The sequence below is a fragment of the Variovorax monticola genome (genome assembly GCF_051216855.1).
In the GTDB taxonomy this organism is placed as follows: domain Bacteria; phylum Pseudomonadota; class Gammaproteobacteria; order Burkholderiales; family Burkholderiaceae_C; genus Variovorax.
This window is the reverse complement of record NZ_JBPJZP010000002.1, coordinates 998,157-1,108,826: the sequence shown is the minus strand read 5'-3', so window position 1 is coordinate 1,108,826 and position 110,670 is coordinate 998,157. Positions and strand designations below refer to the sequence as shown.

Genomic DNA, 110,670 nt, shown 5'->3' with positions numbered 1-110,670 from the left:
CTGGCCGAGGGCACGGTCGACATCGTGATCGGCACGCACAAGCTGCTGTCGCCGTCGATCAAGTTCAAGAACCTGGGCCTGCTCATCATCGACGAGGAGCACCGCTTCGGCGTGCGCCACAAGGAGGCGATGAAGGCGATGCGCGCCGAGGTCGACGTGCTCACACTCACCGCCACGCCCATTCCGCGCACGCTGGGCATGGCACTCGAGGGCCTGCGCGACCTGAGCGTGATCGCCACCGCGCCGCAGCGGCGCCTGGCCATCAAGACCTTCGTGCGCAACGAAGGCACGGGCGTGATCCGCGAGGCGGTGCTGCGCGAGTTGAAGCGCGGCGGGCAGGTGTACTTCCTGCACAACGAGGTCGAGACCATCGAGAACCGCCGCCAGAAGCTCGAAGAGATATTGCCCGAGGCCCGCATCGCCGTGGCCCACGGCCAGATGCCCGAGCGCGAGCTGGAGCGCGTGATGCGCGACTTCGTGGCGCAGCGCTACAACCTGCTGCTGTGCTCGACCATCATCGAGACCGGCATCGACGTGCCCACCGCCAACACCATCGTGATGAGCCGCGCCGACAAGTTCGGCCTGGCGCAGTTGCACCAGCTGCGCGGGCGCGTCGGGCGCTCCCACCACCAGGCCTATGCCTACCTGATGGTTCCCGACACCGAAGGCCTGACCAAGCATGCGGCGCAGCGGCTGGACGCCATCCAGCAGATGGAAGAACTGGGCTCCGGCTTCTACCTGGCCATGCACGACCTGGAAATTCGCGGCACCGGCGAGGTGCTGGGCGAAAACCAGAGCGGCAACATGATGGAGATCGGCTTCCAGCTCTACAACGAAATGTTGAGCGAGGCGGTGCGCGCGCTCAAGGCCGGGCAGGAGCCCGACCTGCTGTCGCCGCTGTCGGTCACCACCGAAATCAACCTGCACGCCCCCGCCCTGCTGCCCGACGACTACTGCGGCGACGTGCACCTGCGGCTGTCGTTCTACAAGAAGCTGGCCACCGCGAAGACGCCCGACCAGATCGACACGCTGCTCGAAGAAATCGTCGACCGCTTCGGCAAGCTGCCGCCGCAGGCACAGACGCTGATCGACACGCACCGGCTGCGCGTGCTGGCACGGCCTTACGGCGTGATCAAGGTCGATGCCGCGCCGGGCATCATCAACATCACGTTCAAGAAAGACCCGCCGGTCGACTCGATGGCCATCATCCAGCTGATCCAGAAGAACAAGCACATCAAGCTGGCCGGCAACGAGAAGCTGCGCATCGAGCGCGAACTCAAGGAGCCGAAGGAGCGCGCGCAGATGGTGCGCGATGTGCTGCGCAGCCTCGGACAACCCATCGTCAAGGAAAGCCCTGCAGCCGTTGTATAAGTGCGCTGCACTTATATAATTGCGCGTGTAATTTTCCTCAAGGAGGATGTTCATGTCTCAAGTCACCATCTATCTCGAAGACGACACGCTGGATGCGGCCAAAAGCGCCGCAGCCCGCGCCGGCTTGTCGTTGAGCCGCTGGTTTGCACAATTCGCCGAGGCTGAAAAGCGCCAGCTCGGCACAGATCGCTCTGCCTTCTGGGCCGAAATCGACCGGCTGCGAGCCAAGGGCGGCGACGATGGGCTGGACTTTTTACTGGGCCCCGACCGCCATAGCGATCTGGGCGTTGATGCGCCACGCGAATCGCTCTGATGTTTTTGCTGGACACCAATCCGCTGATCTACGCGTTCAAGGGGCAAGGACGCTATCGGGAACGCATCGATGCCACTGATCCGGCGCTGCTGTATTTCAGCAGCGTCAGCCTGTTCGAAATCGAATTCGGCTTGGCACGCTCCAGCAACCCGGGGCCGATGCGCCTCTTCATCGAAGATGCGCGCCGACGTCATGTCTGCCTGCCGCTGGATCACGCGAGCGCAATCCGCGCCGGGCAACTGCGCCAGGCGCTTTCTGAAACAGGGACGCCAATAGGCCCCTACGATCTGCTGGTCGCCGGCACGGCGTTGGCGCACAACCTGATCGTCGTTACTCGCAACACCCGGGAATTCACGCGAGTGCCCGGCCTGCGCGTCGAAAACTGGTACGACTGATGACCACTCTTTTCCCCTCCGCGGAGATCGCCTCCGGCCTCGTCGTTCAGCACTTCGCGCCGCCGCTGAAGCTCGCCGATTTCAAGCTGATCGCGTTCGACATGGACTCGACGCTGATCAACATCGAGTGCATCGACGAAATTGCCGACGCTGTCGGCAAAAAGGCCGAGGTGGCCGCCATCACCGAAGCCACGATGCGCGGCGAGATCAAGGACTTCAAGGAAAGCCTGCGCCGCCGCGTGGCGTTGCTGCAGGGTGTGCCCGTTCAGGCCTTGCAGCAGGTGTACGACGAGCGGCTGAGGCTCAACCCTGGCGCCACCGAGCTGGTCGCGGCCTGCAAGAAGGCGGGCCTGAAGGTGCTGCTGGTGTCGGGCGGCTTCACCTTCTTCGCGAACCGCGTGAAGGACCGCCTGGGCATCGACTTCGCGCGTTCCAACCTGCTCGACGAGGCCGACGGCAAGCTCACAGGCCAAGTGGTCACGCAAAGCTGGGGCGACATCTGCGACGGCGCCGAAAAACGCCGCACGTTGCTGGAAGTGGCGTCGCTCATGGGCATCTCGCCGCAAGAAACCATCGCCGTCGGCGACGGTGCGAACGACCTGCCGATGATGGGCGAAGCCGGTCTGTCCGTGGCGTACCACGCAAAGCCGAAGGTGCGCGAACAGGCCATGGTGGCCATCAATGAAGGCGGACTCGACCGCCTGCTGGAGATCCTGAAATGACCAACGCCGCAGCAGACGCACCCCTCTACCGCGCCGACGCACTCAAGGACTACGCCAGCGCCCTGCTGCAAAAAGCCGGCCTTGCCGCATCGATGTCCGACAGCGTCGCCCGCACCCTCGTCGAAGGAGACCTGCTGGGCCACGACACGCACGGCCTCGCGCTGCTTGCAGGCTATGTGAAAGAGATCGAGTCGGGCGGCATGACACGCGACGGCACACCCGAGGTGCTGTCCGACCGCCCCGCCGCCGTGCTGTGGGACGGCAAGCGCCTGCCCGGCCCGTGGCTCATGGACCAGGCCATGGACTTGCTGGTGCCGCGTGCGCGCGAACTGGGCACCGCATCGCTCGTCATCCGCCGCAGCCACCACATCGCCTGCCTCGCGGTCTACATGCTGCGCGCGCTGCAGGAAGACATGCTCATGCTGCTGGCCTGCTCCGACCCCAACGCGGCCAGCGTCGCCCCCTTCGGCGGCACGCAGGCCGTGTTCACACCCAACCCGCTGGCCATGGGCTTTCCGCTGTCGCAGGGCGGCGTGATGGTCGACATTTCGGCCTCCATCACCACCAACGGCATGAGCAACCGCAAGCGCGCGGCCGGCGAGACCTTCGCCGAGGAATGGCTGATCGACGCCGCCGGCAAGCCGTCGAACAACCCGCAGGTGCTGTTCGACCAGCCGCCCGGCACGCTGCTGCCCGTGGGCGGCCTGAGCCACGGCCACAAGGGCTACGGCATGGCGCTGCTGGTCGAGACGCTCACGGCCGGCCTCGCGGGCCACGGCCGCGCCGATCCGCCCGAAGGCTGGGGTGCGACCGTGCACATCACGCTGCACGACCTGAACGCCTTCGGCGGCAAAGATGCCTTTCTGCGCCAGATGGACCACGTGGCCGCGCAATGCCGGGGCAACACGCCCATCGACCCGGACAAGCCTGTGCGGCTGCCGGGCGAAGGCGGGTTGAAGCGTCGGGAAGCGCAGGCTGCGAGCGGGGTGCGGCTGCACCCGTCGATTGCGCGCTCGCTGCAGGATGCGGAGCGGCGCCACGGGCTTGCGCTGGCCCGTGCCTTGCTGAACTGAACTGGGAGCTGAAGGCTCAGTCTTCGTCGGACGGGTCTTCTTGCGGCTTGTCGCCGGCGGGGCGCGGTGCGCGCTTGCCCGGCTTGGCCACGACCTCGACATAGAACTGCGTGCCGGCCTCCTTGACCACACCGTCGATCAGGCCGGTGATGGCGGAAAGATGAACGACTTCGGCGGATTCTTCTGCCGCGCCGAACTTGCAATCGAAGTCCCAGAAGTCCGAGCCTTCGGGCAGAACGCGCCGGCGTTCGCGCTTGATGTACTTGCGGATCTCGTGCTTGATGGCTTCGAGGTGACGGTCGGGGTGCTTGCCCTCGACCTGAAGCTGAAAGGTTTTTCTCATGGGTGATGGTAACCAATGGCCCCCGGCTGTCCTGTGTACAGTCGGCGGCTCTATTGAAAGCAGGTGAAAAATATGGCGCGCGCGAACGACTGGGCAAGCAAGGTGATGGCATTGGTCAACGGAGGCAACGCATCCGCGGCCATCGCGCAGATCAAGGTCGCGCCCTCGGTCAAGGACCTGAAGGCGCTGCAGACCATCATGACGCTGTCAAAGATGAAAGGCCGCTACCCGAACGTGGATGCGGCCGTGGCGGACAACCTGAACCTGCTGGCAGCGCCCCGGCTGCACCGGTCCCCTTGACTGACAGCGTCTTTTAAAGCGCCTCGCCGAGGCGCTTGACGCCTTCCTCGATCCTGGCCACGTCGGCCGTGGCAAAGCTCAGGCGCAGGGTGGCCACATCGGGGTTCTCGGCGAAGAACGGCGCGCCGGGCACGAAGGCCACCAGCTTCTCGATCGCCCGCTTGGCCAGCACGTTGGCATCGGCCAGCTTGCCGTTGGCGCCCGTCAGGCGCGCCCAGAAGAACAAACCGCCGTGGGGCTGCGTGAAGCTCACCGCATCGCCCAGCTCGCGCTTCAGCGCGGCGCCCATGGCCTGCGCGCGCTGGCCGTACACCTCGCGCACATGCGCCAGCGTGCCGGGCATGCGCCCGCTCTTGAGGTACTGCGCGGCGGTGGCCTGCGCGAAAGTGCTGGTGTGCGCGTCGCTGAACTGCTTGCACATGGTGGCCTTGGACAGCAGCTCGGCCGGCGCGATCATCCAGCCGATGCGCAGGCCGGGGCTCAGCACCTTGCTCAGGCTGCCGCAGTGGGCGATGAGCTCGCGGCTGCCGGGCACGTCCTTGGCCAGCGCCAGGATCGACGGCGGCGGTGCTTCACCGAAGTACAGGTCGCCGTAGGGGTCGTCTTCCACCACCAGCGTCTGGTACTTCACGGCCAGCGCGAGCACCTTCTTGCGGCGCTCCAGGCTCAGCATGGCGCCGCTGGGGTTGCCGAAGGTGGGGATCAGGTAGACGAACTTGGGCTTGTGCTCGGCGATGAGCTTTTCCAGTTCGTCGGTCTTCACGCCGTTTTCGTCGATGGGCGCACTGATGAGCTGCGCGCCGTACAGGCGAAAGCACTGGATGGTGGCCAGGAAGGTCGGGCCTTCGACGATGACCTTGTCGCCGGGCGAGATCATGGTCTTGCCCAGCAGGTCGAGCGCCTGCTGGCTGCCGGTGGTGACGATCAGGCCGCTGGGGTCCACGTCCACGCCCTTGGTCTTCATGAAGGCACTGAGCTGCGTGCGCAGCGGCTCGTAGCCTTCGGTGGCGCCGTATTGCAGCGCGCCGCCGGGTTCCTCGGTGAGCGCCTTCTGGCTCGCCTCTTTCAGCCCCTCGACGTCGAACATGGCGCTGTCCGGAAAACCGCCCGCGAAACTGATGATGCCGGGCGTGCCCAGCAGCTTGAAGAGTTCGCGGATGGCGGAGGTTTCGACGTTGTCGAGGCGGGAGGCGAATTGCATGGTCAGTCTCACTTTCTGGGCGACATTGTCGCGAAAGCAGCGGTCAACAAAGCTGCGTAAGGCCATGTGCTTTCAACGATATATTGCGTTACAGCCGACCCCCGCCCCATGAAAAAAGACAACATCCCCCTCTTCTTCGCCACCCTGCAGGCGGCCAACCCCGAGCCCCGGACCGAACTCGAATACACCACGCCCTTCGAACTGCTGGCCGCCGTGCTGCTCTCCGCGCAGGCCACCGACGTGGGCGTGAACAAGGCCACCGCCAGGCTGTTTCCGGTGGCGAACACGCCGCAGGCCATCCACGACCTGGGCGTGGAAGGGCTCGAGGACTACATCAAGACCATCGGCCTGTACCGCAGCAAGGCCAAACACCTGATCGAGACCTGCCGCATGCTGGTGGAGCTGCACGGCGGCGAGGTACCGCGCACGCGCGCCGAGCTGGAGGCCCTGCCCGGCGTGGGCCGCAAGACCGCCAACGTGGTGCTGAACGTGGCCTTCGGCGAAGCGACCATCGCGGTCGACACGCACATCTTCCGCATGGGCAACCGCACCGGCCTGGCGCCGGGCAAGACGCCGCTGGAGGTGGAGCTCAAGCTGGAGAAGCGCGTGCCACCCGAATACCGCCTGCACGCCCACCACTGGCTGATATTGCACGGGCGCTACGTGTGCGTGGCGCGCAAGCCGCGCTGCTGGGAGTGCGCGGTGCACACCTTCTGCGCCTACAAGCCCAAGACGCCCGCGCCCAAGACGACATGACCGCATGACCATCCAGCAAAGAATGACGACACAGACAAAGCGAATCTCGACGCTGCTCGCGGCTGCCACGCTGGCCGCCCTGCTCCCGGCAGCGGCCTGGGCACAGCCAACAGCCGGCCTCCAGCCCGACGCCATGGCGCTCTACGGCGGGCGCTGGTCCACCGCCTGCGCCGATGCCGCCGCGCCCACGCTGCAGGTGCGCCAGGACATGCTGATCGCCGAAAGCGGCAAGCGCCGCGTGGTCGGCCGTGCGCCGCAAACGGCCTACAGCTTCTTCGGCAACCGCACGCCGCCGGCCGGCTTCGACGTGGCGCTGATCGGCGAGGCCCCCAAGGCGGGCGCCATGACCTTCCTCGTCTACCGCGACGCGCGCGGCCAGTCGATCACGCTGGACGCCGACAAGCCCGTCGCCGGCCAGCTCGGGCCCGAGATGATGAAGCTGCGCTACTGGCGCTGCGACGGCGCCGTCCGCGCGGCGCCTCCGCCCGCCGAGGCACCGGTCGCCAAGGCGCCACCGCCGCCCACCGGCAGCCCCGCCGCGCTGGCCCAGGGCCCCGCCATGCAGAAGGCCTGGCGCGCAGCGCTCGGCGCGCGCGAGAACGACCGCTGGCTGGTGCGCCGCGAAGGCCCCGCGCCCGAGCCGCAATGGGTCACGGTCGAGGGCACGCGCTACCTGCTGCACGCCTTCTGCAAACCGCACGACTGCTACGACAACAACGCCATCGCCCTGTACGACCAGGGCTCGGGCCGCATCTACGGGCTGGTGCAGCGCGACGGGCGCAACCGCCTGGTCGGCACGCCGCCGGTGGCGCTGGCACCGCAACTGGAAAAGCTCTGGCGCGCGCAGTGGCGCCAGAAAAACTGAGCCGAACCGGATGAAGGCTCAGCGCAGCTTGAACATGCTGACCGCATCGACCAGCCCCGCCGCCTGATCGTTCATCGACTGCGCGGCGGCCGAGGCCTCCTCCACCAGCGCCGCGTTCTGCTGCGTGGTGCGGTCCATCTGCTTGATGGCGTCGTTGACCTGCTCGATGCCCGTGCTCTGTTCCTGGCTGGCCGAGGTGATCTCGGCCATGATGTCCGTCACCCGCCGCACGCTGCCCATGATTTCTTCCATGGTCTTGCCGGCCTCGTTGACCAGCGCGCTGCCCGCGTGCACCTCGTTCACCGAGTCGCCGATCAGCGTCTTGATTTCCTTGGCCGCCGCCGCCGAGCGCTGGGCCAGGTTGCGCACCTCCGAGGCCACCACGGCAAAACCCCGCCCCTGCTCGCCGGCACGGGCAGCCTCCACCGCCGCGTTCAACGCCAGGATGTTGGTCTGGAACGAAATGCCGTCGATCACGCCGATGATCTCCACCACCTTGCGGGACGACGCATTGATGGACGCCATCTTCTCCACCACCTGGTCGACCACCGCGCCGCCGCGCGACGCCACCTGGGAGGCCGAGTCGGCCAGCTGGTTGGCCAGGCGCGCGTTGTCCGCGTTCTGCTTCACGGTGGACGTGAGCTCCTGCATGGACGCGGCCGTCTGCTCCAGCGAGCTGGCCTGCTCCTCGGTGCGCGACGACAGGTCGCGGTTGCCCGTGGCGATCTGACCCGATGCGGTGGCGATGGAATCGGTGCCCGCGCGCACCTGCCCGACCACCTTGGCCAGCTCGTCGTTCATCGAGCGCAGCGCGTTCATCAGCAGGCCGGACTCCGACCTGTCGACCACCTCGATGCGCGCCGTCAGGTCGCCGGCGGCCACCTGCTGCGCGACCGTCACCGCCTGCCCGAGCGGCACGGTGATGGAGCGCGTCATGCGAAACGCCAGCAGCAGCCCGCCCACCAGCGACGCACCGCTGATCGACAAGATGACCCACTTGGCCCGCTGGTAAGCGGCCTGGGCGGAGGCCGCGCTGTCGTCGGCGCTTTTCTTCAGCAGTTGCTGGAAGGTGGAGACATGCGCCAGCACCTGGTTGAGCAACGGCATGCAGTCCTGCGTCAGCACCTTCACGGCCGCCTCGGTCTGGTTCGAGGTCGCCAGCGTCAGCACCTTGGTGGCAATGGGCAGGTACTGCGCCTCCAGCGCGCGCAGCTTCTCCAGCATCTGGCGCTCCTCGGCAGTGGTCGAGCCCGCGTCGGCCATGACCGTCGCCAGGTTCTGCAGGCCGTTGTCGATCTCGCGCTGGGAACGCGACACCAGGTCGACATCGCCCTTCTGCAAGGCCGGGTCCGTCACCAGGGCCAGGTTGCGCGCCGCAATGGCACGTTTGCCGATGGCCGACTGCACGTTGTTCAGCTGGTCCAGCTTGCGCGCCCCCACCTCGGTCGCGAACGCGATGCGCTCCGACAGGTTCGCCATCTCGTGCAGGCCGATGCCCGCGATGACGAGTTGCAACAAAAGCAACAGCGCAAAACCCAGTCCGAGGCGGGCGCCGATTTTGAGATTCGAGAGATCGAACATGTGCAGGCTCCAAGGTGGTTCATCACGTCATCGGCCCCCTTTTCACGTCGCACCCCACCCTTGATGGGCGGGGTGGGCAAACCCTCAAACATGGGATACATATGGCCCGCGGGATGAATGAGAATCCGGGGCAGATGCAACCAGCACGCTCCCCCGGAACACCCGCACTGCGCACCCGAAGCCGCCGCCTGCTGGCCCGTCGGGGCCTGCTCGCCCGGCTGTCCGCACAGGACCATCGCCGATGCATCGTGCTGCAGGCGCCCGCGGGCTTCGGCAAGAGTTCGTTGTTGCTCACCTGGCAGCGCGAACTTGTCGTCGCGGGCACCGACATCGCCTGGGTGAAGCTGGCCAGCCTCGCGGAGGGCGACCTGCATTTCATGACGGCGCTCATGGCCGCCCTGGCCGCCGTCGACCCCGCCATTCCCCGGCATGCCGTGGCACACGCCCGCCCCGACGCCGACGCGATCGAGCGGCTGGTCATCGCGCTGGTGCGCGGCATTGCCGCCCATGGCCGCAAGCTCGTGCTGATCGTGGACGACGTGCACAGCGCGCACAGCGAGAACGTGCTGAACGCCTTGCAACTGCTCGTCGCGTACGCACCATCGAACCTGCTCTGTGTCTTTGCCAGCCGAGACAGCCTGCCGACAACGCTGGCGCTGGCCCCGGGGTCGAACAGCGTGCTGGAACTGCGCAGCGACGACCTGCGCTTCAGCCTGCCGGAATCGCTCGACTACCTGCGGATGCGCCTGCCCGACATCGACGAGCGCACCGCCTCGGCCCTCCATCGCCTGGCCCAGGGCTGGCCGGCCCTGCTGCGGCTGGCAAGCGCCGTGTTGCGCCGCCGCCGCGGCACGCAGCCGCTGTTGCCTCCGCCCGAGGGCATGGCCGAGCTGGCGCCGTTCGCCGCGTATTTCGCCGCGCACGTCTTCCCGCGGCTCTCCGCGACGCAGCTGCGCCTGCTGACCCTCTGCGCCGCCCCCACCCGCTTCAGCGCATCGCTGTGCGCCGAGCTGGCCGGCGCCGGGTACGGTGCGTCGCTGTGCGCGGAGTTGCTTGCCCCGCTGGCGCGCGACGGCCTCTTGTCGGTCGTGCCGCAAAGCCCGGCCGGCGAGCGCTGGTGGCAGCTGCACCCGCTGCTGCGCCGCGTGCTGCTGGCGCGCCTCGGGTCGTGGCCCGAGGCCGAGCGCCTGAGGCTGCATGCGAAGGCCTGGCCGCCGCTCGCGGTGCGGGGCATGCATTACCAGGCCGTGCGGCACGCGCTGGCCGCCAACGACACGCAAACGGCCACCCGGCTGGCCGAGCGCGGCGCGGCGGCGCTGTTCGTGCAGGGCCAGGTGGTCGAAGCCATCGCACTGGTGCGCCAGCTCCCCACCGAAACGATGGGCGACAACGCCAACCTGCGTCTTTGGAAGGCCTGGGTCGCGCTGGCCGACTACCGGCTGAACGACTGCGCGCGCAGCATCGCCCAACTGCGCGTGGAACTCGGCGGCCTTGCGCCCGCCATGCGCTACAGCCTCACCCTGCTCGACTGCCTGCTCGCGATTCGGCACGACGACAGCGACGCGCTCTCGCGCCTGCTGCCCGAGCTGCTGGCACCGCCGGCGGCCGCCGACGAATTCTCACGGGCCGGCCGGCGCAACGTGCTGACCTGGCTGCACCTTCGCAACGGCGAATTCGAGCGGGCGCGGCAGATCCAGCACGACGAGCCGCTGGCCACGGTCAATGGCGAGCCCGTCGTGGAAACCCTGTTCGGCTCGCTGGTGGGCCAGTGCCTGATCGGCCTGTCCTACGCCGTCGAAGGCCAGATGCACCGCGCGGAACGCATCTACCGCAACGTGCTGCGCGAAATGCAGGAACGCGGCACGCGCTGTCCAGAGGCGGGGCGGCTGACGGCCCAGTTGCTGGCCGAGGTGCTGTACGAACAGCAAGGCCCCGCGGTGGCCGCGCGTTTCATCGAGGAACAGCCGGGCACGCAGGACGGGCTGATTCCCGACACCACGCTGCGGATGATCATCGTGTCGAGCCGCGCGCAGCAGGCCGCCGGCCGGTGGGACGAAGCCCTCGCCCACCTCGGGCAGTCCGCGGGCCTCCTGCAGCGCCTGGGGATGGACCACGCGCTGGCCTGCGTCCTGCTCGAGCAGCTTCAGATCCAGCTGGCGCGCCACGACGCCGATGCGGCACGGGTGTCCCTGCAGGACATCGAGGCGCTGCATGCCCTGCGTCCGGGCGCCGAATCGAGCGCCCTGCGGCAGGTGGCCGACGTGCTGGAGCAGGCGCGCATCCGCATGGCCATGCACGAGGGCCAGCCGCCTGCGCTGCAGCTGGCGCTGTCGAAGATCGAGGAACTCGCCCAACGCTACAGGCAGCGCGGCCAGGTCGGCCTCGTGACCGCCCTGCAGCTGCAGGCGGCAGAGGTCGAGCGCAGGCTCGGGCGCGCCGACGCTTCGGGCACGCGCGTCCGGGCGGCCCTTCGCATGGGTCACCGGCTGGGCCTGATGCAGACCCTGCTGGGCGCCCATGACAACGCATTGCAGCTGATCCAGGCCACGCGCGCGGTGCCCAGCCTCGACCCCGTGCTGGTGTTCTTCGTCGAGCGCATCGAAGCGCTGGCGCGGTCGCAGCGCGACGAACACACCGCGCCGCCGGCCGTGCGCTTTCAGGATGAGCGAGGCGTGGCCCGCCTGCTCACGCTGCGCGAGGCCGAAATTGCCGAGCTGCTGGTGCAGCCGATGCCCAACAAGAAGATCGCGCTCACGCTCGGCCTGTCGCTCGACACGGTGAAGTGGCATCTGAAAAACATCTACCTGAAGCTCGACGCTCACGGGCGCGACGCCGTGGCCGAACGCCTGCGGCTGGAACGCGAACGCAACGGCGGCAAGTAGCCGCGGCGGCGTCTGTGCGTCAGTGCGTCAGTGGCCGGGCGAATCGTCGAAAGTGAGCCAGCCGCCGAAGGCGAGTTCACCCGCGGGCCAGTCGGCGGCGGTCTCGGCGCAGCGAACGCCGCGCTGCAGCAGCATCACCGCGCGCAGCACGCCGGCATGCGTGACCCACAGCGCATCGCCCTCGCCGGACAGCCACTCGTCGTGCGCCGCGGCCACGCGCTGCATGAAGGCGCGCACGCTCTCGCCATGAACGCCGGCCGGGGCGTCGGCGAAATCGGCCGTCCATGCGTCCAGGTCTTCCCGCGGAATGGCCGACCACGGCCGCCCTTCCCAGGCGCCGAAGTTCATCTCGGCCAGGCGGGCGTCGTGCTGCACGGCCAGGTCCGGACGCAGCGCCACGATGGCATCTGCCAACTCGGCGCAGCGCCGCAGTGGCGAACTGCGCAGGCGGAGTCCGGCGGGCAGCAAGGGCGCGATGCGCTGCGCGGCCTCCAGCGTGGCCTGCGCGTGCGCCTGGAGGTTCGTCGCGCCGTAGCAGAGGCCGGATTCGGCCAACACCGGCGCATGGCGCTGGAGCCAGAGCGTTCTTCGGGGAAGGCTCATGCGTGCCACGCCAGCGCCAGGTAGATCGCCAGTTCGCAGACCTGCTGGGTCGCTCCGAGGCCGTCGCCGGTGAAGCCCTGCAGCCGGCGCACGAACAGCCGCGCCATCCAGCCCGCGGCCACCGCCGCCCCAAGCAGCGCCGCGCCCACGTGCGCCACGTCGTGCGCGTACAGCAGCAACGCCACCGCCGGCACCGCCCACACGAAGGCGATGCACAGCGCGCCCCGGCTGATCGCGTCCGCCAGCGGCTTCGCCTTGCTCGCCCCGCTGTCGCCCACGTAGGGCAGCCAGCGAATCAGGAACAGCGGCATCAGCCGCGACAGCACGTGCGCGCCGACGATGGCCGCGGCCGCCGCCTGCCACCCGCGCGCGGCCAGCGCGGCGAGCAGCGCGAACTTCAGGCCCAGCGCCAGCACCAGCGCCACCGCGCCGAAGGCGCCGATGCGCGAGTCCTTCATGATCTCCAGAGCCCGGTCGCGGTTCGCGGAGCCACCCAGGCCGTCCGCCACGTCGGCCAGCCCGTCTTCATGGAAGGCGCCGGTCAGCATCACCGTGGCCACGGTGCTCAGCACGGCGGCCGCCAGTGCGCCCGCCACGCCGGGCAAGCCCATGCCCACCCCCACGAACACCAGCGCCGCCACCGCGCCCACCAGCCAGCCGATGCCGGGCAGGTGCGCCGCGCTGGCGCGCAGCATCTGCGGGCTGAAGCCGACCCACGCCGCAAGCGGCCCGGTGACGGGCACGCGCGTGAAGAACTGCAGCGCCAGGAGAAAGTGGCGAACGCCGTTCATCGGTGTCATTCGGCCTCAAGCGTCCTTGCGCGACACGCCCGCCGCCTCGAAGCTGGCCATCTCGCGCAGGATGCGGCAGGCCGATTCGAGCAGCGGCCAGGCCAGCGCCCCGCCCGAGCCTTCGCCCAGGCGCAGGTCGAGGTGCAGCAACGGATCGAGCGCCAGCTGCGCCAGCAGCAGCGCGTGCCCCGGTTCCGCCGAGCAATGCGCCGCCACGCAGCGCTGCACCACATGGGGCTGCAGCGCCTGCGCCACCAGCACGCCCGCGCTGGCGATGAAGCCGTCGAGCACGATCACGCGGCGCTCCTCGGCCGCCTGCAGCACCGCGCCGACCAGCGTCGCGATCTCGAAACCGCCGAAGGCCGCCAGTGCGTCGAGCGGCGCCGTGGCCGACGCATGCAGGGCGAGCACCTGGCGCAGCACCTCGCGCTTGCGCTGCAGGCCGGCCGCATCCAGCCCGGTGCCGGCACCGATGCAGGCGTCCAGGTCCAGCCCGCCCAGCCGCGCCAGCAGCAGCGCCGCCGACGAGCTGTTGCCGATGCCCATTTCGCCCAGCAGCAGCGCATTGCCGGGCAACGCGCGCACCACCTCGCGCCCGTTGGCGATGGCCTGCGCGCATTGCGCCGCGCTCATGGCGGGGCCGGCCGACGCATCGGCGGTGCCTTCGGTGATTCGGCGCGACACCAGCCCGGGCCGAGCCGGGAAGTCGCGCCGCACGCCGCAGTCGACCACCGTGAGTGCCAGGCCATGCTGGCGCGCGAGCACGCTCACCGCCGCGCCGCCCGCGAGGAAGTTCTCGACCATCTGCCAGGTCACGTCGCTCGGGTAGGCCGAGACACCGCGCGCCGCCAGCCCATGGTCGCCCGCGCACACCAGCATCTGCGGGGCCTGGAGCACCGGTTGCTCGCTGCCGAGGATGGTGCCGATGCGCAGGGCCAGCGTCTCGAGCCGGCCGAGCGCACCCTGCGGCTTGGTCTTGTTGTCGAGCGCGACTTGCAGCCGTGCGGCCAATGCCGCATCGGCGAGATCGGGAATGGAAGGAATGAAGTCGGTCATGCAATCAGTCCGGCCAGCACGCCGGCGTCGAAGTGGGTGTCGATGAAATCGGCCAGGCCGTCGAAGGTGGCGTCCAGCGTGGGCACGGACGCACCGAACAGCGCCTGCAGCGCGCCCGGGTCCTCGAACAGGCCGTGAAGGTAGATGCCCAGCACGTTGCCGCGCGTGTTCTGCCACGCCAGCCCGTCGGGCATCACGGCCTGGCCGGCCTGCGCCATCTGCGGGTGCTCGGCGGTCTGGCCGTGGTGAATTTCGTAGCCGGTCACGGGCACGTCAGACAACGCGCCCCAGGCGCCGTTCAGCTCGCCGAACCGCGCGGCGCGATGGCGCACCGTTTTCTCGCGCGCGAACACCGTCACCAGAGGCAGCAGGCCGAGCCCCGGCGCGTTGCCGTCGATGCCGTGCGGATCGACCAGCGCCTCACCCAGCATCTGCAGCCCGCCGCAGATGCCCAGCACCGCGCCGCCGCGTTCGGCATGCGCGGCCACGGCGCGGTCCAGCCCCTGCGCGCGCAGCCAGGCCAGGTCACCGCTGGTGTGCTTGGAGCCGGGCAGCACGATCCAGTCGGCGCCGGCCACGTCGGCCGGCGTGCGCGCCCAGACCAGCCGCACGCCGGGCACGTTCTTCAGCGCCTGGAACTCGTCGAGGTTGCTGATGCGCGGGTACGCCACCACCGCCACCGTGCGGGTGACGGTGCCGCTGGCCCGGCTTCGGTCGTCGAACACGCCGTCTTCCTCGGGCAGGCCGTGCTGCCACCACATGGGCAGCGTGGCCACCGTGGGCACGCCGGTCAGCTCCTGCAGCTGCTGCGGCGCGGGCGCCAGCAGCGAGGCGTCGCCGCGAAACTTGTTGAGCACGAAGCCGCGCAGCAGCGCACGGTCGGCCTCCGGCAGCAGCGCCCAGGTACCGTACAGGTGGGCAAAGGCGCCGCCGCGGTCGATGTCGGTGGCCAGCAGGCAGCGCGCCTGGGCGTGGCGGGCGATGCGCATGTTGACGATGTCGCTGGCCATCAGGTTGATCTCGGCCGGCGAACCCGCGCCCTCGATGACGACCACGTCGTTCTCGGCACGCAGTTCGTCCAGCGCCTGCGCGATCTGCGGCCACACGCGTTCGCTGCGGCCACGCCAGGGCAATGCCGACAGCGCTTCGCTCACCTGCCCCATCAGCACCACCTGGCTGTGGGTGTCGCGCTCGGGCTTGAGCAGCAACGGATTCATTCGCACGTCGGGCACGGCGTTGGCGGCCAGCGCCTGGAAATACTGCGCGCTGCCGATCTCGCCGCTGCCCACCACGCGGGCGTTGTTGCTCATGTTCTGCGCCTTGAAGGGCGCCACCTTCAGGCCTCGGCGCGCATACCAACGGCACAGTGCCGTGGCCAGCCAGCTCTTGCCGGCCCCGCTGGTGGTGCCCAGGACCATGACGCACTGCGCCGGCCCGTTTTTCGCCTTTGAACTCATCGGCGGATTGTCGTTGAGCCGGATTCAGCGCCTTGGAGCACTACGAATTGCGACATTTTTCACGCCCGACGCATCGCAAATGCAGAAAGTGAATCCAAAAGTCCTCTAAATGCGTAGTTTGAACGTCACACACACAACGCACTCCCCAGAGACCCATGCCAGCCTTGAACGATTTGGCGCTTGCCGTCGAAGAACGCGAACCCGGCCAGTTTTTCTGGACGCTGCTCGAAGCCCACCACGGCGGCGACTTGTCGGAAACGCTCGACTACCGCGTCTATCGCGCCGCCACCAAGCCGCAGACCAGCTATTCCAACGCCCTGGCCATGGGCGTGTCCGAGCTGAAAAAAATAAGCGCCGCCGCAAACCCAGCCAGCAACGACTGAGCCTGCGGCGGCGCAAAGACCGCCTTGCGGCGTTCAGGCTTTCAATCTTTCAGCTACGAACCGCTCAGCGCGCCGCCACCGTCTGCGCGGGCGCGTCCCAACCGCCGCCAATGGCGCGGATCAGGCCCACGGCCGCCTGGTACTGCGCCGACTTCACCTGCAGCGCCTGGCGCCGGTTGCGCAGTTCGCTGCGGCGTGCGTCCAGCAGGTCGAGCTGGCTGATGTATCCGTTGCGGTAGCGCGTGTCCGACAGGCTGGTGGCACGCTGCGCCGAGGTCACGGCCTGCGCCTGCACCACCGACTGCTCCTGCAGGATGCGGATGGCCGACAGCTGGTCTTCGACCTCCTGGAACGCCACCAGCACCTGCGTGCGGTAGCTGGCCAGCGCGCCGTCGAGCTGCGCATTGGCGCCCTGCACGCCCGCCTCGCGGCGCCCGCCGTCGAAGATCGGCAGCGACAGCAGCGCACCCACGCCCCACGAGCGGGCCGACCACTTGAACAGGTCGCCGATTTCGGGCGAGGCATAGCCGGCGGCGCCGGTCAGCGAGATGTCCGGAAACCAGGCCGTCTGCGCCACGCCCACGCGGGCCTGCGCGGCCAGCACGGCGCTCTGCGCGGCCGACACGTCGGGCCGGCGCGTGAGCACCGTGCCCGGCACGCCCGGCGGAATGGCCGGCAGCGCCGTCGCCCATTCGTCGCTGCGCAGCCCGAAGCTGGAGGCCGAATCGCCCACCAGCACGGCCAGCGCATGCTCCACCTGGGCGCGCTGGCGGTCGAGTGCCAGCGCATCCGATTCGGTCGACGACACCTCGGTCTGCACGCGCGCCACGTCGAGCTCGGCGATGTCGCCGGCCTGCTCGCGGCGCTGCGTCAGGCGCAGCGTGTCGCGGTAGGCCTCGACCTGCTCGCGCACCAGGGCGCGCTCGGCGTCGAGCGCACGCAACTGCAGATAGGTCTGCGCCACCTCGGCCTGCACCGCCAGCCGCGTGCTCTGCAGCAGCGCCTCGCGGCCGGCCGCGTCCAGCTTGGCCGCGTTGCTGGCGCCCGAGAGGCGGCCGAACAGGTCGACCTCGTAAGAGAAGGTGGCACCGATGTTGGTGATCGTTGCCGGGCGGGTGCTGGCCGTGGCCTTGTCCAGCCCCGCGCCGCGGTTGGCACCGGCCCCCAGGCCGATCTGCGGCAGGCGGTCGGCGTTGGCGCTGCGCGCCAGCGCGCGGGCCTCGGCCAGCCGCGCGGCGGCGGCCTGGATGTTGTTGTTGTTCACGTCGGCCTTCTCGACCAGCGCATCGAGCGCCGCGTCGTTGAACGCCAGCCACCAGGCACCGCGCGCCTGCGCCTCGGCAGGCAGGGCCCGCGTGAAGCCGGCCGGCGGCGTGGCGCCCTGCTCCTTGAACTGGGCCGTGGTCGTGATCTCGGGCACGCCCGAGGGCACGGTGGCACAGCCGGCCAGCACCAGGGCGGCCATCAGCGGCAGCAGCGCCGTGCGAAATGCGTGAAGAGGCTTCACCAAAGGTTGTACTGAGAATTTCATGATCAGCTTTCTTCTCGATCAGTCATGCGAACCGTGCGAAGGGCGCGGCGAGGCAGGCACCGGGTGCAGGCCACCACCACCCGAACCGCCGTGCGGGCCTTGCGGTGCAGGCGCTGCGGGGTGCTCGGCCGACACGAACTCGTCGCCGTGCGGCACTTCGCCATGCAGCTTGAGCGGCTTGTTGCCCGCCAGGCGGCGCAACAGCACATAGAACACCGGCGTCAGGAACAGGCCGAAGGCCGTCACGCCGATCATTCCGGAGAACACCGCCACGCCCATCGCCTTGCGCATTTCGGAGCCCGCGCCGGTCGACAGCACCAGGGGCAGCACACCCATCACGAAGGCCAGCGAGGTCATCAGAATCGGACGCAGGCGCAGGCGGCTGGCTTCGATGGCGGCTTGCACCGGCGTTCGCCCGGCGAACTCCAGCTCCCGTGCGAACTCCACGATCAGGATCGCGTTCTTCGCACTCAGCCCCACCAGCACGATCAACCCGATCTGCGTGAAGACGTTGTTGTCACCCCCCGATATCCATACCCCCGCCATCGCGGCCATGATGCCCATGGGCACGATCAGGATGATGGCGATAGGCAGCGTCAGGCTCTCGTACTGCGCGGCGAGCACCAGGAACACCAGCAGGATGGCCAGCGGAAACACCAGGAAGGCGGAGTTGCCGGCCAGGATTTCCTGGTACGTCAGCTCGGTCCACTCGAAGCTCACGCCCTTGGGCAGCGTCTCGGCCGCGATCTTGGTGATCACGTCCTGCGCCTGGCCCGACGAATAGCCCGGTGCCGGGCCGCCGTTGATGTCGGCGGCCAGGTAGCCGTTGTAGCGCATGGCGCGTTCCGGACCGAAGGTCGCGTTGACCTTCATCAGCGCGGCCAGCGGCACCATCTCGCCACTCGTCGAGCGCACCTTCAGCAGGCCCACGTCTTCGGCACGGGCGCGGTAAGGCGCATCGGCCTGCACCCGCACGCTGTACGTGCGGCCGAACTTGTTGAAGTCGTTGGCGTACAGGCTGCCCAGGTAGATCTGCATGGTGTCGAAGATGTCCGTCACCGGCACGCCGAGCTGGCGCGCCTTGGTGCGGTCGATGTCGGCATACAGCTGCGGCACGTTGACCTGCCAGCTCGTGAACATGCCGGCCAGCTCGGGCGCGGCCTGGGCCTTGGCCATGAAAGCCTTCACCGCCTGGTCCATCTGGTCGTAGCCCACCGAGGCGCGGTCTTCCAGCTGCAGCTTGAAGCCGCCCGTGGTGCCCAGGCCCGCCACCGGTGGCGGCGGGAACATCACGATGAACGCGTCCTGGATGCTCGAGAAGGCGCCGTTGAGCTGGCCGGCCACCGCGCCGCCGCTCTGGTCGTTGCGCTTGCGCTCGTCGAAGGGCTTGAGCGTGACGAACACGATGCCCGAGTTCGAGCTGTTGGTGAAGCCGTTGATCGACAGGCCCGGGAACGAGATCGCGTCCTCCACGTTCGGGTTCTTCTTGATGAGTTCGCCCATGCGCTTGATCACGTCTTCGGTGCGGTCCAGCGTGGCGCCGTCGGGCAGTTGGGCAAAACCGATGAGGTATTGCTTGTCCTGCGCCGGCACGAAGCCGCCGGGCACCGCCTTGAAGAGACCGAAGGTCACCGCGACCAGCGCCACGTAAATCACCAGCATCAGCGACTTGCGCGAGATGACGCTCTTCACGCCGCCGCTGTAGGCCTCCGAGCCGCGATGGAACAGGCGGTTGAAGCCGCGAAACAGCCAGCCGAATGCTTTGTCCATGCCGCGCGTCAGCGCGTCCTTGGGCTGGTCGTGGCCGCGCAGCAGCAAGGCAGCGAGCGCGGGCGACAGCGTGAGCGAGTTGACGGCCGAGATCACCGTCGAGATGGCGATGGTCACCGCGAACTGCTTGTAGAACTGGCCCGTGAGACCGCTGATGAAAGCCAGCGGCACGAACACGGCCACCAGCACCAGCGCGATCGCGATGATGGGCCCCGACACTTCGCGCATGGCACGGTAGGTCGCCTCACGCGGCGAGAGCCCCGCCTCGATGTTGCGCTCCACGTTCTCCACCACCACGATGGCGTCGTCCACCACGATGCCGATGGCCAGCACCAGCCCGAACAGGCTCAGCGCGTTGATCGAGAAGCCCAGCACATGCAGCACCGCGAAGGTACCGATCACCGACACCGGCACGGCCAGCAGCGGAATGATGGAAGCGCGCCACGTCTGCAGGAACAGGATCACCACCAGCACCACCAGCAGGATGGCTTCGAGCAGCGTGTGGATCACCGATTCGATCGACGCACGCACGAACTGCGTCGGGTCGTAGGCAATGCGGTATTCCAGCCCTTCGGGCATGTTCTTGTTGAGCGCTTCCATCGTCTTGCGCACGTTGGAAGAAATGTCGAGCGCGTTGGAGCCCGGTGCCTGGAACACGCCCATGCCCACGGCCGGGTCGTTGTTCAGCAGCGAACGCAGCGAGTAGTCGGCCGCGCCCATCTCCAGGCGGCCGATGTCGCGCAGCCGGGTCACGGCGCCGTCGGTGCCGCTCTTGACGATGATGTCGCCGAACTCTTCCTCGCTCTGCAGGCGCCCTTGCGCATTGATCGACAGCTGCATGTCCACGCCCGACAGGCCCGGCGATGCACCCACCACGCCGGCCGCGGCCTGCACGTTCTGGCCGCGAATCGCAGCCACCACGTCGCTGGCCGAGAGGCCGCGCTGCGCGACCTTCTGCGGGTCGAGCCACACGCGCATGGAGTAGTCGCCGCCGCCGAAGATCTGCACCTGGCCCACGCCTTCGATGCGCGCGAGCGGGTCCTTCACGTTCAGCACCGCGTAGTTGCGCAGGTAGTTGATGTCGTAGCGGTTGTTCGGCGAAACGAGGTGGACCACCATCGTCAGGTCGGGCGCGCTCTTGACGGTCGTGATGCCGAGCCGGCGCACTTCCTCGGGCAGGCGCGGCTCGGCTTGCGAGACTCGGTTCTGCACCAGCTGCTGGGCCTTGTCGGGGTCGGTGCCCAGGCGGAAGGTAACGGTGAGCGTGAGCACGCCGTCGGTGGTCGCCTGGCTGCCCATGTAGAGCATGCCTTCGACGCCGTTGATCTGCTCTTCGAGCGGCGTGGCCACCGTTTCAGCGATCACCTTCGGGTTGGCACCCGGGTACGTGGCGCGCACCACCACCGAAGGCGGCGCGACTTCCGGGTACTCCGAAATCGGCAGCCCGCGCAGCGCGATCAGGCCGGCTATCAGCATCAATAGCGACAGCACGCCGGCAAAGATCGGCCGGTCGATGAAGAATTTGGAAAGATTCATGTTGGTTCTCCGGTGGGCGCGAAAGCGCCCTCCTGCGAAATCAGGACTTCGCGGCCTCGGCCACGCGTTCCGGTTGTTGTTGCTTGGGGTCGGCCTTGGCGTCCATGGTCACTTGCTGCGGCGCCACCAGCGCACCCGGGCGGATGTGCTGCAGGCCGTTGACCACCACGCGGTCGCCCGCCTTCAGGCCCTTGCTCACGACACGCAGGCCGTTGATGGCGGCGCCCAGCGTCACTTCGCGGTAGACGGCCTTGTTGTCTTCACCCACGACCATCACGAACTTCTTGTTCTGGTCGGTGCCGATGGCGCGTTCGCTCACCAGCAGCGCGGTGTCGTTGCGGGCCTGGCCCATGCGGATGCGGGCGAACTGGCCGGGAATGAGCGCACCGTCCTTGTTGTCGAACGAGGCGCGCACGCGCACCGTGCCGCTCTTCGCATCGACCTGGTTGTCGATCAGCTGCAGCTTGCCGGTGAAGGGCGTGCCGTCGAGGCCGGCGGTGCCCATCTGCACGGGAATCGAATCGATGAGACCGCGTGCGCTGGAGCCACTCGGCAGGTCTTTCAGGGCGCGGGTGATGACCTGCTCGTCGGCATCGAAGCTCGCGTAGATCGGGCTCACCGAGACCAGCGTGGTCAGCACCGGGGCGCCCGGACCGGCCGCCACCAGGTTGCCCACCGTCACCTCGATCTTGCCGATGCGGCCCGACACCGGGGCGCGCACCTGCGTGTAGCCCAGGCTCAGCCGCGCCGTCAGCAGTTGGGCCTGCGCCGCGCGCAGGTTGGCGTTGGCCTCGCTGCCGGCGTTCACGCGCTCGTCGTACTCGCGCTGGGCGATGGCCTTGTCGTCCCACAGGCGCTTGGCGCGTTCCTGCTCGCTGCGGCTGAACGACTGGCGGGCCTGCGCGGAGGCGACCTGCGCCTCGGCGCGCTCGACCTCGGCCGCATAGGGCGCGGGGTCGATGGTGACCAGCAGGTCGCCCTGCTTCACCAGCGTGCCTTCACGGAAATGCACCGACTGCACGGCACCCGCCACGCGGGAGCGCACATCGACACGCTCGACGGCTTCGAGCCGGCCCGAGAACTCGTCCCAGGCGTTGATCTCGCTCGACGCCACGGTGGCGACCGACACCGGCGTGGCGGGGGGTGCCGCCGGGGCGTTGTTCGCCTCGGCCTTGAAGCTGTGCATGCCCAGCACGGCGGCGGCCACGGCCAGCACCGCGGTCAGGCCGGTCACTGCGGGCCACAGTCCCCGGGGGGCGGTGGAAAACAGCTTTTTTTCGTTGTTCGACATGATGGTTCGTCCTTCTCGATGACTTTTGGGATGCAACAGGCCAGCCCGGCGCTTTTCGGCACCAGGAGGCGAAATTCAGGAAAAAAAGAGCCCTCGCACGCTGCCGCGTTGGCAGCGTGTCGATCAGGCAGCCGGGGCGGGCTGGGTGCTAACTGGGGTGGTTGGTCGCCGCACCCGAGGGCACGGTCGGTGGCGCCGTCGGGGGCGTTGTCTTTGGCGTGGTGGCGCTGAAGAACTCACGAAAGTGCCGCTCCACCGTGGCCTCGCAGGCCACGCAAGCCGTGTTCTCGGTGTCGTACAGCGCCTTGGGCCAGTTCGCGGCGCTGGGCAGCACGCTGCTCGTCACGTCGATGCCGGCGCTGCGCAGGCGGGCGGCGAAGGCCATCGCCTCGTCGTGCATCGCGTCGTCCGCGCCCACCAGCACCAGCGCCGGTGCCAGCGCTGCCAGCCGCAGCGAGCCGCTGGGCACCGCATAGGGATGCGTGGCGTTCGAGGGGCAGCTCAGGTACTTTTCCCAGCCGCTGGCCCAGCGGCACTCGGCGGCGTCGCTGGTGGCCTTGCGCAGCGAGGCGGTGCCGGCGCACGGGTCGAGCATGGGCGACAGCAGGATCTGCCCGGCGATCGGCGGATGGGCCCGGTCACGGGCGATCAGCGCCACCGCGGCGGCCAGGTTGCCGCCGGCTTCCTCGCCGGCCAGGTACACCTGCGTGCCCTTGCCACCGAGCTTGGTGCGTTGCTTGTAGAGCCATTCGAGGGCGGCGTAGCCCACCTCGATGGGTTCGGGGAACGGCGACTCCGGCGCCAGCGGGTAAGCCACCGACACCACCACCGCGCCCGCGCCGGCCAGCAGCCGGGCCACGTTGCGCCCGTTGTCCAGGTTGCCGCACACGAAGGTGCCGCCATGGAAATGCAGCACCAGCGGCGCCACGTCCGCCTTGGCGCGCTGGCCGTACACGCGGGCACGGACCGCCTCGCGGCCGGGCAGCTCGATCGAAAGATCGGCTTCCACGCCTTGCACCGCGGCGCGGGCGGCAGCTTCGGCAGAAAGGGACGATGGAGCGGGTGACATGGGCGACCTCGGGGAATTGGGCGATGGATGAAATATACGGCGCGGGCTGCGGCGTTAAACAGGGTTGATGCCCTTACTCTGTTTCCAATCCGCTAACAATCGGATGGTCACTAGGGAATTGCCCTTGCTGTGTAAGAATCCGCCTCCCCCGGTGTGGGCCGGGCACCCAGAACAGGCATTCGATGGATCAAATCCAGGCCATGAGGATCTTTGTCCGCGTCGTGGAAGCGGGCACTTTCACCCGTGCGGCGGACTCGCTCGCGCTGCCCAAGGGCACGGTCACCAAGCAGATTCAGGCGCTGGAACTGCGCCTGCGCGTGAAGTTGCTCAACCGCACCACGCGCCGCGTGACGGTCACGCCCGACGGCGCGGCCTACTACGAGCGCGCCGCGCGCCTGCTCAACGACTTCGACGACATGGAAGCCAGCATGACGAATGCGCAGGCCAACCCCACGGGGCGGCTGCGCGTCGACATCGGCACCTCGGTGGCCCGGCTGATCATCCTGCCGCACCTGGCCAGCTTCTGCGACCGCTACCCCGACATCCAGGTCGACCTGGGCGTGAGCGACCGCACCGTCGACCTGATCAGCGACAACGTCGACTGCGTGATCCGCGCGGGCGAGCTCAACGACCAGTCGCTGGTGGCGCGGCGCATCGGCACGCTGCATTTCATGACCGTGGCGTCCCCCGCGTACATCAAGCGCTACGGCATGCCGCAGCACCCCAACGAAATCGAGAAGCGCCACGTGGTGGTGAGCTACTTTTCGGGCACCACGCGGCGCGTGTACCCGCACGAATTCAAGAAGGGCGACGAGCACATCGAGCTCAACGGGCACTACCGCGTGTCGGTGAACGAGAGCAACGCGCACATCACGGCGGTGGTGGGCGGCTTCGGCATTTCGCAGGTCATCACCTTCATGGCCGAGCCGCTGGTGGAAAGCGGCGAGCTGGTCGAGGTGCTGCCCGACTGGGAGCGCGACCCGCTGCCCATTCACGTGGTGTACCCGCCCAACCGCCACCTGAGCGCCAAGGTGCGGGCCTTCGTGGACTGGGCCGCCGAGCTGTTCGCCAAGAACCCGCGGCTGCAGCGGCGCTGACCGTTCGGGCCGGCCCCGCAAATATTTCATCTGCGCCCCCTAAACTTCGGCCGGTTTTTGCCGCTATTGATAGTGAGCCAGACCTGCTGGACACCGGAGGGCGTTGCACTTTCCGGTTGAACGCGCGTGCCGCGGCTTCGACCAAGACCGCGCCCGCAAGAACCTACTGAACCGCAAGCCCATGGAAAACCAGTCGAACGGCCAGGCCGACGCGCCCGGCCAGACGCACACCGCGCCAGACGAAAGCGCCGACGAGTTCGGCCGCCGCAACCCGATGGAAATCGGCGCCCGGCTGCGCAATCTCGTCAACGGCAGCGACTTTCTCACCGTGCAGCACGCCCGCGGCCAGCTCGTGACGCAGCTTCTGGACGTGGACGTGCGCGCGCGCACCTTCACCTTCGACTGGGGCGCGTCGGCCGAGCAGAACCAGGGCCTGCTGACTGCGCAGCGCTGCCAGTTCAGCGCCCAGCCCGAGGGCGTGCGCATCGAGTTCGCCACCGCCTCGCCGCGCGAGAGCCGCTTCGAAGGGCTGCCCGCGTTCGAGGCCGACTTTCCCGAGGTGCTGTTCTACCTGCAGCGCCGCGAGTACTTCCGCGTCGAGACGCCGCTGGATTCATTCACCTGCACGGGCCGCTGGCCCAAGGGCGATGCGTTTCGCTTCGAAGTGAACGACCTGTCGCTCGGCGGCGTCGGCATGCGCACCATGGACGAGCGCATCACGAACCTGTCGATCGGCACCTTCCTGCGCAACTGCGAGCTGTCCCTGGGCACCCTGGGCAAACTCTCGATCGACCTCGAACTCGTGTCGCGGCGCCACACCACGCTGCCGAACGGAAAGCTGCGCTACCAGCTGGGCTTTCGTTTCATGGCGCTGCCGGGCAGCGTGGAGGGCCGGCTGCAGAAGCTCATCAACCAGCTCGAAATGAAGCGCAACGCGATGGTGCGCTGACGCCGGGAGCGCCCCGCGCGCGCATTCTTGGAAAGGGCGCAACCAAGCGCGGCCACGCCGACGGGCCCGCCGGACGCCCTCAGAATCCAGAGACGGAAAACTCCTGCCCCGCGTAGCTGCCCTGGAAGGAGCGCACCGGGTTCGACACATAGCGCCTCACATCTCGCTTCAGCCTCTCGTACTCCGTGCTTTCCATCTTGTATGCGGAGGTGGCGCCGATCTTCAAGACCGGCACATTGCCAGCGCCGAGGGCTTCGGATTCGGAGTACCCGGACAGCAGCACCGCGGAGATCTTTCGTCCGCTGTTCTGGATGACCCAGCGAACCGGCTCGTAGCTGGACAGCACCAGCACCACCGGTGTCGACGCCGGCTGTACGTTGACCCGAACGACGTTCAAGGCACGGCTGGCGTCCGAACGCCGCGGCGTTGCCGCCTTCGACTCGTAAACGCCGACCACGGCCACCTGTGCGTCGCGGGGCACGTGGCTGAGCAGCGGCGGCGCCTCCGGCAGCGTCGTCGGTGCGGGTGCTCCGCCCCACACAGACTGCGGCGGTGGGGCGAGCTTGGCCAACTGAATCTCCAGCTGCGCCGCCGCGATCGCCTGCTGCAGATCTTGCGCAGGCCCTGTCTCGATGTCACTGCCGCCGATCGTCGTCACCGAGCCATAGCGCATGTAGCCCGTGCGCGGCGTCAATGGCAGCAGCACCCCGTCAGCCGGCTGGTAGTTCGAAACCGGCGCGATCGTGCGCTGCAACACATCGATCACCTTGCCCTGGCCAACGTAAGACCCCAGCGCCACGCTCGTGAGGAAGATCGACGCCTCGTCGAGCTTGGCGTACCCGTGCTGGATGCCCAGCGCCGACGTCTCCCAGAAACCCTGCTCGCCCGACACAAGATCGATCCAAGCCAGATTGCGCGCGTCGAGATAGAACGCCTTCGTGCCGTTGTCCATGAGAAATGGAGAGGGAGAAGACGACGTTGATCGCGCCAGCCGCCAGAAATTGCTCTGCGTTGCCGAAATCGTGCCGTCGGGCTCGCGGGCATGCGCCATGATCGCCATGCCGCTCCCGCCGCCGACGAGGCGGCGGCTTCCGTCACCCGGCAGCGCCAGCGCCCAGGTCGGACGCTTCTCGGCCAGCGGGTAATCGGTGGCCTTGCCGCTCAGCGCATCGACGATTACCGTCTGCTGGCCTTGGCCGCCCTGTGCCAGCACCAGCGCATTCAACGAGGGCAGCCAGGTCACGAGGCCCTGATATTTGTCTGTGTTCCACAGCGCGGCGCCGGTCTCCACGTCGATGAGCTTCAAGCCCGATCCCGCGTCGTACGGCGCCGCAAACACGCGCCCGTTCGGCGAGAGCGAGAGGCCCGGACGCCCAGTGTTGACCACGGTGAAGGTGTGTATCGGCTTCCCGTCGGGCAGGCGAATGGCATGGAGCGTGCCGCTTCCCGACTTCACGACGGCAACGTTGGACTCCGCCGACGTCACAATGCCGACGCTTCCGGCCCCCCTGTCCTTGTCCGCCGGAAGGGTCTGCCTGGCATGCAGTTCGACCTTCGGATACAGCGCCGGCTTGACCAGCAGCAAGGACACGCGGCGAAAGCCGACCCATTCCGTCAGCTGAGCGTCCTGCTCGCGAAAGCAGGTGGAATCCGCTACCTTTTTCCGGATCTCCAGCGCGGTGTCGAAGCGGCCGATGCCTGAAGCGGCCGTGCAGGTCAGCGCCCTGACTTGCAGCAGACGGTCGTACTGCGCCTTCAAGCGGGGCGCGTCCTTGTCGCCCTCGTCCATCGAGCCGATCAGCTTGGTCATTGCGAACTGGGCTTCCTCCGCGACTGGAAACGCCTGGTTGATCCGGTCCACAGCCGGCGTCAGCGCGGCACTCATCCTGTCGCAGCCGCTCAAGGCGCACACGGCGACGCCCACTACCACGAACAAACGAAGCATTCTTCTGGTCTCCCTCCCGATCCGAGCCGGGTCTGAGCGCCTTGCCGGCGCATGTCGATGAAGGCTGCTCGGTACGTTGCCTGAACACTCGCCGTCAGCTCAAGACACGCATCGTAACAATTCGGCTCAGCATCTTCCGGTGGCTCAGACGACCTGGAACACCGGCTCGCAGCGCACCTCGGTCTTGACCGAATTGGCAATGAAGCATTCGTCGTGCGCGCGGTGGTGCATGTGCGCGACCTGCTCGCGCGTGGGCAGGTGGGCACCCGAGAACGTCACCTGCGGGCGCAGCGTGACCACCGTCATCGCCATCTTTCCTTCGGCGTTCTTTTCCATCACGCCGCTGGCCGCGTCGAAGTAGCGGTCGACCACGAACTTGCGCTTCACCGCCATCGTGAGGAACCACAGCATGTGGCAGTTCGACAGCGAGGCGACGAACATCTCTTCCGGGTCCACAGCCGAGGCATCCGACATCGGCAACGGCACCACGTGCGGCGACGACGAGCCCGGCACCTCCGCCCCGCCGTCGAAGCGCAGCGAGTGCCTGCGGCTGTAGGTGTTGGCCAGGAAGTCCTGCTCGCCCCGCTCCCAGAGGATTTCCGCGGTGTAGTGGGCCAGGGTCTTGCTCCTTGCTCAGGATTCAGAGGTAGATGAAGTAGCGGTACTTGGTCAGGCTGCCCTGGCTGGGCAGCGTGATGAAGGTCTCGGCCAGCACGCCGCCGTTGGCCTCGATCACCTTCTGCGACGCCAGGTTGCCCGGGCTGGTGGTGATCTCGACGCGGCTCAGCCCTTCGCCGGCCGCCAGCATCAGCATCGCGCCGAGCGCGCGCGTCGCATAGCCCTTGCGCTGCTTCCAGGGCACGACGTTGTAGCCGATGTGGCCCAGGCAGTAGGCCGGCAAGGCGATGGTGCCGGGCTGCCAGCGCAGGTCGATGCTGCCGCAGAACTCGCCGTCCCACATCCAGCACTTGTAGCCCGGCAGCCGCGGCACCTGCGTGCCGTCGGGCAGGGCAATGGGCGCGCCGCGGGCCTCGCGGTCGACCAGGCTCGCGAGAAACAACGCGGCATCGGCCTCGATGGCGGCGCGCTCTTCGGGGCCCGATTCGGGACGCGACTCGTCGCGCGCCCAGCCCCGGTTCAAGGCCGACACATAGCCGCCCAGGTAGGGCCTGGCGGGCCAGACGAGCTCCATCGGGCGCGGATCGGTGAGGGGACGGGACCGGTACAGCGACACGCGTTCGTTCCCTTTCAGGCTCCCATCAGCTTCACGACCAGCGGCACCAGCAGCGCGGTGGCGATGCCGTTCAGCCCCATGGCCAGCGCGGAGAACGCGCCCGCCGTCTCGTTCACCTGGATGGCGCGCGCCGTGCCGATACCGTGCGCCGCCATGCCGACCGCGAAGCCGCGCACGGCGGGCTCCCTGATGCGCAGCAGGTTCAGCAGCCCGGTGGCCATGATCGCGCCCGAGATGCCGGCCACCGCCGCGGCCACGGCCGCCAGCGAGGGCAGCCCGCCGATCTTCTCGGCCACGCCCATGGCGATGGGCATGGTGGCCGACTTGGGCGCGAGCGACATCATCAGCTCGTGCGAGCCGCCCAGCACCCATGCAATGCCGATGGCCGACACGATGGCCGCGACCGAGCCCACCAGCAGCGCCACGCCGATGGGCAGCCACAGCCGCCGCAGCCGCCCGACCTGGCCGTACAGCGGCACGGCCAGCGCCACGGTGGCCGGACCGATGAGGAAGTGCACGAACTTCGCGCCTTCGAAGTAGGTGTCGTAGGGCGTGCGCGTGAGCAGCAGCACGCCGACGATGACCACCACCGAGATCAGCACCGGGTTGACCACCGGATTGCGCCCGCTGCGCGTGTGCAGCCACAGCGCGCCCAGGTAGGCCAGCAGCGTGAGCGACAGCCACAGCAGCGGCGACTGGGCCAGGAAGACCCAGATGTCGGAGAGCCTGGCGGGCGCGGTCATTCGGCGTCCTTGCCGGTGAGGCGGATCATCCAGCGGAACGTGAGCGCGGTCACGGTCATGGTGAACGCCGCGCCGACAATGCCCGCGGCCAGGAAAGGCAGCCATTCGCGCCCTACCCGCTCGAAATGCAGCATCACGCCGGCCACGGCCGGAATGAACAGCAGCATCAGGTTGCGCAGCAGATGGCCCGAGGTGTCGGTCAGCGCCTGCGGCACGCCACGGCGCACCAGCAGGCCGATGAACAGCAGCACCATGCCGATCAGCGGACCGGGAATGGGCAGGCCGAGCCACTGCACGAGCAGTTCGCCGGCGAGTTGGCAGAGAAAGAGCGTGGTGATGGCGTAGAGCATGGTCCGTGCAGTTCCGCGTTCAATGGTCGGCGCAAGAGGCCGCGCGTGTCCATCCCTCTTTCAGGGCGTTCTGGCTCGCGGGCGGCAGCACGCCCAGGCGCACATGGCCCGGCAGGCCGAAAGATGCGCAGTCGCGCAGCTTGATGCCTTGCGTGCGCAGGGCGTCGGCCAGCGCGGCGTACGGGCGGTCGGTGCGCGCGCAGAAAAAGTTCGCGTCACTGGGCAGGCAAACCCAGCCCAGCGATTCGCAGAGCGCGCGTTGCTGCGCTTTCCATTCGCGCAAGGCATGCAGGCTTTGCGCGAGCCAGCGCTGGGCCTCGTCACCGACCCAGGCGTCGAGCAATGCGACGCCGTGCGTGCCCAGCGGCCACGAGGGCGCCAGTGATTCGATGCGCTGCAGCAGACCTGCATCCGCATCGTCGGGCGCGACGGCATAGGCCGCGCGAACGCCGGTCAGGCCCATGGCCTTGTTGGGCGTCCACATCTGCCAGACGCGGTTGCGCTGCGTGTCGTCGAGCGACGGCATTCCTTGCAGGCGCAGCGGTTCATAAGCCAGGTCGAGCACGCAGACACCCTGGCCGCTGGCGGCATGCTGCGGCAGATCGGCCTGCGGCTGGCCCATCGGGCTCGACGGCTCGCAGCACCAGCGCAGCGCGGCGTCGGCAGCCGCCTGCGGTGCGCGCAGCACCCGCAGGCCCCAGGCCTGCGCCGCGCGCTCGTAGTCGCCATAGCTGTGCGCCGGCAGCCACACCGTGCGGCCGCCCTGCTGCATCACGGCGGCGCTGATGCGGTGGATGAATTCGCTCGCGCTCGCCGCGATGACGACACGCCGCGCCGACACGCCATGAAAGGCCGCGAGCTTGCCGCGCAAGGCCGTGTAGTGCGGGTCCGGGTAATGCGCGGCATCGGCGGTGCGCAGCGCTTGCAGCGCGGCCGGGCACGGCCCCACCGCATTGCCGTTGGTCGAAAAGTCGTGCGGTGCGGCGCCCGAGGCGTCGGGGCCGCCATGCAGCGCGGCGTTCATGCCCAACTCCACCCCGTGGTCGCCACGATGGCCAGCGACGCGACCACGCCCAGCGCCAGGGCTGCCCGCTCGCCCAGCCGCGCGGTGCGCTGCAGGTCGGCCGCGCAAGGCGCGCGCCCCTCGGCATTCAGCGCATACACGCCCGGCTTGGCCAGCCGCACGCCGAGCAGCAGCGCCATCGCCGCCATCGGCCAGCCGCTGTTGGGCGACGGCGTGCGGCGCGCCTCTTCAGCAAGCCCTGCGGGCCAGCGCCACGCAGCGAGCGCCAGCAGCAGCACCGTGATGCGCGCCGGCACCCACGACAGCACGTCGTCCGCGCGCGCGGCCCATTTGCCGAGCCAGGTCCAGTCGCGGCCGTTGCGCTCGCCGCGGTAGCCCCACATGGCGTCGGCCGTGTTGGCGAAGCGGTAGAGCACCGCGCCAGGCAGGCCGAGCAGCACGAACCAGAACACCGGCGCCACCAGCGAATCGTTGAGGTTCTCCGCGAGCGACTCGATGGCGCTTTCGCGCACCTCGCGCTCGCTGAGCAGCGACACGTCGCGGCTCACCAGCCGCGCCAGCTGCCGGCGCCCGGCATCGAGCGACACGGCCAACGCGGCCTCGACCGCCAGCACTTCGTCGCGCAGCATGCGCCAGGCGAAGAGCGGCTTGAGCAGCAGGCCGAGCAGAAGCGCCACGGCCCACAGGGGAAGCCACTGCGTGACGAGCGTCTGCAAGGCCATGGCGACGCCCCAGACGCACGCCGCGCCGACGCACCACGTCAAGGCGCCGATGAAGAACATAGGCAGGTCGGTCGGCTTCGACAGGTGCATGCGCGGCGCGGCGCGCGAGCCGATCCAACCCAGGTAGTTGCCCATCCACACGACCGGGTGCAGCGCCGCGGGCGGCTCGCCCAGCCAGCGGTCGACAACCAGCGCGACCCACAGCGCGGCGGCCACGGCAAGGGCGTATTCAGGATTCGGGTGGAGCATGAGACCCGCCATTCTCGCGAATCAGGCCCGCGCCCTGCCCCGGCGCCACTGCACCAGCGCGCCGACTGCGACAAGCAACGCGGCACCGAATGCAACCCAGAGCCGAAGAACGACGGTCTCTGCTTGCGGCGCTGGCATCTGGGCTGGCGTGGGTTCGAGCTTGAGCCCACTGACCGGCTGGGTGCTTGCCGCAGCGGGTGCAGGCGCGGGCTCAGGAGGAGCAGGCGCCTCGCCCGCTGCGGCCGCGACAGCGGGCGCTGCCGCCACCGCAGGCGTAACCAGGGGACGCGGCTGAGCAGAAGGCACAGGCGGCGCAAGCTGCGCGCTCGCAAAGCGCTGCACGCCCGCATTGCGCTCGCGCAACCCGGTCGCGCGCACCGCGTCCGCGTAAGCCTGCGCCAGCTCGCGCCGCGTGGCCGCATCGGGCTTCCAGTAGTTCAGCCGCACCGCGTCGAGCATGCGCTCCAGCGTCTGCGCGAAGGCGGCGCGGTTGTCGCCTTCCAGCCATTCGCGCGTGCCCAGCTGGTACCTGTCGCGCACATACACGTCGTGCAGCGACTGCCACTGGTCCTGCCGCACGGCGGCCGGCGCGGTGACCTGCCAGCCCCAGAGGAACTGCACGGTCTTCAGCACCTGCAGCGTGCCGCTGTAGCCCTCGGCCTTCTGCGCCGCGATCCACTGCGGATGCAGGTAGCGGGTCTGCATCTCGCGCGCGATGGCGCCCGCGGCCGTGTCGGTGCGCACCGCCGCGCCGTCGCGCAGGTTCTGCACGTACAGCGCCGGCTCCTTGCCAGTGAGCTGCCGCACCGCCTGCGCGATGCCGCCGAGGTACTGGAACGGATCGTCGCTGGTCAGCACGCCGTACAGGTTGGAGCTGCGCGCCATCAGCGCCGCATCGACCTGCACCAGGTTGCCCGCATAGGCACCGGGCCGGGCCGCGCCGTCCAGGCCCTGGCCGTAGGCGTGGCCCATGCGGTCCATGTAGAGCTCCGCCATCTGCGCATCGCCACCGCCGCGTTGCTGGCGCTTCCACACGTCGCTGGCCAGCGCGGCTTCTTCGAGCCCCGCGCCGTAGCTGCCCTGCTCGTTGGAGAACACGCGCGCCGTCGACCAGCGCTGCGTCTCCTGTGCCGACGCGCCTTCCGCGCGCAGCCTGCGCGCCAGCGCCTCGCTGTGCAGCGCCACGGCATTGCCGGGTTCGCGCAGGGCCGCCACCTGCTGCACGGCTTCGTCGAGCCAGCGCATCACGTTGGGGAACTGGTCGCGGTAGGAGCCGGTAACGCTCAGCAGCACGTCGATGCGCGGCCGCTTCAATGCCGACGCGGGCATGACCTCGATGCCCGTCATGCGCCCGCCCTCGTCCCAGCGCGGTTTCACGCCCATCGCATAGAAGGCCTGGCTTTCCAGCACGCCCTGATGGCGCGAGGCCTCGCCGGCCCACAGCGTGAAGGCGATCTTCCCGGGCGCCTTGCCGGCATGGGTCTTCGCATGCGCGGCGATCCAGGTGTCCATCGCGGCCACGCCCGTGTCCCAGGCCGCACGCGTCGGCACGCGGCTCGGGTCGAAGCCGTAGAGGTTGCGCCCGGTCGGCAGGCTGTCGGGGTTGCGCACCGGGTCGCCGCCGTAGCTCGACTTCAGGTAACGCCCGTCGAGCGCGGTCAGCAGGCCTTCGATTTCTTCGTTGTGCGCGAACACGTCGTCGAGCCGGCGCGCACGCGCCGCCAATGCCTGAAGACGCTTCTTGTCGGCGGGGGTGCTGCCCATGTCGCTGGCCGCCTGTGCGTCGGTGAGCGCCAGAGCCACCCAGCGCGCGGGCTTCGAGCCCGCGACGCTCTTCGCGTCGATCAGGAAGGCCTCGTCGATGTCCTCGCCCAGCGCCTCGACCAGCGGCTTGCCGAGGATCTGCAGGACCGTCATGCGGCGGCGTTCGGCGCTCGGTGCCTCCCCGAAGGTGGCAAGGCCCAGCGGCTGCGCGGTCTGCGCGAGCTCGTCGAGGTACGGGTGCAGCACGGCGATGAAACCCGCGAAGTCCGCGCGAATCTGCGCGGGCGTCCATGTCAGGTCGCGGTCGTGGTGCTGTTCGACGAACTCTGCCGTGAGTTGCCTTTCCATCGCGGTCTTCACAGGCCCGGGCGACAGCGTCTCCCAGTCGTGCATGCGCTCGTGCATTTCCTGCACCCCGGGTCGAAAGCCCGCGGGCGCGAACATCGGCGTCGAATGGCTCACCATGGTCGCGCGGCCGCGCCGCTTGGCGGTGGTGGCCTCGCCGAGGTTGTCCATGATGTACGGGTACACGTTGGGCAGGTCGCCCAGCGCGAGCAAGGGGTCGTCCTGCACCGACAGCCCGCGCTCCTTGCCCGCCGACCATTCGAGCGTGCCGTGCGTGCCCACATGCACCACCGCGCTGGCGCCGAACTGCGTGCGCAGCCAGAGGTAGGTGGCCAGGTAGCTGTGGCTCAGCGGCACGGCGGAGCGGTGATACACCTGCTGCGCCTTGTCCGCCACCTGCGTGCCGGGCTCGAAGCGCGGCGGCTGGCGCAGCACCACCACGTTGCCGAACTGCACGCGCGGAATCACGAAGGCCGGCTCGCCCGATACGGCACGCAGCATCGTCGACTTCTCCGGCGGGCCCCAGTAGCCTTCGATGCGCCGCTGCGTGTCGGCGGGCAGCGCGCGAAACCACGCGAGGTAGCGCGACAGCGGCAGCGCATCGGCCAGGTCGCCGTCCAGCAGCGGCTGCAAGGCATCGCCCTGCCCCGTGGGGTAGTAAGCCTTCATCGTCGCCTGCACCTGCGCAATGAGCGCGTCGGTGCCCGGCAGTTCGGTGCGGTAGCCGGCCGACTGCATCGCGGCGAGCATGTCGTTCACGCTGCGCGGCACGTTGAGGAACGACGCCCCGAAGTTCGCCTCGCCCGGCGGGTAGTTGTAGACCAGCATCGCCACGCGGCGCTCCGCGGCCGGCGTGCGCTGCAGGCGCAGCAAGGCGGCGGCCTTGCCGGCCACGGCCTCGATCTGCGCGGGCAGCGGCTGCAGGTTGCCGGCCGCGGCATCGCGTGCGGTCACCAGCATCGGGTCGGTCATGCCGGCCAGTTCGCTCGGGCTGTAGTACGCGGCGATGTCGGTCTGCGAAAGGCCGTCCTTGCTCCGAGCCCATTGCGCGGCGTCCATGGCCAGCGAGGGCAGCGTCTGCAGCACCGGCACGCCGATGCGCTCCAGCTCGGCCTTGCGCTCGTTCGGGCTGAACACCAGCGCGGCGTTGACGATGGCGTCGGCCACGCGCCGCTCGCCCGCGTGCGTCATGCGAAAGAACATGTCCTTCTGCTGGCGCGGGCCGTAGAAGGCGTAGGCGCGCAGGCCGCGCTGTTCGAGCGCTGCGATCAGCGTGTCCACCCAGCCGGTGTCGTCGCCGGTGACGGTGGCACTGTTGATTGCGATGGCGACCGTGCCGGTTCCGGCAAGCGCGTCGATCGCGGCGATGTCGGTCTCGATGCGCGGCCAGCCCGGGTGGTACAGGCCGGCCAATGGCAGCTGCACCGGGTCAGGCAAACCTTCGAGGTGGCCGGGCTGCGTGAGGGCCTTCATGGCCGCGCCCAGATTGGCCGCGCCGGAAAAGCGCCAGTACGCGCGCAGCCTTTGCGCCCACGCGGCATCCACACCGCGCTCGGCCGCCAGCGGTGCGGCAACGGAGGTCTGCCCCTTCGCCACGAGCGCGAACTCGCCGATCAACACGTAAGGCGTGGCGCTGCGCGAGACCGTGTCGCCGAAGCGCGCCGCGGCGGCCTGCGCCACGCTGAGGTGCGGCGCGTCGATCACCAGCAGCCGCGCGCCGTCGAGCGCGGCAGCCAGCACCTCGGGCGAATCCGTGGCGGCCGATATCACCTGCAGCGGCACACCTGCCTCGCGCGCCGCAGCCTGCAGCCGCACCACGCGCGCCGGCGATACCAACGAGGTGCTCAGCACGACGACATGCGACGAAGCCTGCTGTGCCTGGGCTGGCACCAGAAATCCCAGTCCCGCCAAGAGCAACCCGAAGAAGAACCGCGTCACTTCCCGCCCTGCGAGGGCACTGCACCCGAAGGCACGGCATCCGAAGGCACATAGACCATCGTGCCGTCCTTCAGCCGCCAGGCGGTGCCGGCCTTCTCGCCGTCGCCCTGCCCCGTCGCGCCGCTGGCCTTGAAGCGCGTGATCTTCTTGCCCTCGCGCGTGATGATCTCCATGTTCGGCTGGCCTTCGTTGCGGATGACCGTGACCTTGTCCTGCGCGAACGGGTTCATCGGGTTGTTGATGACCGCGATCATCAGCATGCCGATGACCACCATGAACACGTCGATCAGGTTGATGGTCGAGAGCACCGGGTCGTCGTCGTCCGCGTCCAGGCTGCTCAAGATCGAGAACTGCCGGCGGGTCATCGGAGGCGATCCCGCGCGTCCAGCACGCTCACCAGTTCACGCATGAGCCAGCGGCGGCGCACGGTGTACACCACGAAGGTGATCGAGGCCGACGCCAGCGCCACGATCACGGCGGCGAACGCGGGGGCGAGGCTCTGCGCCACGCCCTGCGATTCGCCCGAGGCAACAGCCACCAGCGCCGGGCCCATCGGGATCATGGTGGCGATCAGCCCGAGCATCGGCGCCACGCGGCTGCACAGGCGCACGCCTTCGAGCTGCTTGAGCACCACCAGCTCCATCTGCTCCTGGCTGGCATCGGCGTGGTGCCGCAGCGCCAGCACGCGCGACGGGTCGCGGCGGCGCTGCAGGTACTCGATGCCGAAGGCGCCCAGGCAGTACACGGCGTACACGAAGGACAGCAGCACGCCCAGCGTCACGGGCCAGAGGAACAGGCGCGCGAGTTCGAAGAGAACGGTGTCGAAGGCAAGCATCAGGCGGGTTCCCCTGGAGAACGATCGAACAGGTCCGAAGGCCGGCCCCAGCCTTCGTCGAACACCAGCGACGCGAGCGGCGCGCGCCGGGCCCAGCGCTCGCGTTGCAGCATGGGTTCGTCGTAGAAACCGTGCACCGGCCCCAGGCACAGCAAGGCGATGGGCTCGGCGCCGTCGGGCAGGCCGAGCAGCACCGACACCTGCGCCGGGTCGAACAGCGACACCCAGCCCATGCCCAGCCCTTCGGCACGCGCCGCGAGCCACAGGTTCTGGATGGCGCACGAGGCGGAGGCCAGGTCCATCTGCGGCAGCGTGCGGCGGCCGAACACATGCTTCTCGCGCCCGTCGGCCAGCGTCACCGCCAGCAGCTCGGCCGCGTCGAGCAGGCCCTGTACCTTGAGGCACATGAATTCGTCTTCGCGCTCGCCCAGCGCCCGGGCCGTGCGCACACGTTCTTGCTCGACGACACGGTGCAGTTGCTGGCGCAGCACCTGCCCGCGAATGCGAATGAAGCGCCACGGCTGCATGAAGCCGACGCTGGGCGCGTGGTGCGCCGCGTCGAGCAGCCGGCGCAGCACCTCGGGCGCGACCTGGCCGCCCGCGAAGTGGCGCATGTCGCGCCGCTCGTGGATGGCGCGGTAGACGGCCGCAGCCTCGTCGGCCTCGAACGCGTGCGCCATGCCGTTCAGTCTTCGATGCCGCGTTGCGCGGGAATGCCGGCCTTGAAGGCATGCTTGACCAAGGTCATCTCGGTGACGGTGTCGGCCAGCTCGATGAGTTCGGGCGGGCAGCGGCGGCCGGTGAGCACCACGTGCACATGCTTGGGCCGTGCGCGCAATGTTTCGAGCACGCCTTCGAGCGGCAGCCACCCGTAGATCAGCGGGTAGCTGATTTCGTCGAGCACCACCAGGAAGAACTCGCCCGACAGAATCGCCGCCTTGGCCTTTTCCCAGCCGTCGCGCGCCAGTTGCCCGGAGCGTTCGAGGTCCTGGCTCTTCCAGCTGAAGCCGTCGCCGAGTCCTTCGATGGGAATGCCGATCTGCTCGAACATGCGGTGTTCGCCGAAACGCGCCGATGGCACTTTCATGAACTGATAGATCTTCACGGGCTTGCCACGGCCGTGGGCGCGCAATGCGAGGCCGAAGGCTGCTGTGCTTTTGCCCTTGCCGTCGCCGGTGTTGACGATGACGATGCCCCGGCGTTCGCCTTCCGGCTTCTCGTACGGCTTTTCGCTGGGAGGGGTTTCTATTTGCATGGGGTGTCCGGTATTGGGGGGAGATGTTCGGGGCGTGTGCGCTGCCGGTGATCGGCGATCAACGACGGCTCTGAGAACGCTCACCCCGTCGGCGTGAGCGCGCCCTGAACAGCGAACGTCAAACACAACGACCGTCATCGCGGCAACGCAATCCACTGCTCAGCCACACGATGCACCCGGATGCGGTGATCGAACACCTGCTCCAGCGCGGTGTGCGTGGCGGCGTCGCTGCAGCCACCGTGGTGCACCACGCGGCCGTGGTTCATCACGACCAGTTCGTCGGCGGCCAATGCCATCGGCAGTTCGTGCAGCACGCTCACCACCGTCTTGCCTTGGGACACCAATGCGCGGGCGGTCTGCATCCAGTCGGCCTGGTGCGGCGGGTCGAGGTTGGCGAGCGGCTCGTCCATCAACAACAGATCGGCCTCGACCGCGAGCGCGCGCGCGAGCAGCACGCGCTGGCGCTCGCCGCCCGACAACTGGCCCAGCGGCCGGTCGCGCCACTCCCAGGCCTGCGTGCTGCGCAACGCGCGCTCCACGGCCTCGCGGTCCGCCGTACTGGGCGCGGCCAGCCAGCGCTGGTGCGGCAGGCGGCCAAGCATGGCGATGTCGTAGACCATCAGGTCGTCGGCGCTGCCCTCGCCCGTGCCGCTCTGGCCCAGCCAGGACAGGCGCTGGGCACGGGTGCGCGCTGGCACTTTGCTTTGCACTTCGCCGAAGAGCCGCACCTCGCCACGGTGCGCCAACAAGCCAGCCATCGCCTTGAGCAGCGTCGACTTGCCCGCGCCGTTAGGCCCGACGATGCTGGTCCAGCGGGCGGCGGACAGGCGCAGGTCGATGTCGTGCAGCACCTCGGTCGCGCCGAGCGTGGCGCTCAAGCGGCGCGCTTCGAGGGCGGGTGTCTTGGGGCCGCTCATGCCACGCCGCTCCGCGCGCTGCGCCGGTGCATCAGCCACAGCAGGTAGCTGCCGCCCAGCACGGCCGTGAGCACGCCCACCGGCAGTTCCTGCGGCGCAACCAGCCAGCGCGCCAGCAGGTCGGCCGCCATCAGCAGCAGCCCGCCCATCAGCGCCGCCAGCACGATCAGCCGCGCATGCGTGGTCTTGACGACCGAGCGAACCAGGTGCGGCGCGGCCAGGCCGACGAAGGCGATCAGGCCGGTCTGCGCGACGGCCGCGCCGGTGGCCAGTGCCAGCACCACGACCAGCGCCGCGCGCATGGCGCCCAGCGGCAGGCCCAGGCTGCGCGCGGTGGCCTCGCCCAGCGCCAGCCCGTCGAGCACCGGCGCCAGCGCCCAGGCCAGCAGCAGGCACACCGCGCCGACCATGGCCATCACCGCGCAGGCGCTCCAGCCGACCAGGCCGGTGCTGCCGAGCACGAAGCCCTGGAGGGCCTGCAGGATGTCGGCCGAGGCGATGGTGATCAGGTCTTTCGCGGCGCCCAGCACCACGCCGACGATCACGCCGGCCAGCAGCAGGCGCAGCGTCTGCTGCACGCCGCTGGCCAGCATCAGCGTGAGCATCACCGCCAGCACCGCGCCGACGAAGGCCGCGCCGGTGAGGCCCAGCCGCATCACCCACTGCGCGCTGGCGGCCGAGCCGCCGAACATCAGCAGCGCCACCGCCACGCCGAGCGAGGCCCCCGAAGCGCTGCCCAGCAAATACGGGTCGGCCAGCGGGTTGCGGAACAGCCCCTGCGCCACCGCGCCCGCCAGGCCCAGCAGCGCGCCGGCCAGCCACGCACCAAGGGTGCGCGGCAGCCGGATGTCCCACACGATCTGCAGCGCCACCGGGTCGTGCCGCGCCGACAGCAGGCTTTCGAAGCCGGTGCTGCCGATGCCCAGGCCCAGCAGCATCAGCGCCGCGCCCAGCGCCAGCAGGCCCACGCCGAGCAGCACGACCCGGCGCAGGTGGGCCGTGTGCCTGAGTGCGGCGTTCACCGCTTTCCCCTGTCGTTCTGCGTGGAGATGCACTGCGCCATCAGGCGCGCGGCCTCGTCCATGCGCGGGCCGGGGCGCACCAGCACGTCGGACTGCTCGGCGCTGAAGCGGCAGATGCGGCCTTCGCGCACCGCGCGGATGCCGGCCCAGCCGGGGCGCTGCTCCAGCCCCTGCGCGCTGCGCACGCTGACCATGATGAGATCGGGGTCGGCACGCACCACGTACTCGGGGTTGAGCTTGGGAAACGGGCCGAGCGACGCCGGCACGATGTTCTTCACGCCCAGCCGCGCGAGCGTCTCGCCGATGAACGAAGACTCGCCCGCCGCATACGGCGCGCTGTTCACCTCGAAGTACACGCGCAGCCCCTTCGCGCTCGCCGGCAGCGACTGCGCGGCGGCCGACACGCTGGCGTCGATCACGCGCCAGACCTTCGGCGCGTCGTGCGTGCCGAGCACCTGGTCGAGCTTGTCGAGCACGCGCCGCACGTCGGCATGGTTCTTGGGTTCGAGCACCAGCACCTTCACGCCCAGCGCTTCGAGCCGCTGCGTGACGCGCGACGACTTGGCCAGCAGCACCGCGTCGGGCTTGAGCGCGACGATGGCCTCCACATTGGGGTCGATCCCGCCGCCGACCTGCGGCAGCGCCTTCACCTGCTCGGGCGAATTGGAGTAACGGTCGACACCCACCAGCCGGTGGCAGGCGCCCAGGGCACAAACAGATTCGGTGAGCGAGGGCAGCAACGTGACGATGCGTTGCGGCGGCTGCGGCAGGCTGACGGTGACGCCGCGCTCGTCGACCACGTCGACGGCGTGCGCCGTCCATGCGAACAGCATCAGGCCGAGCGCGGCCAATGACATGCGCAAGGTCTTCATGCGGCAGGCGCCTTCAGCGTCAACGGCAGGCCGGCGGCCATCAGGGTCACGCGGTCGCAGGCGGCGGCCACGTCCTGGTTCAGTCGGCCAAGGGCGTCGACGAACGCGCGCGTCTCGCGGCCCAGCGGAATCACGCCCAGGCCGATTTCGTTGCCGACCAGCACCACAGGGCCGCCCGCCTCGCGCAGCGCCACCAGCAGCATGGCGATGTGCGTGGCCGGCGTGCGCGTGGCGGGGCGCGCGTCTTCGCAGGGCATGGGCATCGTCAGGTTGGTGAGCCACAGCGTGAGGCAGTCGACGACCACCAGCGTCTCGGGCGTGCTCTGCGTGACCACGGCGCGCGCAAGCTCTATGGGCTCTTCGATGGTGCGCATGCCGGGCACGCGCTCGGCGCGGTCGGCCTGGTGGCGCACGATGCGCTCGAGCATCTCGTCGTCGTAGGGCTGGGCGGTGGCGATCATCACGGCGCGGTGGCGTGGGCCAGCGGCCAGCCAGTCGATGGCGCGCTGCTCGCCGCGGCGCGACTTGCCGCTCTTCTGGCCGCCGAGGATGAATTCGTGCACGGCGGTCTTCGGCTTAGGCGACAGGGGCATGGCTCTCCAACTCGATGGGCATGGCGCCGAACAGGCGCGCGGTGGCTTGCGGGCTGGAGGCGAACCATGCATGGAAGTAGCTCGCGCGCACCAGGCCGTGCACGTACAGCGCCTCGCCGCCGCGCGCGCCCACGGGCTGGGTCACGGTGGGTCGGGCGGTATGGGCGACGGGCGCCAGCGGCGTGTCGCACAGCGAATAGTGAAAAGTGTGGCCGCGCAGGGTGCGCTCGCCGAGCACCAGCTGCTGCGGGCCCAGGCCGGCCAGGCGCTTCTGCATCGCGACCTTGCCGGGCAGCAGGCCCCACATGCGGTGCACTTGCACGCCCTGTGCGGCGTCGTCTTGCGTGGCGAGCTCGTCGAACAGCACCATCATGCCGCCGCACTCGGCCCACACCGGCTTGCCGGCCGCGGCATGGGCGGCGAGCGACTCGCGCGCCGCCGTGCAGCCAGAGAGCGCCTCGGCATGCAGCTCCGGGTAGCCGCCGGGCAGCCACACGGCATCGCATGCGGGCACCGCATCGCCCGCCAGCGGCGAGAAAAAGGACAGCTGCGCGCCCAGCGCCTTGAGCACGTCGAGGTTCGCGGGGTAGATGAACGAGAAGGCCGCATCGCGCGCGATGGCGACGGTGCGACCGGCCAGCAGGGGCTGCACAGGCTGCTCGGGTGCAGGGGCATCGAAGTTCACCTGTGGCAGCTGCGAAGGCTGCATCTGCCCCAACGGCGTGGTGGCCAGCACATCGGCGACCGCATCGAGCCGCGCCATCGCATCGCCCAGCTCGCTGGCCAGCACCAGCCCGAGGTGACGTTCAGGCAGCGTGAAGCCCGCATCGCGCGGCAAGGCGCCCATCCACTGCGAGGGTTCGCGCAGCGCGTCTTTCAGCATGCCCGCATGCCGCTCGCTGGCCACACGGTTGGCCAGCACGCCGGCCCACGGCAGGCCGGGGCGAAAGTTCTGCAGACCGTAGGCCAGCGCCCCGAAGGTGCCGGCCATGGCATGCGCGTCGATCACCGCCAGCACCGGCAGGCCGAAGCGCTCGGCCAGGTCGGCGGCGCTGGGCGTGCCGTCGAACAGGCCCATCACGCCTTCGACGATCACCAGGTCGCATTCGGCCGCCGCGGCACGCAGGCGCGCGCGGCAGTCGGCCTCGCCGGTCATCCACAGGTCGAGCGAATGCACCGGCGCGCCGGTGGCCAGCGCCAGCCACAGCGGGTCCAGGAAGTCGGGCCCGCACTTGAAGGCGCGCACGCGCTGTCCCTGGCGCGTGTGCAGCCGCGCGAGCGCGGCGGCGACGGTGGTCTTGCCTTGGCCGGAGGCAGGCGCGGCGACCAGCACCGCGGCGCAGGTGGCGCGCGAGGCCGCCGCGGCACCTGGGCTGCCGGTGGGCAGGGGTGAGGGGTTTACTGAGGCGTCCACTTGAGGCCGACGTACGCGGTGCGGCCTGCATTGGCATACAGCCGCGCGAACTGGTAGTCCTTGTTGCCCACATTGTCGACGCGCGCCACCAGGTTCAGGTCGCGCGTGATTTGGGTGCTGGCCGACAGGTTCAGCACGGTGTAGCCGCCGAGCCTGACGGTGTTGGCCGCGTCGTCGTAGCGCTTGCTCGAGGTCTGCACCTCGGCGCCCAGTGTCCAGCCGGCCACGCGCCAGTCGGCGCCCAGCACGGCGTGGCGCTGCGCACGGCGAGCCAGCAGGTGGTCGGTGGCCAGGTCGCGCGGGTCCTGGTAGTCGAGCGAGGCGCGCAGGGTCACGTCGCCCAAACGCTGGCTGCCCGACAGCGTCACGCCCTGGTAGCGCGCGCGCGCGGTGCTGGAGTAGCAACCGAACGACGAGGCGCAGCCCTTGGCGGTGCCGTCGAACACGATCAGGTTCTGCACCCGGTTGTTGTAGACCACGATGCCCGCCTGGGTGCCGCCTTCGGTGTACTGCAGGCCCAGCTCGACGTTGCGGCTCGACTCGGGCTTGAGCGTGGCCAGGCCGTACTCGCTGAAGCGCTGGTAGAGCGTGGGCACGCGGAACGCAGTGCCGGCCGAGGCGGTGAAACGCAGCGCCGGGGTGATGGCGTAGCCGTAGGCCGCGCTGCCGGTGGTCTTGCCGCCGAACTCGCTGTCCCTGTCGTGGCGCACGTGCAGCTGCAGCGAATGCGGGCCTTGCACGAAGCCGTAGCCCAGCGAAACGGCGTCCTGCGCACGGTCGCGCGACAGCAGCTTCGACGAGGTGGTGGGCGCGTTTTCGAGCGCGTCTTCGCGGCGCTCGAAGGTGGCGCTCAGCAGGTGCGGGCCGAAGCGGAACTCGTTCTGGAACAGGTAGCCGCGCAGCTTGGTTTCGGTGCGGTAGAACGACGGCTGCGTCTTGTAGACGGTTTGCGAGTCGGTCACCTGCACGCGGGTGCTGTAGATGTCGTTCCACTTGGCCGACCAGGTCAGCCCGGCGGTGCGCAGCGTGTTGTTCGCCTGGTCGTTGGCGAAGGTGATGGGCAGGCGGCTGCGGTACGACACGGTGGCGTCGTAGCCGGCCGTGATGTCGCTGGTGAGCAGCGTGGCGTCCAGGCGCTGGTCGGGCGTGATCTGCAAACCCAGCTTCACGTTGCCCGAGGTGCTGCGGTAGCCGTCGCGGTCGGGGCTGGTGAAGCCGTCCTTGCTGGGCGTGCGCTTGTCGACGGGCTGCACGTTGAAGCCCTTGCTTTCTTCATGCGCCACGCCGAACGCGTAGTCGAGCAGCCCCGACTTGCCGCTCACGCCGCCTTCTATCTTGCGCAGCCCGTTGCTGCCGAAGCCGATGCCCGCGTAGGGCCGCACGCCCTCTTCGCCGCGCCGCGTGAACAGCTGGATCACGCCGCCCACGGCGTCCGAGCCGTAGACGGCTGCGGCCGGGCCGCGCAGCACTTCGATGCGGTCGATCTGCGACAGCGGAATGCCTTCCCAGCCGGCGCCGCCGGTGGACTGCGAGTCGATGCGCACGCCGTCCAGGTACACGGCCGTGAAGCGCGTTTCCGCGCCGCGGATGAACAGGCTGGTGGTGTTGCCCACGCCGCCGTTGCGCGAGATCTCGATGCCCGGCAGGCGCGCCAGCACGTCGGCCACGCCGGTCGCGCCGCTGCGCTCGATGGCCTGGCGGTCGACGATGGACACATCGCCCACCAGATCAGACAGCGCCTGCGGCGTGCGGTTGGCCGTGACCACCGTTTCGGCCAGGGCCGGGGCTTCCTGGGCATGGGCGAGGCCACCGAAGGCGGAAGCCAGCGCCATGCCCAGAGGCAGTTGCAGGCAGGCGAAACGCAGGCGGCGCACAGGCGCGCGGCCGCTGGAAAAGCAAACGTGGGAAATCATTGAATGGACCGAACGAAACGTCTATACCCCTTGCCGGCCTCCCCGCCGGCGCCATGGGCGCCATGGCTGCCCATGCGTGGATGTTCATGCATGCGGCAGCCGCCTCGTTGGCCGGTATCCGGGCTGGCAGAACGACCCCTGCCGCCTTCCCAGGCACCTGTTTCAGGGCGCCCAGTGGCTTGAATGGAAAGGGGTTGGCGCCTTGCGGCGCCGTCTGCTTGACCGTTGCGGGGGCAGCGCAGGCGGCTTGGGCCTTGTTCCGACCTGCGTGAGGTCGGTGGGGCTTCCACTCCTGCTTCCCGTTGAACCGCGGCATGTGAACCAGGCCGCAAGCACCAACGGGCCGCATTTTAGGCCCTGACGATTCTTCTCTAAGTCGAAAGTTGCGGGCCGCCGCTAACATCGGTTGCCATATGCGGCCCGCCTCGGTATTCCTGAATCTTCGTTCGGCGCTGCAGCGTCTGTTTGGTGTTTCCGGCTGGCAATCGATGCTGCTGTGGTCGATCGTGGCGGGGCTGCTCGGCACGCTGGCGACCGAACTCTTCCGCGCGGCGCTCTATCACTTCGAACACCTGGTGCTCGGCCCCGGCAACGGGCTGGTGGCCATGGCCAAAGGCCTGCCGTGGTGGGCGCGCATCGCCTGCCCCACGCTCGGCGGGCTGGTGGCGGGGTTGCTGCTCGTCGCGGCAAAACGAATCGCGGCGCAGAGCGCCACGTCCGACTACATGGAAGCCATCGTGCTGGGCGACGGGCGCATTCCGGTGGCGCAGACGCTGGTGCGCAGCGCGTCGTCGCTGGTCAGCATCGGCAGCGGCGGCTCCATCGGGCGCGAAGGCTCGATGGTGCAGCTCGCGGCGCTGGCGGCGTCGCTGCTGGGCCGGGTGTTCCGCTTTCCGGTCGAGCGGCTGCGGCTGCTGGTGGCCTGCGGCGCGGCGGCGGGCCTGACCGCCGCCTACAACGCGCCCATCGCGGGCGCCTTCTTCGTCGCCGAAATCGTGCTGGGCTCCATCGCGATGGAAAGCGTGGGGCCGATCATCATCGCCTCGGTGGTCGCCAACGTCGCCATGCGCGCGCTGCCCGGCTACCAGCCGCCCTACCGGATGCCGGCGTTCCCGGAGATCCACGGCACCGAGGTCGCGCTGTTCTGCGTGCTCGGCGTGCTGCTGGGCTTTGCGGCGGTCGGCTTCCTGCGCGCGCTGCAGGGCAGCCGGGCGCTGTTCTCTCGGCTGCCGCTGGCGCTGCCGTGGCGGCTGGCGCTGGGCGGCTTGGCGATGGGCGCGATTTCGGTGCCCGTGCCCGAGGTGTGGGGCAACGGCTACAGCGTGGTCAACGCGGTGCTGCACACGCCGTGGCCGTGGACTTTCATCGCGCTGGTGCTGCTCGCCAAGACAGCCGCGACGCTGGCCACCGCCGGCTCGGGCGCGGTGGGCGGCGTGTTCACGCCGGCGCTGTTCTTCGGCTGCATGGTCGGTGCGCTGTTCGGCCAGGGGGTGCAGGCGCTGTGGCCGGCGGCCACGTCGGCGCCGTTCGCCTACGCCATCGTCGGCATGGGCGCGTTCCTGGCGGGTGCCACGCAGGCGCCGCTGATGGCCATTTTGATGATCTTCGAGATGACGCTGAGCTACCAGGTCATGCTGCCGCTGATGGCGGCCAGCGTCATCGCGTACTTCGTGGCGCGCTCGGCCAATGCCGGCTCGATGTACGAGATCACGCTGCGGCGCAACGAACAGCGCGACACGCAGTTGCGCCTGCGCGGGCTGCACATGCGCGACCTGGTGCAGCCGGCGGAAACGGTGGTCGGCCCGCAGGCCGACCGCGAGGCCATGAGCAAGATCTTCTTGCAGCATCCGGTGAAGTACCTGTACGTCGTCGATGCGGACAACCGCTACCTCGGCGTGGTGCCGTTGTCGGCGCTGGGCACCGCACCCACCGAGACGACCGCGGGTGCGCTGCTGTCGCAAGCCATCCGGCCGATCACCGCCGACACAGGCCTGGGCGAAGCGCTTCAGCGCTTCCTGGACCACCTGGGTGAACGGCTGCCGGTGATCGAGAGCACGGACAACCCCGTGCTGCTCGGCGTGGCCGCCAAGAGCGCACTGCTGGCCACCTATGTGCGCCTGAGCGAGCCGTGAAAGGTTTGATCGGGGGCCTGCGAAGCCGCAGAATCCTGCCCACGCCGGGCACCGCGCCCAGCCTCGGCAGGACCGTTTTCCCGGGAAACTACAATCGCCAACCATGCCCGCTTCCAGCCCCATCGACCAGATCGCCGAGCGCGTCGAACGCCTGCTTGTGCGTCACGAAGAAGTGCAGCGCACCAATGCGCTGCTGCAGGAACAGGTCGATGCGCTCACACGCGAACGCGACGCCCTGAAGTCGCGGCTGGCCGCGGCCCGCACACGACTCGACGCCCTGCTGGAGCGGTTGCCGGCTGAACCACCTTCCCAAGACTCCCCCGCATGAAGCAGATTGAAGTACAGATCATGGGCCAGAGCTATCTGCTCGGCTGTCCCGACGGCGGCGAGGCGCAGTTGCGCGACGCCGTCGAACGCGTGGACGCGGCCATGTGCAAGATCCGCGATGCAGGCAAAGTCAAGGCACGCGACCGCATCGCGGTGCTGGCCTCGCTGAACCTGGCGTTCGACCTGGCCGCGCAACAGCAACCCGCCGCTCCCGCCGCCGCGACGACCGACGACGCAACGGCCACCGGCGAAGCCGGCCCCAAGGCCGCGCAGCTCATTCAAAGACTCGATCAGGCCCTGGCCGGCGATGGACATTTGCTCTGAATGAGCGCGGCGGGCGCAGAGGCGGCGTAAAATCCGCCTTGTCTGCAGACGTGTCGGGCTTAATATTTCCTTGTTCCAATGCTCTCCGGAGCCGGGCTTGGTACATCGCTTGACGGGTGTGATCATCTCGCGTCAGATGAACCCGAAGTCTTGCTGCCCTCGCCCACCTGAACCCTGGTTCAGGATGCGGGTCCGGCACACCATCTGCAGACACCTTTTCCCGCCACGGCCCCCTGCACCAGTTGCACGGGGCCGTTGCTTTTTGCCGCAGTACCTTCCTTCCTGACTTGCCCGTGAACCTCGCCGCACTGCTCGACCCCCTGCTCATCGCCGAACTCGCCGCGCTCGGCCTGGGCACCGGTTTCCTCGCGGGCCTGCTGGGCATCGGCGGCGGCATGCTGATGGTGCCGTTCATCACGATCATCATGGGCCAGCGCAGCGTGCCGGCCGACCTGGCGGTGAAGATGGCCATCGCCACCTCGATGGCCACGATCATCTTCACCTCGGTGTCGAGCGTGCGCGCGCACCACAAGCGCGGCGCGGTGCGCTGGGACATCGTGAAGCGGCTGTCGCCCGGCATCGTCATCGGCAGCCTCGTGGGCAGCCTGGGCGTGTTCGCGCTGCTCAAGGGCACGGCGCTGGCCATCTTCTTCGCTCTGTTCGTGGGCTTCTCGGCCACGCAGATGTTCCTCGACAAGAAGCCCAAGCCGACGCGGCAGATGCCGGGCACGGGCGGCCAGCTCGCGGCCGGCGGCGTCATCGGCTTCATCTCGGGCCTGGTGGGCGCGGGTGGCGGCTTCATCAGCGTGCCGTTCATGGCGTGGCGCAACGTGGCCATTCACAACGCGGTGGCGACCAGCGCGGCGCTGGGCTTTCCGATCGCGGTGGCGAACGTGCTGGGCTACGTCATTGCAGGCCATTCGGTCGCGGGCTTGCCGGCCGGCTCCTTCGGCTACATCTGGCTGCCCGCGCTGGCGGTGATTGCCGCGTGCAGCGTGTTCACCGCACCGCTGGGCGCCAAGGCAGCGCACAGCCTGCCGGTGAAGAAGCTCAAGCGCGTGTTCGCGACCATCCTGTACCTGCTGGCGGCGTACATGCTCTGGAAGGGCCTGCACGGTTGATGCGGGCCTGAACCGGCACGCCCCGCAGCGGCCTCCAAGGCCCTTCGGCAGAAGGTGCGACTCGTTGCGGCCCCACGGGGCGCGCCGTATAACGAACGCATGAAAATCCTCATCGCCGTCGACGGCAGCGCCTTCACGCAGAAGGCCCTGGCCTACCTCTTCACCCACCGCGCCATGTTCGTGGACGGTCACGAACTCGTGGTGGTGCACGTGTGCACCGGCATCTCGGGCAATGTCACGCGACACCTCAGCAAGGACCTGGTCACCAGCTACTACGCCGAGGAAAGCGCCAAGGTGCTCGACCCGGTGAAGGCGCTCCTGGCCGAGAAGGGCGTGGGCAACTACACCGTCGATTCGCGCCACGGCCATGTGGCCGAAGAAATTCTGAAAGCGGCCACCGAGGCGCAGGCTGGCCTGATCGTGCTGGGCACGCACGGCCACGGCCTGCTCGGACGTGCGCTGATGGGCTCGGTGGCGACCAAGGTGATCTCGGAGACGGACAGGACGGTGCTGCTGGTGCAGTAGCAAGCGCAGCCGGCTTGCAGCTGGCGTGCGCCCCGCTACTGCACCCGCTGCTGCCGCCATTCGCGCGGCGAGCAGCCGAAGCGTTCGCGAAACGCGCGGCTGAAATGCGCCGCGTCGTTGAAGCCGCGGCCATAGGCAATTTCGGCCACCGGCCGCCCCGCCAGGCGCGGCTCCAGCAGGTCGCGGCTGCACGCCTCCAGCCTGCGCTCCCAGATGTACTGCGACGGCGTGAGCGGCTCGCTCTTGAACACGCGGTGGATGTGGCTCACCGACACCCCCAGTTCCGCCGCCAGCGTGCCCACCGATAGCATCGGGTCGGCCAGTTGCTCGTCGATGCGCCGCTTCACCCGCGCCAGGTGGTACGCCGTGAGGTTGCTGAGGGCCGGCGCGCGCGCCGCGGGCAGCGTCTGCAGTCCCGCCACCAGGATGTTCTGCACGCCGTTGGCCACCGCCAGCGCCGAGGCGGGCTGCAGCGTGTCGATGTCTTCGCGCAGCGTGCGGATCATGCCCAGCAGCAGGTGCCCCGCCCCTTCGCGGCCCGACACGGTGGTGGCCGTCAGCGCCTCGGTGTCGCGCAGTTCGCTGCGCAGGCGGTCGCCGGGCAGCTTGAGCACGATCTGCTCGAACGCCTCTTCGAACAGCAGCTCGTAGGGCCGCGTGCTGTCGTACAGCGCGAAGTCGCCGGCCGACAGCACCGCGTCGCGCCCGTCCTGGCGCACCACGCCCTGGCCGCGCGCCTGGATGCTCACCAGGAAGTAGTCGTCGCTCGAATGCGCGATGTGCCCCGGCGTGCGCATCACCCGCTGCGGACCCGAGGTGACGACCGACATGTCGAGGCTGGGCAGCGTGTGCTGGCGGATGCTGCCCTCGAAGTTGCCGATGTCGCCGTCTTGCACGGCGTCGCACTCGAGCTGCACGTACACGTTGCAGATCATGTCGGTCCAGTAGGCGAGCCGCTGGTCGCGCGAGACGGCGTCGGTGCTGAGCAGCTGGGTCATCGGAATTCCTCGAAGGGCGGTGAAGGGCCTGCCGGAGGCCAGGAACAGGGCATGCAACGCTGGGACAAGAACGCCGCCAATCCGGGTCAAGGCGTTCCGGCGGCGCGAATCTACGCTTCAAGCAACCCGCATGCCACAGCGCAAACCCGGTGCGCACGGCGGGCGCCTCGTTACGTCCCTTGCTCTTTCATTGCACTTTCATCGCATCTGGAGAACCACCATGCCGACCACCGTCCACCCCAAGCTGCGCGTCGCCGCCGTGCAGGCCGCCCCCGTGTTCCTCGACCTCGACGCCACCATCGACAAGACCATCGAGCTGATGGCGCAGGCCGCGAAACAGGGCGTGCAGCTCATCGCCTTTCCCGAGACCTGGGTGCCGGGCTACCCGTGGTGGATCTGGCTCGACTCGCCGGCCTGGGGCATGCAGTTCGTGCAGCGCTACCACGACAACGCGATGGTCATCGGCTCGCCCGAGTTCGACCGGCTGAAGGCCGCGGCGCGCAAGCACAAGATCTGGCTGTCGCTCGGCTTCAGCGAGAAGGCCGCGGGCAGCCTCTACATTGCGCAGGCGCTGATCGACGACCACGGCAACACCGTGCAGACGCGCCGCAAGCTCAAGCCCACGCACGTGGAGCGCACCGTGTTCGGCGAAGGCGACGGCGCCGACCTGCACGTGGTGCAGACACCCATCGGCAACATCGGCTCGCTGTGCTGCTGGGAGCACCTGCAGCCGCTGAGCAAGTACGCGATGTACTCGCAGAACGAGCAGATCCATTGCGGCGCATGGCCCAGCTTCTCGCTGTACCGCGGCGCGGCCTACGCGCTGGGCCACGAGGTCAACAACGCGGCCAGCCAGGTGTATGCGGCCGAGGGCAGCTGCTTCGTGCTCGCGCCCTGCGCCACCGTGTCCAAGGCCATGAGCGAGCTGATGTGCACCGACGCCGGCAAGCAGCAGATGCTGGGCACGGGCGGCGGCTACGCGCGCATCTACGCGCCCGACGGCTCGCCGCTGGGCACGCCGCTGGCCGAGGACGAGGAAGGCCTGGTCATCGCCGACATCGACCTCGGCATGATCTCGCTGGCCAAAGCGGCCGCCGACCCGAGCGGCCACTACTCGCGCCCCGACGTCACCCAGTTGCTGCTGAACAAGACGCGACGCACCCCCGTGGTGGTGCAGCTCACGCCGGAGCCCGAGGCCAGCGTGCCCGAGCCTGTTTCGGCTTGATCGGCCCGATCGCCACCCCCCAAGGAGCCGCGCCATGGAATCCGCCATTGCAGACCACCTGAAGTGCCCGCGCACGCGACACCGCCGCGTGGAAGACGACTACACGCCGCCCTACCCCGTGTGGTCGGCGCGCGCGCCCACCGCGTTGACGCAGGTGGTGATGGGCTACTTCGGCGTGCAGTCGCGCGGCGCCGACATGCAGGGCCGCGCCTGCGCCGCGCTGATGAAGATCGCCCGCGACTTCGCGCTGCCCGACGGCCCGGGCCACCACGACCTGACGCACTACGTCGATGCAGATGGATACGACAACATGGTCGCCATCGCCTACTGGCGCGACGCCGCGGCGTACGCACGCTGGTGCGCCACGCCCGAAGTCGATGGCTGGTGGCGTTCTGAAGAGCGGCTGTCCGAAGGCCTGGGCTACTTCCGCGAAGTGGCGTCGCCGCGCGTCGAGCGCTTCGAGACCATGTTCAACACGCCCGACCGCTTCGAGGGCGTCGGCGTGGTGATGGGCGAGCTCAGCGGCGAGTTGCAGGAGCACGGCTACTGGGGGTCGATGCGCGACCGCATTCCGCTGTCGCAGACCGATGCGATGGCACCTTCGGGCTCGCGCGCCGTCATCGAGGGGATGGCGGGCGCGCCGGCATTGGGACAGCGCGTGTGCGTGGCGGGCCACGAGAACATCGCGATGATCCGCTCCGGCCAGGAGTGGACCGACACCACCGGCCAGGAACGCACGCTGTACCTGGACGACATGGAGCCGGTGCTGCGCGAGGGCATGGACTTCCTGCGCGACCAGGGGTTGGGCATCGGCTGCTACAGCAACCGCTACATGCACCACCTCGACGCGCACGGCGCACGGTTGCAGAAGTCCTTCGGCCTGAGCTATTGGCGCTCGCTGGCCGACATGGAGCGCTGGGCCGAGTCGCACCCCACGCACGTCGCCATCTTCGGCAGCTTCATGCGCTACGTGCAGGCGCTGAACTTTCAGCTGCAGCTGCGCGTGTACCACGAGGTGTCGGTGCTCAAGGCCGACGAGCAGAGCTACGAATACATCAACTGCCATGCGCGCAGCGGGTTGATGAACGGGCTCAGCGGGCTCGACGGAACAGCTCCCGCTGCGTAGCCGGCCTCAGCGGGAGAAAAGCCCCTTGTGCTCCGCACGCAGCAGCGCCTTCTGCACCTTGCCCATGGTGTTGCGCGGCAGCTCGGGCACCACGAAGCAGCGCTTGGGAATCTTGAAGTTCGCGAGCTTGGACTTCAGGTCGGCCACGATGGCTTCGGCGTCGAGCGCCGCACCCGCCTTCGCAATGACGATCGCCACGCCCACCTCGCCGAAGTCGGGGTGCGGCACGCCGACCACCGCGCTCTCGGCCACGCCGGACATCTCGTTGATGTAGCCCTCGATCTCGGCCGGGTACACGTTGTAGCCGCCGCTGATGATCAGGTCCTTGCTGCGCCCGACGATGGTGATGTAGCCCATGCCGTCGATCTTGCCGACGTCGCCGGTCTTGAAGAAGCCGTCGGCGGTGAACTCTTCCTTCGTCTTCTCGGGCATGCGCCAGTAGCCCGCGAACACGTTGAGGCCGCTGACCTCGATGTTGCCGATCTCGTCGGTGGTGCAGTCGCGCCCGCTGTCCTCGCGCACGCGCAGTTGCACGCCCGGCAGCGCAAAGCCAACGGTGCCACCGCGTCGCTCGCCCTGTTCGGGCCGGTAAGGGTTGGACGTGAGCATGGCCGTCTCGCTCATGCCATAGCGCTCCAGGATGGTGTGGCCGGTGCGCTCGCGCCATTCGTCGAAGGTCTCGATGAGCAAGGGCGCCGAACCCGCGATGAACAGCCGCATGTTGCGCACCGCATTGCGCGTGAGGCCGGGCTCGGCCAGCAGCCGCACGTACAGCGTGGGCACGCCCATGAACACGGTGGCATCGGACATCTTCTGCACGATGCGCTTGGGGTCGAACTTGGAGAACCACAGCATCTTGCTGCCGTTGAGCAGCGCCCCGTGCAGCGCCACGAACAGGCCGTGCACGTGGAAGATGGGCAGTGCGTGGATCAGCACGTCGCCTTCGGTCCAGCCCCAGTAGTCCTTCAGCACCTGCGCGTTCGACAGCAGGTTGGCGTGCGTGAGCATCGCGCCCTTGCTGCGCCCGGTGGTGCCGCTGGTGTACAGGATGGCGGCCATGTCGTCGGCCTTGCGCTCGGACACGGCGTGCCGGTCGCTGCACTGCGCGGCCACTTCGAGCAGCGTGCCGGTGCGGTCGTCGTCCAGCGTGAACACGTGCCGGGTGCCCGCCGCGTTGGCGATGGGCCCGACCCACGGCGCGTTGCGGCTGGTGCACACGACCACGGCCGGCTCGGCGTTGCCGATGAAGTACTCGATCTCGGCGCTCTGATAGGCGGTGTTCAGCGGCAGAAACACGTAGCCCGCACGCAGCGTGGCGAGGTACAGCAGCATCGCCTCGACCGATTTCTCGACCTGCACCGCGATGCGCGCGCCCTTCTCGAGCTGGAGCGCTTCGAACAGGTTGGCGATCATGGCGCTGGCGCGTTCGACGTCGCGCCACGAATAGAACAGGCCGCTCTCGGTTTCGACGGCAATGCCGTCGAGGTCGGCGGGAAAAGCCGCGCGCAGGGCGGCGAACAGGTTGGCGTTGGCGGTTTTCTTCATCGCTTCTTCTGTGAACAGGACTTTCAGAAATTCGGGGTGCGCTTGGCAAGGAAGGCGGCAATGCCCTCGCGGTGCTCGGCGGAGTCGGCGTAGTCGTAGGCGGTGGCCAGCAGGCTGTGGGCCGTGGGCGCGCCGGCCCTCAAGGCAGCGAATGTCTTCTTGTGCAGTCGCGCGGTCTGCGGAGCGAGCCCCGCGATGCGCTGTGCATGCGCCTGCACGGCGGCAGCCACTTCGTCGTCGGGCAGCACCGTCAGCAGGAAGCCCGCGTCGTACAGGCGCTGCGCGCCGTGCACGCCGGCGGCCAGCAGCATGTCGCGTGCGAGCACGTCGCCGATGGCGCCGTGCACCAGCGCGGCTTCGCGCGGCGCCATCGGGAAGCCCAGCTTGGCGATGGGCGCGCCGAATTTCGCGGTCGCACCGGCCAGGCGGATGTCGCAGCAGCTCGCGATCTCGATGCCCGCGCCCATGCAGGCGCCCTCGATCTGCGCAACCAGCGGCAGCGGGCAGTCGAGCAGCGCCTGCAGCGCGGCCCACACCTCGTTCTCGTGAAACTCGCGCAGGCTGGGCTCTTCGAAACGGAACGACGGGTATTCAGAAATGTCGCCGCCCGCGCAGAAGGCACCGCCCTCGCCGCGCACCACGACGCAGCGCAAATCCGCGTCGTCGTTGCGCAGGCCGTCGAACACCGCACGCAGCTCGCGCCACATGGGGCGCGTCATGGCATTGAGGCGCCCCGCGTTCGACAGCGTGACGATGGCGACGGCACCTTCCCGGCGCAACGAGATGCGGCTGCCGAGCGTCATTCGATCTTCGCGCCCGAGGCCTTCACCACCGTGGCCCAGCGCTTGATTTCGGCGCTCACGAAACTGCCGTAGGCAGGGCCGGTGAGCGTCGGGATTTCGGAGCCGTTCTGGGCCCAGATGTTCTTGATGTCGTCGGCCGCAAGAATCTTCTTCATCTCGTCGACGATCTGCGGCTGCACCTCGGCCGGCGTGCGCCTGGGCGCCCACAGGCCGTACCAGGTGGTCACGGTGTAGTCGGGCAGGCCGACCTCGGCGGCGCACGGCACGTCGGGAAAGGCCGGGTTGCGCTTGGCACCGGCCACCATCAGCGCCTTGATGCGGCCGCTCTTGATGTACTGGGCCGAGGAGCCCAGGCCGTCGAACATCAGGTCGACGTTGCCGGAGATCAGGTCGGCCAGCGCCGGGCCCGCGCCGCGGTAGGGAATGTGGGTGATGAAGGTGCCGGTCTGCAGCTTGAACAGTTCGCCCGCCAGGTGGTGCGAAGTGCCCGCGCCTGCCGAGCCGTAGTTCAGCTTGCCGGGGTTGGCCTTGGCCAGCGCGATGAATTCCTTGATGGTCGTGGCCTGCACGCGGCGCGGGTTGACCACCACCACCTGCGGCACGTTGGCCAGCAGCATCAGCGGCACGAAGTCTTTCTCGATGTCGTAATCGAGCCGGGGGTAGACCGACGGCGCAATGGCGTGGTGCACCGCGCCCATGAACAGCGAGTAGCCGTCGGCGGGCGCCTTCGCGGCAATGCTCGCCCCCAGCGTGCCGCCCGCGCCGCCGCGGTTGTCGATGATGAGCGACTGGTTCGTCAGCCGCGAGAACTGGCCCGACAGCGGCCGCGCGAAGGCGTCGGTGCCGCCGCCGGCCGGAAACGGCACGACCATGGTCACCGGCTTGCTCGGCCAGCTTTGCTGGGCGCGCGCGGCGCCGCTCAGAACGGCCGCACCGGCGGCGGCCACGCGCAAGACGTCGCGGCGTTGAAAACCTGGGTTCATTTGTCTCATCTCCTGTCGTTGTGGATTTTGCCGCCCCGTGCGGCTCTCTCTGGTTCGACCGCCGGCGTGCTCTCGCGCTGTTGCCGGCTTGCGAATGCCATCAGCCTTTCTTGAAGTACAGGCTTTCGATGTCTCCCGATACAGCGACCTTGCCGTCGGCCAGCCAGGTGCGGTGCTTGTCCAGGCGCTTGAGGTCGTAGAGGTAGTTGACCATGAGCCCGTAAGACTGCTTGTGCCCCTTGGGCGACGGGTCGCCGGCCCAGTTCAGGCGCTCCACGCGGGCGCCGTTGCCCAGGTGGAAGCGCGCGACCGGGTCGGCCGGCGTGCCGTCGACCAGCGCCCGGCCGAGGTACTCGGCGGCGGCCTGCATCAGCCACTGGCGCAGCGGCGACTTGGTGTCGAAGGTGGCGGCCGCGTCCACGGCCGCGAGCAGGCGCTCGGCCGTGGGCGGCAGCGAGCCGATGAGGCGGCCGATTTCGGCCTCGCGCTTCTCGTCCAGGCGCGACAGCAGCTCGGCGGCATTCTTCGCGAGCCAGGTGCGAAAACCCGGAATCGGCGACAGCGTGGCAAAGCTCTTGAGGCGCGGCAACTCGTCCTGCAGCGTCTCGACCACGCGCTTGATGAGCGAGTCGCCGAAGCTCACGCCGCGCAGGCCGTTCTGCGTGTTGCTGATCGAATAGAAGATCGCGGTGGTGGCCTTGGCGGGCAGCACCGGCACGGCGGCTTCGTCGAGCAGCGGTGTGATGCCCTCGCTGATGCGGTCGACCAGCGCCACCTCCACGAAGATGAGCGGCTCGTTGGGCAGGCGCGGATGAAAGAAGCCGTAGCAGCGGCGGTCGCTGTCGTCGAGCCGGTTCTTCACGTCGGACCAGCTCTTGATGTCGTGAACCGCCTCGTAGCGGATGAGCTTCTCGATGAGCGAGGCCGGCGAATCCCAGTCGATGCGGCGCAGTTCGAGAAAGGCGACGTCGAACCAGGTGGAAAAAAGATGCTCCAGTTCGGCGTCCAGCGAGAGCAGGCGCTTGTCGGCCTTCAGGTTGGGCAGCAGGTCGGCGCGCAGGTCGACCAGGAAGCGCATGCCCTCGGGCTCGACCGCGAAGCGCTGCAGCAGTCGCATGCGCGGCGACACCAGCGCGCGGCGCAGGCGCAGCTCGGCCTGGCCTTCGTCGGGCGTGCCGACGGCGCCCTGGTGCTGGTCGCGGGCGGTCTTGAGCTTTTGTGCGTCGGCGGCGAAATGCTCGCTCATCAAGGCCCAGTGGTCGCGGCGCTCCTCGACCGGGGCGGCGCGGTAGGCCTGGGCGATGGCGTGGGCCCGCCGGCCCCCTTCGACCTCGCTCACGCGCGGGTCGATCACGGCCTGCAGCTCGGCCAGCACGCGGCGCAAGGCGCGCGGCGACAGGGCCTCGTCGGCCTTGCGCAGGGTGACCTGCAGGCGCTCGGCGGTGGAGCGGGCGCTGGGCTTGGGCGCACTCTTCGGTGCGCCCTTCGGTGCGCTCTTTGCGGTGGTTTCGGGCGCAACAGGCACCTTGGCGTTGTCGCCCGAACGCAGCCGCGCCTGGAACCATTCGGTCGCACTCATCGGGACACTCCCATGTTGGCGGGGGCCGTCACGGCATCACCCTGGATTTCTGTTGGCGCATGACTTCGCGCAGCGCCTCGCGCTGGCGCGTCATGTGCGTGCGCATGGCGGCATCGGCGCCTTCGCTGTCGCGCGCCTTGAGCGCCGCGAACACGGCCAGGTGCTCCGACAGGCTCTGGTCGAGCCGCCCCGGCGCATGCAGCTGCTGCAGCCGCGCGAGCTTCAATATCTTTCGCAGGTCGCCGATCACCTGGGCCAGCCACTTGTTGTCGGCCAGCTGGATGATCGCCTCGTGAATGATGTGGTTGGTGGCGTAGTAGTCGTTGATGCGCCGCGCCTTGGCATGGCGCACCAGCCGCTCGTGCAGCGCGTCGAGCTCGTGCAGTTCGGCGTCGCTGGCGTTGCGGGCCGCCTCGTAGGCGCAGCGGCCTTCGAGCAGCGCGATGACGGGAAAGATCTCGTCGAGGTCGCGCTCGGTCACCTCGTTGACGAAGCAGCCGCGGCGCGGCTCGTGCCGCAGCAGGCCTTCGGCGGTGAGCACCTTGAGCGCCTCGCGCAGGGGGGTGCGCGAGATGGACAGGCGCTCGCACAGGGTTGCCTCGTCCACGAAGCTGCCGGGTGCCAGGGTGCCGGCGAAGATCTGCTCGCGCAGCGTGGCGGCGACTTCGTCGTGCAGGGAGTTGGGGACCAGGCGCATGGGGGGGCATCGCGGTGGGAATCGCGTAATTTCCTGTAATTACGCATAATTCTGAGCCTGCATCCCCTTGCGCGCAAGGCCCGCGCACCCCGTGCGCGGCTAGGATTTACCCTGCGAACTTACGAATCAAGCGCGCGCGGTGCTTGTCCTGGCGGCCGCGCGGCCGAACCAGAACCACAGTGCGATGCCGGCAACGACCATCGGCACGCTGAGCCACTGCCCCTGGCTCAGGCTGAGCGCGCGCAGGCCGAGAAAGTCGTCGGGCTCGCGGAAGTACTCGGCCACGAAACGCAGCACGCCGTAGCCGATGAGGAACACCGCAGCCACCTGCCCTTGCTTGCGCTCCTTGCGCGCGTAGAGCCACATCACCGCGAAGAGCAGCAGCCCTTCGAGCAGGAACTGGTAGACCTGCGACGGATGGCGCGGCAGCATCGAGCCGCTTTGGGGGAACGCCATGCCCCAGGGCAGATCGGGGCTGCTGAAACGGCCCCAGAGTTCGCCGTTGATGAAGTTGCCCACGCGGCCCGCCGCAAGCCCGGTCGGCACGCAGGGCGCGACGAAATCCATCACCTGCCAGAACGGCCGCGCACGCGAATGCGAGAACCAGACCATGGCGCCGATCACGCCGAGCAGCCCGCCGTGGAAGCTCATGCCCCCTTGCCACACATAGAGAATTTCGAGCGGATGCGTGAGGTAGAACTCGGGCTTGTAGAACAGGCAATAGCCCAGCCGGCCGCCGACGATCACGCCCATCACGCCGAGAAAAAGAATGTCCTCGATGTCCTTGCGCTGCCATGCGCCCGCGCCGACCAGCGAGCGGTACGGCTCATGGCGCAGCCGGCGTGTGCCGAGAAAGTAGAACAGCGCGAAGGCTGCCAGGTAGGTCAGGCCGTACCAGTGAATGGCCACCGGCCCGAGCTGCAGGGCGATGGGGTTGATCTGCGGATACATGAGCATGCGGGGATTGTGCCCGCCCCGGATGTCGCGACCGGGACGGGGACATTCCGGCGGCGCCACCTGGCGGGCTCAGCGGGCGGGCGCCTTGTTGTCTTCGCGGCCGCGCTCGCGCACGAAGGCCACGAAGCGCGCGAGCGCCGGGTTGGCGGCTTCCTCCGGCCACACCAGGCTGGTCTCGCAGGCCGGCAGCACCGGCGGGCTGCGGCGCCGCCCGGCCGGCGCGAACGCGTCGGCGCGGCGGTACACCACACCCGCGCGGCGGAACTGCGTGACGCTCTCGGGCACCCACGCCACGCCGATGCCGCCCGAGACGAGGTTGACGATGGTCTGCATCTGGATGGCCTCCTGTCCGAGCAACGGTGTGCGGCCGGCGGCGTGGTAGAGGCCGAAGATCGCGTCGTGCAGCGAGGGCACGATGCGGCGCGGAAAGATCACCAGCGGCTCGGCCAGCACGTCGGCCAGCCGCAGCGCCGGGGCGCGCGCCAGCGCATGCTGCTCGGGCAGCGCGAGCACCAGCGGCTCCTGCGACACGGCCAGGCGCGCGAGCCCCGGTGGCGCGGCGCCCGGCGAATGCAGCATCAGGCCGGCATCGATCTCGCCGCGCGCGAAGGCCTCGAGCTGCACGTCGCCGGTGGCCTCGACCAGCTCGAGCGCCACCTCCGGGCACAGCACGCGGAATTCGCGCACCCAGGCCGGCAACTGCTCGAAGCCGACGGTGGAGACGAAAGCGATGCGCACGCGCCCCACCTGCCCTGCCGCCGCCGCGCGCGCCCGGGCGGGCAACGCCTGTGCGCGCGCAATCAGTTCGCGCACGTCGGGCAGCAGCGCCTCGCCCGCGGGCGTGAGCGCCACGCGCCTTCGGGTGCGGTCGAACAGCACCACGCCCAGCGTCTTCTCCAGTTGGGCAATGGCCTGCGTCACAGGCGGCTGCGTCATGTGCAGCCGCAGCGCGGCGCGGCCGAAGTGCAGCTCCTCGGCCACGGCGACGAACTGCCGCCAGGCGCGCAGGTCGATCAGGACTTCATTCATATGCCGAGCATATCAATCCATGCTGAAAAATGGATTGGAACCAATCAATCAGAAGTCCGATACTTGGGCTCCCCTCGATCTCCCCACGACACAAGAGCCACCCATGGACACCAAGCCAATCCAGATCAATCGCCGCAGCGCCAACATCGTCGAAGGCAAGAGCCGCGCGCCCAACCGCTCCATGTTCTACGCCATGGGCTACCAGGAAAGCGACTTCAAGAAGCCGATGGTCGGCGTGGCCAACGGCCACAGCACCATCACGCCGTGCAACTCGGGCCTGCAGAAGCTGGCCGACGCGGCCATCGAGGGCATCGAGGAAGCCGGCGGCAACGCGCAGGTGTTCGGCACCCCCACCATTTCCGACGGCATGGCCATGGGCACCGAAGGCATGAAGTATTCGCTGGTGAGCCGCGAAGTCATTTCCGACTGCATCGAGACCTGCGTCGGCGGCCAGTGGATGGACGGCGTGCTGGTGGTCGGCGGCTGCGACAAGAACATGCCCGGCGGCCTGATGGGCATGCTGCGCGCCAACGTGCCGGCCATCTACGTGTACGGCGGCACCATCCTGCCGGGCCGCTACAAGGGACAAGACCTGAACATCGTGAGCGTGTTCGAAGCGGTCGGCCAGAACGCCGCCGGCAACATGAGCGACGAAGACCTGCTGGAGATCGAAAAGCGCGCCATTCCCGGCACCGGCTCCTGCGGCGGCATGTACACGGCCAACACCATGTCCAGCGCGTTCGAGGCGCTGGGCATCTCGCTGCCCTACTCGTCCACCATGGCGAACCCGCACGACGAAAAAGCCAACTCGGCCAAGGAATCGGCCAAGGTGCTGATCGAGGCGATCAAGAAAGACCTGAAGCCGCGCGACATCGTGACCAAGAAGGCCATCGAGAACGCCGTGGCCGTCATCATGGCCACGGGCGGCTCGACCAACGCGGTGCTGCACTTTTTGGCCATCGCGCACGCGGCCGAGGTCGAGTGGACCATCGACGACTTCGAGCGCATGCGCAAGAAGGTGCCGGTGCTGTGCGACCTGAAGCCTTCGGGCAAGTACCTGGCGGTCGACCTGCACCAGGCCGGCGGCATTCCGCAGGTGATGAAGGTGCTGCTGAAGGCCGGCCTGCTGCACGGCGACTGCATCACCATCAGCGGCCAGACCATCGAAGAAGTGTTGAAGGACGTGCCCGACGTGCCGCGCGCCGACCAGGACGTGATTCGCGGCATCGACAAGCCCATGTACGCCGAAGGCCACCTGGCCATCCTGAAGGGCAACCTGTCGCCCGAAGGCGCGGTCGCCAAGATCACCGGCCTGAAGAACCCGGTCATCACCGGACCGGCGCGCGTGTTCGACGACGAGCAATCGGCGCTGCAGGCCATCCTGGCCGGCAAGATCGTGGCCGGCGACGTGATGGTGCTGCGCTACCTCGGCCCCAAGGGCGGCCCGGGCATGCCGGAAATGCTGGCGCCCACGGGTGCGTTGATCGGCGCGGGCCTGGGCGAAAGCGTGGGCCTGATCACCGACGGACGTTTCTCGGGCGGTACCTGGGGCATGGTGGTGGGCCACGTGGCGCCTGAAGCGGCCGCTGGCGGCACCATCGCGTTCGTGAACGAAGGCGACTCGATCACCATCGACGCGCACAAGCTGGTGCTGGAACTCAATGTGCCCGACGCCGAGATCGCCAGGCGCCGCGAGGGCTGGAAGGCCCCTGCCCCGCGCTACACGCGCGGCGTGCAGGCCAAGTTCGCGTTCAATGCCTCGAGCGCGAGCACGGGCGCGGTGCTCGACAAGTTCTGATCAGGTGAAAGCCGGGGCGGCCGGTGGCCTTGCCGCCGCCCGCGCCTGCCCGGCTTCGCGCCGGCCTGCGCTCAGCGGCGCGGGCCGTTGCTGGGCTTCACGCCCATGTTGGTCTTCTGGCGGTTGATGCGGTCTTGTTTGCGCTGCTCTTCGCGCTCCATGATCCGGCGCTTGGTGTAGCCCGACGAATCGGCCCAGGCCCACCACGCGAGCGCCATCGCGAACGGGGACAGCACGATCCACCAGCTCCAGCCGGCCACCATGCCCAATTCGAAATACTTGAGGCCGATACTGAGCAGGCCCAACGCCAGAAACCACATCGCGAATCCCTCCGGGTTGTATTGGCAACGCATCCGGACGCCGTGCATGGCGCTACCTACAATCGCGTTGAGACGAATGTAACTCAGCCCTTAACAAATACATCCCCATGAAAAGAGTCTTGTTGTCGGCAGCCCTGGGCCTTGGCCTGGTGATGCTCGCGGCGCCCGCGTTGGCCGACCTGGCCCTGGCGACTTCGAAGAACTGCATGAGCTGTCATGCGGTCGAGCGCAAGGTGCTCGGGCCGTCGTTCAAGGACGTGGCCGCCAAGTACAAGGACGACAAGGGCGCGGTCGACACCCTCGCCACCAAGATCATGAAGGGCGGCTCCGGCGTGTGGGGCCCGGTGCCGATGCCCGCGAACAACCAGGTCAGCGAAGCCGACGCCAAGAAGCTCGCGGCCTGGGTGCTGTCGACAAAGTAAGCGCCCCGGCAGGCGTCACGCCTGCGGGTTGATGTCCACCGGCATCGGCCGGCGCTCGATGCGGTCCTCGAGCTGGCCGATGTGCGCGGCCACCGTGTTGTCGGTCTGGTCGGAGCGAAGCCGCACCGCGGTTTCGAGCTGGTCCAGGCGCGCCAGCAGCGCCGTCTGCCGGTCGGCGTTCTGCCCCATGTGCTTGTTTTCCTGCGCTTCGAGAAAGGTGCGCAGCTCGGTGAAGCGCGACGCCTCGGCCTTGTCCGCCAAGTCGCGCTGGACCTGCATTTCCTTGGTGTGGCGCTTGGTGTCGATCAACACCGAGCTGTGCAGGTACAGCACGTAGACCAGGAAGAACGCGGCCAGCACCACGGTGAGGCCCAGCATGACGAGCCCCAGCGGCGCCGTGACGGTCATGAAGCCCAGCCACACCTCGGAGGGCGTGGACAACGCGCCCCAGTTCAGCGCGGCCAGTGCCGCGATGAGCAGCACGATGACAAAAAGAAAAGCGGATCTCACGCCCATGGGGGCCTCCTTCGGAAAGATCGAACACATCGGCAGTTGCCGCGCGCGTCGAGGCGCACGGCTTGTCGATGGGTTTTACCTCAGGCGAAGGGCCGGTCCGCCGCCACGGACCGGATAGAGGGCCACGTCCTACAGCCGCTCGGACAGCTGTTCGAGGATGGCCGGGTTTTCCAGCGTCGATGTGTCCTGCGTGATCTCTTCGCCCTTGGCGATGCTGCGCAGCAGGCGCCGCATGATCTTGCCGCTGCGCGTCTTGGGCAGGTTGTCGCCGAAGCGGATGTCCTTGGGCTTGGCGATGGGGCCGATTTCCTTGGCCACCCAGGCGCGCAGCTCGTTGGCGATCTGCTTGGCCTCCTCGCCGGTGGGGCGCGAGCGCTTGAGCACCACGAAGGCGCACACCGCCTCGCCGGTCACGTCGTCGGGGCGGCCCACCACGGCGGCCTCGGCGACGAGGTCGGTCTTGGACACCAGCGCCGATTCGATCTCCATCGTGCCCAGGCGGTGGCCCGACACGTTCAGCACGTCGTCGATGCGCCCGGTGATGCGGAAGTAGCCGCGGTCTTCGCTGCGAACCGCGCCGTCGCCGGCCAGGTAGATCGTGCCGCCCATCTCTTCGGGGAAGTAGCTCTTCTTGAAGCGCTCGGGGTCGTTCCAGATGGTGCGGATCATCGAGGGCCAGGGCCGCTTGATGACCAGCATGCCCCCCGCGCCGTTGGGCAGGTCCTTGCCTGTTTCATCGACGATGGCGGCCATGATGCCCGGCAGCGGCAGCGTGCACGAGCCCGGCACCAGCGGCGTGGCGCCCGGCAGCGGCGTGATGACGTGGCCGCCGGTCTCGGTCTGCCAGAAGGTGTCGACGATGGGGCAGCGCTCGCCGCCGATATTGCGGTGGTACCACATCCATGCTTCCGGATTGATCGGCTCGCCGACCGAACCCAGGATGCGCAGGCTCGTGAGGTCCCAGTTCTTCGGATGCACCTTCTCGTCGCCCTCGGCCGCCTTGATGAGCGAGCGGATGGCCGTGGGCGCCGTGTAGAACACTGACACCTTGTGCTTTTCGATCATCTGCCAGAAGCGGCCCGCGTGCGGGAAGGTCGGGATGCCCTCGAACACCACCTGAGTGGCGCCGGCCGCCAGAGGCCCGTAGGCGACGTAGGTGTGGCCCGTGATCCAGCCGATGTCGGCCGTGCACCAGAACACGTCTTCGGGGCGGATGTCGAAGGTCCAGTCCATCGTGAGCTTGGCCCACAGCAGGTAGCCGCCGGTGGCGTGCTGCACGCCCTTGGGCTTGCCGGTGGAACCCGAGGTGTACAGGATGAACAGCGGGTGCTCAGCGTTCACCGGCACGGGCGGGCAATCGGTGCTCTGGCCTTTCAGCGCTTCATCGAAGGTCTTGTCGCGGCCTTCGACGCGGGCCCACGCGGTGGGCGTGCGCTCATAGACGAACACGGTCTTGATCGACTCGCAGCCGCCCAGCGCGATGCCGTCGTCCACGATGGCCTTCAGCGGCAGTTCCTTGCCGCCGCGCAGCTGGTAGTTGGCGGTGATGACCGCCACCGCGCCCGCGTCGATGATGCGTTCCTGCAGCGCCTTGGCCGAGAAACCGCCGAACACCACGCTGTGGGTGGCGCCGATGCGCGCGCACGCCTGCATGGCGATCACGCCTTCGACGGTCATCGGCATGTAGATGACGACGCGGTCGCCCTTCTGGATGCCCGCGGCCTTCAGCGCGTTGGCGAACTGGCTCACGCGACCCAGCAGTTCCTTGTACGTGACGTGGGTGACGGTGCCGTCGTCGGCCTCGAAGACGATGGCCGTCTTGTTCTCGACCGGGGTGCCGACGTGCTTGTCCAGGCAGTTGGCGCTGGCGTTGAGTTCGCCGTCGCCGAACCATTCGTAGAACGGGGCCTTCGACTCGTCCAGCGTCCGGGTGAACGGCTTGGTCCACTGCAGGTTGTCCTTGGCCAGGCGGGTCCAGAAGCCTTCGAAGTCCTGTTCGGCCTCTTTGCACAGGGCGTCGTAGGCCGCCATGCTGGCGATGCGTGCGCCTTGGGTGGCGCGGGCGTCGGGCGGGAACACGCGGTTCTCGACCAGGACGGATTCAATGTTCTTGGATGCGCTGCTCATGTCTCTTGTCTCCTGGATGGCTGCGGCCGTAATGTCGACGGTCGCACTTACGGGTCACTGACGGGTCGTAGGCGGTCCGATGTTAGTTCGCGGGGTTATCACGAGCGCGACACGGGGACACCCCTAGAATCTTCCGTCCTCCACCACCTGCCCGCCGATGTCCGCTCCTGAACCCTTCGACCCCAGGAACCCGCCCGCCCCCCGGACCTATCCGATGGGGCCATTGCCGCGGCTGATCTTTGCGAGCCGCTGGCTGCAGTTGCCTCTGTACCTGGGCCTGATCGTGGCGCAGGCGGTGTACGTGGTGCACTTCCTGGTCGAACTGCTGCACCTGGTCGAGGCCGCTTTCGGCAGCCAGACCGCGCTGCAGGCCCTCATCACCAGCATCGGCTACAAGACCACCGTGCCGGTCGCCTCGCTCAACGAGACGGTGATCATGCTGGTGGTGCTGGCCCTGATCGACGTGGTCATGATCTCCAACCTGCTCATCATGGTGATCGTGGGCGGCTACGAAACCTTCGTGAGCCGCATGAACCTCGAAGGCCACCGCGACCAGCCCGAGTGGCTGAGCCACGTGAACGCCTCGGTGCTGAAGGTGAAGCTGGCCACCGCCATCATCGGCATCAGCTCCATTCACCTGCTCAAGACCTTCATCAACGCGGACAACTACACCGACCGCGTGCTGATCGCACAGACGGTGATCCACATCACCTTCCTGTTCTCGGCCATCGCCATTGCCTACACGGACAAGCTGATGACCGGGAACGCGAGCCAGGGCGGCGCGCCCCACTGACAGAAAAAGCCCGCGTGCCGCGCCCTACACAGCGGCGGCGGCGGCGGCGCACGGCGCGTCCCACGCCGGCACTTCCGTGAAGCGCTCGGCCAGGAAGTCGAGCATGGTGCGCAAGGTGGCCGGCATGTGCTTGCGCGAGGCGTACACCGCGTACATGCCCACCACCTGCGGCTCGAAATCGCCGAAGAGCCGCACCAGTTCTCCCGCCTGCAGCAAGGGCGCCGCCAGGTAGGTCGGCAGCATCGCGACGCCCGCCCCGGCCCTTGCCAGGTACATCAGGCTGGCCGCATCGTTGGCCGACACATTGCCCCCCACGGCCACCGAGGCCGGCTCCCCGGTCTCCTTGCGCGTGAAGTTCCACAGGCTGCGCCCGAAGTACGAGTGCGTGAGGCAGTTGCGCTGCGCCAGTTCTTCCACACGCAGCGGCTGGCCGTGCTCTTTCAAGTACCCCGGTGAGGCGCACACCACCGAGCGGCAGTCCGTGAGCCGGCGCGCGATGAGGTTGGGGTCGATCTCCGCCGCGACGCGGATGGCGAGGTCGATGCGCTCGTCCACCAGGTTTACCGCGCGGTCGAGCAGCACCAGGTCGACCGCCACGCCCGGGTACAGCCGCACATAGTCGGCCACCGCATCGGCCAGCTGGGCCTGCGCGAACGAGGTGCTGGCGGTGATGCGCAACTGCCCGCTGGGCGCCTCGGCCGGATGCCGCACGGCGGCCTGCATGTCGAGCGCGAGCTCCAGCACCTGGCGGCAGCGCGGCAGCAGCTCCGCGCCGGCGGCCGTGAGGCTCAGGCGGCGCGTGGTGCGGTGGAGCAGCCGCGCGCCGGTCCATTGCTCCAGCTCGGCCACGTAGCGCGTGACCACGGGGCGGGACATGTCGAGCTTGTCGGCCGCGGCCGAAAGGCTGCCCGCGTCCACCACGTTCACGAACACCCGCATTGCATTCAGTCGGTCCATTCGAACGATTCTAGAAATAAACAAACGCGCAAATCGAGGTATTTCTTTCGGAATCAGAAACCTAAGATGAGCCTCATCCGATCCACTTTCGTCTTCGACAGGAGTTCTCATGAGCCACATCGCCATCATCGGCGCCACCGGACGCGCCGGCGGCCGCCTTCTGGAAGAAGCCCTGCGCCGCGGCCACACGGTCACGGCCATCGCCCGCACGGCCAGCGCCAAGCTGGCCGGCCGCACCAATGTGAAGGCCGTCGACCTCGACGTGCTCGACGCACCCACGCTCGAAAAAGCACTGGCCGGCCACGACGCCGTGTTCAGCGCCGCGCACTTCGCCACCGTGCCGCCCGCGGCGATCATCGAGCCGGCCAAGCGCGCGGGCGTGAAGCGCCTGCTGGTGGTCGGCGGTGCCGGCAGCCTGTTCGCGGCACCGGGCCTGAAGGTGATCGACACGCCGAACTTCCCCGACGCGTATCGTGCCGAGGCCTCGGCCGGCGGCGTGTTCCTGGAAGCGCTGCGCAGCGAAAAGGAACTCGACTGGACCTTCCTGTCGCCCTCGGCCGAATTCGTCGAAGGCGAGCGCACCGGCAAGTTCCGCCTGGGCACCGACGACCTGCTGGTGAGCGCCGAAGGCCGCAGCTGGATCACCTTCGAGGACTACGCGATCGCGTTCATCGACGAGCTGGAAAAGCCCGCGCACCCACGCCAGCGCTACACCATCGGCTACTGAAAACAAAAAGGACCCGCGGGTCCTTTTTCATGGCTGTCCGAACGAACCGCTCGAGCGGCTCAGCGGCCCGTCATGTTCTCCGGCACCACCCACTGGTCGAACTGCTCGGCCGTCAGGTGCCCCGAGGCAATCGCCGCTTCACGCAGGCTCGTGCCTTCCTTGTGCGCCTTCTTGGCGATGTAGGCCGACTTGTCGTAGCCGATGTGCGTGTTCAGCGCCGTCACCAGCATCAGCGAGCGCTGCACCAGCTCCGTGATGCGTTCGCGGTTCGGCTCGATGCCCACGGCGCAGTGGTCGTTGAAGCTCACCATGCCGTCGGCCAGCAGGCGCACGCTCTGCAGGAAGTTGTGCGCCACCATCGGGCGGAACACGTTCAGCTCGAAGTTGCCCGAGGCACCGCCGATGTTGATGGCCACGTCGTTGCCGAACACCTGCGCGGCCAGCATCGTGACGGCCTCGCTCTGGGTCGGGTTGACCTTGCCCGGCATGATCGACGAGCCGGGCTCGTTCTCGGGAATGCTCAGTTCGCCGATGCCGCTGCGCGGACCGCTGGCGAGCCAGCGTACGTCGTTGGCGATCTTGTTCACGCTGGCGGCCAGCGTCTTCAGCGCACCGTGCGCATGCACCAGCGCATCGACGCTGGCCATGGCTTCGAACTTGTTCGGCGCGGTGATGAAAGGCAGGCCCGTGAGCGTGGCCAACTCGGCCGCTACCTGTTCCGCATAACCCTTGGGCGCATTCAGCCCGGTGCCGACGGCCGTGCCGCCCAGCGCCAGTTCGCTCAGGTGCGGCAGCGCGGCGCGCACATGCGCCTCGCCATGCGCCAGTTGCGCCACGTAGCCCGAGAACTCCTGGCCCAGCGTGAGGGGCGTGGCGTCCTGCAGGTGGGTGCGGCCGATCTTCACGATGTCGGCGAAGTCCTTGGCCTTCCGGTCGAGCGTGCCGCGCAGCTTGGCGATGGCGGGCAGCAGCTTGTGCGTGATGGCTTCCACGGCGGCCACGTGCATGGCGGTCGGGAACACGTCGTTGCTCGACTGGCTGCGGTTGACGTCGTCGTTCGGGTGCACCAGGCGCCCTTCGCCGCGTTCGCCGCCGAGGATTTCGCTCGCGCGGTTGGCCAGCACCTCGTTGACGTTCATGTTGGTCTGCGTGCCCGAGCCGGTCTGCCACACCACCAGCGGGAACTCGCCCGGATGCTTGCCGGCAATGACTTCGTCGGCCGCGGCCACGATGGCCTGGGTCTTCTTCTCGTCCTGCAGGCCCAGCGCATGGTTGACCACGGCCGACGCGCGCTTGACCTGGGCCAGCGCCTTGATGATTTCGCGCGGCTGCTGCTCGCCGGAGATGTCGAAGTTCTGCAGCGAGCGCTGCGTCTGCGCGCCCCACAGCTTGTCGGCCGGCACGTCGATCGGGCCGAAGGTGTCGCGCTCGGCGCGGGTCTTGGGGGAATTCGTCATGGAAAAAAGCTCCGGGATCATGAAAGGTTGCGCCGCTGCGGGCGCGGTGCCGAGTATCGGCCAATACGAGCAGCTCGCATCTGACGGGGCCATTGCCTGTCCGCTGACACGACGATACGCCTTGCGTCTTGACTTTCATCATGCCCAAAAGTTATGATCAAGGCCTTCCGACGACCAACAAGTCATGATGATGACGGTGGTTGGTCACCCCTTCACTACTCGCGGATCCCTGAATCCCGTCGCGGTGCAAGGTTCTCCCGCCGGGCGCAGCCCGGCAAACCGGCCGGATCTTTCCGTCCCCATTGCCACGTCACGCTCATCCAGGCGACGCCCCTCGACCAGGCCCGTTGTTCTGCGAATGAAGCATCCGGCGGGCACTGGCTTCGTCGCTTTGTCGTCTTCAGTGCCTGTCGGCAGCCCTTGAGGCCTGCCGGGCCATCGCGAGCGTTCAGCGCCTTTCGCGAGCCCCCGGCAAACCCATCGGCTGATGGCGTGGTCGCCGTCGCCCGCTTGTGGCGATGTTCGTCCACCCCCTCCACAGGGGATCACAAGGAGCCCCGCAGATGGCCAAAGGAATTCTCATCGACCACGTTTTCAAGGTCTTCGGCGACGAGCCGGAGCAGGCCCTGGAACTGGTCCGGCAAGGTTTTTCAAAGAAAGAAATCCTGGCGCGCACCGGTCAATCGATCGGCGTGTTCGACGCCACCTTCGAAATCCAGGCTGGAGAAATCTTCGTCATCATGGGTCTCTCGGGTTCGGGCAAATCGACGCTGGTGCGCCTGCTGAACCGGTTGATCGAGCCGACGGCGGGCCGCATCGTGATCGACGGCGCCGACATCAACGAACACTCCGACGCCAAGCTGCGCGCGTTGCGCCGCAAGGACATCAGCATGGTGTTCCAGTCGTTCGCGCTCATGCCGCACATGACGGTGCGCGAGAACACCGCGTTCGGACTGGAGCTCTCGGGCACGAGCAAGAAAGAGCGCCTGGCGCAGGCCGACAAGGCGCTTGCGCAGGTGGGCCTGTCGGGCTGGGGCGCGAGCTACCCCGACGAGTTGTCGGGCGGCATGCAGCAGCGCGTGGGCCTGGCGCGCGCGCTGGCGTCCGACCCGTCGATCCTGCTGATGGACGAGGCCTTCTCGGCACTCGACCCGATCATCCGCACCGAGATGCAGTCGGAGCTGCTGCGCCTGCAGCAGGAACAGCGCCGCACCATCGTCTTCATTTCGCACGACCTGGACGAAGCCATGCGCATCGGCGACCGCATCGCGATCATGAAGGACGGCCAGGTGATCCAGGTCGGCACGCCCGACGAGATCTTGCGCAGCCCCGCAGACGACTACGTGCGCAGCTTCGTGCGCGGCGTGGACGCGGCGGCCGTGTTCAAGGCGGCGGACATCGCGCGCAAGTCGCTCACGGTGGTGTGCGAGCACCCCGAGCGCGGTGCGCGCGCGGCGCTCAAGCTGCTCGAGGACCAGGACCGCGACTTTGCCTACGTGACCAGCCCGACCAGGCGCTTTCTGGGTGTGGTGTCGGCCGACACGCTGCGCGGCGCGCTCGACGGGCATTCGGGCCCGCTGGGGCTGCAGCGCGCCTTTCTGGCCGACCTGCCGCGCATCGACGCCGAGGCGCCCGTGGCGGGCCTGATCGGCCAGCTCGCGCAGGCGCCGTGCGCGCTGCCGGTGGTGGCGAGCGACGGCCGCTTCTGCGGCGCGATCAGCAAGACGACGCTGCTCAAGTTCCTGGACCGCGACACGCCGCCCATCGAGCCGGTCGTGCCCAACGCCGCCCCTGCGCTCGCAGCCGAACCGCACTGAATCACGAAGGACCTCGAACGATGAACGACAACACACTTCCTTCCGAGCTGAACGCACCCGTTCTGGACGCGCCCATGTTGAACACGCCTGCACCGATCGATCCGTGGCAAGCGATGTCGACCGTGCCCGACACCTCGGCCACGAGCGCCTGGCTCGACGCACCGGCAGATGCCGCCCATCAACTGGCCGGCTCGCCCGACGCTGCCACTGGCTTCCAGTTGCACCGCCTGTGGGACGGCTCGCTGCCGGTCGAGTCCTGGATCAACCAGGGCCTGGGCTGGGTGGTGGCGCACTTCCGCCCCTTCTTCCAGACCGTGCGCCTGCCCATCGACAGCACGCTGAACGGGGTGCAGAGCCTGCTGACGGGCCTGCCCACGCTGGCGATGATCGCCCTCATCGGCCTGCTGGCCTGGCAGTTCGCCGGCCGCGCGCTGGCCATCGGCACCACGGTGGCGCTGCTGCTGGTGGCCATGCTGGGCATCTGGCCCGAGGCGATGGTGACGCTGTCGCTGGTGCTGACCTCGCTGGTCTTTTGCATGGTGATCGGCCTGCCGCTGGGCGTGCTGCTGGCCAGCAGCGACCGCGCGCAACGCATCATGCGGCCGGTGCTGGACGCAATGCAGACCACGCCCGCCTTCGTGTACCTGGTGCCGGTGGTGATGCTGTTCGGCATCGGCAACGTGCCCGGCGTGATCGTGACGATCATCTTCGCGCTGGCCCCGCTGGTGCGCCTGACCAACCTGGGCCTGCGCCAGGTGCGTCCCGACCTGATCGAGGCCGCGCGCGCCTACGGCGCCTCGCCGTGGCAGATGCTCGTGAAGGTGCAGCTGCCGCTGGCCATGCCGTCGATCATGGCGGGCATCAACCAGGCGCTGATGCTGTCGCTGTCGATGGTGGTGATCGCCTCGATGATCGCCGTGGGCGGCCTGGGCCAGATGGTGCTGCGCGGCATCGGCCGGCTCGACATGGGCCTGGCGACAGTGGGCGGCCTGGGCATTGTGCTGCTGGCCATCACGCTGGACCGCCTGACGCAGGCCATGGGCAAGTCGCGCCGCAGCGCCGGGCGCCGCTGGTGGCACACCGGGCCTGCGGGCTTCGCGCTGCACCTGCTGCAGCGGCTGGTGGGTTCACCGGCGTCTTCGCGCACGGGCAGTGAGCCCGCGCCTGCCCTGTCCGCGCAAGCGCAATGAAACGCCAAGGAGAAACCAGACGCATGAAGAAGATCAATGTCATCGCACGCGGCATGGCACGCGGCCTTCTGGCCATCGGCTTCGTTGCCGCCGGCATGGCCGCCCAAGCCGCCCACGCCGCCAACGACCTGCCCGGCAAGGGCGTGACCGTGCTGCCGCTGAAGAGTTCGCTCGCCGAAGAAGCCTTCCAGACGCTGCTGGTGATGCGCGGTCTCGAAAGGCTCGGCTACACCGTCGAGCCCATGAAGGACCTGGAGCCCGCCACCGAGCACCTGGCCATTGCCAACGGCGACGCCACCTTCATGGCCAACCACTGGAGCCTGCTGCACGCCGACTTCTACAAGAACAGCGGCGGCGACGCCAAGCTGTGGCGCAAGGGCGTGTATTCCGACGGCGCGGTGCAGGGCTACCTGATCGACCGCAAGACGGCCGAGCAATACAACATCACGACCATCGCGCAGCTGAAGGACCCGGCCATCGCGAAGCTGTTCGACGCCGACGGCGACGGCAAGGCCGACCTGACGGGCTGCAACCCCGGCTGGGGCTGCGAGCTGGCCATCGAGAACCATCTGGGCGCCTACCAGTTGCGCGACACGGTCACGCACAAGCAGGGCAGCTATGCCGCGCTGATGGCCGACACCATCGCCCGCTTCAAGCAGGACAAGCCGGTGCTGTACTACACGTGGACGCCGTACTGGGTCAGCGCGGTGCTGCGCCCCGGCACAGACGTGGTGTGGCTGCAGGTGCCCTTCTCTTCGTCGCAAGAGAGCAAAGAGGGCAAGGTCGACACGCAGCTGCCGAACGGCAGGAACTACGGCTTCCAGGCCAACCAGGAACAGATCGTCGCCAACCGGGCCTTCACCGAGAAGAACCCGGCCGCGGCGAAATTGTTCGAGGTGATGACGCTGCCGATCAGCGACATCAATGCACAGAACCTTCGCATGAGCGAGGGCGCCAACACGCGGAAGGACGTGGAGCGGCATACGGACGGGTGGATCCGGGTGCATCAGGCACTGTTCGACGACTGGATTGCCCAGGCCCGGGCTGCTGCGAGGTAGCAAGGCAGCGCATGGGCGGCGGCTGAGATAATCGGGGGGCGTTTTCCGCGTTTGCCGCGTTTCCCACTCCAATAAAAGCCCCCCACCATGACGACCACGATCCAGCAGGCCGACCTGATCGAATCGATCAGCGCCGCGCTGCAGTACATCAGCTACTACCACCCCGCCGACTACATCGCCCATCTCGCCAAGGCCTACGAGCGCGAACAGAGCCCCGCCGCCAAGGACGCCATTGCGCAGATCCTGACGAACAGCAAGATGAGCGCCACGGGCCACCGCCCGATCTGCCAGGACACCGGCATCGTCAACGTGTTCCTCAAGGTGGGCATGGACGTGCGCTGGGGCGGCTTCACCGGCAGCCTGGACGACGCCATCAACGAAGGCGTGCGCCGCGGCTACAACCACCCCGACAACACCCTGCGCGCCTCGGTCGTGGCCGACCCGCAGTTCGACCGCAAGAACACCAAGGACAACACGCCCGCGGTCATCTTCACCGAGATCGTTCCGGGCAACACCCTCGAAGTGACGGTCGCGGCCAAGGGCGGCGGCAGCGAGAACAAGAGCAAGCTCGTGATGCTGAACCCCGGCGACAGCGTGGTCGACTGGGTGCTCAAGACCGTGCCCACCATGGGCGCTGGCTGGTGCCCGCCGGGCATGCTGGGCATCGGCATCGGCGGCACGGCCGAGAAGGCCGCGCTGATGGCCAAGGAAAGCCTGATGGACGACCTCGACATGCACGAGCTGCAGGCCAAGAAGCAATCGGGCGCCGAGCTCAGCAAGGTCGAGGCGTTGCGCATCGAGCTGTACGAGAAGGTCAACGCACTGGGCATCGGCGCGCAGGGCCTGGGCGGCCTGGCCACCGTGCTCGACATCAAGATCAAGATGTACCCGACGCACGCGGCCAGCAAGCCGGTGGCCATGATCCCCAACTGCGCGGCCACCCGCCATGCGCACTTCGTGATGGACGGCAGCGGCGCGGTGTACCTCGACCCGCCTTCGCTCGACATGTGGCCCGACGTCAACTGGGCGCCCGACGAGAAGAAGAGCAAGCGCGTCGACCTCGACACGCTCACGCCCGCCGAAGTCGCGAGCTGGAAGCCAGGCGACACGTTGCTGCTCAAGGGCAAAATGCTCACCGGCCGCGACGCCGCGCACAAGCGCATCCAGGACATGCTGGCCAAGGGCGAGAAGCTGCCCGTGGACTTCACTAACCGTGTCATCTACTACGTCGGCCCGGTCGATCCGGTCGGCGACGAAGCCGTGGGCCCCGCCGGCCCGACCACCGCCACGCGCATGGACGGCTTCACCGAAATGATGCTGGCGCAGACCGGCCTGATCGCGATGATCGGCAAGGCCGAGCGCGGCCCGGTGGCCATCGAGGCCATCAAGAAGCACAAGAGCGCCTACCTCATGGCCGTCGGCGGCGCCGCCTACCTGGTGAGCAAGGCCATCAAGACCGCCAAGGTGGTGGGCTTTGCCGACCTGGGCATGGAAGCCATCTATGAATTCGACGTGGTCGACATGCCCGTGACGGTGGCGGTCGATGCCGGCGGCACCAGCGCGCACATCACCGGCCCGGCCGAGTGGCAGAAGCGCATCGCGAGCGGCGAGTTCAAGACCATCATGATGGAAGAAGCTTGAGCGATATAGGCGTCTTCGACAGCGGGGTCGGTGGGCTCAGCGTGCTGGCCGCGTTGCGGGCCGAGTTGCCGCACGAGAACTTCGTGTACTTCGCCGACACGGCCTACGCGCCGTACGGCGAGCGCGGGGACGCCTATGTCATCGAGCGGTCGCGTGTTGTGGTCGAACATCTGCTGCGGGAACACCGCGTCAAGGCGCTCGTGGTGGCCTGCAACACGGCCACGACCGCCGCCATTCACCTGCTGCGGGCCGAACACCCCGAGCTGCCGATCGTGGGCCTGGAGCCCGGTCTCAAGCCCGCCGTGGCAGGCAGCCGCACGGGACACATCTCGGTGATGGCCACGCGCGGCACCCTGGCCAGCGCCAAGTACGCCGCCTTGCGCGCATCGTTCGCCGGCTCGGCCGAGGTGCGGTCCGTACCTTGCGACGGTCTCGTGAAAGCCATCGAAGGCTTCGACGCGGCAGGCATCTCGACGCTGTGCGAGCGTTACATGAAGGAGGCCGGCCCCTTCGGCGACGGGCCCACCGACGTCGACACCGTGGTGCTCGGCTGCACCCACTATCCGCTCGTGAAAGACGAACTGCGCCGGCATGCACCGGCCACGCTGCGCTTCATCGACACCGGCGTGCCCGTGGCGCAGCAGACGCGGCGCCTGCTGGCGTCCGCCGGCCAGCTCGCGGACACCGGCAACGGCACGCTGCGCCTGGAAAGCAGCGGCCACGTCGCCGTGCTCGAGGCCGCGGCGGCGCGCTGGCTAGGGCTTCCCGCGGCCACCGCGGCCTGACCTGAGCCCCCTCACATGCGCTTTCTCCGCCATACCGCCCTCCTCCTGTGCCTCTCGGGCGCCGGCCTGAGCCACGCAGCCTGCGAGAGCGGCCTGGCCGAGCGCATGCACGCCAAGCTGCACCCCAACCGCCCGCTCGACGAGCGGCTCGCCGCCTGCAAGATCTGGCCGGCCTTTCCGGGGCGCAGCATCGTCGTGCTGCCGATGCCGCGCGAAACCACCGACCACGGCGCCAAGGTGTTCGACCTCGAGATCCTGCTGATCCAGCGGCCCGACAACGGCAATACCGAGCGCGACACCGTCATCGGCCGGCTCATGCAGCCCGAAGCGCTCGACGAAGACGCGACCACGTCGATCCAGGACATCCGCATCGACACCTCGCGCTATGTGCTGTCGAGCGAGGCCCGCGCCTTCGGCGTGCGCGTGCGCTACCGCGGCACCAGCGCGCCGGGCAGCCCGCTGGCGAGTGAAACGGTGCGGCTCTACGTGCACCACGGCAAGCAATTTCGCCAGGTGCTGCAGGAGGTCGAACTCGACCACGACAACGGCGGCTGGGACGCCACCTGCACAGGCCACTTCGAGAAGCTGCGCACCATGCTGTCGGTCGGCAAGGCGGCCAGCAACGGCTTTGCCGACCTGCAGCTGTCGCGCACGCTGGTGCAAAGCCGCGCGCAAGAGCAGGAAGACCAGGGTTGCCTGGAGAAGACGCTGCCGGCGAAGTTCAGCACCGTGACGCTGCGCTACGACGGCGAGCGCTACAAGGTGCCGAAGTCGCTGGTGCAGCAATCGCCCTGAGAGGGCCTGAACTGCCCACAGTGCGCCTTCGGGAGCGCGGCACGGAGGTGGAGGAGCAGGGGTTTAACGCCCTGTGTCCGCAAGAGCGCGGGGCCCCTCAGTGCAGGTGACGCGGACGGCGACCGCCGCCATGGCCACCACCGCTGCCGCCGCTGCCAGGGCCGCCCGTGCCGCGCGGGCGCTTGCCGATTTCAAGCGAGTTCACGAGCGCGTCGAAACGGTCGCTGAAGAGGCGGTCGATCTCGGAGACCACGCCGCCCAGCTCGGCGCCGTCGAAGTGGCGCTCCATGAGATTGATGACGTCTTCCACAAGCAGGTCACGCTGCACCTGCATGATCGCGGCCGGATTGGGGCCGACGAACAGCATCAGGAAGTCGTCACGCGACTCTTCGTCGGGATCGCCCTCTTCCTCGTCGAAGTCGGTGTCGTAGAAGGTGACCTCGATGGCCGCGCCGCGGTCGGACAGCTCGTTCAGGCCCATGCACATCTCGTCGAGCGCCTGGCGAAAGTCTTCGTCGCCGGGCACGGTCCAGCAGATCTGCAGCGTGTGGTCCTTCTGCTCGAAGCGGATGCCCGGCTCTTCTTCGTAGGTGCTCGTGGCGCCGTCGGCCAGCGACTTCGCGCCGGCGTACGCCCACAGGGGCTTGAGCGCCTCCTGGATCTGGTCGAAGGTCACGTCCGGGCGCAGCGGCACGTCGCCGTGCACATGGATTTCAAATGGAGCGTTGTAGCGAGGCATCGAATGCTCCCATGTAAGTTTGGTACCCGGAACGGGGGTCGAACCCGTATGCCCCGATCAAGGAAGCGGCGGATTTTAAATCTGGTCCGGCGGTTTTCGGCTGGTGCCCCGAAGCGGGCTTGAACCGCTAAGTCCTTGTCAGGACGAGAGATTTTAAGTCTCTTGTGTTTACCAATTTCACCATCGGGGCCTCGCCAGGGGACCCATTCTGCCATCCCTGTGTCAGCGAAATGGCACAGAAGGGCGGGTCCCGGACACAGACCCGACCCACCCAAACCTGTGACAAGTGCGTCCTGACACAGGCTCAGTTGATTACCCCCTCCATTAGGTGATCCCTAGAGATTCACCATAGAGATTCCCCATAACGATTCAAACCATAGAGATGTTCCATATCGATGGAACCCTATAGGTAACCCTTTGGAGTCCTGAATGAACACCCCGTCCGTGAACCCGGCTGACCTCTCACGCCCTGATTGTCTCGATGACGAGATGATTGCCGAGCAATGGCGGCTCGAAGAAGACATGACACAACGCGGCTTCGAGGCGTACCACCGGAACCTGAACGCCGCCCGCATCGGGGGCGCTGAGGACGCGACCGCCTACGGCGCTGCCCTGATGCTCCACCGCGTCCAAGCCGTCTCGGACGGCATCAAGGCGTTCATGGAGGCCGCGAATTCCGGCAAGGCCGGGAAGAAGCACACCGCCGTGCGTCCCTTACGCGACATCGGCCCGGACGTGGCCGCATTCCTGGCCTTACGTGCCGTCCTCCCAGCCTGACTGCACCCCGCACCCTCCAGCACATGACGACCACGATTGGCGGCATGGTGGAGGACGAGATTCGGTTATCCACCCTCCGCGCCGAGGAAAACAAGGTATTTCAGAAGGTGAAGGACGGCGTGAAAAAGCGGGTTGGCTACGACTACAAGCGCGTGTACGCCAACCGCTATGCGAAGTACGAGCGCATCTACTTCCCCTGCCAGTTCGACTTCCGGGGCCGCATCTACTCGGTCATCCGAGTCCCTCGCACGAGACCTTCATGGGCAAGCCGCTGGTGGTGGTTCCGAACGAGTACATGCCGCGATGACTCCCGGACAACAAGCGTTCCTCTACATGGGCTGCTGGCTCGCCGTCTACGGCATGCGCTAACCCTCTCACCCCCCTCCCTCAACGCCCCCGCAGGTTCACGCCTCGGGGGCGTTTCTCATTTCAGAAAGCACCCCCCCAATGGCAGACAAGAAAGCCTCCCCCCAACTCACGAGCCCGCGTGGCGTGTTCGTATATCCATCCATCGAGAAGCCGGACTTCGGCACGAAGGAGTACCCGTGCCATCGCGCACGAGCACGCCGCATCCCGGGTATGTGCATGGGCGCGGTGCGGCGGATGGCATAGGACTTGGCAGTAGGTAGACACAGATCACCAGGCCGGCCGGCCTCGCCCGCTTAGCCGCGACCGTCAGCAATGCCGTGGCCGCGGACCCTCCCGATGATCGACAAAGAAAAACCCGCCGTGCTTGCGCAGGGCGGGCTGTGTGTGGGACGTAGGTGCCTAGGTTCGTCGGCTCTGGATCAGCGCACGCTGAGCAAGGTTCTCAGCAAGCTGCTTGCGCCGAGCTTTCTCGGCTTCGCTTGCTGCTTGTGGTGCTGACCGCTTTGCGCCTGCAAGCACCTTCGCGAGTTCCAACTTCTGAGAGAAGCCTTGGTAGGCCATGCGTTAAACCCATTTTTCACCAACTGCCTGAAATCTATCAGAAGTGTCTATGTCGTAAAACTCGAACAGCGCCAAAACGGCGGCGTCTATCCGGTCGAACCTGTCGATTGGTCCCACGCGAGCGTTCGCAAAATCTCCTTCGCGCCTAGATTATTCAACCGGCCGTTATCCATCAGGCCAGCTTCGTTCAATGTATTGAGGGCTGCTGGAGATATAGAGTTTCGGCAGTCCTCAAACAATTCACGCACCACGCTCATTGACAACGGCTTGGTTAACAGGTTCCCCTGCCTCGTCATCACGTGTATGACGTGGGCAATTGCCGCGTTGAACATGCCCGAGCCCGGAGGACGAGTCGGACTGGCACGTTCGCGTTCTTTCGCAGCCATCTTTTGCAATGCCGAAAGTTCACCCTTCGCATGTGCAAGTTCGCTGTTGGCTCGCCGCAAATCGTTCATGAGAGCCTGCTTCTCCTTTTCGGATTCAGGAGTGACCTCAGATACATCGTTGGTCAGGTTTTGTGCCAGTTGGATGACCTCCGCTTCCTTTTCCTCGACGACGATCTTTTCAGTCGCAAGTCGCTCGGCAAGCGTGTTGTTCATCCTGTTGTAGCCCTCATCGAGGTGCTTCAGTCGCTCGCCGAAGCTTGCCTCGATACGCCCTAAAACTACGTGCATATCGCGCGTGAAGTTGTAGCTGTTGTCGTAGAAGCGGCTACTCGCCTCGTCTGCTTTGAAGTAGAACAATGCGGAGAGCCAAACCGAGAATAAGGCCAGTATCAGAGCGAGCAGGTCTGTGAAAGAGAACTTGTCGATGCTGATGTTGAAGGGCGCATTGGCAATTTTCCAGGCGACCACCCCTATGGCAGCAACAATACAAATGTCGCGCAAGGTTCGCACCGATAGCCAATGCGAGAGAAGCTCGCGCTTGGCCGGATCGTTAGTTGATTCTTTTCCTGCATCTGCCATATCCCGCTCCTTGTTGGTCTATGCTTACACCGCACGTCCTCAAAGCCGATGGCGAGTGACTAGCCGCTTCCTCCTCCAAACTGTTGCAGGATCGCGAGCCGTTGAGTCGCACTCTTCTCAGCTCGCTGCGCGAACCACGCCGCGAGTAGCCGGTCAGCTACATCAAGCAGCGCGTAAACGTTGGCCCGCTCGCACTCCAGCCGCTCGCAGGTGCCGCTGACGCCGAGCCCGAACGGGTACATGCAATACAGCACGTGGTAGACGTGCGGCCGCGCGTCCTTGAACGACTCGATGCCCTCGTGCGTGACCGAGGCCTCGATCTCGTCGACCGGGATCCTCGCCTCGAGCTCCGTGCCAGGCGCATCGTTGAGGAACGAGGCCTGCGACGAGAAGCCCAGGCCGTTGCCGGCCATCTGGCAGCGCCACAGCGCCCAGTTGTTGAGGCGCGTCTTGACCCATTCAATGCGCGCCATCGGCCTCCTTCGGCTCAGGCCACATGCACACGAAGGTCATGCCGTACCGCTCGACCAGGCGCGCGACATCGGGTGTCACCTTGGCTTCCCAGTAGGTGCCGACTTTGGAGTCCCGCTCGTGCGCAAAAAAGCAATTCGGTTCGCCGCGGATGCCACGACGCACCAGCGCATAGGCCTCCTTGCCGATCTCGCCCGCCTTCGCCTAGATGGCCTCGTAGGTCTTTGGCATGCGGTCCCTGATGAAGCCAAGCCGAGCGTTCACTTCGGCGACGGTCATCGCTTGATCTGAAGTCATGGTGTCCATGTGTCCAAACCTCTCTATAGAAGAAATACGTGAGATCGGAGGGGTGGTGCGCGCGCGAGTGCACACGTCTGCACGCCTCTGTGTGGGGGCGCCCGCTTTGCGAATATCGCGATGGACCATGCAGCGGCTGCAACCCCCAATCCGGAGGAAGAAGCAAGCCTTAGGGCTCTAAGGGAAGCCCTGGCCACCGTGGACAGTTGGGCACTCAGGTCATAGGCGCGTGCGTCGACTTCCCCGCTACCGCACCGCAATGGGGGCGCTTGCCTCCCAGCCCTTCGGGCACACCGCTGCCAATCTTGCGTCTGGCGGTGTTTGCGATCCGGCGCGTTTGTTGCGCCGTGACCTGTTGGTCAGAACGGCGCATCGTCGGCGACTCCATATTCATTGACCGCCGGCTTCGGTGCCGGCGGTGGCGGGGGCACAGCGGCCCCTTCCTCGGGTTCGTAGGGCGGCCAATCCTTCGGCTTCTCGTAGCCCCATGCACGAACGCCGTTCTGCTGCTTCTTGCAGCGCTCCCAGCCCTCGTGCTCCATCCAGCTGCGGATCTGGCCCTCGAGCGATGCGTTGCTCTTTGCCGCGTCGACGCCGAGGGCGGCCGTGAGCTGCGAAATCGTGACGAACGTGGTGAGCTCGTTGACGACTGCGCCAATGCCTGTCTGCATGGGCGGCCTGGTCAGGACGTGCAGCAGCTCGCTGAGCACGGCCGTTTCCACCAGGCGGCTTTCCTGCATCGGGAAGAACAGCCGTTCCTCCACCGCGATCGCGGGCGTGAATGGCTCGGCCTGCAGGTAGAGCGCGAACGCTTCGGCAAAGAGCCTGTCGCGATTTCGCAGCAGCCACTCGATGTCAATGACATGCCGCACAGGCACCGGCCAGAAGCGCCGGTTACCGGTGCGGTCTCGCAGGTAGGTGCGTTCGTTCGTCGTGCCAGCCAGCACACACTGTCGCGCATAGGCCTCGACGACTCGGCCGTAGCTCGGCCGGTACCGGTCGACCTTCGCCGAGATGAAGGCCTTGATGATGTTGATCTCGGACTTGCCGAAGTTCGCCAGTTCGGCGATCTCGTAGAGCCACAGGCCCTGCACCTGTTCCTGGCCTTCCTTGCCGCGGCTCACGTCGAAGTGCGTGTCACTGAAGTAGGCCGAGCTCGCGAGCGTCTCGACCATCGTGGATTTGCGCATGCCGCCCGGGCCTTCTAGCACCGGGCAGTAGTCGAATTTGCAACCCGGCTCCATGATGCGATTGACCATGCCGAGCAGCCAGTAGCGGCCGACCAGGCACAAGTACTCGAACACCTCGGGCTTGAGCGTCTCGGGCGTCTCGCCGATGACAAACACGAGCCACTTGTCGATCAGCGGCTTCGCGTCGGGGTCAGGCTCGGGCAGACCGGTCAGGTACTCCTGGACGGGATGGAACGGGTTCTCGTGAGCCACCGTCTCGATGGCTTCCATCAATGCCGCCCGGTTGATGCTCGGCAGGCCGTAGGTCTTGCTGAGATAGCGGCCGAGCAGCAGGTCGACCGCGCCCGTGATCGGGCCCGCCTTCGCGTGCGGCCAGGGCCACGGCCGGCGCGCATCGATGTTGTTGCTCAGCTGGTTGAGGCCGAGCACGCCACTCAGCGCCTCATCGTTCAACAGAGCCGCGATCACCAGCTTGCGCGAAACCAGCCACCTGCCCTTTTCCGCATCCCAATAGGGCTTGAGCCACCACGGCAACTTTTCGTCATCGCCGCCCTCAGCGCCAGCGGGGCTTTTAGGCGCGCCGCCGCCAGATCCGCCACCACCCTCCGAAGCCGCGCCCGCGTCCGACGACGCAGCTGCAGGCTCGACCGCATGCATGTCGGCCTGAAACGGTTGGGCCCGACCGAAGTAGGTGAGCACACGGTCGTAGTCCCATCCATCCGTGTCGATTGCGTCATGGCAGTCCCATCCGTCCGGCAACTCGCCAGGCCCAGGGATCGGCAGCATCGACACCTTGCAGCCCTGCGCATCGCTCAGCAACGTGCCGATTCCAAGCATCGCCGCCATGCCCGGCTGCTTCTTCGCTGGCAGGTATGGCATCGACTGGGCCAGGAGCTGCAGCGCAGTGTCACGCACGAGCTCACGGTCGCTGTCTGTGATCTCCCCGCCGATCTGCTCGAGCTGCTCCATGGCTTGAGCCACCACGGACTTCTGCGCAGCCTGCGGAGCCTTCTCGCGCTTGGAATCGCAGTCTGGCCACAGCAGCACCGTGCTCCCAGCAAGCCATTCCCACTGCGCCTTCTTCCAGCCGTTGCACCCGCCCGGCCAGCCCACCACGCAGTACACGCCGGAGCCGCGCGCATCGAGCAGCGCCTGCAGCACCTCGGCCTTGACTTCGCCCTCGACGACGATGACGGTACGGCCGCCCGGATGCTCTCCGCCTGGGTAGAACAGCGGCCGTGCATCGTCCCAGCCCCGCCACTTCCAGGTCATCGAGCCATCGCGCAGGCTCGCAGCCCACGTGTATGGAATCGCGACCTTACCGCCATCACTCGTTCTGAACCGGACCACGTAGCCGAACAACTGCCCGTCGACCCGATAGCTCGCGGTGTGCAGGATGTCTTCTTTTTTTCGGCTGTAGTGCCAGAAGGTGGCGGGCGGTGCGTCGGCCGGCGCGGGCATGCGCGTTTCCCACTGCTCCTTCTCTCGCTGCGCAGGTGGCCATTCCCGAAGGCAGCGCGGCCATGAACAAGCACCTCGCTATTCAACTGCTGCGCGCGGCCGCGCGATCGCTGCGTGAAGGCGTGGCCACAGAGCGCGAGTGGTCGACCGTTACGCGCGCGATCGTCGTTGCCCAAGGCCTTGAACGTCGAGGCATCGTGCGCGGCCTGAGCGGCCATCTGCGCAGCGCCGCGGATGCCCTGCAGGAGATTGGCCGGCGGGCCATGGATGCGGGCACGTGGAATGCCACCCCGCTGGATCTGCTCGAGCTCGACGTCATCACAACCGCGATCGAGCTACACGAGTACCAGCTGCAGTTGCTGAGCTATGGCGAGCTCCGCCGAGTCGTCGAGCGCGCCGAGGCCGAGATTTGCAGCGCCGGCGGCCGCGTGGTCGACGTCGGCCAGATGCGGGGAGTGCTGGCATGACGCAAGGCACCCCTTGGAGCGCGATCGCCGACAAGTGGGCTCGTACGCCCACCGGCGGCGTTCGCAACGTTGGCGAGGTCGTCAGCGGCGTCCAGATTGACAAGTTCTTCGTGCCGCCGGCGCGACCAGGCGGCAGCGGCCGCTGGTGCGTGGTGCTGCAGGACGGCCGCACCTTCGAGCGCTACGACTGCTACGTCGAATGGTCGCCCCACGGTTGGAACCCGAGCACGTGCCGGCGGGAAGGCGCGGAGCGGCCTGCATGACACACACATGCCACGCCGAGGGCTGCAACAAAGCCGCGCCCCCGAAGTACCTGATGTGCGGCAAGCACTGGGCCATGGTGCCGCCGACGCAGCAGCGCGAGATCTGGCGGCACTCCCGTCCTGGTCAGGATGTCGACAAGCGGCCGTCAGCCGACTATCTGCGCGTGATGAAGATCGCCATCGATCTGGTCGCCCGGGCCGAGGGCCAGCAAGGAAGCCTGCTATGAGCATGAGCGACGACATTCTCAGCAAGGACCAAGTGGCGACCATGCTCGATTGCGAGCCGTCGACCGTCGAAGAGAAAGCCCGCAACCACGAGTTGCCAGGCGTGAAGATCGGCCGCAGTTGGCTCTTCCCGCGCCAGGCGTTGATGCAGCGCCTCAACGAGATGGCGCTGGCCAGGCCTGAGCCCACGCGGCCGGAGGGCATCATCAAGCCCGGTTCGAAGCGCCGGGCGCCGCTGGCGCTGCCGCCCCTGCCGACCTGAACTGGAGATTCCGTTCCACGGCCGGTCCAACTGGCGCCCAGCCCGGGTCCGTATACTCCCGCTTACACCATAAGCCGATGCGTACGCATTGGCTCCGCAAAATACGAGACCTGAGCAGCGATGACGCACGAAAGCATCACCTTTTATGTGGCAGCAATCGTCCCCGCATTTATGTGCTTTTTAGCGAACCTGTCTGTTCGTAAAGCTGCGGTGCTTGAGAGCTCAGGCGCTGACTGGCTCTTGATTTTGGTGGCATTCGATGCCACCTGCGTGTTCACATTGACCGAAGTTGCCAAGTTCGTCCCGGACGCCGACGTCAAGGCAAACCTAGTCGCTATCATCGGCACATTGCTTCTGGGGACACTGATTTTTTGGTTCTTCGTCGCAACTTCAGTAGAGGCCTGGATTAAAGCCGCAGCGACAAAGAAGAAGATTGCATTGTTTATAACCTTGTGGTTAATCATCGTCGGCTTAACGTCAACGCATTTCTTGATATTTCTCTACAAGCTGGGTGAAAAATCATGACCGAATTCCTGCTCGCAGTAGTTGGGCTTTTTCTTATTTCCGCCGTTCTAGTTAGCTGCGCCACCGCGTTTGTTTTTCGAAAACAACTCTGGCCGGAACGCTATGCGAGAAACTCTTGGCGGTTTGCGACGCAAAGTACGGGTTACAGTTTAACTCGTGCATATTTCCAGCGGGTCGCAGAAATCGAGCAGTCTAATGGCCTGACCACCGAGGTAAGACTGCTATACGTGCAAGCGTATGAGGAAAGATCTAAAGCCATTCAGGGCGGGCGAGCGCCGTTTGCTGAGGTCAATCCTATTGCTTCGCCGCAAGGTAGCAGTGCATTCGTCACTTTTGTGGCCGGAGTTTTTGAACTCAACATGATTCAGGCGCACAAAATCCCCTCTTATGCCTAGAGATTTGTGCGTCGAAAATAAAATATGAGCTCTATTGTCGCAGCACGCTACGCTGACTTTTTGAAAAGTGAAGGCTATAAGCTTACTCACGACCAAGATGCCGACGTCATCCGGCTCGCCTTCAATGGCGAAACTTTGGATCTACAGTGCGTTGTCTACGTAAGCGATTCATTCATCGCATTTCATGTCATTGTACCGCTGACGATTAAGCCCGATAAGATGAGTTCAGCATTTGCGTTGTGCAATCAGCTGAATCAAATGCGTCCAATTGGAAATTTTGAGGTCCAAAAGATTTCAAATAAGATTCTTTTCAAAATCGGCATGGAAACTCCTCCTGAGCCGAGCAATGAATATTTTGAGCGCACACTGATGCTCGCATTGTCTAACGCCAATTCTGAGGCCAAGACAATACTCAAAGAGCTGAGCTAGGCCCTGGGAGTCAAAGTAGACGATCGGCAAGGTCCTCGCCGCGCAATGAGGCGTAGCGCAGCATCATCTTGGTGTCGGTCCAGCCCATGATCTTGCAGATCTCGATCTCGTTGAAGATCCAACCGCGATCGCCCTTGAGCGTCATCCAGCGGCAGCAGGCCTCGTGACGTAGGTCGTGCTCGGTGAAGTTCGGCACGACCGCATATGCGAATAGGGACGTGAAGCGCGCCGACAACCTGGACGTGCATTTGGTGAGGTCGGCCGGCGTGCCGTCCCAGAACGGAAAGATCAGCCCGGTGCGCCCCTCACACCATGCGATCAGCTTCGCGCGCAGTTCGCGTTTCAAGGGCACTGTCCGAGGCTTGGCTGCGCCATGGTGGCCCTTCGTGCCCTCGATCCTCAGCAGCCCGCGGCCGGCGTCCAGCTGGTCGACGCGCAGCCGGTAGGCCTCACGCAGTCGCAGCCCCGTGTCGATGATCAGTGAGAACAGCAGCTCGAAAGCGGGATCGTCCCCCCAGGGGCGCTCTTTGTCGGGCCGCTTCACGCCGGCGAGAGCCGCGCGCACCGCATCCTCGTCGTCGGCCGACATGCGCACGTCACGTGCGATGTCTCGAACTGAGCCGTCAGCGTACTGGCTGTAGCCGCGGGGCAGCAGCGTCAGAACGTTCACAGGCGGCTGCTGGCCTTCTTTCGTGGTGGTGCGGTGGGTACCAAGCGACCACCTTGGAAAGCGCGCCCACGCGCTTCCTGATCGTTCCTGGCGTCATCTTCTTCTCTCGGGTCTTGTAGCCCTCGATCATCTGGTTGACCCGCTGGAACGTGATGCTCGACATGCGCACGCCAGGCAACTCGCTGGCCAGTAGCGCAAGCGTCGGCCGCTCACTCGACGCGACCCGTGTGTTCGGGTCGTTCTCGTAGTTGCGCATCACCTCAAGCAGCAGCGGCGACTTTGGCGCCGGCCCCTGAGTCGCCTCGAGCAGCTCCAGCGGTACGACGCCGCGCTCGAGCCAGCCGTCGAGGATCTTGGCGTAGTTGTTCGCCTCCACCTCGTCGTCGAAGGTGTGAAAGAACGGCTTCTCGAGGAGGTGGTGCTTGACGCGCAACTGGTACTTGTTGCCGCGCTTCTGGACAGAGGACAAATCGGGCTCCGGTGGGAGCGCGCATCGTACTGGCTTCGACGGACAAAACAGTCCGTTCGTGGGTAGCAGACGAGCTTATTTCGGGTAGCAACGAACCCGAAACGAACTTAAACGAGGCCAGAAACAAAAATGCCCCGGAAGGTCCGAGGCATGTAACCTGTTGATTTAACAGGGAATTTGGTGGAGGCGCGACCCGGAGTCGAACCGGGCTACACGGATTTGCAATCCGTTGCATAACCGCTTTGCTATCGCGCCACGCAGAAATACGAATTCGAACCTGCGAAAAAAAGGGAAGCTGATGCTTCCCTTTTTCAAAACTGGAGCGGGAAAAGAGACTCGAACTCTCGACCTCAACCTTGGCAAGGTTGCGCTCTACCAACTGAGCTATTCCCGCGTTTCGAGCCTCGAATTATATACCAATATTTCGAGGCTCCCGAAGTTTTGCCATCGCTCAGTGCTTGACCGAGCCTTCCGAAGCCGGCGCGCCTGCGCGCTGTTTGGCTAGTTCGGCCACCGCAGCGGCCGATGCGGCCACCTCTTCGTCGGACAAAGGCACAGGCATCTTCTCGAGCGCGATCTCGAGCACCTTGTCGATCCACTTCACAGGCACGATCTCGAGGCCGTTCTTCACGTTCTCAGGGATGTCCTGCAGGTCCTTGGCGTTCTCTTCCGGAATCAGCACGGTCTTGATGCCGCCGCGCAGTGCGGCCAGCAGCTTTTCCTTCAGGCCGCCGATGGCGGTCACCTCGCCGCGCAGCGTGATTTCGCCAGTCATCGCCACGTCGCTGCGCACGGGAATGCCCGTGAGCGCCGACACGAAGGCCGTCGTCATCGCCGCGCCGGCGCTCGGGCCGTCCTTGGGCGTCGCGCCGTCGGGCACGTGGATGTGGATGTCGCGCTTCTCGAACACTTCGTCCTTGATGCCCAGGCGCCGCGAGCGGCTGCGCACCACGGTGCGCGCGGCCTCGACCGATTCCTTCATCACGTCGCCCAGCGAACCGGTGCGGCTGATCACGCCCTTGCCGGGCATGGTGACCGCCTCGATCGTGAGCAGGTCGCCGCCGACTTCCGTCCATGCAAGGCCGACCACCTGTCCAACCTGGTTCTGCTTCTCGGCGAGGCCGAAGCTGTACTTGCGCACGCCGAGGAACTCGTTGAGGTTGGCACCGTCGACCGTGACCTTGGGTGTCAATTGCTTGAGCAGCAGCCCCTTCACCACCTTGCGGCAGATCTTGGACAACTCGCGCTCGAGCGAACGCACACCCGCTTCACGCGTGTAGTAGCGCACGATGTCGCGCACCGCTTCTTCGGTGACCAGGAGTTCTTCTTCCTTGACGCCGTTGTTCTTCAGCTGCTTCGGCAGCAGGTACTTGATCGCGATGTTGGTCTTCTCGTCTTCGGTGTAGCCCGAAAGGCGAATGACTTCCATGCGGTCCAGCAGCGCCGGCGGAATGTTCATCGAGTTCGAGGTGGCAACGAACATGACGTCGCTCAGGTCGAAGTCGACTTCCACATAGTGGTCGCCGAAAGTGTGGTTCTGCTCCGGGTCGAGCACTTCGAGCAGCGCGCTCGACGGGTCGCCACGGAAGTCCGTGCCCAGCTTGTCGATTTCGTCGAGCAGGAACAGCGGATTGCGCGTGCCGATCTTGCTCAGCCCCTGCAGCACCTTGCCCGGCAGCGCGCCGATGTAGGTGCGGCGATGGCCGCGGATTTCGGCTTCGTCGCGCATGCCGCCGAGCGCCATGCGCGTGTACTTGCGACCGGTCGCCTTGGCGATCGACTGCCCCAGAGAGGTCTTGCCCACGCCCGGTGGCCCCACGAGGCACAGGATGGGCGCCTTGACCTTGTCGACGCGTTGCTGCACCGCGAGATATTCCAGGATGCGGTCCTTGACCTTCTCGAGCCCGTAGTGATCGGCGTTGAGCACGGCCTCGGCATTGGCCAGGTCGTGCTTGATCTTCGTCTTCTTGCTCCACGGCAGCGCGATCAGCACGTCGATGTAGTTGCGCACCACGGTGGCTTCGGCCGACATGGGCGACATGAGCTTGAGCTTCTTGAGCTCGCCCTCGGCCTTCTTGAGGCCTTCCTTGGACATCTTGGCGAGCTTGATCTTCTTCTCGATCTCCTCGATGTCCGCGCCCTCTTCGCCTTCGCCGAGCTCCTTCTGGATGGCCTTGACCTGCTCGTTCAGATAGAAGTCGCGCTGGTTCTTTTCCATCTGGCGCTTCACGCGCCCACGGATTTTCTTGTCCACATTCAGGATGTCGACTTCGCGCTCGAGTTGGCCGAACAGGTTTTCCAGGCGTGCCTTGACGTCGTCGAGGTCCAGCACGGCCTGCTTGTTGTCGAGCTTGAGCGGCAGGTGCGCGGCGATGGTGTCCGCCAGGCGGCCCGGATCGTCGATGCTCGAGATGGAGGTGAGGATCTCGGGCGGGATCTTCTTGTTCAGCTTGACGTACTGGTCGAACTGCTGCATCACGGCACGGCGCAGCGCCTCGACCTCCGTGCCCTTTTCACCGCCTTCCGCAAGCGCCAGGGGCGTTACGTTGGCAGAGAAATGGGTCTCGCCGTCGTCGATGCGATTGACGCGCGCGCGTTGCTGGCCTTCGACCAGCACCTTCACCGTGCCATCGGGCAGCTTGAGCATCTGCAGGATGGTGGAGACGCAGCCGACCTCGAACATGTCCTCGACGGAGGGCTCGTCCTTGGCGGCGGCCTTCTGCGCCACCAGCATGATGCGGCGCTCCGCTTCCATGGCCAGTTCAAGCGCCTTGATGCTCTTGGGGCGTCCCACGAAGAGCGGGATCACCATGTGGGGAAACACCACGACGTCGCGCAGCGGGAGCAGCGGCAGGTCGAGTGCTTCGGGGGGCAAGGGGGTGTGGCCAGACATGCAGATCCTTCGCGTCTTTGGCTTTAGGCCTTTTTCGCTGCTTCGCGATACACGAGCAGCGGGGGCTTGTTTTCGTCGATGGTCGATTCCTCGACCACCACCTTGTCGACATTGGTCGCGTTCGGTAGTTCGAACATGGTGTCGATCAGCGACTGTTCAAGGATCGAGCGCAGGCCGCGCGCACCAGTCTTGCGAGCCAGCGCCTTGCGGGCGATCGCCTTGAGCGCCGCAGGGCGGATCTCGAGGTCCACGCCTTCCATCTGCAGCAACTTGGTGAACTGCTTGACCACCGCGTTCTTGGGCTCGGTCAGGATCTGCACCAGCGCGTCCTCGCTGAGCTCCGCAAGCGACGCGACCACCGGCATGCGGCCGACCAGTTCGGGGATCAGGCCGAACTTGATCAGGTCTTCGGGTTCAACTTCGCGGAACACCTCGGTGATGCTGCGCTGGGCCTTGCTCTTGACCTTGGCGCCGAAGCCGATGCCCGACGCCTCGGTGCGGTTTTCGATGACCTTTTCCAGGCCGGCGAACGCACCGCCGCAGATGAACAGGATGTTGGTCGTGTCGATCTGCAAAAAGTCTTGATTCGGGTGCTTGCGCCCGCCCTGCGGCGGCACGCTGGCCATGGTGCCTTCGATGAGCTTGAGCAGGGCTTGCTGCACGCCCTCGCCCGACACGTCGCGCGTGATCGACGGGTTGTCGGACTTGCGCGAGATCTTGTCGATTTCGTCGATGTAGACGATGCCGCGCTGCGCCCGCTCGACCTCGTAGTTGCAGCTCTGCAGCAGCTTCTGGATGATGTTCTCGACGTCCTCGCCCACGTAGCCGGCTTCGGTCAGCGTGGTGGCGTCGGCCATCACGAACGGCACGTCGAGCATGCGCGCCAGCGTTTGCGCCAGCAGCGTCTTGCCCGAGCCCGTGGGGCCGATCAGCAGAATGTTGCTCTTGCTGAGCTCGACGTCGTCGCCCTTGGCCTTTTCCTTGTGGCGCAGGCGCTTGTAGTGGTTGTAGACCGCCACCGACAGCATGCGCTTGGCCGGCTCCTGGCCGATCACGTAGTTGTCGAGGTTGGTCTTGATCTCCAGCGGCGTGGGCAGGTCGCTGCGCGCCTCGCGCGCCTCTTCGCCCGCGGGGAGCTCGTCGCGGATGATCTCGTTGCAGAGGTCGATGCACTCGTCGCAGATGAAGACCGAAGGGCCCGCGATCAGCTTCTTGACCTCATGCTGGCTCTTGCCGCAGAACGAGCAATAAAGCGTTTTTTCGCTGGAAGAGCCTTTTTTTTCGGCCATGGACAGGTGCCTCGTTACAGGGAATGGACAATGATAACTAAACAAAAACGGCGTTTCCCGTGTGGAAAACGCCGTTTTTTGCCTTTTGCGCCACAGGGCGCCCGGCAGTTTTAACCGCGCTTGGCAACGACCTGGTCGACCAGACCGTAATCCTTGGCCTCGTCGGCCGTCAGGAAGTAGTCGCGTTCGGTGTCGCTCTTGACCTTTTCCAGCGGCTGGCCGGTGCGCTCGGCCAGGATGCGGTTCATCTGGTCCTTGGTGCGCAGGATGTCGCGCGCATGGATTTCGATGTCAGTCGCCTGGCCGCGTGCGCCGCCGAGCACCTGGTGGATCATGATCTTCGAGTTGGGCAACGAGAAACGCTTGCCCTTCTCGCCGGCCGCCAGCAGGAAGGCGCCCATGCTGGCCGCGAAGCCGAGGCACATGGTCGACACATCGGGCTTGATGAACTGCATGGTGTCGTAGATCGCCATGCCTGCGCTCACGCTGCCGCCCGGGGAGTTGATGTAGAACGAGATGTCTTTTTCCGGGTTCTCGCTCTCGAGGAACAGCAACTGCGCCACCACGAGGTTGGCCGTCTGGTCGTTGACCTCGCCCACCAGGAAAATGATGCGCTCCTTGAGGAGGCGCGAGTAGATGTCGTAAGACCGCTCGCCGCGGCCCGATTGCTCGATGACCATCGGAACCATGCCGAGGCCTTGAATTTCGTTTGCGATCATGAATTTTCTTTCCGGAAGATGAAGCCGTTCGCTGCTGAATGCACTGTACGCCTGAGTGAAATGGGGCTCGTGCCGCAAAGCACAAGCCCCATTGGCGATGCGGGCAACGATCGAAATCAGCCTTGCTGTTGCTGCGCCATCAGTTCGTCGAACGACACGGACTTGTCGTTGACCTTGGCCTTGGCCAGGACGAATTCGGTCACGTTGTTTTCGATGACCACGGCCTCGACTTCGGCCAGGCGGTTGTTGTCGCTGAAGTACCAGCGCACCACGTCGGCCGGCTTTTCGTAGCTGGCAGCCAGCTCGTCGATGTGAGCCTTGATCTGCTCGGGCTTGGCCTGCAGGTTGTTGGCACGCACCAGCTCGGCCACCACCAGGCCCAGGCGCACGCGGCGCTCGGCTTGAGGACGGAACACTTCATCGGGAATCGGGGCCTTGTCGGCGTCCTTGATGCCGCGCTGCTTCAGCTCGGCGCGGGCGCCTTCGATCATGCGGCCGACTTCCGACTGCACGCTGGCGTTCGGCAGATCGAGTTCGGCGTTGGCCACCAGCGCGTCCATCACGGCGTTCTTGTTACGCGCCAGCAGGCGGAACTTGACTTCGCGCTCGAGGTTGCGCTTGATGTCGGCGCGCAGGCCTTCGACCGTGGCTTCGGCGATGCCGAGCGACTTGGCGAGCTGTTCGTTGACTTCGGGCAGGTGCGAGGCTTCGATCTTCTTCAGCGTGACCATGAAGTCGGCTTGCTTGCCGGCCACGTCCTTGCCGTGGTAATCGGCCGGGAACGACAGCGGGAAGGTGCGGCTGTCGCCGGACTTCATGCCACGCACGGCGTCTTCGAATTCCTTGAGCATCTGGCCTTCGCCGACGATGAACTGGAAGTCTTCGGCCTTGCCGCCCTGGAACGGCTCGCCGTCGATCTTGCCTTCGAAGTCGACCGTCACGCGGTCGTCGTCCTGTGCAACGGCGTCTTGCGCGCGCTGGGCGAAGGTACGGCGTTGCTTGCGCAGGATGTCCAGCGTCTTGTCGATGGCGTCGTCGCCCACGTCGGCCGAGAGCTTTTCGACTTCAGCAGCGGACAGGTCGTTGATCTTGACTTCGGGGAACACTTCGAAGACCGCGTCGAAGGCCAGTTCGCCTTCGGGCGACTCTTCCTTTTCGGTGATGCGGGGCTGGCCGGCCACGCGCAGCTTGGCTTCGTTGGCGGCTTGCGAGAAGGCTTCGCCGACCTTGTCGTTCATGACTTCGAAGTGCACCGAGTAGCCATAGCGCTGGGCCACGACGTTCATCGGCACCTTGCCGGGACGGAAGCCGTCCATCTTGACGGTGCGCGCGAGCTTCTTGAGGCGCGAATCGACTTCGTTCTGGATGGTGCCGACCGGCAGGGTCAGCGTGATCTTGCGTTCGAGCTTCTCGAGAGTTTCAACGGTCACGGTCATGATGTCTTCCTGGTAAGGGGGCCGGTGCGCGGGGCCTGCATCTTTTTTCGATACAGATCAAGGACTTACACGCGCTGGCGGGATTTATGCGGAGGCACACACGTGCCGCCAGCAAAACTGGGCAACCCGCGATTCTAAACTGGCGGAAAAGCGGGTTTTCACGAGGGTTTGTCTTGGCGCGAACGACGGTCAGGTTTGTCCAATGTTCGCGCTTTAGAGTGAGCTTCGATTCGTTCCTTCTCACAGGAACGCACAGGAGATTTCATGTTTCAGCGACTGTTCGCCGCCTTCGGCCTCGCCCTTGTCCTGGCCTTCGGCATGCCCTCGTTGGCGCAGGCCAAGGCCGATGCGCCCGCATCGAACGAGCCCACCATCCAGCAGGTCTACGAAGCGGCCAACGGCGGCCGGATGGCCGACGCCGACACCATGATCGCCAAGGTGTTGAAAGACCACCCCAACAGCGCCAAGGCCCATTTCGTCCAGGCGGAGCTCCTTGCGGCGCAAGGCAAGCTCGAGGGCGCGAGAACGGCATTGGCCAAGGCAAAGGCGCTGTCGCCCGACTTGGCCTTCGCCAAGCCCGAAGCGGTCTCGCGGCTCACCGACAAGCTCGACAAGCCCGCGGCAACACCGCCGCGCGCCGAGCCCGCACGCGTGAGCACGCCCGCCTCCGTGCCGCAGCAAACCGAGGGAAAGACAGGCTCCACTCCATGGCTGCCGATCGCCCTGGTGGCGTTGCTCGCCGTCGGCTACCTCGCCTTTCGCCGCCGGGTGGCGCCGCCCGCTGCGCAGGCGCCGTCGTACAGCCCGCCCTACGGAACTGCACCCAGCGCCGCCGCTGCACCCAACGGCTACGCAAGCTATGGCAGCGGCGGCAACTGGACGCCTGCGGCGCCGCCCGCAGCCGCGCCGGGCATGGGCCTGGGCGGCGCACTCGCCACGGGCGCCGCGGTAGGCATCGGCGCGGTCGTGGCCCAGGAGGCCGTGCGCCACTGGATGCACGACCGGTCGGACACCACGGACCGGAACGACACGTCCCGCGTCGCCAACAACAGCAGCGACAGCGGCAACACCGAGATGGGCCGCAGCCTCTGGCCTTCTTCTTCGCCGCAGGAGCCCGAGCGCATCGCAGACAACGACTTCGGCATCACCGACACGAGCTCGTGGGACGACGCGAGCAACGGCAGCGGCTCGGACAACGACAACGACTGGTGAAAAGAAAAAGCCCCCGTCTCTTTCGAAACGGGGGCTTCGTCACTGCGCCATAGACAGGCTATTGAGCAGGGCTGGTGCGCGGGGCCGGACTCGAACCGGCACGTTCTTGCGAACGTCAGGACCTAAACCTGGTGCGTCTACCAATTTCGCCACCCGCGCGATGCCAATCTTTCAGGTGAATGCAAAAGCGGACGGCCCCTTGGTGCCATGAAGCATGGCCAAAGACCATCCGCTTGAAATCGGTCAGCCTTCGATTTTAAACACTAATCGCAGCCCCATTCGGTGCATGCGAAGCCACCGGCTCGCCCGGCTCGCGCTTCACGCGGAATGCGGCGGCGTACATCGCCGGCAGGGCCAGCAGCGTCAGCACCGTGGCCACGATCAGCCCGCCCATGATGGCCACCGCCATCGGCCCCCAGAACACGCTGCGCGACAGCGGAATCATGGCCAGCACCGCCGCGGCCGCTGTCAGCACGATGGGGCGCAAACGCCGCACCGCCGACTCCACGATCGCGTCCCACGCCGGCACGCCCGCCGCGCGGTCCAGCTCGATCTGGTCGATCAGGATCACCGCGTTGCGCTGGATCATCCCCATCAGCGCGATCACGCCCAGCAGCGCGACGAAGCCGAAGGGCCGGTTCAGCAGCAGCAGCGCGGCGGCCACGCCGGCAATGCCCATCGGCCCGGTGATGAACACCAGCAGCGAGCGGCTGAAGCTGTGCAGCTGCAGCATCAGCAGCGTGAACACCAGGAACAGCATGATCGGCACGCCCGCCACGATGGAGGCCGAGCCCTTGCTGCTTTCCTCCACCGCGCCCGCCACGTCGATGCGATAGCCGCCCTGCCCTGCAGCCGCCCAGCCCGCTTCGAGCTCGCGCAGCTTCGGCAGCAGCTGGGCCGTGACGGTGGCGCCCTGCAGCCCCTCGATCACGTCGCCCTGCACGGTGATGGCGTAGTCGCGGTTCTCGCGCCACATCACGCCCGGCTCCCAGGTGAACACCGGCTTGGCGATCTGCGTGAGCGGAATCGAGCGGCCCGAGCTCGTCGGGATGTAGGCATTGCCGATGTCCGAGATGGCCTGGCGCTCGTCCGGCGCCTGGCGCAGCACGATGTCGATCAGCTGGTCGTTCTCGCGGTACTGGCCCACGGTGGTGCCGCTGAACATGGTCTTGGATGCCTGCGCGATGGCCTGGCTCGTCACGCCCAGCGCACGCGCCTTGGCCTGGTCGATCTCCAGGCGGATCACCTTGACCGACTCGTTCCAGTTGTCGTTCACGCCGCGCATGTTGGCGTTGTCGCGCAGCACGGCCTTCACCTCGTCGGCATGGGCGCGCAGCTGCGCCGGGTCGAGGCCGATCACGCGGAACTGCACCGGGTACGCCACCGGCGGCCCGTTGGGCAGCAACTTCACGCGCCCGCGCACCTCGGGAAACTCCTGCGCCAGCATCTGCGGCAGCTTCAGGCGCAGCGTCTCGCGCACCTTCAGGTCCTTGGCCAGCACGATGAGCTGCGACACGTTGGTCTGCGGAAAGACCTGGTCCAGCGGCAGGTAGAAGCGCGGCACGCCCGAGCCGATCCAGGTGCTGACGGTCTTCACGCCCTCTTCCTGCATGAAGCGCTGCTCCACGCGCCTGGCGACCTCTTCGTTGGCCGCGAACGAGGTGCCTTCGGGGAACCAGATGTCGACCAGAATTTCGGGCCGGCTCGAGTCCGGAAAGAACTGCTGCTGCACCTTGCCCATGCCGACGATGCCCAGCGCGAAGATCAGCACCGTCACGCCGATGGTCGTCCAGCGGTATTCCACGCACCAGTTCACCGCACGGCGAAACGCGTTGTAGAACGGCGAGTCGAACATCTCGTGCGGCGGTGCGTCCGGGTCGTGCGCCTTCACCTTCAGCAGCAGCGTGCCGAGGTAGGGCACGAAGTACACCGACACGATCCACGACAGCACCAGCGCAATCACCGTCACCGCGAAGATCGCGAAGGTGTACTCGCCCGTCACCGACTTCGCCAGGCCGATCGGCAGGAAGCCTGCCGCCGTGATGAGCGTGCCCGTGAGCATCGGCTTGGCCGTCACGTCGTAGGCATAGGTGGCGGCGCTGACCTTGTCGTAGCCCTCTTCCATCTTGCGCACCATCATCTCGACCGCGATGATCGCGTCGTCCACCAGCAGGCCGAGCGCGATGATGAGCGAGCCCAGCGATATCTTGTGCAGCCCGATGCCGAAGTAGTTCATCGCCAGGAAGGTCACGGCCAGCACCAGCGGAATGGTGATGGCCACCACCAGCCCCGGGCGCATGTCGATGTACCAGCCGAAGCGCCCGCCCTTGTGCAGGCCCAGCGCAATGATGCTCACCGCCAGCACGATGGCCACGGCCTCGATCAGCACGCCCACGAATTCATTGACCGAGCTGGCCACCGACACCGGCTGGTCCTGCACCTGCGCCAGCTTCACGCCGGCCGGCAGGCGCTGGTCGATGGTGGCGGTGGTGGCGCGCAGCGACTTGCCCAGCGCGATGATGTCGCCGCCCTTGGCCATCGACACGCCCAGCGCAATCACTTCCTTGCCCTGGTGGTGCACCTTCACGGCCGGCGGATCGACGTAGCCGCGGCGAATGTCCGCGATGTCGCCCAGCTTCAGCTGGTTGCCCGAGCTTCCGCGAATGGGCATGTCGCGCAGCTGGTCGACGCTGGTGAACTGGCCCGCCACGCGCACCTGCACCACGTCCTGCGGCGACTGGATGGTGCCCGCGCTCTCGATCGCGTTCTGCGACCCCAGCTGCGACAGCACCGCGTTGAAGTCCAGCCCCAGCTGCGCCAGGCGCTTCTGCGAGATCTCGATGTAGACCTTCTCGTCCTGCACGCCGAACTGGTCGACCTTGGCCACGTCCTTCACGCGCAGCAGCTGCTGGCGCACGTCGTCGGCCAGCGTCTTGAGCTCGGCGTAGCTGAAGCCTTCGCTTTCCAGCGCGTAGATCACGCCGTAGACATCGCCGAAGTCGTCGTTGAAGAACGGCCCCTGCACGCCGGCGGGCAAGGTGGCGCGCATGTCGCCGATCTTCTTGCGCACCGTGTACCAGACGTTGGCCACTTCGGTGGACTTGGACGAGTCCTTGATGTTGAAGATGATCTGCGACTCGCCGGGCTTCGAGTAGCTGCGGATCTTGTCGGCGTACGGCGCCTCCTGCAGCGTGCGCTCGATCTTGTCGGTGACCTGCTCGGCCACCTGCTGCGCGGTGGCGCCGGGCCAGTAGGTGCGCACCACCATTGCACGGAAGGTGAAGGGCGGGTCCTCGTCCTGGCCGAGCTGGAAGTACGCGAACGCGCCCAGCACCATCAGCACCACCATCAGGTAGCGCGTGAGGGGCGCGTGGTCCAGCGCCCATTTGGAGAGGTTGAAGCCGGAGGGCTTGTCGTGGGAATCTGCTGCGCCGCCGCTCATTTGGCGGCACCCGTTGTGCCTGGAGCGATCTCCTTGTTCGTCGCAGCAACGGCGGCCACGGGCTGCGCCGACTCCTTCGCGCCGGCGATTGCGGCGGCATTGGCGGCGGCCGCGGCCGCCTCCTTCGACTGGTAGATGGTGACCTTCTGCCCCGGCGACAGCACATGCACGCCCGCGGCCACGACCATCATGCCGGGCGCGATGCCCGAGGCGATGACGGCTTCATTGCCGTCGGCGGTGGCCACCTGCACCGGCTGCGAACGCACCGTCATGGTCGCCTTGTCGAGCACCCACACGGCCGAGCCCTTGCCTTCCTGGCGCAGCGCGCTCGTCGGCAGCTTCATCACCGCTGTGCTGGCGTGGGCCAGCGCCTGCGGACGCGCGTAGACCGTGGCACCCAGCGGCGGCGAGGTGGCCGCGTCGATGGCGACCTTGACCGAGTACGTGCGCGTGACCGCGTCGGCGCTCGCCGCCACTTCGCGCACCTGGCCCAGCAGCTCGCTGCCGCCCGACCAGCCGCGCACCGTGACGGGCGTGCCGGTCTTGATGAGCGTGGCGCGGTCTTCCGGCACCGCGAACACCACGTCGCGCGCGCCGTCCTGGGCGATGCGCACCACCGGCGTACCGGCCTGCACCACCTGCCCGGGCTCGGCCTCGATGGCGGTGATGACGCCGGCCACGTCGGCCACCAGCGTCGTGTACGTGGCCTGGTTGCCCTGCGAGGCGAGCTGCGCCTGCGCCTGTTCGAGCTGCGCCTGCGCGGCTTTCCAGGTGGTTTCGCGGCGCTCGAGCTCGGCGCCGCTGATGAAGTTCTGCTGGCGCAATTCGGCGTAGCGCTTGAGGTCGGCCGCGGCCAGGTCGCGGTTGGTCAGCGCGGCGGCCTGCTGCGCGCGGGCGGCGTCGGCGGCGAGCTTGTAGTCCTGCGGATCCAACTGGGCCAGCACCTGGCCGGCCTGCACGCGCTGGCCGAGTTCGGCCTGGCGCCGGGTGATCTTGCCCGCCACCCGAAAGCCCAGGCGCGACTCGACGCGCGCGCGCACCTCGGCCGAAAACTCGGGCTGGGCATCGAAGTCGCTCGTACCCACGGTCACGAACTTGACCGCGCGAACGGGCTCCTCGGCAACGGGTTTCGGCGAACAGCCGGCCAGGAAAATGGCGGGAAGCAGCAGCCATGCGGCGCTGCGGGCACGAGAAGAAAGGACGGCGGAGGCGGTCATGAGACACCCTAGGAAGAACGAACCGGGCCATTAATGACCCACCGGTTAGTAATCTAGGGTAAACGTTAAATACTGTCAATGACTCGCCGGTCACTACGGGCGGATTGTCGGCCTGCAACCCGCCTGCCGCCCACTCACGCTAGGTGCGCTGGCCCATCTCCACCAGCCGGTTGTCGGGCAACTCGAAATAGTCGGACGCCCGCCCCGCGTTGCGCTGCAGCCAGCCGAACAAGGCGCGCCGAATGGGGTTCAGGTCCGGCAGGTTTTCCTCGCCCACCGAGGCGCGCGAGACGAAGTACGAGGTCTTCATCGAGTCGATGGCCAGCGTCTTCTGGTACGCCAGGATGCGGATGAACTCCGGCACGTCGGGCCGCTCCATGAACCCATGGCGCGCGGTGACCACCCATATGCCGTCCATCAGCTGCTCTGCCTCGATGCGGTTTCCCGCGTCCACGCGCGGCGTGTCGCAGGGCAGCACGCGCAGCACGATCACCTGTTCGTGCAGCACCTGGTTGTGCTTGAGGTTGTGCAGCAGCGCATGCGGCACCGCGGTGGCGTCGGGGTTCAAAAACACCGCCGTGCCGCTCACCCGGTGCGGCATGTGCAGCGCCAGCGATTCGATGAACGGGCGCAGCGGCAGGCTCTCGGCCGCGGCGGCTTCCAGCCCCAGCCGGCGGCCCTTGGCCCAGGTGGTGAAAAGCACCATCACCCCGGCCGCCACGGCCAGCGTGAGCCAGCCGCCCTCGGCGATCTTCAGGCTGTTGGCCACCACGAAGGTCAGGTCGACCACCGCGAAGGCCGCCACGCCGACCACCACCGCCACCCGGTTCCAGCGCCACAGCCCCCAGGCCACGATGCCCGCCAGCAGCGTGGTCGTCACCATCGTGATCGACACCGCGATGCCGTAGGCCGCCGACAGCGCGCCCGAGCTGCGAAAGCCCAGCACCAGCAGCAGCACCCCCACCATCAGCAGCCAGTTGACCGCCGGCACATAGATCTGTCCGATGGCCGTGCCCGAGGTCTGGATCACCCGCATGCGCGGCAGGTAGCCCATGCGCATGGCGTGCGCCGTGAGCGAGAAGGCGCCCGAGATCACCGCCTGCGAGGCGATCACCGTCGCCATGGCGGCCAGCACCACCATCGGCAGCACGCCCCACGACGGAAAGAGCCGGAAGAACGGGTTGTCGATGGCGGCCGGGTTGCCCAGCACCAGCGCGCCCTGCCCGAAATAGTTCAGCACCAGCCCCGGCAGCGCGATGAAGATCCACGCCTGGCGGATCGGCCGCGCGCCGAAGTGCCCCATGTCGGCATACAGCGCCTCGCCCCCCGTGAAGGCCAGGAACACGGCGCCCAGCACCGCGAGCGACTGCGCCCGGTGCTCGAACAGAAAGCGCACGGCGTGGCGCGGGTCCAGCGCCGCCAGCACCTGCGGCTGCTGCAATATCTGCCACAGCCCGGCCGCCGCCAGCACCAGGAACCACAGCAACATGACCGGCCCGAACACCTTGCCGACCACGCCCGTGCCCTTCTTCTGCACCGCGAACAGCCCGATCAAGATGACCACGGTGATCGGCAGCACCGCGCGCTGCAGCACGGGCGCCTGCACCTCCAGGCCTTCCACGGCCGACAGCACCGAGATGGCGGGCGTGATCAGGCTGTCGCCGTAGAACATGGCCGCGCCCACCAGGCCCAGCATGCCGATCACGTTCCACACCCAGGGCCTGGTCTTCGGCCCGGCCACCGCGCTGCGGGCCAGCGCCTGCAGCGCCAGGATGCCGCCTTCGCCGTCGTGGTCGGCGCGCAGCACGAACACCACGTACTTCAGCGTCACCACGAACATCAGCCCCCAGAAGATCAGCGACAGCAGCCCCAGCACCGAGTCGGGCGAGAACGGAATGCCGTGCTCGGGGTTCATCGTCTCCTTGAAGGCGTAGAGCGGCGACGTGCCGATGTCGCCGAACACGACGCCGAGCGCCGCGATCATGAGCGTGGGACCCGCCGGGTGCGCCTCGCCGTGCGCGGAAACCTGAGGCCCGGAAGCCGGAGCGGATGCTTTCATGAAGCGGAAGTTCAAAGTGGCGACGGTGCGAGCATAGTGCCGGGGCATGGCGCCGTGGCGGACAATCGTCGCGTGTCCGCCACTCCCCACCTTGCCGCCCCACCGGCGCACTACGAGAACTTTCCGGTCGCCTCGTGGCTGTGCCCACCGCACTTGCGAGCACCCGTTGCCGCGATCTATCACTTTGCGCGCACCGCGGACGACATCGCCGACGAAGGCAACGCCTCGCCCGCCGAGCGCCTGGCCGAGCTGCGCGCCTACAGAGAAGAACTCGCCGCCGCCGCGCAAGGCGAGGTGGTCGCCTCGTCGCGCTGGCCCCAGGTGTTCGGCCCGCTCGTCCACAGCATCGCCCGCCACGGCCTGCCCGAAGAATTGCTGGCCGACCTGCTGAGCGCCTTCATGCAGGACATCGAGAAAACCCGCGACCGTGGCAGCTACGCCGACCGCGCCGAACTGCTCGACTACTGCCGCCGCTCGGCCAACCCCGTCGGCCGGCTGCTGCTGCACCTGTACGGCGTGCACGACGCGCAAGCGCTCGCGCAGAGCGACGCCATCTGCAGCGCGCTGCAGCTCATCAACTTCTGGCAAGACCCGAGCGTCGACCTGCCGCGAGGGCGCTTCTACTTTCCCCTGACCGACTGCGCCCGGCGCGGCCTGACGCCCGAAAACTTCAAGGTATTTGCGCCACTCACGCGCGCCGAACCTCCTCAGGAAGCTATCAACTTGATAGCAGTGGTGTCGCACTGGGCCCGCGAGCTCATGACCGAAGGCGCCCCTCTCGTGCACCGCCTGCCGGGCCGCATGGGCTGGGAGCTGCGCTTCGTCGTGCAGGGCGGCCTGCGCATACTCGACAAGATCACGGACCTGGGCTTCGACACCTTCTCGCAGCGCCCCACCATCGGCAAGCTCGACGCGCCCGTGCTGCTCTGGAACGCGCTGCGGATGCGGAGACAATGGCGGCCCATGAAAGCAGCGCCTCCCCGATGAATCCCGAGCAATACGTGCAAGACAAGGCCGCCGCTTCGGGCAGCAGTTTCTATTACGCCTTCCTGTTTCTTCCCAAGCCGCGGCGCGCCGCGATCACCGCGTTCTATGCCTTCTGCCGCGAGGTCGACGACGTGGTCGACGAGGTCACCGACCCCGGCGTGGCCGCCACCAAGCTCGCCTGGTGGCGCACCGAGGTCGCCCAAGCCTTCGCCGGCACGCCGCGCCACCCGGTGATGCAGGCGCTGATGCCGCACGCCGCGACCTACGGCATCGAGGCGCGCCAACTGATCGAGGTGATCGACGGCTGCCAGATGGACCTGGACCAGACCCGCTACCTCGACTTTCCCGGCCTCGCGCGCTACTGCCACCTGGTGGCCGGCGTGGTGGGCGAAGTCGCGGCGCGCATCTTCGGCCAGACCGACGCGCAAACCACCGCCTACGCCCACAAGCTGGGCCTGGCGCTGCAGCTCACCAACATCCTGCGCGACGTGGGCGAGGACGCTCTGCGCGGCCGCATCTACCTGCCGGTGAACGAGCTGCAGAAGTTCGACGTGAAGGCGCACGAAATTCTGAACCGCGTGCACTCCGAGCGCTTCGTCGCGCTGATGAAGTTCCAGGCCGAGCGCGCCCACGCCGCCTACGACGAAGCCCTGTCGATGCTTCCGCTGGCCGACCGCCGCGCGCAGAAGCCGGGCCTGATGATGGCCAGCATCTATCGCACGCTGCTGCGCGAGATAGCGCACGACAACTTCCAGGTGCTGAACCAGCGCGTGAGCCTGACGCCGGTGCGCAAGCTGTGGCTGGCGTGGAAGGTTCAGGCGCTCGGGCGGATCTAGTCTCCGCTGTCATGCACCACTGCCAAGTGCCGTATCGCGAGCTCTTCGAAGCGATTCACGAGAGCAAGCCCGTCGACGATCTCTTCCGGACCTTGCTCTCTCCCTGGATGGAGGCCCATGAAGAGGAGCGTGAATGGGCAATCGCCTTCGCACGAAGCACCTCGCCAGCACCGATAGCCTGCGAAGACTCCTGGCGGCTTTATGCACTGTCGCGCGTCAATCAGGCGCTCTTGCTGGCTTTCCAGGAGGACGCTGGGCAGGACCAAAAAGGACCCAGCGTAGGGCTCGCGGATTACGTGGCGTTCATGACCGGCATCGGCTGCCGTGTGGCGCACGAGCCGGCGTACTCGCCGTTCTTCCACGAAATCGTCGAAGTCACGACGGCGACCGTGCCCCAACATGAAGAGATCGCACTGACGCGAATAGTTTGGCCTGCGCTGATGCTCGGAACGCTGTTGTTCTCCCGTGCGGGCGTCGCCATCTCCTGTACACCGGGGGCACTGCAACTCGACATCGCAGCGTCGTCGACCCTCTACTGGGCCTTGCATCGCAAGCACCGCCGAACCGCCGATTCGTCCGACGGCTGGGGTTCCAACTCGCAATGGCGCACCGCGTTCCGGCGCGACCTGATCGACGGCAGCGACCTGGTCTTCAACGCAGACGGCACGTGCGACCTGGCAACGCTGCCCAGTCCGTCGTACGACGACGAGTTGACCAAGGCCGAGCGCATCGAAGTGCTCACGCACAGGTGCTTTGTCCTTTGCGACAAGCCCGACGACGACCTGTACCCCTACAACGACCGCATCCGTCTTCCCCGCACCCCCCGACGATGAAAAAGCTTGCCGTCATCGGCGCCGGCTGGGCCGGCCTCGCCTGCGCCGTCGAAGCCACGCGCCTGGGCCACGCCGTCACGCTGTTCGAAGCCGCGCCCACGCCGGGCGGGCGCGCGCGCCGCGTCGACCACATGCACGGCATGGCGCTGGACAACGGCCAGCACATCCTGATCGGTGCCTACACCGCCACGCTCAAGCTGATGCGCGACGTGGGTGTCGATGTCGAAAACGCGTTGCTGCGCCTGCCGCTCTCATTGCGCTTCGCCGACGGCGGGGGGCTCAAGCTGCCTCGATGGCCCGCGCCGCTCGACCTGTTGGCGGGCATCTTCACGGCGCGCGGCTGGAACTGGCGCGACAAATCGTCGCTGCTGCGCACGGCGGTCCGCTGGCGGCTTGCCGGCTTTCGCTGCGCCGCGCACACCACGGTCGCCGACCTGTGCGCCGGCCTTGCGCCGCGCGTGATGCAGGAGCTGATCGAGCCGCTGTGCGTCTCCGCATTGAACACGCCCGTGGCCCAGTCGAGCGGCCAGGTCTTCCTGCGCGTGCTGAACGACGCGCTCTTCAGCGGCAGCGGTGGCGCGGACCTGCTGTTGCCGCGCGCCGACCTGGGCGCTCTGCTGCCCGATGCCGCCATTCGATGGCTGACGGCGCATGGCGCGACCGTACGCATCGGCCATCGCGTTCGCACGATGGCGCCCGAAGCGGGCCTTTGGCGCGTCGACGACGAAACCTTCGACAAGGTCGTGCTGGCCTGCGCGCCGTGGGATGCCGCGCGGCTGGTCCGCGCTTCAGGCCTGTCGGCCGGCGCATGGTGCGCCACCACCGAGGCCCTGCGCTTCGAAGCCATCGCCACGGTCTACGTGCGCGGCGCCTCGCCGCTCGCCGAACCCATGCTCGCGCTGCGCAGCAACCCGGCCACGGCCCCCGCGCAGTTCGCCTTCGACAAGGGCCAGCTCGGCGGCCTGCACGGCGTGCTCGCCATGGTCGTCAGCGCCAACGAAACATCGCGCGAAATGCTGGAAGAACAAGTGATCGCGCAAGCCGCCGCGCAACTGGGCCAGGCGAACCTGCAGCTTGTGCAGACCGTCGTCGAGAAGCGCGCCACCTTCGCCTGCACGCCCGCACTCGCCAGGCCCCCGTCGGCCATTGCGCCGGGCCTTCGCGCGTGCGGCGACTACATCGACGGCCCCTACCCCGCCACGCTCGAGGGCGCGGTGCTCAGCGGGCTGGCCGCCGCCAAGGCGTTGATTCCATGACGACCGAACTGCGATACCTCGATTTCGACTACAGCGAAGACACCGAAGGCCACGGCACCTTCGACGCGATGGCGTCGACGCCGCCGCACAAGACGCCCGAGGTGCAGGCCGAGATCGCGCGGGTGCTGGCCTGGGCCGAGGCCACCTTCCCCGATGGGCGCGGCGCCCTCGAAGAAGGCGCGATGTGGGACTTCGACCTGCAGGAAACGCACGAGGACAACCCGCGCTTCGACACCCTCACCTTCTCGTTGAGCGGCACCGAAGATTTCTGCGCGGCATTGCGCGAACGGTTCGCGCTCGACTGAAAAAAGCGCTCAGGCCGTCTTGTTGCGCAGGCGCAGCAGGCTCAGTCCCAGCAGCACGAACGCACCGCCCGACACCTTGTTGAAGAGCCGGGTGCGGCGCGGGTCCGACAGCTGCTTGCGCAGCAGGCGCGCCAGCAGCACGTAGAACGCGTGCGACAGCACCGAAGCCGCGGCGAAGGTGGCCGTCAGCACGGCGAACTGCATGGCCAGCGGCGCGTCCTGCGTCAGGAACTGCGGGAACAGCGCCGAGAAGAAAAGAATGCCCTTGGGGTTGGTCAGCGCCACCGTCAGGCCATGCCCGAACAGCCGCCAGCTCGAGCGCGGCGAGCCCGAGGTCGGCGAGCCCTGCAGGTCGGCGAACACGCTGCCCTGGCTGCGCCATTGCTTGATGCCCAGGTAGATCAGGTAAGCAGCGCCGGCCACCTTCAGCACCATGAAGGCATGGGCCGAGGTCGAGAGCACCACGCCCAACCCGGCCATGGCGGCAGCGGACACCATGAACAGCCCCATCGCATTGCCCAGCGAACTGATCATGGCGCGGCGCGGGCCCACGGACATCGAGTTCGATACGGCGAGCAGCACCGCGGGGCCGGGGGTGAAGGCGACGAGCAAGGTCACGCCGCAGAAGAGGAGCCAGTTGGAGAAGTGCACTTGGGTTTCCTGCGCGCCGCAGCGTCGCGTCACCGTGAAATGGATCGGGCTGAAACTATAGTCAGGCCCGCGGATCGCCGCAGCCACCCGTCTCAATAACCCCCCAGCCGAAACACCCCATGGTCACCTGCTACCTGCGCTACATCGTCGACGCCTACAAGCTCAAGGAATTCGAGCACTACGGCAAGCTCTGGATTCCGCTGGTCGAGAAGTTCGGCGGCCAGCACCACGGCTACTTCCTGCCGTCGGAAGGCGTCAACAACGTCGCGCTGGCGATGTTCACTTTTCCGAGCCTGGCAGCCTACGAGAAGTACCGCGCCGACTCGATGCAGGACGCGGACTGCCAGGCCGCCTTCAGGTACGCCGAGGAAACCCGCTGCATCGTGAGCTACGAACGCAGCTTCTTCCGCCCGGTATTTGGCTAACCCCCAGGCTTCGCGCACTTCGTGTCGCTTCGCCAACCCCCTTGCAGGGGGCAACACCGGCGGCCCGGCAAAGCCGGTTCCGCGGTGTTCCTGGAATGAGCCGCGCTCCTTGCCGGAGCTACAGACTGTTCATGCGCCCAGCGCCACGCACAGCGCGTGCAGGTTGGGCACGATCAGCTGCGGCCGCGCGTCGTGCGTCCAAGGCCGCTCGTCGCGCACCAGCCAAGCGGTCTGCATGCCGGCGTTGAGCGCGCCGACCACGTCGAGCTCCGCGTCGTCGCCCACGTGCAGCACGTCCCTGGGCAGCAGGCCGACCGAGGCCGCCGCGGCGCGGAAGATCGGCGCATGCGGCTTGCCGCTGCCGAAGGCGCGTGCATTGAAGGCGGTGCGAAACCACCGGCCCACGCCGGTCTTGTGGATGTCGGCATTGCCGTTGGACACCGCCACCAGCGGATAGCGCTCGCTGAGCCACTTCAGCGCCGGCAGCGCGTCGTCGTACAGGGTCACGCGCTGGCGCTCCGCGAAGAAGGCGTCGAAGGCCGGGTCGGCCAGCGCAGGGTCCTCGCCCGCGCGCTTGAGCGCGGTGCGTATCGACTCGCGGCGCAGCGCGCTCAGGTCGTGCGCCAGGTCGGAGCGCTCCTTGGCGGTGGCCTCGCGCAGCTCGCGCAGGATGCCCGGGGTCAGCAGCAGCGTAGCGGTCCTGGGTGCTTCGCGCAGCAGCCACGCTTGCAGCACGCCTTCGGCGCGTTCGATGGTCGGCCAAATGGGCCAGAGGGTGTCGTCGAGGTCCAGCGAGATCGCGCTGATGCGTTTCACATCGAGGGGCACAAAGCCCGACGGTGCCGAGGGAGCGGAGTTCATGGCCGAGAATATCGCATGCCTCCAACCAACGAGACCGCTCCGTCGAGCAACCCGCGCACCGCCGTGCTCTGGTGCAACCTGGGTTCGCCCGACGCCCCCACCGCCGCCGCCGTGCGCCCCTACCTGGCGGACTTTCTGGGCGACCCGCGCGTGGTCGAGATTCCCAGGGCCCTCTGGGCGCTGATATTGCACGGCATCATCCTGCGCGTGCGGCCGGCCAAGTCGGCCGCCAAGTACGCCAGCATCTGGACGCCCGAAGGCTCGCCGCTCAAGGTGTTCACGCAGAAGCAGGCCACGCTGCTCGCGGGCTGGCTCGGCGAACGCGGCCACCGCGTGACGGTGCGCGACGCCATGCGCTACGCCAACCCGTCGATCGCCGCTCGGCTGGACGCGCTGCAGGCCGAAGGCGTCACGCGCGTGCTGGTGCTGCAGGCCTACCCGCAGTACTCGGCCACCACCACGGCCAGCGTGATCGACGCGGTGAACGACTGGACCCGCAAGCAGCGCCGCCTGCCCGAACTGCGCTTCGTCAACGAGTTCCACGACGACCCCGGCTACATCGACGCGCTGGCCCAGGGCATCGAGCGGCACTGGAAGACCGAAGGCCGCGGCGAGGTGCTGCTGATGAGCTTCCACGGCATTCCCGCGCGCAACATCGCGCGGGGCGACCCGTACCAGTCGCAGTGCCTGGAAACCGCGCGCCTGCTGGTGGCGCGGCTGGGTCTTTCGCCGGCGCAGTACCGCGTGACCTTCCAGTCGCGCTTCGGCCGCGCCAAGTGGCTGGAGCCCTACACCGAGCCCACGCTGCGCGAGCTCGGCGCTTCGGGCGTGAAGCGCGTCGACGTGGTGTGCCCCGGCTTCCCGGCCGACTGCCTCGAGACGCTGGAAGAAATTGCCATGGAAGGCCGCGAGGCCTTCATGCACGCCGGCGGCCAGGCCTTCAGCTACATCCCCTGCATGAACGACAGCCCGGCATGGATCACCGCGCTGGCGGACATCGCCGAACGCAACCTGGCAGGCTGGCCCACGCAAGCGGTGCAGGCAGTGCAGCGATAGACAGCCTGCGCGCTCAGCCCGCAGCCTTGCGCGCCAGCAACGCCTCGATCGCGGCCTCCATCTCGGCGTACTCCCCTTCGCCGAAGTGCTGGCGCATCACCTGCCCCTTGCTGTCGACGAGGTAGAACGCCGGCCAGTACTGGTTGTCGTAGGCCTTCCAGGTCGCAAAGCCGTTGTCCTGCGCCACCGGGTAGCGGATGTGGAAGCGCTCGATGGCGTCCTGCACGTTGCGCGTGAGCTTTTCATAGGCGAACTCGGGCGAATGCACGCCCACCACGGTGAAGCCGCGGTCCTTGTAGGTCTCGTACCAGCGCGCCACGTGCGGCAGCGTGCGAATGCAGTTGATGCAGGTGTAGGTCCAGAAATCGACCAGCACCACCTGGCCCGCCAGGCCCTGCATCGTGAGCGGGCCCGAGTTGAGCCACTTGTCGATGCCCGCGAATTCAGCCGCCTTGCCGTAGTCACGCAGGCCCGGTGACGCGGCGAATGCACTGCGCACCGGCCAGCCGCCACCCGCCGCCGCGACGAGTGCCGACGACCCGGCGGCGAGCCCCGAGAACGCCCTTCTGGACAACATCTTCATGATCGCAACCTCGTTCGTGTCAGACCGACAGCGGTCAGGCGCGATTGTTTGCGGCGCGCGCCGGGCGTGCGCAGGTGTCACGGCAATTTGAAGTCTGTCACGGCGCCGTGAAGGCACCGGCGCTTCAGAACTTGCCCAGGTAGTCCAGCTTGCCGACGGGCATGCCCTTGTGACGCAGCACGTCGTAGGCCGTCGTCACGTGGAAGAAGAAATTAGGCAGCGCGAACTGCAGCAGGTAGCGCTGCGCAGTGAAATGCGCCTCGCCGCCACCGGCCTTGATGACCACGTCGTGCGCTTCCTGCCCGTCGAGCTGCGCGCGCTCCACCGACGCCAGGAAGGCTTGCGTCTTCGCGATGCGCGCCAGCAGGTCGTCCCAGGTTTTTTCCTCGTCGGGGAAGCTGGGCGCGGTGATGCCGGCAATGCGGGCCACGCCGAGCTTGGAGGCGTCGCTCGCGCGCTGAACCTGCCCCGCCAGCGTGAGCATGTCGGGCGCCAGGCGTGCCTCGACCAGTGTGGCCGGGTCGATGCCGTTGGCTGTGGCGTGCGCCAGGCTCTTGTCGAGCAGGTGGGTGAGTTGTCCGAGTCCGCGGGTGAAAACGGGCACGGACAGGTCGTACATCGAGAGTGCCATGGGAGTCGAGGGCCTTGTGGTTGTGATCGGCGGCGATTGTGCTGCCGCCGCGCCTCAGGCGCCCGCCGCCCGGATAAACCCTTCGATCGGCGCCAGTTGTTCCGGCACGTTCAGCGCGGGCGCATGACCGCAGGCAGGCACTTCGACGACCTGCAGCCTGCCCGCGGCACCGGGGCCGCGCAGGCGCATCTGTTCGACCACCGCGGGCAGCACCAGGTCGGACTCGGCACCGCGCAGGCACAGCACCGGCACCTCGATGGCGTCGTAGTGCGGCCAGATCAGGTAGTCGTTGTCGTGCGCGCTGAACTGGCGGACCATGGCCGGGTCGTAGTGCGGCGTGACGCGGCCGTCGGCCAGGCGGCGCGTGGAGCTTTCGGTCAGGCGGCGCCATTGCGCATCGCTCAGCCAGCCGTAGGGCTTGTAGACCGTGCGAAAGAACGCCTCCAGCTCGGCCACCGTGTCGAACGCGGGCGGCTGGCCCGCATAGGCGCGGATGCGCTCGATGGCGGCCTGCGCGAGTTCGGGCGCGTTGTCGTTGAGCACCAGGCTCGCGATGCGCGCCTTCATGCGCGGCTCGAACAGGCCCGAGGCGCACACGGTACCGATGGCGCCGCCCATCGAAGTGCCGACCCAGTGCACGCGCGCCAGGTGCAGTTCGTCGCACAGCGCATTGGCGATGCGCGCATAGAACGCGAGGGTGTATTCATCGTCAGGCAGCGGGCTCCACTGGCTGAGCCCCCGCCCGAGGGTGTCGGGGCAGATCACGCGAAAGCCGCGCGTGGCGAAGTGCTGCGCCAGTTCGTCCATGTCGCGGCCGGTGCGCGCCAGGCCGTGCCAGGCGATGACCACCGGGGCGTCGGCCGCGCCCCATTCGAGCCAATGGATCTCGCGGCCCACCAGCTGCGCGTAGTGCGACGTGGGCTGCATGAGCGAAGAGGGAATGAGGTAGTCGCTCATCGCGCAGCCCTTGCACGGAGTTTGCCGACGATGCCGGTCGGGAAGTAGTAGACGGACAGCACGAACAGCACGCCCAGCCACAGCAGCCAGCGGTCGGGCGACAGCAGCGCTGCCAGCCATGGCAGGCCGCTCGCGGCCTCGCTGCCCAGGCGCAGCAAGTCTTGCAGGTAGCTCTGCGCAATGACGAACAGCACCGCGCCGATGGCCGCGCCGTAGATGGTGCCCATGCCGCCGATCACCACG

107 protein-coding genes, 4 tRNA genes and 1 riboswitch (2 of these 112 running past the window's edge) are annotated in these 110,670 nt (G+C 67.3%); of the genes, 45 read left to right on the top strand and 66 right to left on the bottom strand.

The window, feature by feature from the left end:
• The 5 genes in view from mfd to ACSFA5_RS10805 are tightly spaced (at most 52 nt apart) and all read left to right on the top strand, a layout consistent with a single transcriptional unit that may run on beyond the window.
• Positions 1-1,371 carry the end of a transcription-repair coupling factor gene (gene mfd / locus ACSFA5_RS10825; protein ID WP_435444009.1) on the top strand. The gene continues 2,130 nt to the left of window position 1, outside the view, so the window shows 1,371 of its 3,501 coding nt (coding positions 2,131-3,501); the start codon falls outside the window, past its left edge; it ends in the stop codon at positions 1,369-1,371.
• A gap of 52 nt (positions 1,372-1,423) precedes the next feature.
• Positions 1,424-1,684: a hypothetical protein gene (locus ACSFA5_RS10820; protein WP_435444008.1), complete on the top strand. Its 261-nt coding sequence runs from the start codon at positions 1,424-1,426 to the stop codon at positions 1,682-1,684.
• Positions 1,684-2,079, top strand: a complete 396-nt coding sequence (locus ACSFA5_RS10815; protein WP_435444007.1) for a type II toxin-antitoxin system VapC family toxin — start codon at positions 1,684-1,686, stop codon at positions 2,077-2,079. The genes ACSFA5_RS10820 and ACSFA5_RS10815 overlap by 1 nt, the downstream gene beginning before the upstream one ends.
• Positions 2,079-2,801 (top strand): phosphoserine phosphatase SerB, encoded by a 723-nt coding sequence (serB, locus tag ACSFA5_RS10810; RefSeq protein WP_435444006.1) that lies wholly within the window; start codon positions 2,079-2,081, stop codon positions 2,799-2,801. Before ACSFA5_RS10815 ends, serB begins: the two co-directional genes overlap by 1 nt.
• Entirely contained in the window at positions 2,798-3,874 is a 1,077-nt protein-coding gene (locus ACSFA5_RS10805) for an Ldh family oxidoreductase (RefSeq protein WP_435444005.1), read from the top strand. Before serB ends, ACSFA5_RS10805 begins: the two co-directional genes overlap by 4 nt.
• Before the next feature lie 16 nt (positions 3,875-3,890).
• Here ACSFA5_RS10805 and ACSFA5_RS10800 read toward each other — a convergent pair whose 3' ends face one another.
• Complete coding sequence (locus ACSFA5_RS10800) at positions 3,891-4,217, bottom strand: DUF6172 family protein (RefSeq protein ID WP_435444004.1); 327 nt, start codon at positions 4,215-4,217, stop codon at positions 3,891-3,893.
• A 72-nt stretch (positions 4,218-4,289) separates the two neighbouring features.
• Between ACSFA5_RS10800 and ACSFA5_RS10795 the strand changes: the two genes are divergently transcribed.
• Entirely contained in the window at positions 4,290-4,517 is a 228-nt protein-coding gene (locus ACSFA5_RS10795; protein WP_435444003.1) for a hypothetical protein, read from the top strand.
• 13 nt (positions 4,518-4,530) lie between these two features.
• On the opposite strand, the gene ACSFA5_RS10790 is transcribed toward ACSFA5_RS10795, so the two are convergent.
• Entirely contained in the window at positions 4,531-5,718 is a 1,188-nt protein-coding gene (locus ACSFA5_RS10790; RefSeq protein ID WP_435444002.1) for an aminotransferase-like domain-containing protein, read from the bottom strand.
• A 108-nt stretch (positions 5,719-5,826) separates the two neighbouring features.
• On the opposite strand from ACSFA5_RS10790, the gene nth reads away from it, so the two are divergent.
• Positions 5,827-6,474 (top strand): endonuclease III, encoded by a 648-nt coding sequence (gene nth, locus ACSFA5_RS10785; RefSeq protein ID WP_435444001.1) that lies wholly within the window; start codon positions 5,827-5,829, stop codon positions 6,472-6,474.
• Positions 6,475-6,496: 22 nt separating this feature from the next.
• Complete coding sequence (locus ACSFA5_RS10780; protein ID WP_435444000.1) at positions 6,497-7,339, top strand: Ivy family c-type lysozyme inhibitor; 843 nt, start codon at positions 6,497-6,499, stop codon at positions 7,337-7,339.
• A gap of 18 nt (positions 7,340-7,357) precedes the next feature.
• Here ACSFA5_RS10780 and ACSFA5_RS10775 read toward each other — a convergent pair whose 3' ends face one another.
• Positions 7,358-8,920 carry a methyl-accepting chemotaxis protein gene (locus tag ACSFA5_RS10775; protein ID WP_435443999.1) on the bottom strand — a complete coding sequence of 521 codons (1,563 nt, stop codon included), beginning with the start codon at positions 8,918-8,920 and terminating at the stop codon, positions 7,358-7,360.
• Positions 8,921-9,054: 134 nt separating this feature from the next.
• Here ACSFA5_RS10775 and ACSFA5_RS10770 point away from each other — a divergent pair, with 134 nt between their 5' ends.
• A complete protein-coding gene (locus ACSFA5_RS10770; protein WP_435443998.1) occupies positions 9,055-11,802 on the top strand; it encodes a LuxR C-terminal-related transcriptional regulator in 2,748 nt (915 codons plus the stop codon).
• Positions 11,803-11,829: 27 nt separating this feature from the next.
• Here the strand turns inward: ACSFA5_RS10770 and ACSFA5_RS10765 are convergent, their stop codons facing one another.
• From ACSFA5_RS10765 to ACSFA5_RS10750, 4 genes are read right to left on the bottom strand one after another with little or no spacing between them, the layout of a single operon-like run.
• Positions 11,830-12,405 (bottom strand): histidine phosphatase family protein, encoded by a 576-nt coding sequence (locus ACSFA5_RS10765; RefSeq protein WP_435443997.1) that lies wholly within the window; start codon positions 12,403-12,405, stop codon positions 11,830-11,832.
• The gene (locus ACSFA5_RS10760; protein WP_435443996.1) at positions 12,402-13,196 is read right to left on the bottom strand and encodes an adenosylcobinamide-GDP ribazoletransferase; all 795 of its coding nucleotides are present in this window, start codon (positions 13,194-13,196) and stop codon (positions 12,402-12,404) included. Before ACSFA5_RS10760 ends, ACSFA5_RS10765 begins: the two co-directional genes overlap by 4 nt.
• A 15-nt stretch (positions 13,197-13,211) precedes the next feature.
• Positions 13,212-14,252, bottom strand: a complete 1,041-nt coding sequence (cobT, locus tag ACSFA5_RS10755; RefSeq protein ID WP_435443995.1) for a nicotinate-nucleotide--dimethylbenzimidazole phosphoribosyltransferase — start codon at positions 14,250-14,252, stop codon at positions 13,212-13,214.
• The gene (locus tag ACSFA5_RS10750; protein WP_435443994.1) at positions 14,249-15,709 is read right to left on the bottom strand and encodes a cobyric acid synthase; all 1,461 of its coding nucleotides are present in this window, start codon (positions 15,707-15,709) and stop codon (positions 14,249-14,251) included. Before ACSFA5_RS10750 ends, cobT begins: the two co-directional genes overlap by 4 nt.
• A 155-nt stretch (positions 15,710-15,864) precedes the next feature.
• On the opposite strand from ACSFA5_RS10750, the gene ACSFA5_RS10745 reads away from it, so the two are divergent.
• Positions 15,865-16,092, top strand: coding sequence for a hypothetical protein (locus ACSFA5_RS10745; RefSeq protein WP_435443993.1), 228 nt, complete (start codon positions 15,865-15,867; stop codon positions 16,090-16,092).
• 64 nt (positions 16,093-16,156) lie between these two features.
• Here ACSFA5_RS10745 and ACSFA5_RS10740 read toward each other — a convergent pair whose 3' ends face one another.
• The 4 genes from ACSFA5_RS10740 to ACSFA5_RS10725 form a co-directional block, all read right to left on the bottom strand.
• The gene (locus tag ACSFA5_RS10740; protein WP_435443992.1) at positions 16,157-17,623 is read right to left on the bottom strand and encodes an efflux transporter outer membrane subunit; all 1,467 of its coding nucleotides are present in this window, start codon (positions 17,621-17,623) and stop codon (positions 16,157-16,159) included.
• 18 nt (positions 17,624-17,641) lie between these two features.
• On the bottom strand, positions 17,642-20,929 hold the full coding sequence (locus ACSFA5_RS10735) for an efflux RND transporter permease subunit (protein ID WP_435443991.1): 3,288 nt from the start codon (positions 20,927-20,929) through the stop codon (positions 17,642-17,644).
• A 40-nt stretch (positions 20,930-20,969) separates the two neighbouring features.
• Complete coding sequence (locus tag ACSFA5_RS10730) at positions 20,970-22,220, bottom strand: efflux RND transporter periplasmic adaptor subunit (RefSeq protein ID WP_435443990.1); 1,251 nt, start codon at positions 22,218-22,220, stop codon at positions 20,970-20,972.
• A 148-nt stretch (positions 22,221-22,368) separates the two neighbouring features.
• The gene (locus ACSFA5_RS10725; protein ID WP_435443989.1) at positions 22,369-23,289 is read right to left on the bottom strand and encodes an alpha/beta hydrolase; all 921 of its coding nucleotides are present in this window, start codon (positions 23,287-23,289) and stop codon (positions 22,369-22,371) included.
• 182 nt (positions 23,290-23,471) lie between these two features.
• Between ACSFA5_RS10725 and ACSFA5_RS10720 the strand changes: the two genes are divergently transcribed.
• Both ACSFA5_RS10720 and ACSFA5_RS10715 read left to right on the top strand, forming a co-directional pair.
• On the top strand, positions 23,472-24,386 hold the full coding sequence (locus ACSFA5_RS10720; protein ID WP_435443988.1) for a LysR family transcriptional regulator: 915 nt from the start codon (positions 23,472-23,474) through the stop codon (positions 24,384-24,386).
• Positions 24,387-24,567: 181 nt separating this feature from the next.
• Positions 24,568-25,335 (top strand): flagellar brake protein, encoded by a 768-nt coding sequence (locus tag ACSFA5_RS10715; protein ID WP_435443987.1) that lies wholly within the window; start codon positions 24,568-24,570, stop codon positions 25,333-25,335.
• A gap of 79 nt (positions 25,336-25,414) precedes the next feature.
• On the opposite strand, the gene ACSFA5_RS10710 is transcribed toward ACSFA5_RS10715, so the two are convergent.
• From ACSFA5_RS10710 to ACSFA5_RS10625, 18 genes are all read right to left on the bottom strand, one after another.
• A complete protein-coding gene (locus tag ACSFA5_RS10710) occupies positions 25,415-27,280 on the bottom strand; it encodes a PQQ-binding-like beta-propeller repeat protein (RefSeq protein ID WP_435443986.1) in 1,866 nt (621 codons plus the stop codon).
• A gap of 144 nt (positions 27,281-27,424) precedes the next feature.
• On the bottom strand, positions 27,425-27,898 hold the full coding sequence (locus tag ACSFA5_RS10705) for an OsmC family protein (protein ID WP_435444093.1): 474 nt from the start codon (positions 27,896-27,898) through the stop codon (positions 27,425-27,427).
• A gap of 22 nt (positions 27,899-27,920) precedes the next feature.
• Positions 27,921-28,472 carry a GNAT family N-acetyltransferase gene (locus tag ACSFA5_RS10700; protein ID WP_435443985.1) on the bottom strand — a complete coding sequence of 184 codons (552 nt, stop codon included), beginning with the start codon at positions 28,470-28,472 and terminating at the stop codon, positions 27,921-27,923.
• A 56-nt stretch (positions 28,473-28,528) separates the two neighbouring features.
• Positions 28,529-29,257, bottom strand: coding sequence for an LrgB family protein (locus ACSFA5_RS10695; RefSeq protein WP_435443984.1), 729 nt, complete (start codon positions 29,255-29,257; stop codon positions 28,529-28,531).
• On the bottom strand, positions 29,254-29,607 hold the full coding sequence (locus ACSFA5_RS10690) for a CidA/LrgA family protein (protein ID WP_435435930.1): 354 nt from the start codon (positions 29,605-29,607) through the stop codon (positions 29,254-29,256). The genes ACSFA5_RS10695 and ACSFA5_RS10690 overlap by 4 nt, the downstream gene beginning before the upstream one ends.
• Positions 29,608-29,626: 19 nt before the next feature.
• A complete protein-coding gene (locus tag ACSFA5_RS10685) occupies positions 29,627-30,631 on the bottom strand; it encodes an aminotransferase class I/II-fold pyridoxal phosphate-dependent enzyme (RefSeq protein WP_435443983.1) in 1,005 nt (334 codons plus the stop codon).
• A complete protein-coding gene (cbiB, locus tag ACSFA5_RS10680; protein WP_435443982.1) occupies positions 30,628-31,602 on the bottom strand; it encodes an adenosylcobinamide-phosphate synthase CbiB in 975 nt (324 codons plus the stop codon). The genes ACSFA5_RS10685 and cbiB overlap by 4 nt, the downstream gene beginning before the upstream one ends.
• Positions 31,603-31,623: 21 nt before the next feature.
• Complete coding sequence (gene cobN / locus ACSFA5_RS10675) at positions 31,624-35,649, bottom strand: cobaltochelatase subunit CobN (protein ID WP_435443981.1); 4,026 nt, start codon at positions 35,647-35,649, stop codon at positions 31,624-31,626.
• Entirely contained in the window at positions 35,646-36,014 is a 369-nt protein-coding gene (locus ACSFA5_RS10670; RefSeq protein ID WP_435443980.1) for a DUF2149 domain-containing protein, read from the bottom strand. Before ACSFA5_RS10670 ends, cobN begins: the two co-directional genes overlap by 4 nt.
• Positions 36,011-36,484, bottom strand: a complete 474-nt coding sequence (locus tag ACSFA5_RS10665) for a MotA/TolQ/ExbB proton channel family protein (protein WP_435443979.1) — start codon at positions 36,482-36,484, stop codon at positions 36,011-36,013. Before ACSFA5_RS10665 ends, ACSFA5_RS10670 begins: the two co-directional genes overlap by 4 nt.
• A complete protein-coding gene (gene bluB, locus ACSFA5_RS10660) occupies positions 36,484-37,164 on the bottom strand; it encodes a 5,6-dimethylbenzimidazole synthase (RefSeq protein WP_435443978.1) in 681 nt (226 codons plus the stop codon). Before bluB ends, ACSFA5_RS10665 begins: the two co-directional genes overlap by 1 nt.
• Before the next feature lie 5 nt (positions 37,165-37,169).
• A complete protein-coding gene (gene cobO / locus ACSFA5_RS10655; RefSeq protein ID WP_435443977.1) occupies positions 37,170-37,739 on the bottom strand; it encodes a cob(I)yrinic acid a,c-diamide adenosyltransferase in 570 nt (189 codons plus the stop codon).
• A gap of 134 nt (positions 37,740-37,873) precedes the next feature.
• Positions 37,874-38,656, bottom strand: coding sequence for an ABC transporter ATP-binding protein (locus ACSFA5_RS10650; RefSeq protein ID WP_435443976.1), 783 nt, complete (start codon positions 38,654-38,656; stop codon positions 37,874-37,876).
• Positions 38,653-39,678, bottom strand: a complete 1,026-nt coding sequence (locus ACSFA5_RS10645; RefSeq protein ID WP_435443975.1) for a FecCD family ABC transporter permease — start codon at positions 39,676-39,678, stop codon at positions 38,653-38,655. The genes ACSFA5_RS10650 and ACSFA5_RS10645 overlap by 4 nt, the downstream gene beginning before the upstream one ends.
• On the bottom strand, positions 39,675-40,550 hold the full coding sequence (locus ACSFA5_RS10640; RefSeq protein ID WP_435443974.1) for an ABC transporter substrate-binding protein: 876 nt from the start codon (positions 40,548-40,550) through the stop codon (positions 39,675-39,677). The genes ACSFA5_RS10645 and ACSFA5_RS10640 overlap by 4 nt, the downstream gene beginning before the upstream one ends.
• A complete protein-coding gene (locus ACSFA5_RS10635; protein WP_435443973.1) occupies positions 40,547-41,143 on the bottom strand; it encodes a bifunctional adenosylcobinamide kinase/adenosylcobinamide-phosphate guanylyltransferase in 597 nt (198 codons plus the stop codon). Before ACSFA5_RS10635 ends, ACSFA5_RS10640 begins: the two co-directional genes overlap by 4 nt.
• Positions 41,127-42,557, bottom strand: a complete 1,431-nt coding sequence (locus ACSFA5_RS10630) for a cobyrinic acid a,c-diamide synthase CobB (RefSeq protein ID WP_435443972.1) — start codon at positions 42,555-42,557, stop codon at positions 41,127-41,129. The genes ACSFA5_RS10635 and ACSFA5_RS10630 overlap by 17 nt, the downstream gene beginning before the upstream one ends.
• A complete protein-coding gene (locus ACSFA5_RS10625; protein WP_435443971.1) occupies positions 42,542-44,470 on the bottom strand; it encodes a TonB-dependent receptor domain-containing protein in 1,929 nt (642 codons plus the stop codon). Before ACSFA5_RS10625 ends, ACSFA5_RS10630 begins: the two co-directional genes overlap by 16 nt.
• Before the next feature lie 92 nt (positions 44,471-44,562).
• A riboswitch (cobalamin riboswitch) is annotated at positions 44,563-44,825 on the bottom strand.
• A 58-nt stretch (positions 44,826-44,883) separates the two neighbouring features.
• Between ACSFA5_RS10625 and ACSFA5_RS10620 the strand changes: the two genes are divergently transcribed.
• The 5 genes from ACSFA5_RS10620 to ACSFA5_RS10600 all read left to right on the top strand — a co-directional run bounded on the left by ACSFA5_RS10620 (position 44,884) and on the right by ACSFA5_RS10600 (position 48,899).
• On the top strand, positions 44,884-46,602 hold the full coding sequence (locus ACSFA5_RS10620; RefSeq protein ID WP_435443970.1) for a ClcB-like voltage-gated chloride channel protein: 1,719 nt from the start codon (positions 44,884-44,886) through the stop codon (positions 46,600-46,602).
• Positions 46,603-46,705: 103 nt separating this feature from the next.
• Positions 46,706-46,930 (top strand): DUF904 domain-containing protein, encoded by a 225-nt coding sequence (locus ACSFA5_RS10615; RefSeq protein WP_093129838.1) that lies wholly within the window; start codon positions 46,706-46,708, stop codon positions 46,928-46,930.
• Positions 46,927-47,253, top strand: coding sequence for a cell division protein ZapA (locus tag ACSFA5_RS10610; protein ID WP_435443969.1), 327 nt, complete (start codon positions 46,927-46,929; stop codon positions 47,251-47,253). Before ACSFA5_RS10615 ends, ACSFA5_RS10610 begins: the two co-directional genes overlap by 4 nt.
• 293 nt (positions 47,254-47,546) lie before the next feature.
• Positions 47,547-48,374 (top strand): sulfite exporter TauE/SafE family protein, encoded by an 828-nt coding sequence (locus tag ACSFA5_RS10605; RefSeq protein ID WP_435443968.1) that lies wholly within the window; start codon positions 47,547-47,549, stop codon positions 48,372-48,374.
• Between the two features lie 99 nt (positions 48,375-48,473).
• Positions 48,474-48,899: a universal stress protein gene (locus ACSFA5_RS10600; protein ID WP_435443967.1), complete on the top strand. Its 426-nt coding sequence runs from the start codon at positions 48,474-48,476 to the stop codon at positions 48,897-48,899.
• 35 nt (positions 48,900-48,934) lie between these two features.
• Here the strand turns inward: ACSFA5_RS10600 and ACSFA5_RS10595 are convergent, their stop codons facing one another.
• Positions 48,935-49,897 carry an AraC-like ligand-binding domain-containing protein gene (locus ACSFA5_RS10595; protein WP_435443966.1) on the bottom strand — a complete coding sequence of 321 codons (963 nt, stop codon included), beginning with the start codon at positions 49,895-49,897 and terminating at the stop codon, positions 48,935-48,937.
• A 220-nt stretch (positions 49,898-50,117) separates the two neighbouring features.
• Between ACSFA5_RS10595 and ACSFA5_RS10590 the strand changes: the two genes are divergently transcribed.
• Positions 50,118-51,122 carry a carbon-nitrogen hydrolase family protein gene (locus tag ACSFA5_RS10590; protein ID WP_435443965.1) on the top strand — a complete coding sequence of 335 codons (1,005 nt, stop codon included), beginning with the start codon at positions 50,118-50,120 and terminating at the stop codon, positions 51,120-51,122.
• A gap of 34 nt (positions 51,123-51,156) precedes the next feature.
• Positions 51,157-52,248 (top strand): phenylacetaldoxime dehydratase family protein, encoded by a 1,092-nt coding sequence (locus ACSFA5_RS10585; protein ID WP_435443964.1) that lies wholly within the window; start codon positions 51,157-51,159, stop codon positions 52,246-52,248.
• Positions 52,249-52,254: 6 nt separating this feature from the next.
• Here the strand turns inward: ACSFA5_RS10585 and ACSFA5_RS10580 are convergent, their stop codons facing one another.
• The 7 genes from ACSFA5_RS10580 to ACSFA5_RS10550 all read right to left on the bottom strand — a co-directional run bounded on the left by ACSFA5_RS10580 (position 52,255) and on the right by ACSFA5_RS10550 (position 59,841).
• On the bottom strand, positions 52,255-53,793 hold the full coding sequence (locus ACSFA5_RS10580) for a malonate--CoA ligase (protein WP_435443963.1): 1,539 nt from the start codon (positions 53,791-53,793) through the stop codon (positions 52,255-52,257).
• A 23-nt stretch (positions 53,794-53,816) separates the two neighbouring features.
• Entirely contained in the window at positions 53,817-54,596 is a 780-nt protein-coding gene (locus ACSFA5_RS10575; protein ID WP_435443962.1) for an enoyl-CoA hydratase/isomerase family protein, read from the bottom strand.
• Entirely contained in the window at positions 54,593-55,579 is a 987-nt protein-coding gene (locus ACSFA5_RS10570) for a Bug family tripartite tricarboxylate transporter substrate binding protein (RefSeq protein WP_435443961.1), read from the bottom strand. Before ACSFA5_RS10570 ends, ACSFA5_RS10575 begins: the two co-directional genes overlap by 4 nt.
• A 100-nt stretch (positions 55,580-55,679) precedes the next feature.
• Positions 55,680-57,158, bottom strand: a complete 1,479-nt coding sequence (locus ACSFA5_RS10565) for a malonyl-CoA decarboxylase (RefSeq protein WP_435443960.1) — start codon at positions 57,156-57,158, stop codon at positions 55,680-55,682.
• A 28-nt stretch (positions 57,159-57,186) separates the two neighbouring features.
• A complete protein-coding gene (locus ACSFA5_RS10560; protein WP_435443959.1) occupies positions 57,187-57,855 on the bottom strand; it encodes a GntR family transcriptional regulator in 669 nt (222 codons plus the stop codon).
• A gap of 126 nt (positions 57,856-57,981) precedes the next feature.
• Positions 57,982-58,812, bottom strand: a complete 831-nt coding sequence (lgt, locus tag ACSFA5_RS10555; protein ID WP_435443958.1) for a prolipoprotein diacylglyceryl transferase — start codon at positions 58,810-58,812, stop codon at positions 57,982-57,984.
• Positions 58,813-58,881: 69 nt separating this feature from the next.
• Positions 58,882-59,841, bottom strand: a complete 960-nt coding sequence (locus ACSFA5_RS10550) for a LysR family transcriptional regulator (protein WP_435443957.1) — start codon at positions 59,839-59,841, stop codon at positions 58,882-58,884.
• Positions 59,842-59,944: 103 nt separating this feature from the next.
• Here ACSFA5_RS10550 and ilvD point away from each other — a divergent pair, with 103 nt between their 5' ends.
• A complete protein-coding gene (gene ilvD, locus ACSFA5_RS10545; protein ID WP_435443956.1) occupies positions 59,945-61,639 on the top strand; it encodes a dihydroxy-acid dehydratase in 1,695 nt (564 codons plus the stop codon).
• 71 nt (positions 61,640-61,710) lie between these two features.
• Here the strand turns inward: ilvD and ACSFA5_RS10540 are convergent, their stop codons facing one another.
• Positions 61,711-61,959, bottom strand: a complete 249-nt coding sequence (locus ACSFA5_RS10540) for a TIGR04438 family Trp-rich protein (protein ID WP_435443955.1) — start codon at positions 61,957-61,959, stop codon at positions 61,711-61,713.
• Between the two features lie 107 nt (positions 61,960-62,066).
• On the opposite strand from ACSFA5_RS10540, the gene ACSFA5_RS10535 reads away from it, so the two are divergent.
• Positions 62,067-62,381: a c-type cytochrome gene (locus ACSFA5_RS10535; RefSeq protein ID WP_435443954.1), complete on the top strand. Its 315-nt coding sequence runs from the start codon at positions 62,067-62,069 to the stop codon at positions 62,379-62,381.
• Positions 62,382-62,396: 15 nt separating this feature from the next.
• Here ACSFA5_RS10535 and ACSFA5_RS10530 read toward each other — a convergent pair whose 3' ends face one another.
• Positions 62,397-62,897 carry a LapA family protein gene (locus tag ACSFA5_RS10530; protein ID WP_435443953.1) on the bottom strand — a complete coding sequence of 167 codons (501 nt, stop codon included), beginning with the start codon at positions 62,895-62,897 and terminating at the stop codon, positions 62,397-62,399.
• Between the two features lie 129 nt (positions 62,898-63,026).
• Entirely contained in the window at positions 63,027-65,024 is a 1,998-nt protein-coding gene (acs, locus tag ACSFA5_RS10525; RefSeq protein WP_435443952.1) for an acetate--CoA ligase, read from the bottom strand.
• A gap of 157 nt (positions 65,025-65,181) precedes the next feature.
• On the opposite strand from acs, the gene ACSFA5_RS10520 reads away from it, so the two are divergent.
• Positions 65,182-65,817: a YqhA family protein gene (locus tag ACSFA5_RS10520; protein WP_435443951.1), complete on the top strand. Its 636-nt coding sequence runs from the start codon at positions 65,182-65,184 to the stop codon at positions 65,815-65,817.
• Between the two features lie 24 nt (positions 65,818-65,841).
• Here ACSFA5_RS10520 and ACSFA5_RS10515 read toward each other — a convergent pair whose 3' ends face one another.
• Positions 65,842-66,774, bottom strand: coding sequence for a LysR family transcriptional regulator (locus tag ACSFA5_RS10515; RefSeq protein ID WP_435443950.1), 933 nt, complete (start codon positions 66,772-66,774; stop codon positions 65,842-65,844).
• Between the two features lie 109 nt (positions 66,775-66,883).
• Between ACSFA5_RS10515 and ACSFA5_RS10510 the strand changes: the two genes are divergently transcribed.
• The gene (locus ACSFA5_RS10510; protein ID WP_435443949.1) at positions 66,884-67,501 is read left to right on the top strand and encodes an NAD(P)-dependent oxidoreductase; all 618 of its coding nucleotides are present in this window, start codon (positions 66,884-66,886) and stop codon (positions 67,499-67,501) included.
• Positions 67,502-67,560: 59 nt separating this feature from the next.
• On the opposite strand, the gene fumC is transcribed toward ACSFA5_RS10510, so the two are convergent.
• Positions 67,561-68,958: a class II fumarate hydratase gene (gene fumC, locus ACSFA5_RS10505; protein ID WP_435443948.1), complete on the bottom strand. Its 1,398-nt coding sequence runs from the start codon at positions 68,956-68,958 to the stop codon at positions 67,561-67,563.
• A gap of 563 nt (positions 68,959-69,521) precedes the next feature.
• Between fumC and proV the strand changes: the two genes are divergently transcribed.
• The 6 genes from proV (at position 69,522) to ACSFA5_RS10475 (ending at position 76,244) form a co-directional block, all read left to right on the top strand.
• Positions 69,522-70,775 (top strand): glycine betaine/L-proline ABC transporter ATP-binding protein ProV, encoded by a 1,254-nt coding sequence (gene proV, locus ACSFA5_RS10500; protein ID WP_435443947.1) that lies wholly within the window; start codon positions 69,522-69,524, stop codon positions 70,773-70,775.
• A gap of 20 nt (positions 70,776-70,795) precedes the next feature.
• Entirely contained in the window at positions 70,796-71,965 is a 1,170-nt protein-coding gene (proW, locus tag ACSFA5_RS10495; protein ID WP_435443946.1) for a glycine betaine/L-proline ABC transporter permease ProW, read from the top strand.
• 23 nt (positions 71,966-71,988) lie between these two features.
• Complete coding sequence (proX, locus tag ACSFA5_RS10490; RefSeq protein ID WP_435443945.1) at positions 71,989-73,023, top strand: glycine betaine/L-proline ABC transporter substrate-binding protein ProX; 1,035 nt, start codon at positions 71,989-71,991, stop codon at positions 73,021-73,023.
• Positions 73,024-73,110: 87 nt separating this feature from the next.
• On the top strand, positions 73,111-74,664 hold the full coding sequence (locus ACSFA5_RS10485; RefSeq protein ID WP_435443944.1) for a fumarate hydratase: 1,554 nt from the start codon (positions 73,111-73,113) through the stop codon (positions 74,662-74,664).
• Complete coding sequence (gene murI / locus ACSFA5_RS10480; RefSeq protein WP_435443943.1) at positions 74,661-75,449, top strand: glutamate racemase; 789 nt, start codon at positions 74,661-74,663, stop codon at positions 75,447-75,449. Before ACSFA5_RS10485 ends, murI begins: the two co-directional genes overlap by 4 nt.
• 15 nt (positions 75,450-75,464) lie before the next feature.
• Positions 75,465-76,244, top strand: coding sequence for a PA3715 family protein (locus ACSFA5_RS10475; protein WP_435443942.1), 780 nt, complete (start codon positions 75,465-75,467; stop codon positions 76,242-76,244).
• A gap of 97 nt (positions 76,245-76,341) precedes the next feature.
• On the opposite strand, the gene ACSFA5_RS10470 is transcribed toward ACSFA5_RS10475, so the two are convergent.
• Positions 76,342-76,983 (bottom strand): DUF6806 family protein, encoded by a 642-nt coding sequence (locus tag ACSFA5_RS10470; protein WP_435443941.1) that lies wholly within the window; start codon positions 76,981-76,983, stop codon positions 76,342-76,344.
• 101 nt (positions 76,984-77,084) lie between these two features.
• Positions 77,085-77,173 (bottom strand) — tRNA-Leu (locus ACSFA5_RS10465).
• A gap of 239 nt (positions 77,174-77,412) precedes the next feature.
• Here ACSFA5_RS10465 and ACSFA5_RS10460 point away from each other — a divergent pair.
• Positions 77,413-77,760, top strand: coding sequence for a hypothetical protein (locus ACSFA5_RS10460; RefSeq protein ID WP_435443940.1), 348 nt, complete (start codon positions 77,413-77,415; stop codon positions 77,758-77,760).
• Positions 77,761-78,776: 1,016 nt separating this feature from the next.
• Here ACSFA5_RS10460 and ACSFA5_RS10455 read toward each other — a convergent pair.
• The 4 genes from ACSFA5_RS10455 to ACSFA5_RS10440 all read right to left on the bottom strand — a co-directional run bounded on the left by ACSFA5_RS10455 (position 78,777) and on the right by ACSFA5_RS10440 (position 83,074).
• A complete protein-coding gene (locus tag ACSFA5_RS10455) occupies positions 78,777-79,655 on the bottom strand; it encodes a hypothetical protein (protein ID WP_435443939.1) in 879 nt (292 codons plus the stop codon).
• A gap of 59 nt (positions 79,656-79,714) precedes the next feature.
• Entirely contained in the window at positions 79,715-80,128 is a 414-nt protein-coding gene (locus ACSFA5_RS10450) for a hypothetical protein (protein ID WP_435443938.1), read from the bottom strand.
• Entirely contained in the window at positions 80,115-80,291 is a 177-nt protein-coding gene (locus ACSFA5_RS10445; protein WP_435443937.1) for a hypothetical protein, read from the bottom strand. Before ACSFA5_RS10445 ends, ACSFA5_RS10450 begins: the two co-directional genes overlap by 14 nt.
• Before the next feature lie 491 nt (positions 80,292-80,782).
• On the bottom strand, positions 80,783-83,074 hold the full coding sequence (locus ACSFA5_RS10440; protein WP_435443936.1) for a virulence-associated E family protein: 2,292 nt from the start codon (positions 83,072-83,074) through the stop codon (positions 80,783-80,785).
• Positions 83,075-83,136: 62 nt separating this feature from the next.
• Between ACSFA5_RS10440 and ACSFA5_RS10435 the strand changes: the two genes are divergently transcribed.
• The 7 genes from ACSFA5_RS10435 to ACSFA5_RS10405 all read left to right on the top strand — a co-directional run bounded on the left by ACSFA5_RS10435 (position 83,137) and on the right by ACSFA5_RS10405 (position 85,640).
• Positions 83,137-83,541, top strand: coding sequence for a hypothetical protein (locus ACSFA5_RS10435; RefSeq protein ID WP_435443935.1), 405 nt, complete (start codon positions 83,137-83,139; stop codon positions 83,539-83,541).
• Positions 83,538-83,804, top strand: coding sequence for a hypothetical protein (locus ACSFA5_RS10430; protein ID WP_435443934.1), 267 nt, complete (start codon positions 83,538-83,540; stop codon positions 83,802-83,804). The genes ACSFA5_RS10435 and ACSFA5_RS10430 overlap by 4 nt, the downstream gene beginning before the upstream one ends.
• Positions 83,801-84,031: a hypothetical protein gene (locus tag ACSFA5_RS10425; RefSeq protein WP_435443933.1), complete on the top strand. Its 231-nt coding sequence runs from the start codon at positions 83,801-83,803 to the stop codon at positions 84,029-84,031. Before ACSFA5_RS10430 ends, ACSFA5_RS10425 begins: the two co-directional genes overlap by 4 nt.
• A 2-nt stretch (positions 84,032-84,033) precedes the next feature.
• On the top strand, positions 84,034-84,291 hold the full coding sequence (locus ACSFA5_RS10420; RefSeq protein ID WP_435443932.1) for a helix-turn-helix domain-containing protein: 258 nt from the start codon (positions 84,034-84,036) through the stop codon (positions 84,289-84,291).
• Between the two features lie 120 nt (positions 84,292-84,411).
• Positions 84,412-84,816 carry a hypothetical protein gene (locus ACSFA5_RS10415; RefSeq protein WP_435443931.1) on the top strand — a complete coding sequence of 135 codons (405 nt, stop codon included), beginning with the start codon at positions 84,412-84,414 and terminating at the stop codon, positions 84,814-84,816.
• The gene (locus ACSFA5_RS10410; RefSeq protein WP_435443930.1) at positions 84,813-85,211 is read left to right on the top strand and encodes a hypothetical protein; all 399 of its coding nucleotides are present in this window, start codon (positions 84,813-84,815) and stop codon (positions 85,209-85,211) included. The genes ACSFA5_RS10415 and ACSFA5_RS10410 overlap by 4 nt, the downstream gene beginning before the upstream one ends.
• 24 nt (positions 85,212-85,235) lie before the next feature.
• Entirely contained in the window at positions 85,236-85,640 is a 405-nt protein-coding gene (locus tag ACSFA5_RS10405; RefSeq protein ID WP_435443929.1) for a YbjN domain-containing protein, read from the top strand.
• A 10-nt stretch (positions 85,641-85,650) separates the two neighbouring features.
• Here ACSFA5_RS10405 and ACSFA5_RS10400 read toward each other — a convergent pair whose 3' ends face one another.
• The 8 genes from ACSFA5_RS10400 to tig all read right to left on the bottom strand — a co-directional run bounded on the left by ACSFA5_RS10400 (position 85,651) and on the right by tig (position 93,116).
• Positions 85,651-86,310 (bottom strand): site-specific integrase, encoded by a 660-nt coding sequence (locus tag ACSFA5_RS10400; protein ID WP_435443928.1) that lies wholly within the window; start codon positions 86,308-86,310, stop codon positions 85,651-85,653.
• Positions 86,264-86,779, bottom strand: coding sequence for a hypothetical protein (locus ACSFA5_RS10395; protein WP_435443927.1), 516 nt, complete (start codon positions 86,777-86,779; stop codon positions 86,264-86,266). The genes ACSFA5_RS10400 and ACSFA5_RS10395 overlap by 47 nt, the downstream gene beginning before the upstream one ends.
• Before the next feature lie 181 nt (positions 86,780-86,960).
• Positions 86,961-87,034 (bottom strand) — tRNA-Cys (locus tag ACSFA5_RS10390).
• Between the two features lie 63 nt (positions 87,035-87,097).
• A tRNA-Gly gene (locus ACSFA5_RS10385) sits at positions 87,098-87,173 on the bottom strand.
• 57 nt (positions 87,174-87,230) lie between these two features.
• Entirely contained in the window at positions 87,231-89,672 is a 2,442-nt protein-coding gene (gene lon / locus ACSFA5_RS10380; protein WP_435443926.1) for an endopeptidase La, read from the bottom strand.
• 23 nt (positions 89,673-89,695) lie between these two features.
• Positions 89,696-90,961, bottom strand: coding sequence for an ATP-dependent Clp protease ATP-binding subunit ClpX (clpX, locus tag ACSFA5_RS10375; protein ID WP_215245198.1), 1,266 nt, complete (start codon positions 90,959-90,961; stop codon positions 89,696-89,698).
• A gap of 110 nt (positions 90,962-91,071) precedes the next feature.
• On the bottom strand, positions 91,072-91,680 hold the full coding sequence (gene clpP, locus ACSFA5_RS10370) for an ATP-dependent Clp endopeptidase proteolytic subunit ClpP (protein ID WP_409167644.1): 609 nt from the start codon (positions 91,678-91,680) through the stop codon (positions 91,072-91,074).
• Between the two features lie 116 nt (positions 91,681-91,796).
• On the bottom strand, positions 91,797-93,116 hold the full coding sequence (tig, locus tag ACSFA5_RS10365) for a trigger factor (RefSeq protein WP_435443925.1): 1,320 nt from the start codon (positions 93,114-93,116) through the stop codon (positions 91,797-91,799).
• A gap of 264 nt (positions 93,117-93,380) precedes the next feature.
• Between tig and ACSFA5_RS10360 the strand changes: the two genes are divergently transcribed.
• The gene (locus tag ACSFA5_RS10360) at positions 93,381-94,328 is read left to right on the top strand and encodes a hypothetical protein (RefSeq protein ID WP_435443924.1); all 948 of its coding nucleotides are present in this window, start codon (positions 93,381-93,383) and stop codon (positions 94,326-94,328) included.
• Between the two features lie 72 nt (positions 94,329-94,400).
• Here ACSFA5_RS10360 and ACSFA5_RS10355 read toward each other — a convergent pair.
• From ACSFA5_RS10355 to ACSFA5_RS10340, 4 genes are all read right to left on the bottom strand, one after another.
• Positions 94,401-94,487 (bottom strand) — tRNA-Leu (locus ACSFA5_RS10355).
• Between the two features lie 97 nt (positions 94,488-94,584).
• The gene (locus ACSFA5_RS10350; RefSeq protein ID WP_435443923.1) at positions 94,585-97,770 is read right to left on the bottom strand and encodes an efflux RND transporter permease subunit; all 3,186 of its coding nucleotides are present in this window, start codon (positions 97,768-97,770) and stop codon (positions 94,585-94,587) included.
• Positions 97,767-98,987, bottom strand: coding sequence for an efflux RND transporter periplasmic adaptor subunit (locus ACSFA5_RS10345; RefSeq protein WP_435443922.1), 1,221 nt, complete (start codon positions 98,985-98,987; stop codon positions 97,767-97,769). Before ACSFA5_RS10345 ends, ACSFA5_RS10350 begins: the two co-directional genes overlap by 4 nt.
• 139 nt (positions 98,988-99,126) lie before the next feature.
• Positions 99,127-101,046 carry a potassium transporter Kup gene (locus ACSFA5_RS10340; RefSeq protein WP_435443921.1) on the bottom strand — a complete coding sequence of 640 codons (1,920 nt, stop codon included), beginning with the start codon at positions 101,044-101,046 and terminating at the stop codon, positions 99,127-99,129.
• 72 nt (positions 101,047-101,118) lie between these two features.
• On the opposite strand from ACSFA5_RS10340, the gene hpnC reads away from it, so the two are divergent.
• The 5 genes from hpnC to ACSFA5_RS10315 are packed head-to-tail and all read left to right on the top strand — an operon-like array spanning position 101,119 to position 105,263.
• Positions 101,119-102,033: a squalene synthase HpnC gene (gene hpnC / locus ACSFA5_RS10335; protein WP_435443920.1), complete on the top strand. Its 915-nt coding sequence runs from the start codon at positions 101,119-101,121 to the stop codon at positions 102,031-102,033.
• On the top strand, positions 102,030-102,869 hold the full coding sequence (gene hpnD, locus ACSFA5_RS10330; protein ID WP_435443919.1) for a presqualene diphosphate synthase HpnD: 840 nt from the start codon (positions 102,030-102,032) through the stop codon (positions 102,867-102,869). The genes hpnC and hpnD overlap by 4 nt, the downstream gene beginning before the upstream one ends.
• A gap of 11 nt (positions 102,870-102,880) precedes the next feature.
• A complete protein-coding gene (locus ACSFA5_RS10325) occupies positions 102,881-103,702 on the top strand; it encodes a hypothetical protein (RefSeq protein ID WP_435443918.1) in 822 nt (273 codons plus the stop codon).
• Positions 103,699-104,958: a hydroxysqualene dehydroxylase HpnE gene (hpnE, locus tag ACSFA5_RS10320; RefSeq protein WP_435443917.1), complete on the top strand. Its 1,260-nt coding sequence runs from the start codon at positions 103,699-103,701 to the stop codon at positions 104,956-104,958. The genes ACSFA5_RS10325 and hpnE overlap by 4 nt, the downstream gene beginning before the upstream one ends.
• Positions 104,955-105,263, top strand: a complete 309-nt coding sequence (locus tag ACSFA5_RS10315; protein WP_435443916.1) for a hypothetical protein — start codon at positions 104,955-104,957, stop codon at positions 105,261-105,263. Before hpnE ends, ACSFA5_RS10315 begins: the two co-directional genes overlap by 4 nt.
• 9 nt (positions 105,264-105,272) lie before the next feature.
• Here ACSFA5_RS10315 and ACSFA5_RS10310 read toward each other — a convergent pair whose 3' ends face one another.
• Positions 105,273-105,914, bottom strand: coding sequence for a LysE family translocator (locus tag ACSFA5_RS10310; protein WP_435444092.1), 642 nt, complete (start codon positions 105,912-105,914; stop codon positions 105,273-105,275).
• Between the two features lie 119 nt (positions 105,915-106,033).
• Between ACSFA5_RS10310 and ACSFA5_RS10305 the strand changes: the two genes are divergently transcribed.
• On the top strand, positions 106,034-106,339 hold the full coding sequence (locus tag ACSFA5_RS10305) for an NIPSNAP family protein (RefSeq protein ID WP_435443915.1): 306 nt from the start codon (positions 106,034-106,036) through the stop codon (positions 106,337-106,339).
• A 129-nt stretch (positions 106,340-106,468) separates the two neighbouring features.
• Here the strand turns inward: ACSFA5_RS10305 and ACSFA5_RS10300 are convergent, their stop codons facing one another.
• The gene (locus ACSFA5_RS10300; protein ID WP_435443914.1) at positions 106,469-107,200 is read right to left on the bottom strand and encodes an HAD family hydrolase; all 732 of its coding nucleotides are present in this window, start codon (positions 107,198-107,200) and stop codon (positions 106,469-106,471) included.
• Between the two features lie 15 nt (positions 107,201-107,215).
• Here ACSFA5_RS10300 and hemH point away from each other — a divergent pair, with 15 nt between their 5' ends.
• The gene (hemH, locus tag ACSFA5_RS10295; RefSeq protein ID WP_435443913.1) at positions 107,216-108,256 is read left to right on the top strand and encodes a ferrochelatase; all 1,041 of its coding nucleotides are present in this window, start codon (positions 107,216-107,218) and stop codon (positions 108,254-108,256) included.
• A 13-nt stretch (positions 108,257-108,269) separates the two neighbouring features.
• On the opposite strand, the gene ACSFA5_RS10290 is transcribed toward hemH, so the two are convergent.
• The 4 genes from ACSFA5_RS10290 to ACSFA5_RS10275 all read right to left on the bottom strand — a co-directional run.
• A complete protein-coding gene (locus ACSFA5_RS10290; RefSeq protein WP_435444091.1) occupies positions 108,270-108,833 on the bottom strand; it encodes a thioredoxin family protein in 564 nt (187 codons plus the stop codon).
• A 130-nt stretch (positions 108,834-108,963) separates the two neighbouring features.
• Entirely contained in the window at positions 108,964-109,470 is a 507-nt protein-coding gene (locus ACSFA5_RS10285) for a DUF1993 domain-containing protein (RefSeq protein WP_435443912.1), read from the bottom strand.
• 54 nt (positions 109,471-109,524) lie between these two features.
• On the bottom strand, positions 109,525-110,397 hold the full coding sequence (locus ACSFA5_RS10280; protein ID WP_435444090.1) for an alpha/beta fold hydrolase: 873 nt from the start codon (positions 110,395-110,397) through the stop codon (positions 109,525-109,527).
• 26 nt (positions 110,398-110,423) lie between these two features.
• On the bottom strand, positions 110,424-110,670 hold the final stretch of the coding sequence (locus ACSFA5_RS10275) for a branched-chain amino acid ABC transporter permease (RefSeq protein WP_435443911.1). 821 nt of this gene lie beyond the right edge of the window; only the last 247 of its 1,068 coding nucleotides appear in the window; its start codon lies beyond the right edge, outside the window; its stop codon occupies positions 110,424-110,426.

Bases quoted from the DNA above. Each gene is read 5' to 3' on its own strand.
- ACSFA5_RS10420 (WP_435443932.1), top strand. From the start codon at position 84,034: ATGAGCGACGACATTCTCAGCAAGGACCAAGTGGCGACCATGCTCGAT.
- ACSFA5_RS10280 (WP_435444090.1), bottom strand. From the start codon at position 110,397: ATGCAGCCCACGTCGCACTACGCGCAGCTGGTGGGCCGCGAGATCCAT.
- ACSFA5_RS10725 (WP_435443989.1), bottom strand. From the start codon at position 23,289: ATGTCACCCGCTCCATCGTCCCTTTCTGCCGAAGCTGCCGCCCGCGCC.
- ACSFA5_RS10475 (WP_435443942.1), top strand. From the start codon at position 75,465: ATGCGCTTTCTCCGCCATACCGCCCTCCTCCTGTGCCTCTCGGGCGCC.
- ACSFA5_RS10350 (WP_435443923.1), bottom strand. From the start codon at position 97,770: ATGAGCGGCGGCGCAGCAGATTCCCACGACAAGCCCTCCGGCTTCAAC.
- ACSFA5_RS10540 (WP_435443955.1), bottom strand. From the start codon at position 61,959: ATGTGGTTTCTGGCGTTGGGCCTGCTCAGTATCGGCCTCAAGTATTTC.
- ACSFA5_RS10650 (WP_435443976.1), bottom strand. From the start codon at position 38,656: ATGAGCGGCCCCAAGACACCCGCCCTCGAAGCGCGCCGCTTGAGCGCC.
- ACSFA5_RS10340 (WP_435443921.1), bottom strand. From the start codon at position 101,046: ATGAAAGCATCCGCTCCGGCTTCCGGGCCTCAGGTTTCCGCGCACGGC.
- ACSFA5_RS10760 (WP_435443996.1), bottom strand. From the start codon at position 13,196: ATGAACGGCGTTCGCCACTTTCTCCTGGCGCTGCAGTTCTTCACGCGC.
- ACSFA5_RS10710 (WP_435443986.1), bottom strand. From the start codon at position 27,280: ATGCTTCGTTTGTTCGTGGTAGTGGGCGTCGCCGTGTGCGCCTTGAGC.
- ACSFA5_RS10610 (WP_435443969.1), top strand. From the start codon at position 46,927: ATGAAGCAGATTGAAGTACAGATCATGGGCCAGAGCTATCTGCTCGGC.
- ACSFA5_RS10570 (WP_435443961.1), bottom strand. From the start codon at position 55,579: ATGAACCCAGGTTTTCAACGCCGCGACGTCTTGCGCGTGGCCGCCGCC.
- nth (WP_435444001.1), top strand. From the start codon at position 5,827: ATGAAAAAAGACAACATCCCCCTCTTCTTCGCCACCCTGCAGGCGGCC.
- ACSFA5_RS10530 (WP_435443953.1), bottom strand. From the start codon at position 62,897: ATGGGCGTGAGATCCGCTTTTCTTTTTGTCATCGTGCTGCTCATCGCG.
- ACSFA5_RS10620 (WP_435443970.1), top strand. From the start codon at position 44,884: ATGCGGCCCGCCTCGGTATTCCTGAATCTTCGTTCGGCGCTGCAGCGT.
- ACSFA5_RS10795 (WP_435444003.1), top strand. From the start codon at position 4,290: ATGGCGCGCGCGAACGACTGGGCAAGCAAGGTGATGGCATTGGTCAAC.
- proW (WP_435443946.1), top strand. From the start codon at position 70,796: ATGAACGACAACACACTTCCTTCCGAGCTGAACGCACCCGTTCTGGAC.
- ACSFA5_RS10595 (WP_435443966.1), bottom strand. From the start codon at position 49,897: ATGACCCAGCTGCTCAGCACCGACGCCGTCTCGCGCGACCAGCGGCTC.
- ACSFA5_RS10765 (WP_435443997.1), bottom strand. From the start codon at position 12,405: ATGAGCCTTCCCCGAAGAACGCTCTGGCTCCAGCGCCATGCGCCGGTG.
- ACSFA5_RS10430 (WP_435443934.1), top strand. From the start codon at position 83,538: ATGACGCAAGGCACCCCTTGGAGCGCGATCGCCGACAAGTGGGCTCGT.
- ACSFA5_RS10740 (WP_435443992.1), bottom strand. From the start codon at position 17,623: ATGAAATTCTCAGTACAACCTTTGGTGAAGCCTCTTCACGCATTTCGC.
- ACSFA5_RS10575 (WP_435443962.1), bottom strand. From the start codon at position 54,596: ATGACGCTCGGCAGCCGCATCTCGTTGCGCCGGGAAGGTGCCGTCGCC.
- ACSFA5_RS10560 (WP_435443959.1), bottom strand. From the start codon at position 57,855: ATGCGCCTGGTCCCCAACTCCCTGCACGACGAAGTCGCCGCCACGCTG.
- cbiB (WP_435443982.1), bottom strand. From the start codon at position 31,602: ATGCTCCACCCGAATCCTGAATACGCCCTTGCCGTGGCCGCCGCGCTG.
- ACSFA5_RS10455 (WP_435443939.1), bottom strand. From the start codon at position 79,655: ATGGCAGATGCAGGAAAAGAATCAACTAACGATCCGGCCAAGCGCGAG.
- ACSFA5_RS10600 (WP_435443967.1), top strand. From the start codon at position 48,474: ATGAAAATCCTCATCGCCGTCGACGGCAGCGCCTTCACGCAGAAGGCC.
- ACSFA5_RS10290 (WP_435444091.1), bottom strand. From the start codon at position 108,833: ATGTTGTCCAGAAGGGCGTTCTCGGGGCTCGCCGCCGGGTCGTCGGCA.
- ACSFA5_RS10790 (WP_435444002.1), bottom strand. From the start codon at position 5,718: ATGCAATTCGCCTCCCGCCTCGACAACGTCGAAACCTCCGCCATCCGC.
- ACSFA5_RS10515 (WP_435443950.1), bottom strand. From the start codon at position 66,774: ATGGACCGACTGAATGCAATGCGGGTGTTCGTGAACGTGGTGGACGCG.
- ACSFA5_RS10510 (WP_435443949.1), top strand. From the start codon at position 66,884: ATGAGCCACATCGCCATCATCGGCGCCACCGGACGCGCCGGCGGCCGC.
- ACSFA5_RS10300 (WP_435443914.1), bottom strand. From the start codon at position 107,200: ATGAACTCCGCTCCCTCGGCACCGTCGGGCTTTGTGCCCCTCGATGTG.
- proX (WP_435443945.1), top strand. From the start codon at position 71,989: ATGAAGAAGATCAATGTCATCGCACGCGGCATGGCACGCGGCCTTCTG.
- ACSFA5_RS10730 (WP_435443990.1), bottom strand. From the start codon at position 22,220: ATGTCGAACAACGAAAAAAAGCTGTTTTCCACCGCCCCCCGGGGACTG.
- clpP (WP_409167644.1), bottom strand. From the start codon at position 91,680: ATGATCGCAAACGAAATTCAAGGCCTCGGCATGGTTCCGATGGTCATC.
- ACSFA5_RS10700 (WP_435443985.1), bottom strand. From the start codon at position 28,472: ATGGAGCTCGTCTGGCCCGCCAGGCCCTACCTGGGCGGCTATGTGTCG.
- ACSFA5_RS10805 (WP_435444005.1), top strand. From the start codon at position 2,798: ATGACCAACGCCGCAGCAGACGCACCCCTCTACCGCGCCGACGCACTC.
- ACSFA5_RS10770 (WP_435443998.1), top strand. From the start codon at position 9,055: ATGCAACCAGCACGCTCCCCCGGAACACCCGCACTGCGCACCCGAAGC.
- ACSFA5_RS10635 (WP_435443973.1), bottom strand. From the start codon at position 41,143: ATGCCCCTGTCGCCTAAGCCGAAGACCGCCGTGCACGAATTCATCCTC.
- bluB (WP_435443978.1), bottom strand. From the start codon at position 37,164: ATGGCGCACGCGTTCGAGGCCGACGAGGCTGCGGCCGTCTACCGCGCC.
- ACSFA5_RS10460 (WP_435443940.1), top strand. From the start codon at position 77,413: ATGAACACCCCGTCCGTGAACCCGGCTGACCTCTCACGCCCTGATTGT.
- ACSFA5_RS10615 (WP_093129838.1), top strand. From the start codon at position 46,706: ATGCCCGCTTCCAGCCCCATCGACCAGATCGCCGAGCGCGTCGAACGC.
- ACSFA5_RS10625 (WP_435443971.1), bottom strand. From the start codon at position 44,470: ATGATTTCCCACGTTTGCTTTTCCAGCGGCCGCGCGCCTGTGCGCCGC.
- hemH (WP_435443913.1), top strand. From the start codon at position 107,216: ATGCCTCCAACCAACGAGACCGCTCCGTCGAGCAACCCGCGCACCGCC.
- ACSFA5_RS10695 (WP_435443984.1), bottom strand. From the start codon at position 29,257: ATGACCGCGCCCGCCAGGCTCTCCGACATCTGGGTCTTCCTGGCCCAG.
- ACSFA5_RS10685 (WP_435443983.1), bottom strand. From the start codon at position 30,631: ATGAACGCCGCGCTGCATGGCGGCCCCGACGCCTCGGGCGCCGCACCG.
- ACSFA5_RS10820 (WP_435444008.1), top strand. From the start codon at position 1,424: ATGTCTCAAGTCACCATCTATCTCGAAGACGACACGCTGGATGCGGCC.
- ACSFA5_RS10470 (WP_435443941.1), bottom strand. From the start codon at position 76,983: ATGCCTCGCTACAACGCTCCATTTGAAATCCATGTGCACGGCGACGTG.
- ACSFA5_RS10405 (WP_435443929.1), top strand. From the start codon at position 85,236: ATGAGCTCTATTGTCGCAGCACGCTACGCTGACTTTTTGAAAAGTGAA.
- ACSFA5_RS10415 (WP_435443931.1), top strand. From the start codon at position 84,412: ATGACGCACGAAAGCATCACCTTTTATGTGGCAGCAATCGTCCCCGCA.
- ACSFA5_RS10585 (WP_435443964.1), top strand. From the start codon at position 51,157: ATGGAATCCGCCATTGCAGACCACCTGAAGTGCCCGCGCACGCGACAC.
- ACSFA5_RS10535 (WP_435443954.1), top strand. From the start codon at position 62,067: ATGAAAAGAGTCTTGTTGTCGGCAGCCCTGGGCCTTGGCCTGGTGATG.
- hpnE (WP_435443917.1), top strand. From the start codon at position 103,699: ATGAAAAAGCTTGCCGTCATCGGCGCCGGCTGGGCCGGCCTCGCCTGC.
- ACSFA5_RS10410 (WP_435443930.1), top strand. From the start codon at position 84,813: ATGACCGAATTCCTGCTCGCAGTAGTTGGGCTTTTTCTTATTTCCGCC.
- hpnD (WP_435443919.1), top strand. From the start codon at position 102,030: ATGAATCCCGAGCAATACGTGCAAGACAAGGCCGCCGCTTCGGGCAGC.
- cobT (WP_435443995.1), bottom strand. From the start codon at position 14,252: ATGACCGACTTCATTCCTTCCATTCCCGATCTCGCCGATGCGGCATTG.
- ACSFA5_RS10345 (WP_435443922.1), bottom strand. From the start codon at position 98,987: ATGACCGCCTCCGCCGTCCTTTCTTCTCGTGCCCGCAGCGCCGCATGG.
- proV (WP_435443947.1), top strand. From the start codon at position 69,522: ATGGCCAAAGGAATTCTCATCGACCACGTTTTCAAGGTCTTCGGCGAC.
- fumC (WP_435443948.1), bottom strand. From the start codon at position 68,958: ATGACGAATTCCCCCAAGACCCGCGCCGAGCGCGACACCTTCGGCCCG.
- ACSFA5_RS10665 (WP_435443979.1), bottom strand. From the start codon at position 36,484: ATGCTTGCCTTCGACACCGTTCTCTTCGAACTCGCGCGCCTGTTCCTC.
- ACSFA5_RS10715 (WP_435443987.1), top strand. From the start codon at position 24,568: ATGGAAAACCAGTCGAACGGCCAGGCCGACGCGCCCGGCCAGACGCAC.
- ilvD (WP_435443956.1), top strand. From the start codon at position 59,945: ATGGACACCAAGCCAATCCAGATCAATCGCCGCAGCGCCAACATCGTC.
- ACSFA5_RS10440 (WP_435443936.1), bottom strand. From the start codon at position 83,074: ATGCCCGCGCCGGCCGACGCACCGCCCGCCACCTTCTGGCACTACAGC.
- ACSFA5_RS10775 (WP_435443999.1), bottom strand. From the start codon at position 8,920: ATGTTCGATCTCTCGAATCTCAAAATCGGCGCCCGCCTCGGACTGGGT.
- serB (WP_435444006.1), top strand. From the start codon at position 2,079: ATGACCACTCTTTTCCCCTCCGCGGAGATCGCCTCCGGCCTCGTCGTT.
- clpX (WP_215245198.1), bottom strand. From the start codon at position 90,961: ATGGCCGAAAAAAAAGGCTCTTCCAGCGAAAAAACGCTTTATTGCTCG.
- ACSFA5_RS10450 (WP_435443938.1), bottom strand. From the start codon at position 80,128: ATGGCGCGCATTGAATGGGTCAAGACGCGCCTCAACAACTGGGCGCTG.
- ACSFA5_RS10590 (WP_435443965.1), top strand. From the start codon at position 50,118: ATGCCGACCACCGTCCACCCCAAGCTGCGCGTCGCCGCCGTGCAGGCC.
- ACSFA5_RS10285 (WP_435443912.1), bottom strand. From the start codon at position 109,470: ATGGCACTCTCGATGTACGACCTGTCCGTGCCCGTTTTCACCCGCGGA.
- ACSFA5_RS10720 (WP_435443988.1), top strand. From the start codon at position 23,472: ATGGATCAAATCCAGGCCATGAGGATCTTTGTCCGCGTCGTGGAAGCG.
- ACSFA5_RS10435 (WP_435443935.1), top strand. From the start codon at position 83,137: ATGAACAAGCACCTCGCTATTCAACTGCTGCGCGCGGCCGCGCGATCG.
- ACSFA5_RS10325 (WP_435443918.1), top strand. From the start codon at position 102,881: ATGCACCACTGCCAAGTGCCGTATCGCGAGCTCTTCGAAGCGATTCAC.
- ACSFA5_RS10520 (WP_435443951.1), top strand. From the start codon at position 65,182: ATGTCCGCTCCTGAACCCTTCGACCCCAGGAACCCGCCCGCCCCCCGG.
- ACSFA5_RS10485 (WP_435443944.1), top strand. From the start codon at position 73,111: ATGACGACCACGATCCAGCAGGCCGACCTGATCGAATCGATCAGCGCC.
- ACSFA5_RS10360 (WP_435443924.1), top strand. From the start codon at position 93,381: ATGTTTCAGCGACTGTTCGCCGCCTTCGGCCTCGCCCTTGTCCTGGCC.
- ACSFA5_RS10550 (WP_435443957.1), bottom strand. From the start codon at position 59,841: ATGAATGAAGTCCTGATCGACCTGCGCGCCTGGCGGCAGTTCGTCGCC.
- ACSFA5_RS10800 (WP_435444004.1), bottom strand. From the start codon at position 4,217: ATGAGAAAAACCTTTCAGCTTCAGGTCGAGGGCAAGCACCCCGACCGT.
- lon (WP_435443926.1), bottom strand. From the start codon at position 89,672: ATGTCTGGCCACACCCCCTTGCCCCCCGAAGCACTCGACCTGCCGCTG.
- ACSFA5_RS10670 (WP_435443980.1), bottom strand. From the start codon at position 36,014: ATGACCCGCCGGCAGTTCTCGATCTTGAGCAGCCTGGACGCGGACGAC.
- ACSFA5_RS10750 (WP_435443994.1), bottom strand. From the start codon at position 15,709: ATGAGTTCAAAGGCGAAAAACGGGCCGGCGCAGTGCGTCATGGTCCTG.
- cobO (WP_435443977.1), bottom strand. From the start codon at position 37,739: ATGCAAATAGAAACCCCTCCCAGCGAAAAGCCGTACGAGAAGCCGGAA.
- ACSFA5_RS10640 (WP_435443974.1), bottom strand. From the start codon at position 40,550: ATGAAGACCTTGCGCATGTCATTGGCCGCGCTCGGCCTGATGCTGTTC.
- ACSFA5_RS10425 (WP_435443933.1), top strand. From the start codon at position 83,801: ATGACACACACATGCCACGCCGAGGGCTGCAACAAAGCCGCGCCCCCG.
- ACSFA5_RS10745 (WP_435443993.1), top strand. From the start codon at position 15,865: ATGCCAGCCTTGAACGATTTGGCGCTTGCCGTCGAAGAACGCGAACCC.
- ACSFA5_RS10315 (WP_435443916.1), top strand. From the start codon at position 104,955: ATGACGACCGAACTGCGATACCTCGATTTCGACTACAGCGAAGACACC.
- ACSFA5_RS10735 (WP_435443991.1), bottom strand. From the start codon at position 20,929: ATGAATCTTTCCAAATTCTTCATCGACCGGCCGATCTTTGCCGGCGTG.
- ACSFA5_RS10780 (WP_435444000.1), top strand. From the start codon at position 6,497: ATGACGACACAGACAAAGCGAATCTCGACGCTGCTCGCGGCTGCCACG.
- tig (WP_435443925.1), bottom strand. From the start codon at position 93,116: ATGACCGTGACCGTTGAAACTCTCGAGAAGCTCGAACGCAAGATCACG.
- ACSFA5_RS10565 (WP_435443960.1), bottom strand. From the start codon at position 57,158: ATGAGTGCGACCGAATGGTTCCAGGCGCGGCTGCGTTCGGGCGACAAC.
- lgt (WP_435443958.1), bottom strand. From the start codon at position 58,812: ATGCTCATGTATCCGCAGATCAACCCCATCGCCCTGCAGCTCGGGCCG.
- ACSFA5_RS10815 (WP_435444007.1), top strand. From the start codon at position 1,684: ATGTTTTTGCTGGACACCAATCCGCTGATCTACGCGTTCAAGGGGCAA.
- acs (WP_435443952.1), bottom strand. From the start codon at position 65,024: ATGAGCAGCGCATCCAAGAACATTGAATCCGTCCTGGTCGAGAACCGC.
- ACSFA5_RS10690 (WP_435435930.1), bottom strand. From the start codon at position 29,607: ATGCTCTACGCCATCACCACGCTCTTTCTCTGCCAACTCGCCGGCGAA.
- ACSFA5_RS10305 (WP_435443915.1), top strand. From the start codon at position 106,034: ATGGTCACCTGCTACCTGCGCTACATCGTCGACGCCTACAAGCTCAAG.
- ACSFA5_RS10580 (WP_435443963.1), bottom strand. From the start codon at position 53,793: ATGAAGAAAACCGCCAACGCCAACCTGTTCGCCGCCCTGCGCGCGGCT.